Source organism: Pseudoclavibacter helvolus, assembly GCF_049707175.1.
Lineage (GTDB): Bacteria > Actinomycetota > Actinomycetes > Actinomycetales > Microbacteriaceae > Pseudoclavibacter > Pseudoclavibacter helvolus_A.
Window position 1 is genome coordinate 1 of the sequence record NZ_JBNAFM010000003.1, and the last position, 114,967, is coordinate 114,967.

The following is a 114,967-nucleotide window of genomic DNA, read 5'->3' on the forward strand; positions in this document are numbered from 1 at the left end:
TGGTGAGTGTGGTAACCCACATCCTGCACGGAGGTTTTCGTTTACGTCAGCCGGTCACAACGTCCCGAGGCAATACAACTAGTGCCCCATGCCGAGTCCGCCGTCGACGGGGATGACGGCACCGGAGATGTAGCCGGCGTCGTCGCTCGCGAGCCAGGCCGCGGTCTTCGCGATCTCATCGACGCTCCCGTAGCGGGCGGCCGGAATCTGCGACAGGTACTCCTTCTTTGTCTCCTCGGGGAGCACCGCCGTCATCTCGGTCTCGATGAAGCCGGGCGCGATGACATTGGCCGTGATGCCCCGTGAGCCGAGCTCGCGGGTCAACGAGCGGGCCATGCCCACCAGGCCGGCCTTCGCGGAGGAGTAGTTGAGCTGTCCCGGCGAGCCGAAGAGCCCGACGACGCTCGAGATGAAGATCACCCGCCCGAACCGGGACTTGAGCATCCCCTTCGAGGAGCGCTTCAGCACACGGAAGACGCCGGTGAGGTTCGTGTCGATGACCTGCTGGAAGTCGTCCTCGGACATGCGCAGCAACAGGTTGTCTTTGGTGATGCCGGCATTCGCGATCAGCACCTCCACGGCGCCGAGTTCCTGTTCAACAGCTGTGAATGCGGCGTCGACGCTCGCGGCGTCGGTGACGTCAGCCTGAACGGTGAGGGAGCCTTCCGGCCCGCCCTCTCCCGAGCGAGAGGTCACCGCGACGCGGTGCCCAAGGCTGACGAAGTGCGCGGCGATGGCGTAGCCGATGCCACGGTTTCCACCCGTGACGAGGACGGTTCTTTGGGTCATGCTGCTCCCTTGAGACGGTTCGCTCCAGTCTAGGGGCGAGGAGTAAGCTGAGCAGATCGCCGAGAGGAGCACCTGCCACCGTGCGATCAACCACAACGAACGTCACGTCTATGGCGGACAGCGAGTACGACGAGCGCGCTGCCCGCATGCGGAAGTACACCATCATGATGCTCATCAGGGTGGCCTGCTTCGTCGCGCTCATCTGGGTGCGGGGACCCTGGATGTTCGTCTTCGCCGCCGGAGCCATCTTCCTGCCCTACTTCGCCGTCGTCATCGCGAACGCGGCGACCCAGCGCCGCACGCGGAAGGTGGAGCGGCCGAACTTCCTGCAGCGCAGAGGAACGCCGGATGCGTGATGACTTCGACCTGCTCGGGGCCCTGCAGCACGGCGGTCTCGCGGCGGGCGACGGCGCGCCTCGGTGTTCTCGAGCCGGCTGCGTCGCTGACGCCACGACACGCCTCCTCTGGCGCAACCCGCGCATCCACGACGAAGCCCGTCGCAAGGTCTGGCTGGCGTGCGACGACCATGCAGAGTACCTCGAGGGCTTCCTCCGACAGCGTGACTTCCCGGTGACGCGCGCCGCGATGTCGGCGACGTCCCTCGACCACGCGGGCGGGACCACGTGAGCGGCGAGCGCCGCTGGAAGTTCGCGCTGTCGACGCGCTGGCTCGGTTACCTCGGGCTGCTCATCGTCTTCGCCATCGCCTGCGGCTTCCTCAGCCACTGGCAGTTCGAGCGACGTGACGAGCGCGTCTCCGAGAACGCCCGCATCACCGGCAACTTTGACCGTGAGCCCGTTCCCATCGCGGACGAGCTGCCGACCCTCGACGCTTTCTCGATCGACCAGGAGTGGACGCCCGTGCTCCTGCAGGGTCAGTATCTCGAGGAGGAGCAGCTCCTCGCGAGGTCCCGCCCGCACAACGGTCTGCCGGGGTTCGAGATTCTCACCCCACTCGAGACCTCCGACGGTCAGGTGTTTGTGGTGAATCGTGGCTGGATCCCCACGGGGGACGCGCAGGATTCCCCCGACCACGTGCCGGCCGCACCTGAGGGCGAGGTCACGGTCGTGGCTCGGCTGAAGCCCGGCGAGCCGGAAATCCCCGGCCGCAGCGCACCGGCCGGCCAGATTGCGACCATCCACCTCCCCCAGTTCGCCGAAGCGCTCGGGGCCGATCGGGTCTACACCGGGGCGTACGGCCTGCTGTCAGCCGAGCGCCCGACTGCCGAGACCGGCGCGCTGACCGCCAAGCCTGCGCTCAGCGAGGGAAACCACCTGTCCTACGCCTTCCAGTGGATCATCTTCGCGATCATCGCGCTGCTTGGTCTGATCTTCGGATTGCGCGCAGAGTACCGGGAACGCAACCCCGACGACCCGAAGGTGCGCCGGGCGCTGGCGAAAGAACAGGAGCGCGCCGGGCGGCGTGGCAAGACCGATGCTGAAATCGAGGACGAGATTCTCGACCGCGCAGGTGCGTGAGCGCCCAGGATTACGCACGTGTGACGAAGCGCACGGTCCCGCCTGGGACCGTGCGCTTCGTGGTGCAGCGAGTGCAGATCGCTAGTTCATCGTGATGAGGTCGAAGTAGTCGGGAGTCCAGTGGTCCTCCACGCCGTCCGGCATGATGAGCACTCGCTCGGGGTTGAGTGCCTCGACGGCGCCCTCGTCGTGGCTGACCAGCACCACGGACCCTTCGTAGTGCGCGAGCGCATCCAGGATCTGCTCGCGGCTCAACGGGTCGAGGTTGTTCGTCGGCTCGTCGAGGAGCAGCACGTTCGCGCTGGAGACGACGAGCATCGCGAGTGCGAGTCTCGTCTTTTCGCCTCCGGAGAGCACTCCTGCCGGCTTGTGCACGTCGTCGCCGGAGAAGAGGAACGATCCCAGCACCTTGCGCGCCTCGGTCTCGGTCAGGTGGCTCGAGACGCTCACCATGTTCTGCAGCACACTTCGCGCGACGTCGAGCGTCTCGTGCTCCTGGGCGTAGTAGCCGATCTTGAGGCCGTGTCCGGGCTCGAGGGCGCCCGTGTCCGGTTCGTCGACGCCCGCCAGCATCCGCAGCAGCGTGGTCTTACCCGCGCCATTGAGGCCGAGGATGACAACCCGTGATCCGCGGTCGATCGCGAGATCGACCGCGGTGAAGATTTCGAGCGAGCCGTAGGACTTGGAGAGATTCGACGCACGCAGCGGGGTCTTGCCGCATGCTGCCGGGGTCGGGAACCGGAGCTTCGCGACGCGGTCGGCGACGCGGACCTCCTCGAGCCCAGACAGCATCTTCTCCGCACGACGCGCCATCTGATGGGCGGCGGTCGCCTTGGTTGCCTTCGCGCCGAACTTGGCGGCCTGCTGCTGCAGCACGCTCGCCTTCTTTTCGATGTTCGCGCGCTCCTTCTTGCGTCGCTCCTGGTCGGCTTCGCGCTGGCGGAGGTAGTGCTTCCAGCCCATGTTGTAGACGTCGATGACCTGTCGGTTTGCGTCGAGGTAGAAGACCCGGTTGACTGTGTCGCCCACGAGCTCCACATCGTGAGAGATGACGATGAGACCGCCCGCGTACCCCTTGAGGAACTCGCGAAGCCAGATGACGGAGTCGATATCGAGGTGGTTGGTGGGCTCGTCGAGCAGCATCGTTTCGGCGCCGGAGAAGAGGATGCGCGCGAGTTCGATGCGGCGTCGCTGGCCGCCGGAGAGAGTTTGCAGCTCCTGGTCGAGGATGCGGTCTGGCAGCTTGAGGTTGCTCGCGATAGCAGCGGCCTCTGCCTCGGCCGCATAGCCGCCGAGCGCGAGGAAGCGGTCGTCGAGACGCGAGTACTTCTTCATCGCAGCGTCCTGCTCCGCTGGCGTGCCGTCCGCCATGGCCACCGTGGCCGCGTCGATGCCCAGGCGGAGTTCGCCGAGCCCTCGGGCGTCGAGGATGCGCGTGCGCGCCGTCTGCGTGGGGTCCCCGCTCCGCGGGTCCTGGGGCAGGTAGCCGATCTCGCCCCGTCGCTCGATCTTGCCGGCCGTCGGCAGGGTGTCCCCCGCGAGGATCTTCGTCAGCGTGGTCTTGCCGGCGCCGTTGCGGCCGACGAGCCCGATCTTGTCGCCAGCGGCAACGCGAAAGTTGACTCCCGACATGAGGGTGCGGGCACCCATGGTGATTTCGAGGTCATGTACGGCGAGCACGAAGAGATTCCATTCAGTGGGGTGTGGGCAGACCGCGCGACGGCGGTGTGCTGGTGGTGGGGCGCGGCGAGCGGCGAACCGGGCGACAGCCGACAACCTGCCCAGTCTAGACGAGACGCGAACGAGCCCCGCCGAAGCGGGGCTCGTCCGGTGACGGAGCTCGTCAGATGTTGAAGCCGAGCGCGCGCATCATGTCGCGGCCGTCATCGGTGATCTTCTCTGGGCCCCACGGCGGCATCCAGACCCAGTTGATGACGAACCGCTCGACGGTGCCCTCGAGCGCCTGGGCGGTCTCGGACTCGATGACGTCGGTCAGCGGGCATCCCGCGGAGGTGAGCGTCATGGAGATGACCAGAGCGTCGGAGTCGTCGTCCCAGTTCAGGTCGTAGATCAGCCCGAGGTCGACGATGTTGACGCCGAGCTCCGGGTCGACGACCTCCTTGAGGGCCTCTTCGATCTCGTCGTAGCGCGTCGCTTCGAGTGTCGTCAGTGCCATGGCGAGATCCTACGCCTCGACCTGCTGCGCGAGGTAGCGGTCGTATCCCTCGTTCTCGAGGCGGTCAGCGAGCTCGGGTCCGCCCTGGTCTGCGACCTTGCCCGCGACGAAGACGTGCACGAAGTCCGGCTTGATGTAGCGAAGGATGCGCGTGTAGTGCGTGATGAGGAGGACGCCGAGGCCGGTGTTCTCCTTGACGCGGTTGACGCCCTCGGAGACGATGCGAAGCGCGTCGACGTCGAGGCCGGAGTCGGTTTCGTCCAGCACCGCGAACTTCGGCTTCAGGAGTTCGAGCTGGAGGATCTCGTTGCGCTTCTTCTCGCCGCCCGAGAAGCCTTCGTTGACGTTGCGCTCGGAGAACACGGGGTCCATCCGGAGCGCGGACATCGACGCCTTGACTTCCTTGAGCCAGGGACGGAGCGCCGGAGCCTCGCCGTCGACGGCCGTCTTCGCGGTGCGGAGGAAGTTGGCGACAGTGACGCCCGGGATCTCAACCGGGTACTGCATCGCAAGGAACAGCCCGGCCTTGGCGCGCTCGTCGACGGACATCTCGAGGACGTCCTCGCCGTCGAGCGTGATCGACCCGCTGGTCACCTCGTACTTGGGGTGGCCCGCGATCGTGTAGGCGAGGGTTGACTTGCCCGAGCCGTTCGGGCCCATGATGGCGTGGATCTCGCCCTTGTTGATCGTCAGGTCGACACCGCGGAGGATTTCCTTGGTGCCTTGGTCGGTCTCGACCGTGACGTGGAGGTCGGATATCTGCAGCGTGGACATGTGCTAGCTCTTCTCCTCGAAGATTGGAGTGGGGTCAATGTAGATGTCGCCCTCTTGCACCTGGATTCGGTACACGGGCACTGGTTCGTAAGCGGGGAGGGTTCGCGGCCAGCCGGTCTTGAGCGAGAACTGGGAGCCGTGCGCCCAGCACTCGATCGAGTCGTCCTCCACGAAACCCTCGGCGAGCGAGATGTCGCCGTGCGAGCAACGGTCTCCGAGCGCGTAGAGCTCCCCCGCCGAATCGCGGACGACGCAGACGGCCTGGCCCTCGATCTCAAAGCGCTGCGGCGCCTCGACCTTCACGTCGTCTGCCGCGCAGAGACGCACCGAGGTCATCGCTTCGCGACGAGCAGCGGGCTCGCGCCCTCGTTCAGCTCGCGTTCGAGCGCATCGCGCAGGTGCGTCGCGATCTCCTCGTTGCCGATCTGCTGGACGATCTCGTTCAGGAAGCCATGCACGACCAGGCGGCGGCTCATGGCCTCGGAGATGCCACGGCTCATCAGGTAGAAGAGCTGCTCGTCGTCGAAGCGGCCGGTCGCGGACGCGTGGCCCGCGCCCTCGATGTCGCCGGTCTCGATCTCGAGGTTGGGGACCGAGTCTGCCCGCGTGCCCTCGGAGAGCACCAGGTTGCGGTTCTGCTCGTAGGAATCGGTGCCCGGCGCGTTGCGGCGGATGAGGACGTCGCCGATCCAGACTGCCCGCGCACCCTCGCCCTGGAGCGCGCCCTTGTAGTTCACCCGGCTCCTGGTGTGCGGCGCGTTGTGGTCCACGAAGACCTGGTGCTCGAGGTGCTGGCCGGCGTCGGAGTAGTAAAGGCCGTAGAGCTCACCGTCGGCGCCCTGCTCGTTGAGCTGCAGCGTCGGGTTGAGCCTGACGATGCCGCCCCCGAGCGAGACGACGATGTGCTTCACGAACGCGTCGCGTCCGACGGAGACGAAGTGGGTCGACAGGTGCTGTGCTGAGTCGTCCCATTCCTGCATGGAGACGACCGTGACGTTCGCACCGTCGCCCACGAGGATCTCGACGTTCTCTGCGACCGTCGCCTCCCCCGTGTGGCGCAGGATGACGAGGCCCCTGGCGTGCGGCTTGATGTCGACCACGACGTGAGCCGCCGTAGCCTTCGAGCCGAAGCCCTTGCGGTCGAGGACGAACTGCTTGTCGTCTTCGCCGGAGACTTCGACGAGCAGCGACTCCTCGAAGCGGCTCCAGGCGTTCGCGGAGGCGCGGTCCTCGGGCTTGCCGGCAGATCCGACTCGGGGGTCGGAACGCGGAATCCACGAGACGCTGACGCCCTCGGTCTCCTGGAACTCGAGCTCAGAGCGGCCGCCCGTCAGCTCGCCGTTGATGAGCGCATCGAGCTTCGCGACGGGGGTGTATTTCCACTCGATCTCGCGGCCGCTGAGGGGGGCGAAGTCGGCGAAGTCGTAGGAGGTGAACCGCTCTGACCTCGTCTGCACCGGCACCTCGGAGCCTGGCCCGTGGCTGTGCTTGTTGAGACCGAGCGGGCTTGCCTGCTCGCTCGTCACCTGCGTCGTCATCTAGCCGACCGATCCTTCCATGCTCATCTCGATGAGCTTGTTGAGTTCCAGCGCGTATTCCATTGGCAGCTCTCGAGCGATTGGCTCGATGAAGCCGCGCACGATCATGGCCATGGCCTCGGTCTCGGGCAATCCGCGGCTCATGAGGTAGAAGAGCTGCTCTTCGGACACCTTGGTCACCGTCGCCTCGTGCCCGAGCTGCACGTCGTCGACCCGGATGTCGATCGCCGGGTACGTGTCAGATCGTGACTGGGTGTCGACGAGCAGCGCGTCGCAGACGACGCTGTTCGACGAGTGGTGCGCCTTGGCATCGATGCGCACCTCACCTCGATAGCCTGCGCGCCCGCCTCCCCTCGCGATGGACTTCGACGTGATCGACGACTGCGTGTACGGCGCCATGTGGATCATCTTGGCGCCGGCGTCCTGGTGCTGGCCGGGGCCGGCGAACGCGACGGACATGGTCTCGCCCTTGGCATGCTCGCCGACCAGGTAGATCGACGGGTACTTCATGGTGACCTTGGAGCCGATGTTGCCGTCGACCCACTCCATGGTCGCGCCTTCTTCGGCGATCGCGCGCTTGGTGACCAGGTTGTAGACGTTGTTCGACCAGTTCTGGATTGTCGTGTACCGAACGCGGGCGTTCTTCTTCACGATGATCTCGACGACCGCGGAGTGCAGGGAGTCGGACTTGTAGATCGGAGCCGTGCAGCCCTCGATGTAGTGCACGTAGCTGCCCTCGTCGGCGATGATCAGCGTGCGCTCGAACTGGCCCATGTTCTCCGTGTTGATGCGGAAGTAGGCCTGCAGTGGGATCTCGACGTGGACGCCCTTCGGCACGTACACGAAGGAGCCTCCTGACCACACCGCGGTGTTAAGGGCCGCGAACTTGTTGTCGCCCGAGGGGATGACCGTGCCGAAGTATTCTTCGAAGAACTCGGGGTGCTCGCGAAGGGCGGTGTCGGTGTCCATAAAGATGACACCCTGCTTCTCGAGCTCCTCGTTGATCTGGTGGTAGACGACCTCGGACTCGTACTGCGCGGCGACACCGGCGACAAGGCGCTGGCGCTCGGCGTCCGGGATGCCGAGCTTCTCGTAGGTGTTCTTGATGTCGTCGGGCAGGTCTTCCCAGGTCTGTGCCTGCTGCTCCGTCGAGCGCACGAAGTACTTGATGTTGTCGAAGTCAATGCCGGAGAGGTCAGCTCCCCAGTTCGGCATGGGCTTGCGCTCGAACATCTTGTAGCCCTTGAGACGCGTCTTCAGCATCCACTCGGGCTCTTCCTTAAGGCGCGAGATGTCGGCGACGACTGCATCGCTGATGCCTCGCTTCGCGGACGATCCCGCAACGTCGGAGTCAGCCCAGCCGAACTCGTAGCGGCCGAGGCCCTCGAGTTCTGGGCGATCGATCAGGACATCTGACATGTCTGCCTCGTCTCTCTCATCTCTGAAGTCGTTCTGCACGCACGTCCGCGCCTCGGGCTTGTCGCCGTCGATCGTCTCGTGCGTGGGGTCTTCGGCCAGTGGGCCCGCGACTGCTCGGCAGACGACGTGCGTCTACCTCTCGTAGAATGGAACCCGCGAGGGGCCTCCATTGTTCCCTGCGCCGCGATTCGGGCACACGTCCCGAGCGAAGACAACAACTTCTATCCTACGCCAGACACGCTCGGCGTCTGAAAGGCAATCGTGACCGCGCAAGTCGCTCCAGTCCGTCCCCCACGCGCGGAGACCCTCCGCTCGCGACTCATGCCGACGCGCATTACGAGGTATACGCGCTTCCTGGCGTGGGCGAGCCTCGTGGCGAACATCGCCATCGTCGGCACCGGCGGTCTCGTGCGGCTCACGGGCTCGGGCCTCGGTTGCCCGACCTGGCCGTACTGCACCGACGAATCGCTGATCAACACGCCCGAGATGGGCATTCACGGCGTCATCGAGTTCGGCAACCGGCTGCTGACGTTCATCCTGTGCATCATCGCCCTCCTGCTGTTCCTCGCCGTCCTCAGGGTCCGCCCAACCGGGATGCGCCTGGCCGTGCCGGCGTTCGCCATCGGCGTGCTGATCATCGTCCAGGCCATCGTCGGCGGCATCACCGTACTCACCGGGCTCAACCCCGATGTGGTCGGACTGCACTTCATGATCTCCGGGCTGATCGTCGCCATCGCCGCGGTGCTGCTCTTCCGAGTGCGAAGCGGCGAGCCCGTGCCGGAGGTCGGCACCCGTCTCGACGTCAGTAGGGCCGGGTTCGTGCTGACGCTCAGCATCGTCGTCAACGTCTGGGTCTGGGTGACAGTCTTCGTCGGGGCACTGACCACGGGGTCCGGCCCACACGCTGGCGATTCGGCCGCGTCCCGAAACGGGCTCGACCCCGTCGTCATGCAGCACGTCCACTCCTGGCCCGCCTACGTGCTGCTGGCCTGCTCGCTGATCTTCGCTGTGCTTGCGGCCGTGCGCGGCTTCCCCAAGACGCGTCGCGTCTCGCTCGGGCTGCTCGCGCTCATCGTCGCGCAGGCCGCCGTCGGCATCTGGCAGGCGAGAACCGGACTCCCGGTCCCCCTGGTCATCGTGCACATGGTGCTCTCCGTCACGACCATTGCGGTCGCCACGACGGCCGTCGCGACCACCAGGCGAGAGGGACGCCCCCAGCTCGTCTGAGTGCTGGCCCCTCGGGGCAGGACGCGCAGCAGAGGGCCCCGGTGAGTATTCTCACCGGGGCCCTCTGCTGCGCCTGACGTGCGTTGCGCGCTCTGCCGTGCGCTACGAGAGCAGCGGGTCGATCCCCACGGCCACGAAGACAAGCGTGAGGTACGTGATGGAGAGGTGGAACACCTTCATGGGCTTGCCGCCCTTGCCGGTGATCGTGCGGTAGTAAAGCACGTGTGCCTCGTACAGGAACCAGCCACCGGAGAGCACTGCGACCGAAGTGTAGAGCCACCCCATGCCCGCGATCGGGACGAGGAGCAGCGAGCAGATGACCGTCGCCCACGCGTACAGCACCGTCTGCAGTGAGACCGAGAGCTCGCCCTCGGTCACCGAGAGCATGGGCACGCTGGCCTTGGCGTAGTCGTCGCGGTACTTGACCGACAGCGGCCAGTAGTGCGCGGGGGTCCAGAGGAAGATGATCGCGAAGAGCACGAAAGGCGCCCAGCTCAGCGAGTTCGTGACTCCGGCCCAACCGATCAGCACGGGCATGCACCCGGCGACGCCGCCCCAGATGATGTTCTGCTCGGTGCGGCGCTTGAGCACGATCGTGTAAAAAACGACGTAGAGCAGGATCGCGCCGACCGAGAGCGCCGCGGTGAGTGGGTTCGCGACCAACCAGAGCACGACGGTCGACAGGATGCCGAGGGCGAAGGCGAAGACGAGCGCCTCGCGGTCCGAGAGCTCACCGGTCACCAGCGGGCGCTTGGCGGTGCGCTTCATGAGCCGGTCGATGTCGCGGTCGATGTAGCAATTGAAGGCGTTCGCGCTCCCGGCCGACATCGCGCCACCGAGGACCACTCCGAGCACAAGCCAGAGGTTCGGCACGCCACCCTGAGCGAGGAACATCGTCGGCACCGTCGTGATCAGCAGGAGCTCGATGATTCGAGGCTTTGTCAGTGCCACGTAGGCCCGAGCCTTGCGCCCGAAGGACACTCGCTGCGGGGGTGCGACAGCCACTAGTTCATCGACAGACAAAGCCACCAAGTCCTCTTCGCTCGAAATCTCCTGGCAATTCTATGCGCTCCGGCTGGCAACTGGGCCCAGCACTCGCCCACCGGGGCTCGTCACAGGGTTCGAGCGCCGCCGTGAGACTCGTCGCAATCAGAAACATGACCGTCTCCTGCGTGCGGTTCCCCCCGATGGAGTGCCGCGTGGCGATAGGCTGTGAGGCGGCCCTTTCCCAACGACGACGGGACGCAGTGTGACGAATTTTGAGTGGTCCGAGCTCGATCGACGTGCAGTCGACACAGCCAGGATCTTGGCGGCAGATGCAGTTGAGAAGGCGAAGGGTGGCCACCCCGGCACGGCCATGAGCCTCGCCCCCCTTGCCACCCTCCTGTACCAGCACGTGATGCGGGTCGACCCGAAGGACCCGAACTGGATCGGCCGCGACCGCTTCATCCTCTCGGCCGGTCACTCCTCTCTGACGCAGTACTGCCAGCTCTACCTCGGCGGTTTTGGCCTCGAGCTCGAGGACCTGAAGCAGCTCCGTCAGTACGGCTCGAAGACGCCAGGCCACCCGGAGTTCGGCCACACCGACCACGTTGAGATGACGACGGGACCGCTCGGCCAGGGCCTCGCATCCGCCGTCGGCTTCGCCTACGCGCAGCGCTACGAGCGCGGACTGTTCGACCCAGAGGCGGCAGAGGGCGAGAGCCCCTTCGACCACAGGGTCTACGTCATCGCCAGCGATGGCGACCTCCAGGAAGGCGTGACGAGCGAGGCCTCCTCCCTCGCCGGCCACCAGCAGCTCGGCAACCTCATCGTCTTCTACGACGCCAACCAGATCTCTATCGAGGACGACACCGACATCGCCTTCACCGAGGACGTCGCGAAGCGCTACGAGGCCTACGGCTGGCACGTGGAGACCGTCGACTGGACCGCCGGCGAGCAGTACCACGAGGACCTCGCGGCGCTCCACGACGCGACCGTCGCGGCACAGGCGGAGACCGGTCGCCCCTCGATCATTGTCCTCCGCACCATCATCGGCTGGCCGAGCCCCACCAAGCAGAACACGGGCGGAATCCACGGCTCGGCGCTCGGTGAGACCGAACTGGAAGCTGTCAAGAGCCTCGTCGGGTTCGACCCGAAGCAGAGCTTCGAGGTCGCCGACGATGTGCTCGCGTACACGAGGGGACTCGCAGACCGCGTCGCCCCGGTGCGAGCGGAATGGCAGGAGGGCTTCGACGCCTGGCGCAGTGCCAACCCAGACCGTGCCGCGCTCTTCGATCGTCTCGAAGCCGGCGAGCTTCCCGAGGGCCTCGCTGAGGCGCTTCCCGACTATGCAGGTGTCGTCAAGGTCTCGACTCGCAAGGCATCAGGCGACGCGATCAACGCGCTCGCCGCGAAGCTCCCCGAGCTCTGGGGCGGTTCCGCCGACCTGGCCGGTTCGAACAACACCACCATCAACGGCGCGCCCTCGTTCATCCCCGAGCAGTTCTCCACGTCGAGCTGGACCGGCAACCCCTACGGGCGGGTTCTGCACTTCGGCATCCGCGAGCACGCCATGGGCGCGATTCTGAACGGCATCACGCTCCACGGCAAGACGCGCGCCTTCGGCGGCACCTTCTTGATGTTCAGCGACTACATGCGCCCGTCGGTACGCCTCGCAGCGCTCATGAACATTCCGTCCATCTTCGTGTGGACGCACGACTCGATCGCCCTCGGCGGCGACGGGCCGACGCACCAGCCGGTCGAATCCCTGACGGCCCTCCGTGCGATCCCGAACCTCGCGGTCGTCCGCCCGGCTGACGGACCCGAGACGGCTGCCGCTTGGCTTGAAGCGGTCAGCCGCCACGGCGGACCCACCGGCCTCATCCTGTCCCGTCAGGACCTCCCCGTGATCGCACGCGGATCCGGAGACGCCACCGAGCAGGAGTTCGCCTCCGCCGCAGGAACCAAGCGCGGCGCGTACGTCCTGGCCGAGGCCGCGGGCGGTACGCCTGAGGTCATCGTCCTCGCAACGGGATCCGAAGTGCAGTACGCGCTCGAAGCCCGCGAACGGCTGCAGGAGCAGGGACACCCGACGCGCGTCGTGTCCGTCCCGAGCTTCGAATGGTTCGCGGAGCAGGACGAGGCATACCGCGAGCACGTCCTCCCATCGGCAGTCGAGGCTCGCGTGAGCATCGAGGCCGGCCTTGCACTCCCCTGGTTGCAGTTCGTCGGCCCCAAGGGCCGCAGCATCTCCATCGAGACGTTCGGCGCATCCGCAGACCAGCCGGAGCTCTACAAGGCCTACGGGATCACCGCAGAAGCCGTCGTCGACGCGGCGCTCGAGTCGCTGGCTCACTAGCGCACACCGCAACAGACCCCCGCACTTCTTCACCAGCTACGCGAAGGACCACCAACAATGACTTCCACACCAACCGCAGCGCTCGCCGAGGCCGGCGTCAGCATCTGGCTCGACGACCTCTCGCGGTCCAGCCTCCAGTCGGGTGCACTCGAGCGGCTCATCGCCGAGCGAGGCATCGTCGGCGTTACGACCAACCCGACGATCTTCGCCGGCGCGCTCAGCAAGGGCGAGGCGTACGACGCGCAGGTCGCCGAACTCCAGGCGCGCGGCGCGAGCGTCGACGAGGCGATCTTCGAGATCACGACCGACGATGTCCGCTCGGCCTGCGACCTGTTCCTGCCCATCTACGAGTCGACGGACGGGCTCGACGGACGCGTCTCGATCGAGGTCTCCCCCGAGCTCGCTCGGGACACCGCCGCGACGATCGAGGAGGCCAAGCGCCTCTGGGCGACGGTCGACCGCAAGAACGCGATGATCAAGATCCCGGCGACCGTCGAGGGCCTTCCCGCGATCACCGAGGTCATCGCCTCCGGCATCAGCGTCAACGTGACCCTCATCTTCAGCCTCAGCCGGTACCGCGAGGTTGTCAACGCGTACCTCTCCGGCCTGGAGCAGGCGCGTGAGCGCGGTCACGACCTTTCCGGCATCCGATCCGTCGCATCCTTCTTCGTGTCGCGCGTCGACGCCGAGATCGACAAGCGCCTTGTGGCAGACGGCCGCGAGGAAGCCATCGCGCTCAAGAGCCTCGCGGCGCTCGCCAACGCACGCCTCGCCTACGCGGCGTTTGAGGAGGAGTTCTCGAGCGCACGGGCGAAGCTGCTCCTCGACGAGGGCGCGCACGTCCAGCGCCCGCTGTGGGCTTCGACCGGCGTCAAGGACCCGGCACTGCCCGACACGCTCTACGTCACGGAACTCGTTGCACCCAACACGGTCAACACGATGCCGGAGAAGACGCTCGAAGCCGTCGCTGATCACGGTGTCATCACCGGCGACACCGTCGCAGGGACGGCGCACGCGGCCAACACGACGCTCGACCAGCTCGAGTCGGTCGGCGTCAGCTACGTCGAGGTGACGGAGCAGCTCGAGACCGAGGGCGTCGAGAAGTTCATCGTCTCCTGGCAGGAGCTCAAGGCAACGGTCGAGGCGCAGCTCCAGGCCGCCGCGGCGAAGGCGTAAGGGGTCACGATGGGCATCAACGTCAGCACCGAAGGGGCGGCGAGTGACGCCGCGGCGTCGAAGGTCGACGCGCTTGTCAGCGAGCGCTTCGCGTCCAGGCTCTTCGCCCAGGACGCCACCCTTTGGGGAGAGGCGGCAGAGGCTGAGTCGTCGATCCGCCTCGGATGGACTCGTGCGCATGAGGTCTCCCGTGAGCTCGTGGACGACATCGTCTCGCTCCGAGACGAGTTCGCCGCGGCCGGGGTGACCCGCTTCGTGCTCTGCGGCATGGGCGGATCCTCGCTCGCCCCTGAGGTCATCACCCGAACCGCGGGCGTCGAGCTCGTGGTCCTCGACTCGACCGACCCAGCTCAGGTTCGCGCCGCCGTCGAAGACAGCATCGAACGCACGGCAATCGTCGTCTCCTCGAAGTCAGGTTCGACGGTCGAGACCGACTCCCAGCGTCGCGCCTTCGTCCGCGCCTTCGAGGCAGCGGGCATTGAGCCGGCGGGGCGAGTGGTCATCGTCACCGACCCTGGCTCGCCCATGGAGGAGGCGTCGCGCGCGGCAGGCTACCGAGTCTTCCTCGCCGATCCGCACGTCGGCGGTCGCTTCTCGGCCCTCACGGCGTTCGGTCTTGTTCCGTCCGGGCTCGCCGGCGTGGACATCTCCGCGCTCCTCGATGACGCCGGTATCGCCGCGGCGGCCGTCGCCCTCGACGACGCGACGAACCCCGCGCTTGTCCTGGGTGCCGCCATTGCCGCCAAGCGCTACCTCGGCATTGTCGACGACGGCACGTCGATTGTGGGGTTCGGCGACTGGGTCGAGCAGCTCATCGCCGAGTCAACCGGCAAGGACGACCTCGGCATCCTGCCGGTGGTCCTCACGCCGAGTGCGCCGGAGATCGCATCGCGGCCCGCTGACCTGCAGCTGGTGCGCGTGGTCGCCGACGCCGAGACGACCGTCGCAACCGGCGACGACATCACCGTCTCCGGGTCGCTCGGCGGGCAGTTTGTGCTCTGGGAGACGGCCGTCGCCGTCGCAGGTGCCGTCATCGGCATCAACCCCTACGACCAGCCCGATGTCGAGTCGGCCAAGGTCGCCGCACGTGGCCTCCTCGAGGAGACTCCCGAACCGACCCCCGCCGACTTCTCGGTCGACGGCGTCGAGGTTCGTGGCACGGCCGCCGTCGTCGAAGGGCAGAGCACCATCAGCGGCGCGATCGATGCGCTCGTCGAGCGCATCCCGTCCGACGGCTACCTCTCGGTGCAGGCCTACGTCGACCGGACCCGATTCGGAGCGCTCGAGGCCCTTCGCGACGAGCTGGCGAAGCGGTCCGGCCGCCCCGTCACCTTCGGGTGGGGACCTCGCTTCCTGCACTCGACGGGTCAGTTCCACAAGGGTGGCCCGAAGGTAGGCGCGTTCCTGCAGATCACCTCGGCCGAGCCTGAGGACCTGGAGATCCCGGAGCGGCCCTTCACATTCGGAACCCTCATCTCGGCCCAGGCCGCCGGTGACGCCTCCGTGCTGGAATCACATGCTCAGCCCGTGCTGCGCATCGACCTCGGCGAATCCGGCAACGGACTCGAGGCGCTCCTCGGCGCGATCTCGCGCTGATCGAACAGCGAGGCGGGGATGCGAGCACCATCGCATCCCCGCGCTCGTGTCTGCAGGTACTGCACGGAGCGTCACGAACACCCCGTGCTCGGAAAGTAAGGAGCGACGCTGTGACGCCAGTCGACATCAGCGCTGACAACAACCCCCTCAGGTCCATCGACGACGGACGCCTCCGGCGCATCGCCGGCCCCTCCAGTCTCGTCATCTTCGGCGTGACCGGTGACCTCTCTCGCAAGAAGCTCCTCCCCGCCGTCTACGACCTCGCCAACCGCGGCCTACTCTCGCCGTCGTTTGGCCTCGTCGGCTTCGCACGTCGCCCGTGGTCCGACGACGAGTTCCGCGCCTTCGTCAAGGAGAACGTCGAGCAGCACGCTCGAACACCGTTCAACGAGGACGTGTGGACCCAGCTCGCCAAGGGCATTCGCTTCGTCTCCGGTGAGTTCGACAACAACGAGTCCTTCGACTCGCTCAAACTCGTCCTCGACGAGCTCGACGACGACCAGGGCACCCGCGGCAACCACGCGTTCTACCTCTCGATCCCGCCTCGCTCGTTCCCCGAGGTGACGACGCAGCTGCGTCGATCCGGGCTTGCCGAGGAACGCGAGGACTCCTGGCGGCGCGTCATCATCGAGAAGCCGTTCGGCCACGACCTCGCCTCGGCTCGGGAACTCAACAGCATCGTCGAGTCGGTCTTCTCCAGCGACGCGATCTTCCGCATCGACCACTACCTGGGCAAGGAGACGGTCCAGAACATCCTGGCGCTGCGCTTCGCGAATTCCATGTTCGAGCCGCTCTGGAACTCCAACACCGTCGACCACGTGCAGATCACGATGGCCGAGGACATCGGCGTCTCTGGTCGCGCGGGCTACTACGACGGCGTCGGCGCCGCCAGGGACGTCATCCAGAACCACCTGCTGCAGCTCCTCGCGCTGACCGCGATGGAAGAGCCACTCTCGTTCAACGCGAAGGACCTCCGCCAGGAGAAGGAGAAGGCGCTGGCGGCCGTCCGTCTCCCCCGCGACCTTTCGCTCGCATCCGCACGAGGACAGTACGGCTCCGGCTGGCAGGGCGGCGAGCTCGTGCGCGGCTTCCTCGAGGAAGAGGGCATGAACCCTCAGTCCACGACGGAGACCTACGCGGCGCTCAGAGTGGAACTCGATTCGCGGCGCTGGTCCGGCGTTCCGTTCTACCTGCGCACAGGCAAGCGTCTCGGGCGACGGGTCACCGAGATCGCCATCACGTTCAAGCAGGGTCCGTTGTACCTGTTCGATGAGGCCCAGCGGACGTCCCTCGGGCCCAACGCCCTCGTGATCCGCGTGCAGCCGGACGAGGGCGTCACCATCCGCTTCGGCTCCAAGATCCCCGGATCTGGCATGCACGTGCGTGACGTGACGATGGACTTCGGCTACGGGCACGCGTTCACCGAATCCAGCCCGGAAGCCTACGAGCGGCTCATCCTCGACGTTCTCCTCGGCGACCCACCCTTGTTCCCGCGCCACGAGGAAGTCGAACTCTCGTGGAAGATCCTCGACCCGGTCGAGGAGTACTGGGCCACCCAGGGGCAGCCAGAACTCTACAAACCAGGCAGCTGGGGACCGGCTTCGGCCACGGCCCTGCTCGCTCGCGATGGCCGCACTTGGAGGCGCCCATGATCATCGAACTCGGCAACACGACAACCTCGGCTGTCTCGAAGCGCCTCGTCTCCATGCGCGAAGAGGGCGGCGCCGTCGCCCTCGGGCGTGTGCTGACCCTCGTCATCTCGACGGGCGAGCGCCGAGGCGAAGCGGCGATCGCGGCCGCCAACTCGGCCTCCGGTGAGCACCCCATGCGGGTCATCGTCATCCACGTCGTCGACCGTGACGCGACGACGTCCAACATGGACGCGGAGATCCGTGTCGGCGGCGACGCTGGGGCGAGCGAGGTCATCGTGCTCCACGTCTCGGGGCCGGCCGCGAACGATCCCGAGACGCTCGTGCAGGCGCTGCTCCTCCCAGACGCTCCGGTGGTTGCGTGGTGGCCCGACTCCGCGCTCGGCGCCCCCAGTGCCTCGTCGCTCGGTCGCATCGCGCAGCTTCGGATCGTGGACTCCGGGAGCTCCAGCGACGGCGAAGAGACCGTGCAGAAGCTCGCATCCGGATTCTGCGATGGCGACAGCGATCTTGCCTGGACGCGACTCACGAGCTGGCGCGCGCAGATCGCGGCGGTCCTCGACCAGCCCCCGTACGAGCAGATCCAGGAAGTGGAGGTCATCGGTCGCCCCTCGCAGACCTCGACGCTGCTCATGGCGGCATGGCTGCAGCTCGCGCTCCAGGTCCCGGTTCGCCTCTCGCAGGCGGCCGAACGTGAACTCGGCCGTGCGCAGCTTCGTGCGATCAGGCTCGCGAGGCCGAGTGGCGTTGTCTCCTTCGAACGCGTGAGTGACTCCTCGGTCGTCCTCACCCAGCCAGGTCAGCCTGAGCAGAAGATCCCCATGCCGGTTCGCGACCTGCCAGACGTGCTCGCCGAGGAGCTTCGCTCCCTCGGCCCTGATCGGGTCTTCGGTGAAGTGCTGGCCGCAGCGGCGGACACTGGAGCTTTCGCTCAGGACAGCGAGTCAGCGCCGCAGGCGCCCGATGAGGAGCAGGCGTGACGCAGGCACCTCGGGTCAGACACGTCGAGCCGTCCGTCGCCGCGGTCGCGGCCGAGGCAGGGCGCCGCTTCGCGACGCTCGTTGGATCGACGACCGCGGAGCTCCACGTCGCTGTGAGCGGTGGATCTGTGGCGACGAGAGTACTGCCCGCTCTGGTCACTGCGGTCGCGGATGCGGGTCTCGACTGGTCGCGCGTGCACGTCTGGTTCGCCGACGAGCGCTTCGTCCCGACCGGCCACGATGACCGCAACGTCGTCGCGGTCGCGGCGGCGCTCAAGGGCGCTGCCGGCTTCGAGCAGACTCGCTTGCACCCGACCCTCGCCAGCGACAGCGGCGAGACCCTGGAGGACGCGGCAGCGGCCTACGAGGCTGAGCTGCGGGCGCTGGTCCCGCCGGCGGACGGGGCTCCGGGTGGGGTGCCCTCCCTCGACCTCGTGCTGCTCGGCGCAGGCGGTGACGGGCACACGGCGTCGCTCTTCCCGGGCACGGACGGGCTCGAGCAGACTTCGGCTCTGGTGGACACCGTCCGAACCTCGCCGAAGCCACCACCGGAACGTCTGACGCTCACGCTGCCGTGCATCCAGCAGGCGGCGCGTGTGTGGGCGGTTGTGACGGGCGCCGAGAAGGCTGACGCAGTGCGCCTTGCCTCGACGGAGGGCGTGACCGCGATCGAGTCTCCACTCGGCGCCGCCGACGGCCGCCTGGAGACGCTGCTCCTGCTCGACGCCGGAGCCGCCGAAGCCTTGGGCTGAACGAGCCCGCACCGACACGAACACGGCTCCAGTCCGAGAAATCTCTCGGACTGGAGCCGTGTTCGTGTGTGGCTGATGAGGTGCCGGCCCGGACCGTGCCGTCAGCAGAGGGAATGTCCCGACGGGCTCAGTGCGTCGAGCTGGTCTTTCCTCGCCGCTCGCGCAGCTTCGAGAGCGCCTCATCGAGGAGGCGCTCGGCTTCCTCGCTTGTACGCCGTTCTTTGACGTAGGCGAGATGCGTCTTGTACGGCTCGTTCTTCACCGCGGCTGGCGGGTTCTCCCGATCGCGCCCGGCAGGCAGACCTGAGACCGGGCAGTCGATGATCTCGGGGATGTCTTCCGCAGCGACCTCAGCCGAGTAGTGCCTGACGGTCTCATTTCCGAGCGCGTCCCAGTACGAGACCGACACCCGCGCCGCGTGCACGCCGTGGTCCATCTCCCCCATGGGTCCAGCGCCCACCCGCGATCCTCTGATTGCGGAGCCCCCCTGCACCACCTAGCTCACCACGACCGTTTGGATGCGGGTGATAATTCCCATGGCGACGATGGTGAGCAGCCAGATGACCGCGAGGGTGACCGTGATGCGGTTCAAGTTCTTCTCGGCGACGCCGGAGGCGCCGAGGTTCGATCCCATGCCGCCGCCGAACATGTCGGACAGTCCGCCGCCTCGTCCGCGGTGCAACAGGATGAACAGGATCAGCAGGACGCTGGTGATGGCCAGCACGACCTGCAGGATGACGAGGAGAATATCCACGGAATCCCTCTCAGATGAACGGACTCGGACGTGGCCTGTGTGCACAGACCACGTCCGAGTATAGATGGTTGGTGTTCGCGTCTACGAACCGACGTGCTGACGGAACCGCGCGATGGCGCTGAACTCGTCGACCTTGAGGCTCGCGCCGCCGATGAGCGCTCCGTCGACATCGGGTTCACGCATGAAGCCCGCGATGTTGTCGGACTTGACCGAGCCCCCGTAGAGGATGCGCGTGGCCGCAGCCACGTCAGCGCCGAGGAGTTCCTCGAGCGCCGCGCGCAGGGCGTGCGCAACGGTCTGCGCCTGTTCCGGCGTGGCAGCCTGGCCCGAGCCGATGGCCCAGACGGGCTCGTACGCGACGACCAGCTCCGGGGTGCCCTCGACACCCTCGAGCGCGGCCTTGAGCTGCGCGACGGGGACGGCGCTCGCGCCGAACTTCTCGAGGTCCTCAGAGGTCTCGCCGACGCAGAGCACGGGAACGAGCCCGTGCTTCAGCGCTGCCTTGACCTTGCTCCCGACAACCGCATCCGTCTCCGCGTGCAGGGTGCGACGCTCGGAGTGCCCGAGGATGACGTACTTGCATGCAAGGGCGCTCAGGAACGCGCCGGAGATCTCACCGGTGTACGCGCCCGAGTCGTGCGCTGACACATCCTGTGCTCCGTAGCTGAGCTCGAGCTTGTCTGCATCCACGAGGGTCTGCACGCTGCGCAGGTCGGTGAAGGGAGGGAAGATCGCGACCTCGACGTCGTCGTAGTCGTGCTTCGCATCCTTGAGGGCCCACGCGAGCTTCTGCGTGAACGCGATGGCCTGGAGGTGGTCCAGGTTCATCTTCCAGTTGCCCGCCATCAGCGGGGTGCGAGTGGTTACCATCCGAGAACCTGCAATCCGGGCAGCTGCTTGCCTTCGAGGAACTCGAGGCTTGCACCGCCACCAGTAGAGATGTGGCCAAATTCGTCGTCCGCGAAGCCGAGCGTGCGCACGGCGGCCGCGGAGTCTCCGCCGCCGACGACCGAGAGGCCGTCGACGTTGGTGAGTGCCTCAGCGACGGCACGGGTTCCTTCCGCGAACGCGGGGAACTCGAACACGCCCATGGGGCCGTTCCAGAACACAGTCTTCGAGGCGCTGATGACCGATGCGAATGCCTTCGCGGTTTCGGGGCCGATGTCGAGCCCAATGCCGGATGAGCCGAAAGCGCTCTCCTCGATGGCATCCGCGGAGACGACCTCGTGGGCCGCGTCCGCTGCGAACGACGCTGCAACGACGACATCGCTGGGCAGCACGATCGAGACGCCGCGCTGTTCGGCGTCCTGCAGATAGCCGCGCACGGTGTCGAGCTGGTCGACCTCAAGCAGCGAGGATCCGACCTTGTGCCCCTGTGCTGCCAGGAACGTGAAGAGCATCCCGCCGCCGATGAGGATCGAGTCGACGCGTGGGAGCAGGTGCTCGATAACCCCGAGCTTGTCCGAGACCTTCGACCCGCCGAGCACGACCGAGTACGGGCGGTCCACGGCGGACGTCAATCGCTCGAGCACCTCGAGCTCGTTCGCAACGAGCAGCCCTGCGGCACTTGGCACGAGCTGCGGCAGGTCGTAAACCGATGCCTGCTTGCGGTGCACGACCCCGAAGCCGTCGGAGACGAAGGCATCGGCGAGGGCCGCGAGCTGCTCGGCGAAGGCACGGCGCTCGGCGTCGTCCTTGCTCGTCTCCCCCGCGTTGAAGCGCAGGTTCTCGAGAACGACGAGCTGCCCGTTCTCCAGACCGCCGATGAGGCGCTGTGCGTCCTCGCCGACCGTGTCGGCCGCGAGGGGAGCATCGATCTCGAGCAGCTCACCCAGCCGCGTTGCGGCGGGAGCGAGCGAGTACTGCGGGTCTGGTGCCCCCTTGGGCCGACCAAGGTGCGAGATCACAATGACCTGCGCACCCTGGTCGAGGAGGAGGCGGAGCGTGCCGAGGGAGGCGCGAATCCGACCATCGTCGGTGATCACGCCGTCCTTCAGCGGCACGTTCAGGTCGCAACGGACGATGACCTTCTTTCCCGTGAGGGAGCCAAGGCTCTCGATTGTGCGAAGCGCCATATTGGCGGTCCTTCCTCTGATGCCGAAGTGGTTAGAGCTTGCTGGCGACGTACTCGGTCAGGTCGACGAGACGGACCGTGTAGCCCCACTCGTTGTCGTACCACGACGACAGCTTGACCTGGTTGCCGATGACCTTGGTGAGCGGTGCGTCGAAGATCGACGAGTGGTTCTCGCCGACGATGTCGCGCGAGACGATGTCTTCCTCGTTGTACATGAGGAGGCCCTTGAACTCGCCTTCAGCTGCTTCCTTGTACGCGGCGTTGACTTCTTCAACGGTCACCGGGGTCTTGGAGACGACGGTGAGGTCGGTGATGGAGCCGGTCTCGGTGGGAACGCGAAGCGCGAAGCCATCGAGCTTGCCCGCGAGCTCGGGGATGACCAGGCCGATGGCCTTGGCTGCGCCCGTCGAGGTGGGGATGATGCTCAGCGCTGCGGCACGCGCACGACGGAGGTCCTTGTGGGGGCCGTCCTGCAGGTTCTGGTCAGAGGTGTAGGCGTGCACCGTGGTCATGAGACCCGACTCGATGCCGAACTTGTCGTTGAAGACCTTGACGAGCGGCGCGAGGCAGTTCGTCGTGCAGGACGCGTTCGAGATGACGTCGTCCTTCTCCGGGTCGTACTCGGTGTGGTTGACGCCGAAGACGAAGGTCGGGGCCGGGCCCGAAGCCGGAGCCGAGAGGATGACCTTCTTGGCACCTGCGGTGATGTGCGCGCGGGCCTTCTCGGGGTCAGTGAAGTGACCGGTGCTCTCGATGACGATCTCGACACCGAGCTCTGCCCAGGGGAGGTTGGCGGGGTCGCGCTCGGCCGTCGCCGTGATCTTCTTGCCGTCGACGTAGATAGCGTCGTCGTCGAACGAGATGTCGTTCTTCAGCTTGCCGCCCGTGGAGTCGTACTTGAGCAGGTGGGCAAGCGTCTTGTTGTCGGTGAGGTCGTTGATGGCAACGAGCTCGAGGTTGTTGTCATCCTGCAGCAGTGCGCGTGCGTAGCTGCGTCCGATGCGTCCGAAACCGTTGATGGCGATTTTCGTCACGTGATGCTCCTTTTTCCTGTTGTTTCTCCGATTTGACAGGACTGATTGGCCACTCAGGGCCGGGTGCACCATCGCACCGAGTTCGTGGGAACGGTCTGCGCGGCGAGCCCGTTCAACATCGTCAGCCTAGTCCCATGCGCGGTCACCGAGGTGACCAAATGGGGCGAGCTGTTCGGTGCGGTGATCAGAGCGCGTCGAGCACGGGCAGATTCGACTCCGTACCCGGGATGCCGCGGTCCGAAGCCTGCTTGTCGGCGAGGGCCAGCAGGCGGCGGATGCGTCCAGCCACGGCATCCTTCGTCATGGGTGGGTCGGCGTAGCGCCCGAGCTCATCCAGCGACGCCTCCCGGTGCGCAAGACGCAGTTGCCCGGCGTACTTGAGATGGTCGGGTGCTCCGTCGCCGAGGATCACCAGGGCGCGCTCGACGCGGGTGCAAGCGGTCACGGCCGCCTGCGCCGACCTCCGGAGGTTGGCGTCGTCGAAGTTCACGAGGCGGTTGGCCGTCGCGCGCGTCTCGCGCCGCTGACGCAAACTCTCCCAGCTCTCGACAGTGGCGTGGGCGCCGATCACCGTCAGCATGGCGCTGATCGCGTCGCCGTCCCGGATGACCACCCGGTGCACGCCACGGACCTCGCGGGCCTTGGAGGAGACACCGAGCCGACCGGCGGCGCCGACCAAAGCCATCGCCGTTTCCGAGTTCGGCGTGATGATGTCGAGCGACGCGGAGCGGCCGGGATCGGTCAGTGAACCGGCTGCGAGGAAGGCGCCGCGCCAAACGGCGGTCAGGTCGTCCTGGCTGCCGGTGGTGAGGCGGTTGGGGAGCCCGCGCACGGTACGCCGTCTGGCGTCCATGAGTCCCGTCTGGCGTGCGAGGGTCTCGCCGTTCTCGAGCACGCGGAGGAGGTAGCTCTCCCCCGGCCTCGCGCCGGAGCCGGCGACGATCGAGATCTTGGCGCGGACGCCGTAGAGCTCGAGGAGCTCGCGACCCAGGCGCCGCGCGAGCATCTCGGAGTCGAGCTGCGCCTCGACGGCGATACGCCCCGAGATGAGCTGGAGGCCACCCGCGAACCTCAGCAGCGACGCGACCTCGGCAGCACGAGCTTGGGTCGTGGCCGCGCGCGTGCGCAGCAGCTCGTGCTTGACATCGGCGGTGAGCGTCACCGGATTACCTCCATGGATCAGAGTGAATGGGCGCGACGAAGCGTCGTCGTGCGTGCGGGTTGGGATAAGGGTCACTCGCGACCGAGGTCGCGGTGGCGCACGCTGATGATCGTGTCATCGCGTTCGCGCAGCAGGCTTGCGATCCGTTCGGTCATTGCGACCGAGCGGTGCTTGCCGCCGGTGCATCCGACGGCCAGCGTCACGTGCCGCTTGTTCTCCCGCTCGTACCCCCGAAGGACGGGGTCAAGCATCTCAATGTAGTGCGTCAGGAACTCGTCCGCACCCTCTTGGTCGAACACGTAGTCGGAGACGCGCTTGTCGCGACCGTTGAACGCTCGTAGCTCCGGCTCCCAGAACGGGTTCGGCAGGAAGCGCATGTCGACGACGAGATCGGCATCAGCTGGGATGCCGTACTTGAAGCCGAAGCTCTGCACAGTCACTGCGACCTTGTTCTGGTCTGCTTCGCCGAATCGCTTGACGATGCGGGTGACGAGCTGGTGGCCGTTGAGCTCGGAGGTGTCGATGACGATGTCGCTCGCCTCTCGGATCTCCTGCAGACGGCTGCGTTCGCGCGCGATGCCGTCGAGGATGGTTCCGTTGCCCTGCAGCGGATGCGGACGGCGCACGGCCTCGAAGCGGCGGACCAGCGTGCTGTCGGTGGCGTCGAGGAAGAGGACGTCGACCTCGTGCGTCTCGCGGAGCCCCTCGACCAACGCCGTGAATTCCTCGAGCAGGTGACCGCCACGCACGTCGACCGAGACCGCGAGCTTCGGGAGCGAGTCGCGTGCCTTGCCCGCGACCTCGATGAGCGGTCGGATCATCTGCGGGGGGAGGTTGTCGACCACGAACCAGTCGAGGTCTTCGAACGCCTTGCAAGCAGTGGATCGTCCGGCACCGGACATGCCGGTGACGATCATGATGTGCTGGCGCCCTTCGCCTTCGATCTCCGCCGAACTCATGCGCAGGTCACCTCCCGTGGACTAAAACACCAGCCTACATAGCCGAAGCGTGGGTCTCTCACGCTTCCGCCGATTGTTCTCGCGCAAAACGCTCCGAGATCGCCGTCGCGGTCGCTTGCCCGATGCCCTGGACGGCAGTCAGCTCGTCCACCGTTGCCGCGCGGAGTCGCTTGACGGAACCGAACTTTTTGAGCAGGGCGGCAACCCGAGTTGGCCCGAGACCAGGGATGTCGGCAAGCACGGTAGTGATGTCTGCTTTCCGCTTCGAGCGCTGGTGGCGGATCGCGAATCTGTGCGCCTCGTCGCGGAGTCGCTGGACGAGGAAGAGCGCCTCGGACCCTCTGGGCAGGATGACCGGAAAGTCGTCGTCAGGGAGCCACAGTTCCTCGAGTCGCTTCGCGATGCCGACGACGGCGATGCCTCGGACGCCGGACTCGGTCAAGGCACGCTGCGCCGCGTTCACCTGCGGTACGCCGCCGTCGATGAGTAGCAGCTGCGGGCGGTAGGCGAACTTCGCGCGCGTCGACTCCTGGCCAGCGGCTTTCGCCGGGTCGGCGGAGAGCGCCGCGTCCTCGACGATGTCGGCCGGTTTGGCGTCGTCGCGCAGGTACGCGAGACGTCTGGTGAGCACCTGGTGGATGGAGTCGGTGTCGTCCGTCGATGATGCGATGTTGAAGCGGCGGTAGTGCGATTTGCGTGCCAGACCGTCTTCGAACACCACCATCGACCCGACGATGCCGGTTCCCTGCAGGTGGGAGATGTCGTAGCACTCAATGCGCAGCGGCGCTTCTGCGAGGCCAAGCGCGCTCTGGAGCTCGGTGAGCGCATCCGAGCGAGCGACGTAGTCGCTGCTTCGCTTGAGCTTGTACTGGGCGAGCGCACCCATGGCGTTGATCGTGGCTGTTTTGAGGAGCTCCGATTTCGGGCCACGCACGGCTGTTCGTAGCCTGACTTTCGCGTGCCTCGTGGCTTCGAGCCACTCCGACAGCGCGTCTGCGTCGTCGGGGAGCGCAGGGACGATGATCTCGCCGGGGGGAAAGAGGCCCTCTTTGCCGTACACGCGCTGCAGTGTCTGATCGATGATCGTGCCGAGGTCGGTGTCGAGCTCCTTGTCGAGCACCCAGTTGCGGACGCCGCGGATGCGGCCGCCTCGAACCGTGAAGTGCTGCACGGAGGCGCTCAGCTCGTCTTCGGCGATGGCGAAGAGATCGAGATCGACGTTGTCGGGGAGCACGACGGCGCTCTTTTCCAGCACGTTCTCGAGGGCCCCGATGCGGTCGCGGAGCTTAGCTGCGTCCTCGAACCGCATCTCGCCGGCCGCGAGCTTCATCTCCTCCTGCAGCGTGGTCAGGAGGCTGCGGTCGTAGCTCTCCATGAAGCGCACGAACTCGTTCACGATGACGCGGTGCTCGTCGATGCTCACCCGCCCGCTGCACGGGCCTCCGCATCGCCCGATCTGTCCGGGGAAGCAGGGGCGCCCGCTCTGCATGGCGCGCTTGTAGTTCGAGTCGTTGCACGTTCGGATCGGAAACGCTTTGACCATGAGGTCGATGGTTTCGTTGACGGCCCAGACTTTGGGGTATGGGCCGAAGTAGCGTGCACCGCGGATACGCGGGTTCCGCGTCACCAGGACTCTGGGTGCTTCGTCGCCGAGCGTGACGGCCATGAACGGGTAGCTCTTGTCATCCTTGAACTTGACGTTGAAGGGCGGCGAGAATTCCTGGATCCAGGTGTACTCGAGCTGCAGTGCCTCGGTCTCGGTTCGCACGACGGTCCACTCGACCCGCGTCGCCGTCGTCACCATATGCCTGGTGCGCTCGTGCAGTCGCTCGAGCGGCGCGAAGTAGTTGCTCAGGCGTGCCCTGAGGTTCTTCGCCTTGCCGACGTACAGCACACGCTCGTCGTCCCCGAGGAACCGGTAGACGCCTGGGGATGTCGGGATGTCGCCCGTCGCGGGGCGATATGGCAGGACGTTCGCCATCAGTGCGCAGCTGCCTCCCGCTCGAAGATTTCCTTGAGGTACTGGCCAGTGTGGCTCTCCGCGATGCCCGCGATCTTCTCCGGGGTGCCGACGCCGACGACGGTGCCACCTCCGGAGCCGCCCTCCGGGCCCATGTCGATGAGCCAGTCGGCCGACTTGATCACGTCGAGGTTGTGTTCGATGACGATGACCGTATTGCCCTTGTCGACCAGCCCGCCGAGCACCTTCAGGAGCTTGCGGACGTCCTCGAAGTGGAGCCCGGTCGTGGGCTCGTCGAGGACGTAGACGCTGCGTCCGTTCGAGCGTCGCTGCAGTTCGGTCGCGAGCTTCACGCGCTGGGCCTCGCCTCCGGACAGCGTGGTGGCGGACTGGCCAAGCCGGACGTAGCCGAGGCCGACCTCGACGAGGGTGGAGAGGTAGCGGTGGATGGCCGTGATCGGCTCGAAGAAGTCGGCGGCTTCCGCGATGGGCATCTGCAGGACCTCAGCGATGTTCTTGCCCTTGTAGTGCACGCTGAGCGTCTCGCGGTTGTAGCGCGACCCTCCGCAGACCTCGCAGAGCACGTACACGTCGGGAAGGAAGTTCATCTCGATTTTGAGCGTGCCATCGCCGGAGCACGCCTCGCAGCGTCCTCCCTTGACGTTGAAGCTGAACCGCCCGGGGAGGTAGCCGCGGGCTTTCGCCTCGCTGGTCTCCGCGAACAGGGTGCGGATGCGGTCGAAGACTCCGGTGTAGGTCGCCGGGTTGGAGCGAGGGGTCCGTCCGATCGGGTTCTGGTCGACGTGGATGACCTTGTCGAGCTGGTCGACGCCGGTCACACGGGTGTGCTTGCCGGCGACGGCTCGTGCGCCGTTCAATTTCGCGGCGAGGACTCGGTACAGGATGTCGTTCACGAGCGAGGACTTGCCGGAGCCGCTGACTCCGGTGACGGCGGTGAGGATGCCGAGCGGGAAGCTGACCTGCACGTTCTTGAGGTTGTTCGCGCGGGCGCCGACGACGGTGAGCTCGCGCTTCTTGTCGTACTTGCGACGCTTCTTGGGGGTCTCGATGCCGATGCGTCCGGAGAGGTAGTCGCCGGTGATCGACCTAGTGTTCTTCTCGAGGTCGGCGACAGAGCCGCTGTGGACGACCTCTCCCCCGTGTTCGCCGGCGCCGGGACCGATGTCGACGATCCAGTCTGAGGTGCGGATGGTGTCTTCGTCGTGCTCCACGACGATGAGGGTGTTGCCGAGGTCGCGCAGTTTGACGAGGGTGTCGATGAGCCTGCGGTTGTCTCGCTGGTGGAGGCCGATCGACGGCTCGTCGAGCACGTAGAGGACGCCGGTGAGCCCGGATCCGATCTGCGTCGCGAGGCGGATGCGCTGGGCCTCGCCCCCGGAGAGGGTGCCTGCCGCCCGCGCGAGGTCGAGGTAGCTGAGGCCGACCTCGATGAGGAAGTCGAGGCGTGCTCTGATCTCACGGAGCACCTGCGCGGCGATCTTCGCCTCGCGGTCAGTGAGCTCGACGGTGTTCATGAAGTCGAGGCAGTCGGCGAGGCTGAGCGTCGTCGCGTCCGCGATGGAGCGCCCGTGCACCTTGACGGCGAGGACTTCGGGCCGCAGGCGGGCGCCGTTGCAGGCTGAGCAGGGGATCTCGCGAAGGTACTGCGCCCATCGGGCGCGGGTCGCGTCTGTCTCGGCCTCGGCGTACTGGCGTTCGATGTACGGCATGACGCCCTCGAAGCCGGAGCTGTACGTCATCTGGCGTCCGAAGCGGTTGCGGTACTTGACTCTGACCTCGTAGTCGCGGCCCTCGAGGATCGCTGCTTGAACCTCTTCCGGAAGCTTCTTCCACGGGGTCGTGAGCTTGAACTGCACCTGCTCGGAGAGTCCGAGGAGGAGCCGCTCGTAGTACTGGTAGAGGCTTTTGCCCTGTGAGCTCCAGGGCAGGATGACGCCGTCGGCGATCGAGTCGAGTGGGTCGCCGATCAGCAGCTCACGATCGACCGACATGCGGGTCCCGAGTCCGTCGCAGGTCTGGCAGGCCCCGAAGGGCGCGTTGAACGAGAAGGTGCGCGGTTCGATCTCGGTGAGGGCGATCGGATGGTTGTTCGGGCACGACAGCTGCTCCGAGAACGTGGTCCAGGCATCGTCGCCCTCGGCGTCGACGAAGTTGATCTGGACGAGGCCGTCTGCGAGTCGCAGGGCCGTTTCGAGCGAGTCGGTCAACCGCCCGAGCACATCCTCGGAGGCGACGAGGCGGTCGACGATCACCGAGATGTCGTGCTTGAACGACTTCTTGAGCTTCGGCGGGTCGGTGAGCTGGACGCGCTCGCCGTCGACCATCGCACGGGCGTAACCCTGGCCGGACAGCGACTGGAAGAGGTCGACGAACTCACCCTTCTTCTGCTGGACGACCGGGGCGAGGACCTGGTACCTGGTCCCGTCTTCCAGCTCCATGAGCTGGTCGGCGATCTGCTGCACGGTCTGGCGCTGGATGACCTCGCCGCAGATCGGGCAGTGCGGGACTCCGATGCGCGCCCAGAGGAGACGGAGGTAGTCGTAGATCTCGGTGATCGTGCCGACGGTCGACCTGGGGTTGCGGTTGGTCGACTTCTGGTCGATCGAGACTGCCGGGCTGAGGCCCTCAATGAAGTCGACGTCGGGACGGTCGACCTGCCCAAGGAACTGCCGTGCGTAGGCGGAGAGCGACTCGACGTAGCGGCGCTGGCCTTCGGCGAAGATGGTGTCGAACGCCAGCGAGGACTTCCCCGAGCCCGACAGTCCAGTGAAGACCACGAGGCTGTCCCGCGGGATCTCCAGGTCGACGTTCTTGAGGTTGTGCACGCGGGCGCCTTGGACGCGCAGCTGCGAAGAAGGAGGAAGGACGGCCATAGCTCTTTCAGGTTCTCTATTCGTGTGGATGCTCGGTTCGCCCGGTCGAGGCGACGTGGCCGTGGTCAGCCCTTGGTGACGTGCCCGGCGCGTTCCATGGTCCTGAGGTCCTGCTTGAGCGCCGAGAGCTCGTCGCGCAGGCGCGCCGCGAGCTCGAACTTGAGCTCGGCGGCAGCGTCGAGCATCTGCGCGTTGAGGTCCGAGATCATGTTCTCGAGCTCCCGGGCGCCAGAAGCTGCGAGACCTTCGCGCTTGAGTTTAGGTGTGGTCTGCCGCTTGTTGTCGCCCTGGCCTCGAGCTGCGAGAAGCTTGGCGGTGTCTTCACCTTCGCGCATCAGCGACTCGGTGATGTCCGCGATCTTCTTCCGGAGCGGCGTGGGGTCGATGCCATGCTCTGCGTTGTAGGCGAGCTGTCGGTCGCGACGACGGTCGGTCTCTTCGATCGCAAGCGCCATGCTGTCGGTGATTCGGTCGGCGTACATGTGCACCTCGCCCGTCACGTTTCGAGCCGCTCGTCCGATGGTCTGGATGAGGGAGGTGCTGGATCGGAGGAACCCCTCCTTGTCGGCGTCGAGGATCGCGACGAGCGACACCTCCGGAAGGTCGAGTCCCTCACGTAGGAGGTTGATGCCGACGAGGACGTCGTAGATGCCGGCGCGCAGCTCGGAGAGGAGTTCCACCCGACGGAGCGTGTCGACGTCCGCGTGGAGATAGCGCACGCGCACACCGTTCTCGCCGAGGAAGTCGGTGAGTTCCTCAGCCATCTTCTTGGTGAGGGTGGTGACGAGCACCCGCTCGTCGCGGTCGGCCCGAGTGCGGATCTCTTCGAGCAGATCGTCGATCTGGCCCTTTGAGGGCTTGACGACGATCTGGGGGTCGACGAGACCGGTGGGTCGAATGATCTGCTCGACGTACCCGTCGGCCTGAGCGAGCTCGTACTTTCCCGGCGTTGCGGACAGGTAGACGGTCTGTCCGACGCGGTCGCTGAACTCGTCCCAGCGGAGCGGCCGGTTGTCGAGCGCGCTCGGGAGCCGGAAGCCATGGTCGACGAGCGTTCGCTTCCGCGAGGCGTCTCCTTCGTACATGGCGCCGATCTGCGGGACGGTGACGTGCGACTCGTCGATGACCGTGATGAAATCGTCGGGGAAGTAATCGATCAGGCAGTGCGGGGCTTCGCCAGGCGCGCGCCCGTCCATGTGGCGCGAGTAGTTCTCGATGCCGGAGCAGAAGCCGATCTGTTCCATCATCTCGAGGTCAAACGACGTGCGCATGCGCAGTCGCTGGGCTTCGAGCAACTTTTGTTCGCGTTCGAAGACGCCAAGGCGGTCGTCGAGCTCTTCGCGGATCTGACCCATGGCGCGCTGCATCGCGTCGGCTCCCGCGACGTAGTGAGAGCCAGGGAACACGCTCACGGAGTCCATCGAGCGGACCACGTCGCCGGTGAGCGGGTTGAGGGCGGTCAGCGCTTCGATCTCGTCGCCGAACATCTCGATCCGGATCGCCAACTCCTCGTAGACCGGGATGATCTCGATGGTGTCGCCGCGGACCCGGAAGGTCCCGCGCTGGAAGGCCACGTCGTTGCGCTGGTATTGCATCGTGACGAAGCGGCGCAGGAGCTCCTGCCGCGGGATGCGGTCGCCGACGTGCAGCGCGAGCATCGAGTTGAAGTACTCCTCGGGCTTGCCGAGCCCGTAGATGCAGGACACCGTGGAGACCACCACGACGTCGCGGCGACTGAGCAGCGAGTTTGTCGTCGAGTGTCGCAGCCGTTCGACCTCCTCGTTGACTGAGCTGTCCTTCTCGATGAAGGTGTCTGTCTGCGGGACGTAAGCCTCTGGCTGGTAGTAGTCGTAGTACGAGACGAAGTACTCGACGGCGTTGTTGGGCATGAGCTCGCGGAACTCGGTCGCGAGCTGTGCGGCGAGAGTCTTGTTGTGGGCGAGGACCAGCGCTGGACGCTGGAGCTTCTCGATGAGCCAGGCGGTCGTCGCCGATTTTCCGGTTCCGGTCGCGCCGAGGAGCACGACATCGGGCTCACCCGCGTTGATGCGGTTCGCAAGCTCTTCGATGGCCTTCGGCTGATCGCCGCTGGGCGTGTACTCGCTGACGACTTCGAAGGGACGGACGCTGCGTGTTGCTTGCATAGAACAAGTGTACGTGCCGGTTGCCAGATTTCGGGGCCTCCGCGATGCGCTGTGCGCGATCACGGAGGCCCCGAAATGCGGTCGACTCGGACTACTTCTCGCTGGAGAGCACGCCCTGCGTGTTCTCCAGGTGTGCGCGGATGAACCACTGGAACTTTTCGAGCTCCGAGACCTGCCCGATGATGAGGTCCTGGGTCACCAGGTCCAGGTCGTCGAGGCGCTTGATTGCCTCGCGGTGGTCGGTGATGACGCCGACGTACACGTGGTCGAGTGCCTCGAGGTGCTGTCGGGTTCCCGCGCGGAAGACCTCGTAGTCGCCCCACGTCCTGGCCTCGACCAGCGCGCCAGGGAGCCCGTTCGGGGGCACTCCGAGCGTTGCCATACGCTCAGCGACCTCGTCTGCGTAGCCGCGCACGAGCTCGATCTGCGGGTCGAGCATCTCGTGGACGCTGATGAAGTCGCGTCCAATGACGTTCCAGTGCGCGTGCTTGAGCGTGAGGTGCAGGTCGTTGAGTGCGTGCAGACGGAGCTGCAGCAGCTCGCCGATCTCGTGGCCCTTGTCGAGCGAGAGCCCGGGAACCGTGTACTCGCCGTTCTCTGTCTGCTGGCTTGAGGCTGTCGTGGTCATCTCAGTCCTCTCTTGGGAACGCAGGTCTTGCTTCCCGGTCGATGAGTCCCGTTCAGTGCGGGGGAAGTCAACAATGACAGCCAGGTCTGAGCGTTTGGTCGGAGCCAGGGCGACGTGCCGAACCGGCCGCGGTAGGATCCCCGGATGCGCGAAGACCGGACTGTGGCCTCCGAGGCGGCCGCGGCGGCGCGCTCGGCTTCCGCCCCGGGCTACGGTGTGCTCGCCGACCGCTCCCCCGTCGACCACGAGCTCGAGATCCGCCGCTCCCGCTTCCTCTGCCGGCTTCAGCGCGTCGAGTCGGAGGACGAGGCACGAGAGGTCATCGCGGATCGCCGGGCGGCTCACCGTCTCGCTCGCCACCACTGCAGTGCGTTTGTGCTTGGGGCTGACCGCAGAGTCCAACGCACCAGTGACGACGGAGAGCCGGCAGGCACGGCAGGGACGCCCATGCTGGAGGCCCTGGTGCTCGCGGAGCGCGTGCGCGGCGGCGCAGCGCCGGCATCGGACCTGAGTGATGTCGTTGCCGTGGTCACGAGGTATTTCGGCGGAGTGCTGCTCGGTGCCGGTGGGCTCGTTCGCGCCTACTCCGAGTCGGTGTCGTCGACCCTGCAGTTAGCCCGCACGGTGACCAGGCAGTCGCGGGCGATGTTCGCCGTGGAGGCGCCGCACGCGACCGCCGGTCGCTGGGAGAACGACCTCCGGTCTCGCGGCGTGCTGGTGGTCGGCACCGAGTATGCGGGGTCCGCAGCAACCCTGACGGTGGCCATACCCGACGCCCCGGATGCGCGCGCGCGTCTCGCGTCGGATGTGGCGTCGGTCACCGCGGGGGCGGGCGAGCTGCTGGAGCTTGGCACCCAGTGGGTAGATCTGAGCTGACTGAGCGGAGCGGAACTGAGCTGAGCTTCGTGCTTCGGGCACTGCGCCCCTTGATCCCGCCTCCGGATCCGCCCCCAATCAGACCCCATACGTTTGCGTCTCGGGTGCGCGCAGTGCCGCCGCGGCGAGTCGACGCCATTCGCCGTCGACCTGTTCCAGGGTCTCGTCGAGCGGCGCGCTCGTATCAATGAGGACATCCGCGATACGTCGCCGTTCCTCATCGCTGGCCTGGGCCGCGATGCGCGCCCTCGCCTCGGCTTGGGTCATGCCGCGCCCTTCGACGAGACGCTCCTCTCGAACCGCAGCAGGCGCATCCGCGACCCAGATCTCCTCGTAGTCGTAGTTGCTCCTTGATTCGACGAGCAGGGGGATCACGTGCACGACGAGGGCATTGGGATCGTCGGCGAGCACCTCATCGAGACGCGCGCCAGTCAGGCGGCGCACCTCGGGGTGCACGATGTCGTTCAGGGCTGCGCGGGCTTCCTCATCGCCAAAGACCAGGGCGCCGAGAGCTGGCCGGTCGAGCGAGCCGTCCGGGAGAAGCACGTCGCGTCCGAAGCGGTCCGCGATCCGTCGCACTGCCGGAGTTCCGAAGGCCACAGCCTCTCTGGCGAAAACGTCGGCGTCCAGGATCACACCGCCGAGCTCGGCGAGTCGCTGCGCGATGGTCGTCTTGCCGGATCCGATTCCCCCGGTCAGAGCGATGGTGACCATGATGTGTCGTCCTCTCGTCTGCGGATGCCTAGGCGAGGCATCGTCCTTGGCACCAACGCTACTGCTCGGAGGCCGTGAGCGTCCTGCGGCATTCCGAGGCCGGTGCTGGCCGGTCTGCGTGCCAGACTGAGACGCAGGAGGCACTCGAACCATGCTTGAAATTCTCACCGGTCTCGGGCTCGCGACGGCGAGCGGACTGAACGCGTTTATTCCCCTGCTGGGGATCGGGCTCCTCGCCCGCTTCACGGACCTCATCACGCTTCCTGCAGGGTGGACGTGGCTCAGCAACGACTGGGTGCTGATCATCGTCGGGGTGCTCCTAGTGCTCGAGCTCGTCGCCGACAAGGTGCCGGCCCTGGACCACGTGAACGACTGGATCCAGACCGTCATCCGGCCGACCTCAGGCGGCATCGTGTTCGGGGCAGGCACGGCCAGCTCGACGGCGGCGATCCAAGATCCGGCATCGTTCTTCACGAGCAATGCCTGGGTGCCGGTGGTCATCGGCATCGGCATCGCCCTGCTGACGCATCTCACGAAAAGCAGTACGCGGGCTGCGGCGAATGTGGTGACGGCAGGTGCCGCCGCACCCGTGCTGAGCGTGGGCGAGGACGCCATCAGTGTCGGCCTGCTGTTCTCCGCCATCCTTGTACCCGTGTTCGTGTTGGTCATGCTCGCCATGCTGGCGCTGTTGGCCTGGTTCCTATTCCGGAGCTTCAAGCGCGTCCGTGACGCACGGGCGGCGCGGTCGAGATCCGACGCCCCGCCGGTCCCACCAGCTCCTGGCTTCACCGCCTGAGCTCCCTGAAGCACCTGCGACGCAGACAGCGCCCGGCCCCTTACGGGCTGGGCGCTGTCTGCGTCGGTTGCTGTGCGTGCGGCCGAAACGGCCGAAGGCCGGTCCCAGAACGGGACCGGCCTTCGGTGCAGTGAACCTGCTGGGAACTAGTTCCCTGCGAGCTTCTCGCGGAGGGCAGCAAGCGACTCATCGTCGGCAAGCGTTCCTGCGCCGGCTGCTTCGCTCGTGAAGGAGTTCGAGGAGCTCGACGGCGCGACGGCGCTGACGTTCTGCTCGATCTCGGCTGCCGAAGCGACCTGCTTCTTGTGCGCCTCCCAGCGCGACTGAGCGAGGGCGTACTCCTGCTCCCAGGCCTCGCGCTGCGCGTCGAAGCCTTCCTTCCACTCGTTGGTCTCCGGGTCGAAGCCCTCGGGGTACGTGTAGTTCCCCTCGGCGTCGTACTCGGACACCATGCCGTAGAGAGCTGCATCGAACTCGGTACCCTCGGGGTCGACGCCATCGTTCGCCTGCTTGAGCGAGAGCGAGATGCGGCGACGGTCGAGGTCGATGTCGATGATCTTGACGAACAGCTCCTGGCCGACCGACACGACCTGCTCAGCGAGCTCGACGTGACCGCTCGACAGCTCCGAGATGTGCACGAGGCCCTCGATGCCGTCTGCGACGCGGACGAAGGCACCGAACGGAACGAGCTTGGTGACCTTGCCCGGTGCGATCTGGCCGATGGCGTGGGTGCGAGCGAGCACCTGCCACGGGTCTTCCTGCGTCGCCTTCAGCGAGAGCGAGACACGCTCGCGGTCGAGGTCGACCTCGAGGATCTCGACGGTGACCTCCTGGCCAACCTCGACGACCTCGGACGCGTGCTCGATGTGCTTCCAGCTGAGCTCGGAGACGTGGACGAGGCCGTCGACGCCGCCGAGGTCGACGAACGCACCGAAGTTGACGATCGACGAGACCACACCCTTCCGGACCTGGCCCTTCTGGAGGTTGTTGAGGAAGTTCGAGCGGGTCTCGGACTGCGTCTGCTCGAGGAGCGCACGGCGCGAGAGCACGACGTTGTTGCGGTTCTTGTCGAGCTCGAGGACCTTGGCTTCGAGTTCCTGGCCGAGGTACGGCGTGAGGTCGCGAACGCGGCGAAGCTCGATGAGCGAGGCCGGGAGGAAGCCGCGGAGGCCGATGTCAACGATGAGACCGCCCTTGACGACCTCGATAACGGTGCCGGTGACGACGCCGTCTTCTTCCTTGATCTTCTCGACGTCGCCCCAAGCGCGCTCGTACTGCGCACGCTTCTTCGACAGGATCAGACGGCCTTCCTTGTCCTCCTTCTGGAGGACGAGCGCCTCGACGGTGTCGCCGACCTGGACGACCTCGCTGGGGTCGACGTCGTGCTTGATCGAAAGCTCGCGCGAGGGGATGACACCCTCGGTCTTGTAACCGACGTCGAGGAGAACCTCGTCCCGGTCGATGCGAACGACGGTGCCCTCGATGAGGTCCCCGTCGTTGAAGAACTTCAGCGTCTCTTCGACCGCGGCAAGAAAGTCCTCAGCAGATCCGATGTCGTTGATGGCGACCTGCTTGGTTGCCTTTTCGGTCGTGGTGGTGGTCATGTAGGTAATGCTCCAGGTGGGCTATAAGTCGGCCCGGATGCGCAACTCTCGACGGGAAGCCGGGAGCGGCGGTGTTCATCCGGGAATACGGATACGTGCACACAGAAAAGTGCTCTGTCAGCCTAGTCGGCCAGGTCAAGCGAGGGCAAGTGCCGCGCGCGGCGAGTTGCCCCGTGTTTCGAGGCGAGTCGCGCCTCGAGTCTGCGCCTGCGCGTCATCGGGTCTCGTCACAGGATCCAATCGCGAGGCCGGGTCACGAGGTCGCCAGCGACTCGACGTCAGTACCGTCCTCGTTCATGAGCTGCGACCTGATGAGGAAGCGCTTGCCTTCCGGCGCCTCGAGCGAGAAACCCGAGCCTCGGCCAGGCACGATGTCCACCGTGAGGCGCGTGTGCCTCCAGTAGTTGAACTGCTCGCGCGACATCCAGAACTCGACGCTGCCCGCATCCGGGATATCCGCCGTGCCAAGCAGCACGTCGGCGTCACCCGTGAGGAAGTCGCCCGCGGGATAGCACATGGGTGACGAGCCGTCGCAGCAGCCGCCCGATTGGTGAAACATGAGCGGCCCGTGGCGTCTCCCGAGTGCAGAGAGCATCTCAACGGCCGCAGGCGTGAACGAGACGCGGGAGAACGTCTCGCCTTCAACCGCGGGCTTGGCGACGATCCCGGCCGCATTGCTGCCCGGCCTCGCCTCGGTCTGCACGTCCTTGTGCATGTCTGTTCCCTTCGTCGTGGCCCTGCATCCGGGGTGTGCCCGAACCTCGCGCCTCCCCGCACCGTACGTCCGGAGACTGTGGCCTGGGTGAATGCGCGAGGTCGGGATGGCAGAGCCGCGCCGCCTACTGGACGACGCGGATGCCGAGGGTGTCGGTCGGCACGCTCTTCGTCTCCTTCGCGGTCAGCGCCGAGACCGCCGCGATGAGGCAGATGGCGCCGGTAAAACCGGAGATCACAACCCAGCCGCCCTCCTGGACGCCGCCAAGGGCCGCGACGATGGACGGCGCGAAGCCGGCCATGAGGAAGCCGAGCTGCGTGCCGATTGCCATGCCGGAGAAGCGAACGCGCGCGCTGAACATCTCCCCGTAGAAGGACGGCCAGACGGCGTTCGCGGCCGCGTAGCCGCAGGAGAAGGTAAGGATCGCAAGGGCGAAGGTGAGCAGCGTGTTCCCTGACGACATGGAGAGCATGTAGAAGGGCATGAAGACGGCCGAGGAGACGGCGCCGTAGATGAAGACGGGCTTGCGCCCGATGCGGTCGGCGAGCATCGCGAACAGCGGTTGCGTCCCGAGGGCGACGATGTTTGCGACGACGACGAGCCAGAGGGTGAGGTTCTCCGCGAGGCCCACCTCCTTGCCGTACGCGAGAGCCAAGTTGCCGAACACGGTTGAGACTGCGGCGATGAAGGCACAGAAGATGACGCGGAGCACGTCCCTCCAGTGGTCGCGCAGGAGTGGGATGAGCGGGATGCGGGCGATCTCGCCCTGCGCCTTCGCGTCCTGAAATGTGGGCGTCTCGTGCAAGGTACGACGGATGAAGAACGCGACGACCACGACAACGGCGCTGAGCCAGAACGGGACGCGCCAGCCCCAGCTGTACTTGATCTCGTCCGGCAGGGTCAGGACCGGAATGAAGACGAGGGCGGCCAGGATCTGCCCGCCCTGCGTGCCGGTGAGGGTCCATGACGTGAAGAACGAGCGGCGGTTGTCCGGCGCATGCTCGAGCGAGAGCGAGGCGGCTCCCGCCTGCTCGCCAGCTGCCGAGAGCCCCTGCATGAGTCGACAGAGGACCAGGAGTGCTGGTGCGAACCAGCCGATCTGATCGAAGGTTGGCAGGCAGCCGATGATGAACGTCGAGACGCCCATAAGGACGAGGGTGAACATGAGCACACGCTGACGCCCGATGCGGTCGCCGAAGTGACCGAGGATGACGGCGCCGACGGGGCGCGCAACGTACGCGAAGCCGAAGGTGGCGAGTGACATCACGAGTGCGGCGTTGTCGTCATCCGGGAAGAACATGACCGGGAAGATGAGCGCGGCGGCGGAGCCGAAGATGAAGAAGTCGTAGTACTCGACGGCGCTCCCCATGAAGCTCGCCGCTGCCGCTTTGACGGGGGTGCGCTTGGCGGTAGGTGCTGTGGTCATTGCTGAGACCTCCATGTCTCGGAGTGTGCCTCTTCGTCGTTGATGAGGCTTTGGAAGTGCTGGTGCATGCGCGCAGCGTCGGGCTCGTTGCCCGTGACGAGGCGGAAGGTATCGACGGCCTGGCCGACGGCCATGGCTCCCCCGTCCAGCGTGCGGCAGCCTGCCGACCGTGCCGCGAGGAGCAACTCCGTCTCGAGTGGGCGGTAGACGATGTCAGCGACCCAGAGCTCCGGTCGGAGCAGGCTGATGTCGAACGGCGTCCCGGGGTGGTCGTGCATGCCGACGGGTGTGCAGTGCACGATGCCGTCCGCGGTGCTGAGCAGCGATCGTAGTTCGCCCATGGCGCCGGCGTGGATGCGCGGGTCGCCTGCCGAGATCGCGTGTCGCTCGTTGAGCTCCTGAGTGAGGCGCTCGGCGCGTTCGGGGTCAAGGTCGACGATCGTGAGGTGCGTGGTGCCAACGCGGATGAGCGCGTCCGCGACGGCGGAACCCGCGCCTCCGGCGCCGAGGAGGACGACGTGTCGCGTCGGTGCGTCGGGGAGGCCCTCCCGGAAGGCGCGCTCGAAGCCCGTCGTGTCGGTGTTGTAGCCGATGCGTGCGCCCGGGGTGAGCAGGACCGTGTTGACCGCGCCGAGGGAGCGTGCGAGTGGGTCGACGCTGGTGAGCAGCGGGATGACGCTCTGTTTGCACGGGTGGGTGATGTTGAGCGCGTCGTAGCCGAGCTTCTCTGCCCAGTCGAGGATCTCCGGGAGACGATCCGCGCCGAGGTGCAGTGCGGTCAGGTCGATCGGGCGGAACAGGAGCGGGATGCCCTGCTCACGCGCCTCTGCCATGTGCATGGGTGGCGTGAGCGATGGCGTGACCCCCGTACCGACGAGGCCCATGAGGATGGCTCGGTTGCTGTGCAAGGTACTCCTTCGTCCCAGGCCGCCCTATGTACTAAACGGTGAGTACATACTCAGGGGCCGCCGGGTTGATGTCAACCCTTCAGGCGGGACTCTGGCAACTTAATTAACCCTTTGGTACATTGCGGTATGCGTACCTCCATTGCCACGGTCTGCCTCGCCGGCACACTGGTCGAGAAGTTGCACGCCTGCGCCGAAGCAGGCTTTGACGGCGTCGAGATCATGGATGCCGACCTCACCGCCGCCTACGAATCCCCCGAGGAGATCCGCGCGCTCTGCGACCGCCTCGGCCTCACGATCGACCTCTTCCAGCCCATGCGCGACTTCGAGGGCGTCGACGACGCCGTCCTCGAAGACAACCTGCGCCGTGCGAGAGCAAAGTTCGACGTCATGCGCCGGGTCGGCGCATCCATGGTGCTCCTGTGCAGCAACGTCGGGACGGCGACCGTCTCCGACCGCGCGAGGACGGCCGGGCAGCTCGGGAGGCTGGCAGACGTCGCCGCCGAGTACGGCATCGACATCGCCTACGAGGCGCTCGCCTGGGGGCGCTTCGTGAGCGATTACCGCGACGCATGGGAGCTCGTCCAGCTGGCCGATCGCCCAAACCTGGGCGTCTGCCTCGACAGCTTCCACGTGCTCTCGCGCGGGCACGACCCTGCTGGCATCGAGCTCATCAACGCCGACAAGCTCTTCTTCCTGCAACTCGCGGACGCCCCCAACATGGAGCTGGACGTGCTGTCGTGGAGCAGACACCACCGGCTCTTCCCGGGTGAGGGCGACTTCGACCTCGCCCGGTTCCTCTCCCACGTGCTTCGCGCCGGCTACCGCGGTCCGCTCTCTCTCGAGGTCTTCAACGACACGTTCCGGCAGACCGACGCGACGCGCACGGCGGCCCACGCACTCAGGTCGCTGCGCTGGCTCTACGATCGCGCCGCCGCGCTCAACGGGTGGAAAGACGCGCAGCTCGCGGCCCCTCAGCGACCACGAGCCATCGACTTCGTGGAGATCGCGGGTGAGGATCTCTCCTCCGTGGAGGCCACGCTGCAGCAGCTGGGGTTCAGCTTCGGCGGCCGGCATCGGACGAAGCCGGTTCGCCTCTGGGAAGCGGGCGAGGCGCGGGTGATTCTCAACGAGCAACGCCGAACGGCGGATGCCCGGCTCTCGGGACTCGGCGTTGAGGTGGCGGATGCGGCAGGGGCTGCTGGCAGGGCGTCGGCGCTCGGCGCGCCGCCGGTCTTCCGGCGCAGTTACGCGGGCGAGTACGAACTGCGCGGCGTCGAGGCGCCGGATGGGACCGAGGTCGCGTGGAACTCGCGCGCGGCCGCCGAGTCCTGGCTACCCGAGTTCCAGGGTGGCGCAACCGCCCAAATCAAAGCCGCCGCGCTGCACGGCGTGATCGACCACCTCAACATCGCCTACCCATGGCAGGAGTTCGACGAGGCGGTCCTTTTCTTCCGCAGCGTGCTCGCCCTGGATGCTGAGACCGTCTCGGAGCTGCCCGGACCGCGCGGGCTCGTGCGCAGCCAGGTCATGCGCACCCCCGACGGCGTGGTGCGCCTCGCCATGAACCTGGCGCCACCCACGGCACCGCTCCAGCCCCGCCACCTCGCCGTCCGGGTGGACGACGCGGTCTCGGCGGCCAGGGCCGCCCGCGACCGCGGCCTGCCGTTCCTTCCGGTGCCGGACAACTACTACGACGACCTCCAAGCCAGATTCGGTCTTGGCGACGAGGTCCTCGCCGAGCTCCGCGGCCTCGACCTCCTGTACGACCGTGACGAGCACGGCGAGTTCATCCACTTCTACACCCCAACGATCGACGGGCTGTTCTTCGAGATCGTCGAACGCCGTGGAGACTACGACGGCTACGGGGCGGCGAGCACCCCCGTCCGGCTTGCAGCCCAGCTGCACCACGCGGGAAGATATTCGAATGACCGAGAACAGGGTGAAGCAGCGCGACGCTGAGCGAACCCGGGCCGAGCTGCTCGCCGAGGCGACATCGGCGTTTGCGGAGACGGGATACTCCGGCACGAGCGTTGACGAGATCGCGAAGCGCAGCAGCACGACGAAGCGGATGATCTACTACTACTTCGGGAGCAAGGAACAGCTCTACCTCGCGGTGCTCGAGGAGGCGTACCGCGGCATCCGGGTCGCGGAGCAGAAGCTGCAGGTCGACGGCCTCGCGCCGATCGAGGCGGTGCGGAGACTCGCGAGCATCACCTACGACCACCACCGGGAGCACGCGGACTTCATCCGGCTCGTGGCGATCGAGAACATCCACCGGGGCCGGTTCATCCGCCAACTCGACTCATTGCGCGAACTCGGCACCCCTGCGCTCACGCTGCTGGACGGCCTGCTCGAACGGGGCCGTGCAGAGGGGGTCTTCCGGTCGGACGTCGAGGCGCTCGACGTGCACTTGCTCATCAGTTCGTACTGCGTCTTCCTTCTGGCCAACCAGTACACGTTCGGCTACCTCTTCGACGTCCAGCTCCAGGACGCGGCACGCCAGGACCACCAGCGCACGCTCCTCGGAGATGTTGTCGTGGCGTGGTTGACCCGCAAGGACTGATCCTCGCGGGCCAACCGGCGTTCATCTGGCGAATCAGAAGAAGCCGAGCTTGTCCTCGCTGTAGCTCACGAGCAGGTTCTTGGTCTGCTGGTAGTGGTCGAGCATCATCAGGTGGTTCTCGCGCCCGATACCGGAGGACTTGTAGCCGCCGAATGCGGAGTGCGCGGGATAGGCGTGGTACTGGTTGACCCAGACTCGACCGGCCTGGATGTCGCGGCCGGCGCGATACGCGGTGTTGCCCATGCGCGACCAGACGCCGGCACCGAGGCCGTAGAGGGTGTCGTTGGCGATCGAGATGGCGTCGTCGTAGTCGGAGAACTTGGTGACGGCGACCACCGGGCCGAAGATCTCCTCCTGGAAGATCCGCATGCTGTTCTGGCCCTCGAAGATCGTCGGCTGCACGTAGTAGCCGCCGGCGAGGTCGCCGTCGAGCTCGGCTCTTGCACCGCCGATGCGGACCTTGGCACCTTCCTGGCGACCGATCTCCAGGTAGCTGAGGATCTTCTCGAGCTGGTCGTTCGAGGCCTGCGCACCCACCTGCGTGTCGGTGTCGAGCGGGTTGCCCTGGACGATCTTGCGCGTGCGCTCCGTGACGTCCTCGAGGAACCGGTCGTAGATGGAGTCCTGGATGAGCGCACGCGACGGGCATGTGCAGACTTCACCCTGGTTGAGCGCGAAGAGCGTGAAGCCCTCCTGTGCTTTGTCGTAGTAGGCGTCGTCGCGCCGGGCAATGTCTTCGAAGAAGATGTTGGGGCTTTTGCCGCCGAGCTCGAGCGTCACCGGGATGATGTTCTGCGAGGCGTATTGCATGATGAGACGCCCCGTGGTCGTCTCGCCGGTGAACGCGATCTTGCGGATGCGGGAGTTCGAGGCGAGGGGCTTCCCAGCCTCGGCGCCGAAGCCGTTGACGATGTTCACGACCCCGGGTGGCAGTAGATCGCCGATGAGTTCGAAGAGGACGAGGATGGACGTCGGTGTCTGCTCGGCGGGCTTGAGCACGATCGCGTTGCCCGCAGCGAGGGCCGGCGCGAGCTTCCAGACCGCCATGAGGATCGGGAAGTTCCACGGGATGATCTGGCCGACGACGCCGAGGGGCTCGTGGAAGTGGTAGGACGTTGTGTTGTCGTCGAGCTGGCTCAGCGTGCCCTCCTGGGCGCGGATGGCGCCTGCGAAGTAGCGGAAGTGGTCGACGGCGAGCGGAAGGTCTGCCGCGAGGCACTCCCGGATCGGCTTGCCGTTGTCCCACGTCTCGGCGACGGCAAGCATCTCGAGGTGCTCCTCAATGCGGTCCGCGATCTTGTTCAGGATGACCGCGCGCTCCGCCGGGCTCGTCTTGCCCCACGCGGGTGCAGCGGCGTGCGCCGCGTCCAGTGCAGCCTCGATGTCCTCGGCCGTGCCTCGGGCGACCTCGGTGAACGGCTGGCCGGTGACCGGCGTGATGTTCTCGAAGTACTCGCCCTTGACGGGCGGCACCCACTGGCCGCCGATGTAGTGCTCGTAGCGCGGCTTGAACGAGACGAGCGCGCCGTCGGTGCCTGGCTTCGCGTAAACGGTCATGAGGACTCCCTTGTCCTAGGTGCGCAGCGTCACCACGCTGCGCGAGTGAACTCTTCAGTTGGAGCCTATGAGGCTCGACGTTGCATTCACGTTGCACCGTGCGCGTGCGTTTGGGGCGGCGCGAGCGGTGCTTCACGCTTCGAGAGACTCGATTCGGGCGACGAGCCTCGACCTCGCTGGTGCGCGGGGCGGGAGGACGGTGAGCGCAGTGCGTAAGGCGTCGGAGTCCGCAGCGACCTCCGGAAGCTCGAGGTAGGCCAGGAGTGTCTGCGTGTCGGCCGTGGTGAGGACCTGATCTCGGAGCGTCGCGGAGAGCTCGACGCGGAGCTCGCGCACCCCCGGCGCATCCGACGACGGCAGGAGCACGCCGGCGTAGGCATCGACGGCGGCGCGCACGTCGCCGGTGGAGAGCAGGCGCAGCACGTGCGATGCGTCGCTGGTGAGCCCCTCGATGATCCGGTAGGGGCGAGCGGCGAGCCGCAGCCGACGCTCGGCGAGCAGGGGCCGGAGTCTGGCGAGCTCCGCGCGAAGGGTGACCTCCTTCGCCGTCTCGCCGTAGATCAGGAGTGCGAGCTCACCCGCGCTGATGCCCGCCGGACGGGCTGCGAGCAGCGTCAGGATCTCGCCGTGCCTGCCGCTGAGCTCGAGCACGGGCTGCCCCGGAACCACGAGCCGGGCGCGCGTCACACCGAGCGAGCTGACGTGGCCCGAGCCGGTCGAGTCTGGTCGGCCACCTGAGGGCGCCAGCGCGCCGACGGGGTGGGCCGGAGCGCCGGCGAACAGCGCCGCGAGACGCATCTCGGCCTCCGCCGCGGCAACGGCCGCTCGCATGAGCGCGAGCGAGTGCGGTCCGACGGCCCGCTCGTCACCCGTCAGGTCGACGGCACCGACGGCGAGCCCGGTGAGCGGGTCGCGGATGGGCACCGCCGTGCAGCTGAGCAGCTGGACTGACGGGGCGAAGTGCTCGGCTCCCGCGATCTGCACGCCACGCCCGGAGGCGAGCGCAGTGCCTGGCGCGCTCGTTCCGACGGCGGATTCCGACCAGTCGGCTCCGGCCACGAAGTCCATGTGTTCGGCCCGCCGCAGCATCGCACTGTCGCCGCGAACCCAGAGCAGACGGCCGTGCTCGTTGGTGATGGCGACGATCAGACCCGTATCCCTCGCCGGCTCGACGAGCAGGCGGTCGAGCACGGGCAGCACGTGCTGCAGCGGGCTCCGCTCTCGCGCGGCGGCGAGCGGCTCGAACTGGTCGAGGTCGCGGGCCTTTGCGTTTGCCGGGCTCCCGAGCAGCTGCAACGACCTGAGCCAGGAGTCGCGCACAACGCTGCGCAGCCCGGCGACGGCCGAGCCCAGGTCCACTCCCCCGCTCCGACCGCCGTCGGCGTCGATGAGCGAATGAGCGGATGCGGCGGCGGCCTGCTCGGGTCCGGCCAGCTCGCCACTCTGCGGGTGCACCTCTCGGCCTCCTCAGGTTCGCGGCAGCGAGTGCGGCGATGCACTCGCTGCCGCGAGCCTAGGCGAAGCCGCCTGAGATCTGCCTCTCCTCAGGGGTGCGTGAGGCGCCGACTCAGTCGGCGCTCAGCACCTCGCGTAGCGTGTCGAGCCCAAGTCCGCCGAGGTCGAGCGCCCGTGAGTGCCACGCCTTCAGGTCAAAGCCCGCGCCTCCGCGACGCTCGGCGTCCGCACGGAGCTCTTCCCAGATGCGCTGGCCGATCTTGTAGGCGGGAGCCTGCCCCGGCCACCCGAAGTAGCGGTTCACCTCGAACTTCACGAAGCCGTCCGGCATGTTCACGTGCTGCCGCATAAAGTCGAGTGCGTACTCGTAGTCCCAGACCTTGCCGCCCTCAGGGACGGTCTTGCCGAGGTGCACGCCGATGTCGAGGACGACGCGCGCGGCGCGCATCCGCTGGCCGTCGAGCATGCCGAGACGATCGGCGGGCTCGTCGAGGTAGCCGAGCTGCTCCATGAGCCGCTCAGCGTAGAGTGCCCAGCCCTCACCGTGGCCTGATGTCCAGTTGTTGCGTCGCCACGTGTTGAGCTGGTCTCGGTTGAGGGTCGCGCGAGCGATCTGCAGGTGATGGCCGGGAACGCCCTCGTGGTAGACGGTGGTGAGCTCGCGCCAGGTGTCGAACTCGGTGACGCCGGGCGTGACCGACCACCACATGCGGCCGGGTCGCGAGAAGTCCTCAGACGGGCCCGTGTAGTAGATGCCACCCTCTTCGGTGGGCGCGATGAGGCACTCCAGGCGTCGCATTTGCTCGGGGATGTCGAAGTGGCTCTCGGCGAGCTCCGCGACCGCGCGGTCACTGGTCTCCTGCATCCACGCCTTGAGGGCCGCAGTTCCGTGGAGTTTCCTCGCCGGGTCGAGCTCGAGATGTGCGATCGCCTCGGCGACCGTGGCGCCTGGCAGGATCTCGTTCGCGATCGCCTCCTGTTCGGCCTTCATGCGCGCGAGCTCGGCGAGCCCCCACTCGTAGGTCTCATCGAGGTCGACCGCGGCGCCGAGGAACCCCCGCGAGGCGAGGGCGTAGTGCTCGCGCCCGACGCCGTCGGTCTCGGAGGCCGCGGGGAGAAGCTCATCGTCCAGGAACGCTGTGAAGGCGCCGTAGGCGGCGGATGCGAGCTGTGCCCCCTGGCGCAGCTGCGCGCGCAGAAGCGCGGGGAGCTCGCCGGTTTCGGGGTCCGCCTCAGCGAGCTGCTCGAAGAAGTTGCCGTCCGCGGCGTACTCACCCGTCTGCACGGCGACCTCGCGTACTTGTCGCTTCGCGGGGACGACACCCGCGAGGATGCCGGCGCCGAGCCGTTCCGTGTAGCCCTCGATGGCGGCTGGCAGCTTCTCGAGGCGGTTCGCGATGTCCTGGAAGTCCTCGACCGTCGCGCGCGGCATGAGATCGAACACCATTCGGATGTCCTGCGCCGGGGAGGCGATGTTCGACAGCTCGCGGAGGTGCAGCCCGGCGTCGATCATCTCGACCTCGAGACCGAGGCTGCGTCGAAGCTCGAGTGCGGTCACGCGGTCGATCTCGTCGACTTCCTCAAGCGTGTCGAGCTTCGCGAGCACGTCGACGATGGCGGCGCGCTTGCGCGGGGCCGCCGCTGAAGAGTAGTCGCCGTACTCGGACTTATCGCCGTCGACGCCCAGCTCGACGCGGAGCTCGGGCGACACCTCGATCTCGGTGGCGACCCAGGCTTCCGCGAGCCTGTCGATGTCGGTCTGCGGGCGTGCCTGACTGGTGGGCTGTGGGGGAAGCGCGGAAGTCGTCATCCCCCAAGCCTATGCTCGCCCCTCGGTGACTCCGCTGAGCGGCGTGCGTGGTCGAGGGGCGAGCGGTGGGTCAGGGTTAGTGCCCGGCCTCGTCCCAGTTCGGGCCACGGCCGATCTGCACCTCGAGCGGCACAGTGAGGTCGGCGGCGCCCGCCATCTCCTCGCGCACCAGGGTCTCCATCGCCTCGCCTTCGCCCTCGGCGATCTCGAACACGAGTTCGTCGTGCACCTGGAGCAGCATGCGAGAGGAGAGTTGCTCGGCGCGGATGCGATCTTCGATGGAGTTCATCGCTCGCTTGATGATGTCAGCGGCCGAGCCCTGGATGGGCGAGTTCAGCGCCTGGCGCTCGGCGTTCTCGCGCGCGATGCGGTTCGTCGAGTGGAGGTCGGGGAACGGGCGCCTGCGTCCGAAGATCGTCTCGGTGTAGCCGTCTTCCTTCGCCTGCAGCACGACATTGCGCAGGTAGTCGCGGACATGCCCGAAGCGTTCGAAGTAGTCGATCATGAGCTTTTTGGCCTCGGCGACCTCGATCTGCAACTGCTTGGAGAGCCCAAAGGCCGAGAGGCCGTAGGCGAGTCCGTAGGACATCGCCTTCACCTTGGAGCGCATGGCAGGCGTGACGTCGGCGGGGTCCACCCCGAACACCCGGGAGCCCACGAAGCGGTGGAGGTCCTCGCCCGCGTTGAACGCCTCGATGAGCGCTGCGTCGCCCGAGAGGTGCGCCATGATGCGCATCTCAATCTGGGAGTAGTCGGCGGTGAGCAGCGACTCGAACTCCGGCCCGTGCACGAAGGCGCGGCGGATGCGGCGTCCCTCGTCTGAGCGGATGGGGATGTTCTGCAGGTTCGGGTCGTTCGAGGACAGGCGGCCGGTCGCGGAGCCGATCTGGTGGTAGCTCGTGTGGATGCGCGAGCCCTCGTCGATGGCTTTGAGGAGCGATTCCATGATCTGTCGCAGCTTGACCGAGTCGCGGTGCTTGCGGAGCGCCCCGAGGAAGGGATGCGGGCTGTTGCGCTCGAGGTCGGCGAGCGACTCGGCGTCGGTCGAGAACCCGGTCTTGGTCTTGCGGGTCTTTGGCATCTCGAGCGTCTCGAAGAGCACCACCTGCAACTGCTTCGGCGAGCCGAGGTTGATCTCGGTGCCGCCGATCGCGTCGAAGGCCTCCTGCTCATACGTGCGGATGCGCTCGGTGAGGTCGTCGGCCAGCCCTTGCAGGAACGCGCGGTCGATGGCGACGCCCTGCAACTCCATGCTTGCGAGCGTCGCGAGCAGCGGGGTCTCGATGGACGTGAAGACGTCGAGCGTGCCCGGTTCCAGCATGGCGAGGGCTGCCGTTGTGGCGCGCTGCGTGAACCACGCGTCGCTCGCGGCCAGCGAGGCCTCATCGCCGATCTGCAGCTGGTTCGGGTCGATCTCCGGAAGCTGCTCGTCGAGTCGCATCTGCACGAGCTCTGCAAGGCGCTTCGGAGCGTTCTGCGGCCGGTAGAGCCACGCGGCAAGCTGGCCGTCTTTGATCTGACCTTCGACCGTGAGGCCGGCGACGGAGAGGGCCTTCAGCTGCGGCTTGGCGTCGAACATGAGCTTGGGGGCGTCGCTCGCGAGCCACGCCTCGAGCGGGGCGTAGTCGGCACGCTCGGGGATCCAGTGCAGCTCCGTCGCCTCGGCCGCGGTGGACACTCCGATGGCGGCGATACCACCTTCAGCGCTGTGCACCACTGTGAGGCCTAACCCGTCCGGAGTCGCGGCGACGGCCTTCTCGAGCCACTGCTCGAGTTCCTCGTCGAGCAGTTCGGGGCGCACCGGCGCCGCGGCCACCTCAGCGGGCGCGATGTCATCGCCGGCTTCATCGGCGAGCTTGAGGACGCGGTCCTGGAGAGTGCGGAACTGCAGCTTCGTGAAGATCTCCCGAACTGCGTCCGCGTCAATCGCGCCCCTCGTGAGCTGCTCGGGGGCGACGGGGAGCTCGACGTCGTCGACCAGCCGGTTGAGCTTGCGGTTCCGCACCGCGTTCTCGCGGTGCTCTCGGAACGACTCGCCCACCTTGCCGCCGATCTCGTCGGCGTGGTCGAGGATGCCCTGGAGCGATCCGTACTGGGCGAGCCACTTCGCTGCGGTCTTCTCGCCGACCTTGGGGACGCCGGGGAGGTTGTCGCTCTTCTCGCCCACGAGTGCGGCCACGTCCGGGTACTGCTCCGGGCGCACGCTGTAGCGTTCCTGGACCTTCGCCGGGTCATAGCGAGTGAGCTTCGTGACGCCCTGCGTTGACGGGTAGAGCAGCGTCACGTCGTCGGTCACGAGTTGGATGGAGTCCCGGTCGCCGGAGACGACGAGCACTTTGAAACCCTGCTCGCGCCCTTGCCGTGCGAGCGTCGCCAGGATGTCGTCGGCCTCGAAGTCCTCTTTGACGATGGTCTGGATGCCCATCGCGTGGAGGGCATCGCGAAGCAGTGGCACCTGACCCTTGAACTCGACGGGAGTCGCGTCTCGGCCCGCCTTGTACTCCGGGTACTCGCGGGTGCGGAACGAGCTCCGTGAGATGTCGAACGCCACGGCGATGTGGCTGGGATTCTCGTTCTGCAGCAGGTTGAGGAGCATCGAGACGAAGCCGTGGATGGCGTTCGTGTGTTGCCCTTCTGAGTTCACGAAGCTGTCGACCGGCAGGGCGAAGAACGCCCTAAAGGCAAGCGAGTGGCCGTCGATGACCATGAGGGTAGGCTGAGTTTGCGCTGACACACGGTCAGCCTACTTGCCGCCCCAGACACTGCGCCGATGCGCGCGTGTTGTGGGGCGTTCTTCGAGGAGGAAGCGTGACGACTCACCATGCAATGCCGCCGACGATGGTCAACGGGCTCGCCATCCCCGACCAGCATGAGGTGACCTACGGTCGAGGGTTCGGCGCGCTCGCCGAACGCATGGGCATCCTGTGCGTCGAGCTGAGCCCGGAGCGCGCGGTGGCCGTCATGCCCGTCGAAAGCAACACGCAGCCCATCGGCCTCCTGCACGGAGGGGCGTACTGCGTGCTCGGCGAGTCGCTCGGCTCGATGGCGGCCAACGTGCATGCCGGGCCGGGGCGCTTCGCGGTCGGCGTCGACCTCAACGCGACGCACACGGGTTCCGCGGTCAGCGGCTGGGTCACCGGCGTCTGCACGGCCATCCACCTCGGCGGTTCGATGACCGTCCACGAGATCGTCATCAGCGACGAAGCAGGCAAGCGCTGCTCGACGGTCCGCATCACGAACCTGATCCGCACCGCCAAGGCGTAGCGGCCCGACATCGAAGGAGCCCCCAACGCGGTGACGCGCTGGGGGCTCCTGGTGGTTTGTGCTCGGCTACTTCTTCGCCGAGAGCTGCTGGATGACCGCCTGGGCGACCTCCTGCATGGTGAGGCGACGGTCCATGGAGGCCTTCTGGATCCATCGGAACGCCTCGGGCTCGCTCAGGCCCATCTTCTGCGTGAGGAGTCCCTTGGCGCGGTCGACCTGCTTGCGAGTCTCGAAGCGCTCGTTGAGGTCGGAGATCTCGGCCTCGAGCGCGATCAGTTGCGCGTGGCGTGCGAGAGCGATCTCGATGGCCGGGAGCAGATCGTTCTGCGTGAACGGCTTCACGACATACGCGAGGGCGCCAGCCTCGGTGGCTCGTTCGACCAGCTCTTTCTGGCTGAACGCGGTGAGGAGGACGACCGGGGCAATGCTGTCCTTCGACAGCTGCTCGGCCGCCGAGATGCCGTCGAGCTGGGGCATCTTGACGTCCATGATGACGAGATCGGGGCGAAGCTCTTTGGCAAGAGCGACTGCGGTTTCACCGTCGCCGGCCTCACCGACCACGTCGAAGCCGTTGTCGCGGAGGATCTCGACGATGTCGAGCCGGATAAGCGACTCGTCTTCGGCGACGACGACACGTCGCGGGGCTTGAGAGGTTTCCTGTTCAGTCACGTAGTGAGCTTACGATACTGTGTCCGTGGTGTTGCGCCGGCTTGGCGGAATGGTAGACGCGGTGCACTCAAAATGCTCTGTCCTCTGGGCGTGTGGGTTCGAATCCCACAGCCGGCACCAGACACGAAGCCCCGGCGTGCCAGTAATGCACTGGCGCGTCGGGCCTTCTTCCGTCAGAACGGGCCTAGTTTTTGCTCGCGGGTTCGTCGGCGGCATCCGGCGCGGTCTCGCCGATACCTGACCACGTGGCCGTCGCATCCCAGAGGTTCAGCGTGTCGTCGACCAGGACGTCAACCTGGACCTCGCGCTCTGGGATCGTGACCCCGTCCGCCGCAGCTGCCTCCACCAGGCGTCGCACGAGCTTGTCGGTGACCTCGCTGAGGGCGTCCTCCCCCGCATCCGCCTCGGCTGAAGCGGTTCGCATGTATGTCTTGACTTCGCTCATGCGTCCATCATCTCAGCCGAAGAAGAGCTTGGTGGATGCGGCGACGAAGCCGGTCTGGCCGAGCTGCTCGCGCATACCCAGGTATTCCTGTGCGTCCTCGCCGACGACGTAGGTGATCTGGTCGGTGCCGTCCGTGATGGCGTCGTAGGCGGCCTGCGCAACCTGCTCGGCCGATGAGCGGGTCGAGTCGCGCGACGGATCGCGGAAGCGACCCGTGGCCTTGATCACTGCTTCCGTGTACGCGGGGTGTCCGCTCTGGTCAAGGCTGCGGCCGCCGAAGTCCGTGCGGATGCCGCCAGGTGCGATGGTCTTGACCCGGATGCCGTAGGGCGCGAGCTCGTAGGACAGGCCTTCGCTCCATCCCTCTGCGCCGAACTTCGCGCCGTGGTACACGGAGTTAAACGGCATGGTGACCTTGCCGCCGATCGACGTGGTCGTCAGGATCATGCCTGACCCACGCTCTCGGAAATGCGGGATGAACTCCTTGGTGACGCGCATGACGCCCAGAAGGTTGGTCGTGACGTTCTGCACGATCTGCTCGTCGGTCGCCGCCTCGAACGGGCCCGCGAGTCCGTAGCCAGCGTTGTTGAAGAGCACGTCGACCGGCCCCTCTGCAAGGGTCTCGGCGACGACGCGCACGATGGCGTCTGCGTCGGTGACGTCGAGCTGCTTGAGCGTGACGCCGGGGAGCTCGCCGAGCGCGGTCTCCCGCAAGGGCGTTCGCATGGTGGCGATCACTCGCCAGCCCTTCGCGGAGAAGAGCTCGACGGCGGCGCGGCCGAGCCCTGTCGATGTTCCGGTGATGAAGATGGTGCTCATGGTGCCTCGTTGCTTCGTGTTACTGGCGCAGACGCGCGTACCGGATCGTACTCTCGTCCCCACCAGGTGGTAGGTCAGCGATCGGCGGCGATCACGGCGCGTGGCCTTGCATCAGCTTTAGGCAACCCTTACCGTACGTATACCGCTTTGCCGCTGGGAACCTCGCACCGCACCAAGTGCCGACTCCCGCAGACGAAACCTTCAATGTTGCAGTGTTCGCGTCGCCTTTCCCCCTCGCCGCTGTCCCCTGGAGGCAATTTCGTGTCGCAAAAAATCACCGGTCTGTACCGTCCCGAGCTCGAGAAGAGCGATTGCGGCGTCGGCTTCATCACGCGCAAAGACGGAGTGCAGCACCACGACGTGATCCGGCTCGGCAACGAGGCCCTGTGCGCCATCCCCCACCGCGGAGGGATGTCGGCCGAGGGCGTTGGCGACGGTGCCGGCATCAACGTCGACCTGTCAGTCGAGTTCTTCAGCGCGCTCGTCGGCCGTGACCTCGAGGTAGGGCTGTTCGGCGTCGGCAACTTCTTCATGCCGAGCGACCAGGCGCAGATCGACCGTGCGCACCATCTCATCTCGAGCACCCTGCGCTCGAACGGCATCGAGCCCGTGCTGGTGCGCGATGTTCCCGTCGACCCGGCGGTCGCCCGTCCAGCGGCGCAGCAGTACCAACTACCAATCGTGCAGTGGGTCTTCGAGGCAGCTGAAGGCTGGAACCGGGTCGAGATGGACGCCGCCGCCAACAGCGCCCTTCTCGAGATCGAAGGCGTGGCGTACGCCGACCCCTCCCTGCAGGGCCTCTACCCGCTCTCGCTGAGCGCGCGGACGCAGACGCTGAAGGGGCGCCTCAACTCGAACGAAGTCATCCCCTACTTCACCGACCTCCTCGACGAACGCCAATCCGTGCGCACGCTCTTCTTCCACACGCGCTTCTCGACGAACACCGAACCACACCCGAGCATGGCGCAGCCGTTCCGCATGCTCGCGCACAACGGCGAGCTCAACACCGACCGCAAAAACCGCCTGTCCGAGAACGCCCTCGCGACGGCGCGCGGACGAGTGCTCGTGCATCCGCCCGGCCAGTCCGACAGCAGCCGGTTCGACCAGACCCTCCAGAGCCGCGTGTTCGACGACGGGCTCGAGCTCGTCGAGGCGGTCGTGTCGACCATGCCGCCCGCGTGGGAGAACGACCGCACGCTGACCCCTGAGGTCAAGGACATGCTCGAGTTCTTCTCCCTCTACGAAGAGAAGAACGACGGGCCGGCCGCACTGGTCTTCAGCAACGGGGACATCATCGGCGCTCGGCTGGACCGGCTCGGCCTGCGCCCCCTGCGGAGCGTCGAGACCGACGACTACCTGGTCGTGAGCTCCGAGGCGGGTCAGATCCAGTTCCCCCCGAGCACGATCGTTCGGCGCGGACGCATCGAAGCGGGCGGGATGCTCTACTTCGATCACCGAGTGGGGCGCAGTTTCCGCACGCGAGAGGCGCTCGAGCAGCTCGCCAAGCGTCGCGACTACAGCGCCGACCTCGAGACCGCGCGCGTCAACATCGAGGACATCGAGCTGCCGGAGATGCGCCGAGGCAGCAACACGCTGGGATACGAGGGCGACCTCTCGCCTGCCGGCCGGTACGTCGCGTACTCGCTCAACCAGGAGAGCTTCAAGTTCATGATGGACCCGATGCTCGCCAACGGTACCGAGCGCATCTCGGCCATGGGGTACGGGAACGCCATCAATGCGCTCTCCGATCAGGAGGGCGGCCTCGCGAAGTACTTCTCGCAGCGGTTCGCGCAGGTGACCAACCCGCCCCTCGACAGCATCCGCGAGGCCGACGGCATGACGCTGCGCGTCGCGCTCGGCGCGAAGCCGGATGGCGGAAACCGCACACGGCAGATCGTCGTCCCATCGCCGATCCTCAGTCACCTACACATGGTGGCGCTCCGAGAACAGCGACTTGCGCCCCTCGAGCGCTTCGAAATCCTCTACGAACCCGTGCACGGCGACGCCGCAGCCAACGCGGTGTCCCTCCACGACGCCGTCGAACGCGTCTGCGACAGGGTGGCGGAGTTCGCCCGCGCCGATGGCGGCATCGCGGTCCTGACCGACCGCAACGTGTCGCGCGACGCGGCCGCCATCCCGCTCATCCTGGTCATTGCGGCCGTCAATCAGCGTCTGATCCGCGAGGGGCTCCGCCTGCGGGTCTCGCTCATCGCCGAGAGCGGCCAGCTGCCGTCATCGCATCACATCGCGTCGGCGCTGGGCTTCGGCGCGGCCGCCGTCTACCCGCTGTGCGTGCGCCTGCGGGCCGAAGAGCGATACCCGAGCGGCGCCGCGTCGGTCGACACGATCACCGAGACGGACCTCGCGGTCGCCCGCTTCGCCAAGGCGGCCGAGAAGTCGCTCATGAAGACCATGGGGCGCGTTGGCCTCTGCACGGTCGAGAGCTATATCGGCGGTGAGTTCTTCGAGCCGAACTACCTCGACACGAAGGATCCCGTCCTCGCCGACTACTTCCCGCATCTCGCCGCGCCGGTCGGCGGCGTTCGGTTCGAGCGCATCGCACTCGCCGTCGCCGAGTGGCACGAGCGAGCCGTCGCCGTCGCCGATGAGAAGCAGATCCCCCTACTCGGTCTCTTCAAGGAACGACAGGAAGGCGCAGGGCACTCGTTCGGAACGACGGCCGTGCGCGGCTTCATCGACATGACGGAGGAGCCACGGGTCCTCGAGACGCAGAGCGCCCCGTTGACCGCAGACGCCCCAGCCGAGGTCGGCGCGTCGGTGTCCGAGCCGCACCCCGGTCACGACTCGCTCCGCCTCCTCACGCTCGGCCAGCTCGACGACGCCTTCGGTCTCGACGACAAGGCGTACACGTACAGCGGATACGGGGCGCTCAGCCCCGAGCAGATCGATGCGTTCGAGATCACGCCCGGCTACCGCGACTTCGTCTCCAACACAATTCAAGAGCGCACCAGGCGACCGTCCGCGCTGCGCGACGTGCTCTCGCTGCCGGCGGACGTCAGGCTCGCGTCGACCACGTCCGAGTTCGCACGCGAGCTGAGCAGGTTCTCGCTCGAGGGCAACAGCGACATCCGCGTTCGAGGGCTCGAGATCGAGCGCCTCGACAACGAGCGCTACCTGCTGACGCTCACGGGCCCGCTCCGCGAGGACGCGTCGCGCTACGACGCGCTCGCCCAGGTGCTCACCGCGCTCGACGCGGAGGCGATCGCGGCGACGACGGCCACCGACGGACACCTCGAAGTCCGCGTGGTACCAGGCGCCGCGAGCATCCTCCACATTCTCCGCACCGCTCCGGACAGCATCCCACTCGACGACGTGCAGCCGGCCCACCAGATCGCCCGCACCCTCGCATCCGGCGCCATGAGCCACGGTGCGCTCGTGGCGACCGCCCACGAATCCGTGGCTCACGGCACCAACATGGTTGGCGGCATGTCGAACTGCGGTGAGGGCGGCGAGCACATCACCCGCTACAACACGATTCGCGGTTCGCGCATCAAGCAGTTCGCATCCGGACGATTCGGCATCTGGGCTGGCTACCTCGCCGACCCGATGCTGCAGGAGCTCGAGATCAAGATCGGACAGGGCGCCAAGCCCGGCGAAGGCGGGCAGCTGCCCGCTCCCAAGGTCACGGTCGACATCGCGGCCGCCCGAGGAGGCACGCCGGGTGTCGAGCTCGTCTCGCCGCCACCGCACCACGACACCTACTCGATCGAGGACCTCGCCCAGCTGATCCACGACTGCAAGGCGGCCCGAGTCCGGGTCGTCGTGAAGCTCGTCTCCTCAGAAGGCATTGGCACGATCGCCGTCGGGGTCGCCAAGGCCGGAGCGGATGTCATCAACGTCGCCGGCAACACGGGCGGCACCGGCGCTGCCGCCGTGACGAGCCTGAAGTACGCGGGTCGCTCCGCCGAGATCGGCGTAGCCGAGGTGCACCAGGCCCTCCTCGCCAACGGACTCCGTCAGAAAGTTGTACTTCGCTGCTCCGGCGCGCACCAAATGGCGAGCGACGTGGTCACGTCGGCGCTCCTCGGCGGCGACAGCTTCGAGTTCGGGACAACGGCGCTCATGATGCTCGGCTGCGTCATGGCGAAGAACTGCAACATCAAGTGCCCGGCGGGGCTCACGACGAACCCGGAAGTGTTCGACGGAGACCCGCGTGCGCTCGCGCAGTACCTGCTCAACATCTCGCACGAGGTGCGCGAGATCCTCGCCTCGCTCGGGCTGCGGTCGCTCGGCGAGGCCCGCGGACGCGGAGACCTGCTGCAGCTTCTCGCTCACCCCGCCAGCGTCGGGGACCTCGACGTGCGCGACATGCTCGCCAAGGTGCCGGAGAAGGTCGTCCACGACCCCATCTCCCTTGAAAAGGACTTCAGCATCGACGACTCCCTCATCGAGCAGATCCGCGCCGCGCTCGTGGAGCGCGCCGAGCCGGAGATTCGCATCGACGGCGTCGAGATGGGCAACCGCTTTAAGTCCGTCGGCGGACAGCTGGCGATCGACCTCGAGCGCATGCTGAACTACGAACTCGACGCCGAGACCATCGCAGGCCTGCCCGCTGTGGTCGAGGACGAGCGCGGACGCCGAGCCCTGGTCGACGGCACCGTCACCGTGACCACACACGGATCCGCGGGCCAGTCGTACGGTGCGTTCAGCAACGACGGCATGCGCCTCGTGCACACGGGCACCGCGAACGACGGTGTCGGCAAGAGCCAGGGCGGCGGCACCATCGTCGTCCTCTCCCCCGGCGGCGGCGGAGCCGAGGCAGGCGAGAACGTGCTCATCGGCAACTTCGCACTCTTCGGCGCGACGGGCGGGCGCACGTTCGTGCAGGGCGAGGCCGGCGACCGGTTCGCGGTCCGCAACTCGGGTGCCACTGCGGTCGTCGAGGGCATTGGCGACTTTGGCTGCGAGTACATGACCAACGGGGCGGTGCTCAACCTCGGCAGCGCCGGCAAGGGGCTCGGCAACGGCATGAGCGGCGGCTTCGTCTACCAGTACGACGCCGACGGCACCACGCGCGACAACGTGAGCGCCGACTCGCTGCTCGTCTTCCCGATCACCGACTCGAGCCACGGCGAGTTCCACGAGGCGGCGGTGAAGCTGCTGCTCGAGTGGCACCTCGAAGCGACCGGGTCGCCACTCGCGGCGCGCATCCTCAGCGACTGGGAGGCGGAGCGCAGCAAGTTCTTCTGCGGCATGCCGCGGGCGCTGCTCCTCTACCAGGACGCTGACGAGATCCTCGCAGCCAAGGGGCGCAAGGAGCTGCTCGACGAGCTCTCCACGTCGATCGCGACCCACCGCATCCGCCTCTTCAAGGAGGCCTACCGAGGCGGCCACCCGGTCATTGGCGGGCGGACACCGGGCGGTTCGGAGGCCGATCGCGACGACCGGTTCGCGCTGCTCGCCTCCTACGCCGTGCTCAACATCGCGCAGGACATCGCACTGACGAGGGTTCCAGATGCGGCGGGAGCGGAGGACGCCAGGGTGGTCGACGCCGTCCGCAAGCTCATCCTCACCGAGGACTTCTTCGTCATGCAGCGGGTGAACAAGTACCTGCGCGGGGAACTCGAACGCTTCGAGGACGCCCAGCTGGCGGCACTCATCGCCGCGAAGCGACTCGAGGACTATAAGGACGCGCTCAGGCTGCGCAACGTGCGCAGCATTGACGCGCCGGGAACCACGGGGTGGATCATGTACCAGAACGCGAAGAACCGCCGCCTCCTCGAATCCGTTGGAGCCGACGAGATCCTCGCCACCGCCGCGATGGTCGACATCGCTCGCGAACTCGTCGTCACGGAGAAACGCCAGCATCCCGCCGCACTTGTTCCTGGGCTCGCCGCGACCGCAGGCGGACGCTCGTGAGCGCGCCGTTCATCCCGGTCGACGCGCCCTTCACCCGAGAGCAGCAGGCCTGGCTTGCCGGGTTCATGGCTGGGCTGGCCGCGATCCCCACCGCCGACAAGGAGGTGCAGGCGGCGACGCTCACGCTGGAGATCCTTATCGGCACGCAGACCGGCAACAGCGAGTTCGTCGCAGAGGATCTCGCAGCCGCGGCTCGTGGCGCAGGGCTCGCGGCGACGGTTGCTCCGCTTGACTCCGTCTCGCCAGAGGCGCTGGGCGGCGAACGCAACATCGTCATCGTCACCTCGACCTACGGCGAGGGTGAGATGCCGGACAACGCCGAGCTGTTCTGGGAGGAGCTCTCGTCGGAGGGTGCTCCGCGACTTGAGGCTGCGAAGTTCGCGGTGCTGGCGCTCGGCGACAGCAGCTACGACGACTACTGCCAGGCCGGCAAGCTCATCGACACGCGCCTCGAGCAGCTCGGGGCGACCCGCGTCGTGCCGCGCGTCGACTGCGACGTCGACTACGAGGACTCGGCGGCCGCCTGGATCGCGGAGGTTGTCGAGCACTTCGCAGCACTGCAGCCGAACACCGCAGCGCCCGCGCCCGCCGTCGCTGCGACCCCCGCGCGGGTCCGTTCGCCCTGGAACAAGAAGACGCCATACCCGTCGCGGCTCGCCGTCAACCGTGTCCTGTCGGGCACACGCAGCTCCAAAGAGATTCGCCACTACGAGTTCGATCTCGGCGACAGCGGCATCACCTACGCCGCGGGTGATGCACTCGCGGTGGTGCCGGTCAACGAGGGCCCATTGGTCGACGAGATGCTCGCGCATCTCGGATTCTCGGGCGACGAGGTGCTCGAGGGAGGCTCGACGCTGCGCACCGCCTTCGAGCGTGAGCTCGACATCACCGCCCCCTCGAAGGATCTGCTCGCGGAGCTCTCGGCGCGCGAACCCAGCGGCGCGGTCGCCGAGCTCGTCCAGCGGGGCGACAAGGCACAGCTCGACAGCTGGCTGTGGGGCCGTGACACGCTCGACGTGCTCCGTACCGCGCAGGGCGTCTCTTTCGGTGCGGACGAGTTCGCGGCGTTGCTGCGCCCACTGCAGCACCGCGCGTACTCGATCTCGTCGAGCCCGCTTGCGAGCCCTGACCGCATCCACCTCACCGTGGCCTCGGTTCGCTACGGCGACGAGGCGCGCCGGTACGGCGGGGTCTGCTCGACGTTCCTCGCCGACCGGGTGGGTGAGGCCGACCCGGTGCACCTGTTCCTGCAGCCAAACGCGGCGTTCCGCGTTCCCGAGGACGACGACGCGCCGATGATCATGGTTGGGCCCGGAACGGGCATCGCACCGTTCCGCGGGTTCCTGCAGGAACGGGAGGCGCGGGGCGCCGCTGGACGCAACTGGTTGCTCTTCGGAGACCAGCACCGCGACCACGACTTCATTTACGAGGAAGAGCTCGCGGGGCTCAGCGACCGGGGAGTTCTCGACCGCCTCGACCTGGCGTTCTCGCGCGACCAGGCGGAGAAGATCTATGTGCAGACGCGGATGCTTGAGCACAGCGCGGAGCTCTACGCCTGGCTCGAGGAGGGCGGTCAATTCTACGTCTGTGGTGACGCGTCTCGCATGGCTCGTGACGTGGACGACGCTCTGCATGCCGTCGTGGCGCGCGAACGGGGCGTGACGGCGGAGGGGGCGGCCGAGTATGTGGGGGCGCTCAAGCGCCAGAAGCGGTACGTCAGGGACGTGTACTGACCCATGTTGCCGGACGACGTCGGGGGTCGCGGGGGTGGATGCGGTGCGGGCGAGGACTGCTCGTGCGCCAGTCGCCGTCACCGCGGCCCGGCCGAGGCCGGGGTGGGTCGTGGGTCTGAGAGGCGGGCCGGTCAGGCGGGTGTGCACGCGGCGAGCACGCTCGACCGGCTGCTGTCGTCCTCACGCACGATGCTGCGGAAGGTGACGCTCTCGCCGGGGGCCTTGGCTGCCGGGCTGATCGAGCTCGGGACGGCGACGGCCACGACCAGGAACGACGCCTGCACGATCCACCAGATCGGCAATTACGACCTCCCAAGTGAGTGCGGGGGCGCGCTGATGCCGCCCTCGGCGTGGATCACCCTGCGCGTTCGCCCATCGTTGCTCGGCGCGGCGGTCGTTGCGCACGGGGAGGCGGCATCGGGGATGATGCCGAGCCTGTACGTCTACTCGGTCGACGGTCGCCTCGCGCACCGGGTGCTGGTCCACTCGCAGGACGACGCGGAGCGGCTTGCAGCATTCGGGCGTTCACGGGTCCCGGGCGTGACTCGGCCCGACGCGGCAGCGGTGGTGTTCGCGGAGTCGCCGGCCGAGGAGGTGCCCGTTGCGTCGAGCCGCGCCGGCGTCTTGGCCGCCTTGGACACGTCGCTGCCGGAGTGGTCTTGGGTGGATGCGGCTGGCTGGCGTGGGGGTGACTTGCTGGCCCAGCTCGATGCTGTGCTGGGCGAGACCTGCCTCGAACGGTATGCGGCTCTGCGGGATGGGGATCGGGGCCAGGATCTATCCCGGCGCGCGAAGGACGACCGGTGGGGCGTCGGGTCTGTTGGGAGCAGCCGCGGCGTGGACTGCGCGGTGGTCTCGGCCGTGTTCGAGCATCTGGCTTCTGTGGGCATGTCCGTGTGCGTCGGGGTGCCGTCGAGCTCGGTGATGCAACTGAGCGCCGGGCGGGTGCATGTCGTGGAGCGCGTAGGCAGTCTGATCGTTGTGTCGCTCGGTGAGGGGATCGTCGAGCTGGACCTTGCCGCGCTCCGTTCGTGCCTGGTCGTGACGTCGTCTGGGCCTCTGGGGAGCACCTCCACGCTCGAGCTCTACGACGAGGGGTCGCGCTGCGTGGCAGTGCTGACGCAGCTGGGCCTCGTGGGAGCTGATGTCCACCGGGCGTGGGAGCACATGCTGGAGTCCCTCCCGCCCGTGTGAGGCGTGCGCGAGGCGTGCGTGCCTCGGCGTGAGGCACGCACGACGCACGCACGAGGCACGCTGAAGTGCGGGGACGTCGCACGGCGGTCTGACGCTCGGTTCTGGTCATCGTCGGCGGTTCTGGTCGGGTCGTGGCGCGGGGGTGCCCCTGCCCGTGGTGGTTCGTCGTCGTGGGGTTCGGCGTCGGACGTAGTGCGGGGGTGTGGCGCTCACGTGCCATCGGCTGTCTGGTCCGTGGGTCACGTTTAGGCGTCCGCGGTGGACTTCGTGGTGGTGGAACGAGCACAGCAGGATGCCGTGGTGCACGTCGGTGGGTCCGCCTTCGCTCCAGGGCTGCGTGTGGTGGGTTTCGCACCAGCGGACGGGGGCCCTGCATCCGGGGGCGCGGCAGTGCTTGTCTCGGGTGAAGATCGCTCGGCGTTGGGCGGTGGTGAAGAGGCGGCGGCGCCGGCCGAGGTCGAGGATCTCCCCGTTCGGGGCTTGGCGGGCGACGCGCACGAACCCGTCGCACAGGAGCTTCGCCGCGAACGACGCGGGCACGGGCTCCCCGGTGTGCTCAAGATGCGGCACGTCTTCAGGCCGGGTCGCGGTGCCGGCGATTCCGGCGTCGGTGGTCACGATCACGAGCGTGGGCGCTTCCCCGCCGATGCGGGGCGCGTTGGGCGACTCGGCGTAACTGGCGAGCACCGCGGTGAGCGCGTCGATGCGCCGCTGCGGGGTCGTACGAGTGTCCTCGAGCGGGAGATCACTCTCGGTGCTGCCATCGCGGCCGTTCGTGTCGCCGTCGCCCCAGAAGCCCGAGTCACTGTTCGCGCCGAGTGCTGGTGCGACCGGCTCCCCACACCCCGCCGCGGCGGCGGGGAACTCGACGGCGCGGCGGGGTGAGAGGTGCGCGTCCAGCACCGAGATCAGCTGGTCGCCCTGCTCCGGGGTCGCGACGAACTTCCCCGTGATCGCGCCGTCCGAGCGCCGCGACCACCACAACCCACGCTCCGCCGCGATCTTGTCGGCCCGAGGCTCGTCCCCGTCCGGATCCAAATACGACACCCACAACGCGGCCTGCACCTCCAGCACTTTCGGCGTGGCCGGCTGCTCGTCCTCCGGGTTCAACCCACACGCCGACGCCACCAACTCCGCCTCCGCCCGCGCCACGTCCTCCACATCGACACGGTTACGCGTGTGATCGAGGCCCTTCGTGACCGCCGCCGCCTGCGCAAGCGACATGAGTCCAGCTGACACGGCCTTCGACACTTCCGGGTACTTCGCCGGGATCGGCCCACCGGTCATCCCCATCCGCTCCCGAGTCCCCGCGGCGACCTTCACCAGCGTATGCGCCTCGAAGGGCTTCACGCCCAGCACCTGCTCCAACAGCGCCGGCAGATTCCGGAACCCCGCCTTCCGCGCGAGCGTCTCGTCCCGCGGACACTCGTCCTCCCGCCGCAACGCCTCCGCCGCGACCTCCACCAGCGCCGCGTCCAGCACCCGCCGACGCGCCGCCAACTCCGACAACACGACCACGAGCTCACCATCAAGAACCCTCAACAGATCGGTCCGGCCCTCAAGAAGCGCATCCACAACCGCCGTCTCACGAGACGAACCCCTGAATGACTCCGATGCCACGATGACCTCCCCCAAGATCACCACCAGCCTACCACTGGAACACACCTCAAACCAGGTTTTTACCAGGATATTTCAGCAAAGATCGAAATTTAGTTCTAACCTCCAGTCGAGAGCGAGAAACCCCGGATTGGCAGAGCACTTCTTGCTGGTCACCTTGTCTGTCCCCTGCTCCAACTTTGCCTGAACCTGTTCACTGAACGAGTTCAGTGCTAGCGTCGACTCGTGCAACCCACTCGTGCCGAGACAAAGCAGCGAACACAGTCGCGGGTCATCGACGTCGCCGGTCGCCTCTTCGAGCAGCGGGGCTATGCGGCCACGAGTGTGCGGGCAATCGCCGACTCGGCCGGCGTGAGCGTCGGTACGGTGATGTCCGTCGGTGACAAACGGGCTCTGCTGGTGAAGGTCTTCGATCGCCACATCCTGCGCGAGCATGAAGGCAGGGTCTCCCCACCTGCTGGGCCCGACCACGACCCCTCCGGGTCTCGTGACGGCAGTGACGCAGGGGCCTGCCCCGACCGCCTTGCGACCCTGGCCGCCCCATTTGTCGCTCTCTTCACTCGTCGCGACGACCTGGCGCGCACCTACGCATCGATCCTGGTCTCCGGAGACCACGAGTCGAGCCTCTTCTCTGACCTCGCCGCCAGGCTGACCAGCGAGTTCCGGGTGGTGATCACCGAGCATGGGTGCACGCGACCTGAAGACGCCTCAGCGCAGGCCGGCGCGCTGTACTTCGCCTACGTCGGCTTGCTTTTCACCGCCTCAGCGCGCCGCACATCTGACGCTGCGGCGCTCTCGACGGACCTCAGAGGCGCATTCGCGGCGATCTGCGCGTGCAACAAAGCGGCATGACGTTCTTGCCCGACCCCTGGTGGCCCACGGTACTTCTCGCCGGGCTGCTCGCCGGAGATGCGGCGATGTCGATCACGCCGCCGAAGTTCATTCGCGACTGCCTCGATGGCGTACGTTTTCCGCGAGATTGGTGGTGGACGCTCATCGTCATCAAGGCAACCGCGGCGCTTGGGCTCATTGCGGGACTCTGGCTTCCGGGCGTCGCATTCGCCGCGAACGTCGGCGTGATCGCCTACTTCGTCTGCGCTGCCGCGGCGCACGTGCGAGCCAGGTTCCTTGGTCGCGCCTTCTGGCTGAACTGCCTCGGGATGCTCGCCGTCGCGGTGCTCGTCCTCGTGGTGACCGCGTGAGCCGCAGGGCCGCGTGTCGCGGTGGCGTGCCTTGCCACGGAGTCTCTACTCAGTCGGGCAGATGATGCTGCTCGGCTGGTTGCTCCGAGTTCCGCGGCGCACGTCGTGGTCAGCATATGGGTGCCCGCAGTCCCGGCAGACGGGTGGTGTCCGCACGGGGTCGGTTCGCGCGACTCCCCCAGTTCCCAGCTGGGCTGGTCCCATGAACGGGAAGAGCGCCTGATTGAGGCGGTTCCACCAGCCGGGCTGACCCTTGTACGGGTTCGGAAGTCTGTCGATGGGCATTTCGTTAGTGTACTAACTATTCGCGTGAGTCGCTTGCTCGGTTAGTCTGCATCTGTGGACCTCCTCGCGCTCGACAAGCAGCTCTGCTTCGCCCTCGCCGCCGCCAGCAGGAGCGTCATCTCGCTGTACCGCCCCATCCTCGAACCCCTCGGACTCACACATCCGCAGTACCTCGTGATGCTCGGCCTGTGGGAGCACGATGGCCAGACACTCGGCCAGCTGGCGCGAGCGCTGCACCTGGAGCCTGCAACGCTGAGCCCGCTCGTGAAGCGACTCGAGGCGTCTGGGCTCGTCACGAGGCACCGCCGGCCCGCGGATGAACGCGCGGTCGAGATTCGTCTCACGGATGCGGGCCGGGCGCTGCGGCGCGACGCGGAGCAGGTCCCAGTGCGGGTGATCGCAGAACTCGGCTGGGACGTGACCGAGCTTGAGGCGCTCAAGGACACGCTCACGCAGCTCCTCGCCGACTCGTCGTCCGCCAGAGAAGACCGAGACCAGCGGTCAGGCCGGCGCGACTGACCGGGGTGGCCCGAGAGCCCCGCCGCACACGACGAGGCACTTCGGGGCGCCGGATCGGGCGCCCCGGCCGCTCACCCCATGGATGCGCGCCAGTACTGGGGCGCGACGAGTCCCTCTTGTCCGTCGCCGAGCTCGACCGCCGCATGGACGGGCCAGTTCGGGTTGGCGAGCGCGGCTCTGCCGATCGTGATGCCGTCGGCGTCGCCGGCAACGAGGATGGATTCTGCGTGCCCCGCGTCTGTGATCTGCCCGACCGCCGTCACGAAGGTCCCCTCGGCGGGAAGCGCTTCGCGGACGGCGCGCGCCAGCGTCACCTGGTAGCCGGGACCGACGGGACCCGTGAACGCGCCGATCCCGCCGCTCGAGAGATCGAACACCGTGACGCCCAGCTCATGCACGCGCTTGGCGAGTTCGACGGTGTCCGCGATCGTCCAGCCGTCGGGCGCCCAGTCCTCACCAGAGAAGCGGATGGCGAGCGGCTTGTCGGCTGGCCAGTTGCGTCGCACCTCAGCCACGACCTCGAGCGGAAAGCGGATGCGGTTCTCGAAGCCGCCACCGTACTCGTCGGTCCGTGTGTTCGAACGAGGCGAGAGGAACTCGTGAAGGAGGTAGCCGTGGGCCGCGTGGATTTGCAGTGCGTCGAATCCGGCCGCATGCGCTCGACGGGCAGCAACGCCCCACGCGGTCACCAGTTCGGCGATCTCTGCTGTGTCGAGTGTCGCTGGGAGCGCGAGCCCGTAGACGTCGCTGCTCGACGGGGCCACTGCGGTCCAGCCCCCTTCGCCCTCTGGGACTCGTCCGCGCTCGCTGTCAGGCAATGCAGGGTACGTGGATGCCTTCGCGCCGGCGTGGGCGAGCTGGATGCCGGCTGCCGCACCCTGCCCGTGGATGAAGTCGACGATCGGTCGCCATGCCTCGGTGTGCTCGTCGCTCCAGAGTCCGGTGTCTTCCGGCGAGATCCGCCCCCCGGGGACCACGGCCGTTGCCTCGGTCCACACGAGTCCAAAACCGCCGCTCGACCGCGCTCCCAGGTGCACGAGGTGCCACAGTGTGGGCAGTCCGTCGCGCGCAGTCACGGAGTACTGGCACATGGGTGCCAGGAACGTGGCGTTGCGCAGCGGGAGCCCGCCGCCGTCCGCACTCGGGAGGGTCACGGGCGAGAGGAGACGGCTCATGCTGGCCTTTCGGTTTCGACGCGGGGGTACACGCACTCCAACCGCGTGTGCGCCGCGGATGTTCCCTCGTGCAATCAGCTCAGCGCAGATAACCCGTGAGCCACTGCGTCATCGCCTCGAACGCCTTCGCGCGCACGTCGGGTTCAGACAGCAGCACGTCGTGCAGTGCGCCGTCGAGGCGTCGGACGGTCACCGTGTCGCCCAGATTCAGCGAGCGCCGCGCGATGTCATCGACTCTCAGGACAGAGTCGGTCCGCCGCATCGAGTCGTGCCAGATCGGCGACAGGGTGCTCCGCGACGACAGCATCGTCAAGACGGGTGCCTTGATGTCGAGTCCGACGGCCACCGCGGAGTGGCCAGCGAGAATCGCGTTCAACCAGCCGGCACGCACGGTGAAGCTTGGGGTTGGACGCCACCGGTCGTCGAACTCCCATTCCCCGCCGAACTCCTTCTTGACCGCGCGAGTGTAGAAGCCGAAGTCGATGTTGTTGAACGCGTCACTCGGCCGCAGTTGTGCCGCGATCGTCATGAGCGGCGTCAGCGCGGTCCGGACCGCTGCGCGGGTCTGCAACTCGAGCCACGGGCTGTTCAGGATGAGCGCATCCGCTCGACCTGGATGCCGATCGGCCCAGAGGCTCAGCGTGAGCCCACCGGTCGAGTGCCCCACGAGGACGAGCGGATGGCGCCCCCTGCGGTGCCCTCCGGGGCCGTGGCCCATCACCTCGAGGGCCCTGTCGAGCTCCTCGTCGTAGGTCGCCAGGTCGGTCACGAACCCGGGAGTCTGGTGGTCTCGCAGGCTGCGCCCGTACTTGCGGAGGTCGAGGGCGAAGAACCGTGCGCCCTCCCTGGCCCAGTACTGCGCGTGGTGCTTCTGGAAGAAGTAGTCGGACCAGCCGTGCACGTAGAGCACATCGGCGCCGCGCGCTGGCCCGCGCGCGAAGCGGTCCGCTCTTGGCCCTCGGATCAGCGTCGCGAGTACCTCCCCCTCATGGTCCGGCCGGAGGGGCAGGTCAAGCGCCGAGAAGCCCGGCCCGAGAATGTCCGGGCGCCAGGCGGTCGAGGCGACGAGCGAGTCACTGACATCCATCTCCGCGGAACCCTGCACTGGGCTCACGTGGCGCTGCCCATCTCTGAGGTCGACATGGGAAAACGATACCTGTCGAGGGGCCATCCGCGGGACGCAAACGTGACGCTGCAGAAACCACGCATGGCCGGACTGGAGCGAGCTCCGGTCCGGCCATGCTGGTCGTGCTGTGGGTCAGCGGGTGTGCTTGCCTTCGTAGGCGGGGACGATGCGGTCGTCGTCGACGCCCACGCGGTGGACGCGGAGGTCGTTGGTGGTGCCTGCGCGTCCTGGTGGCATGCCAGCCACGACCACGACAACGTCGCCCGCCTGGGCGAGGCCGTTCTCGATGAGGTACTTATCGACCTGCCCGATCATCTCATCGGTGTGCGTGACCCGCTCGACGAGAGCGGCCTTGACACCCCAGTAGAGGTTCATGCGCCGCGCGATGTGCGGCGACGGGGTGAAGCCGAGCACGGGGATCTCGGTGCGCAGACGAGCCATGCGGCGTACCGAGTCGCCCGACTCGGTGAACACGCAGTAGTACTTCGCCTTGAGGAACTCGCCCACTTCCGACGCAGCGAGGGTGATCGCTCCACCCTGCGTGAAGGGCTTCGTGCCCAAAGGCGGGATGCGGTCGAGGCCGTGGGTCTCGGTCGACTCGATGATGCGCGCCATGGTCTTGACGGCCTCGATCGGGAACGCGCCGACGCTCGTCTCGCCCGACAGCATGAGCGCGTCCGCGCCATCCAGGACCGCGTTCGCGCAGTCGGAGGCTTCCGCGCGGGTCGGGCGCGGGTTCTCGATCATCGTCTCGAGCATCTGCGTCGCGACGATCACGGGCTTCGCCCAGCGACGCGCCTGCTGGACCGCGTTCTTCTGCACGATCGGGACCTGCTCGAGCGGCAGCTCCACGCCCAGGTCGCCGCGGGCGACCATGATGCCGTCGAACGCGTCGACGATCTCGTTCAGGTTCTCGACGGCCTGCGGCTTCTCGATCTTCGCGATCACGGGAAGGCGCACGCCTTCCTCGTCCATGATCGCGTGCACACGATTGATGTCCTCCGCCGAGCGCACGAACGACAGCGCGATGATGTCGGCGCCGATGCGCAGCGCCCAGCGCAGGTCGTCCTCGTCCTTCTCGGACAGCGCGGGCACGTTCACCGCGACGCCGGGCAGGTTGATGCCCTTGTTGTTCGAGACCTTCCCAGGTACCTCGACGCGGGTCGTGACGGTGACCCCGTCGCTCTCCACGACACGCACGAGCACCTTGCCGTCATCGATGAGCAGCGGGTCGCCCGGCTTCACATCGGTCGGGAGGCCCTTGTAGGTCGTGCCCACGAGGTCCTTCGTGCCTGGCACGTCCTGAGAGGTGATCTTGAAGATGTCCCCGACCGCGAGGTCGTGGGGGCCGTCCTCGAACTTCTCGAGCCGGATCTTCGGGCCCTGCAGATCGACCAGGATCGCGACCGGAACGCCGAGCTCCTCTGCCGCATCCCGCACCAGCTTGTAGTTGTCGGTGTGCACCGAGTGATCACCGTGGCTGAGGTTGAAGCGCGTGACGTTCACGCCCGCACCGATCAAGGCGCGGATCCCTTCGGGGGTATTGACGGCTGGGCCAAGGGTGGCGACGATCTTCGCTCTACGGCTCATGCATATCTCCGGTTCGTCGAGACTGTGGTGCGCCCAGAGGCGCGTGGTGGCGGAATCAGAGGGAGATCGCGCGCTCGGTGGCGAGGATCGGCTCGGGGAGTTCCGTCGACTGTTCAAGATACCGGTCGACGGATGCGGCTGCCGCACGTCCCTCGGCGATTGCCCAGACGATGAGTGACTGACCGCGCCCAGCGTCGCCCGCGACGAACACTCCGGGGAGCTCGGTCGCGTACTCCGGTGTGCGGTCAAGCGCACCGCGGGACGTGAAGGCCAGCTGCAGCTGCGGCTCGATCGTGTGGCGCTCGGGGCCGGTGAACCCCATAGCGAGCAGCACGAGGTCGGCGGGAAGTTCACGCTCGGTGCCGGCCTTGGGGCCGCGTGAGCCATCGGCGCGGAACTCGGTCTCGGCGAGCCGGATGGCGCGAACTCGCCCGGACTCGTCGCCAATGAACTCGACGGTCGACGCCTGGAACTCGCGCTCGCCACCCTCCTCGTGCGAGGTAGATACCTCAAAGAGCGTGGGCGTCGTTGGCCACGGCTGGTGCGCCGGACGTTCCGTCGGGGGCTCCTTGCCGATCGCGAGGTTCGTGACCGACGCGGCACCCTGTCGATGCGAGGTGCCGATGCAGTCGGCGCCGGTGTCACCGCCGCCGATGACGATGACGTGCTTGTCTTCAGCGTGGATCTGCGAGGCGAGGTCGTCGCCCGCCACGACCCGGTTGGACTGGGTCAGGAAGTCCATCGCGAAGTGGACGCCCTTGAGCTCGCGTCCTGGAACCGGAAGGTCGCGCGGGACCATTGCCCCGGTGCAGACCACGACGGCGTCGTAACGCTGGCGCAGGTTGTCCCACGTGATGTCGCGGCCGATCTCGATGCCCGTGCGGAAACGGGTGCCCTCAGCGCGCATCTGCGAGAGGCGTGCGTCGAGCACCGACTTCTCCATCTTGAAGTCTGGGATCCCGTAGCGCAACAGGCCGCCGATGCGGTCGTCCCGTTCGAAGACCGCGACCGTGTGTCCGGCGCGCGTGAGTTGCTGGGCTGCGGCGAGTCCGGCGGGTCCGGAGCCCACCACGGCGACGGTCTTTCCGGTGAGGCGCTCGGGTGGATGCGGACGCACGTTGCCCTCGGCGAAGGCCGTGTCGGCGATGGTCTGCTCGATGCGCTTGATCGTCACCGCGGGCTGGTTGATGCCAAGCACACACGACGACTCGCAGGGAGCCGGGCACAGTCTGCCCGTGAACTCCGGGAAGTTGTTGGTCGCGTGCAGGCGTTCGCTGGCGCCCGCCATGTCGCCTCGGAAGGTCAGGTCGTTCCACTCGGGAATGATGTTGCCGAGGGGGCAGCCCTGATGGCAGAAGGGCACGCCGCAGTCCATGCAGCGGCCTGCCTGCCTGCGCAACTGCGTCGGCTCCTGCGGGTCGTAGACCTCGCTGAAGTCCATGATGCGCACCGGGACCGGGCGACGCTTCGGCAGCTCCCGCTCGCGGTTGGTGAGGAATCCTCTCGGGTCAGCCACGGGTCGCCTCCAGAATCTCGTGCCAGGTCGTGCTGTCGTCGGGGTCGCCACCGCGTTCGACGGCGGCGTTGCGGATCTCGGTGACCTTCGCGTAGTCGCGCGGAAGCACCTTGGTGAACTCCTTCGAGACCGTTTCGAAGTCGTCCAGCATCTCGCGAGCGAGTTGCGAGTCGGTCTCCTTGACGTGCCGTTCGAGGATGTCGCGCAGGATGTCTGCGTCGGCGCTGGTCAGCGTCGTGAGTCCGAGCTCGCCGGTTGCGACCATGTCGGGGTTGACGAGCTTCGGGTCGAGCCTGTGCACGTAGGCGATGCCGCCCGACATGCCTGCGCCGAAGTTCTTTCCCGTCTCGCCGAGGATCACGGCGAGCCCGCCGGTCATGTACTCGAGCGCGTGGTCGCCCACGGCTTCGGCGACCGCCGTCGCCCCAGAGTTGCGAACGAGGAACCGCTCGCCAACCACGCCGCTCAGGAACATGGTGCCGCTGGTCGCGCCATAGCCGATGACGTTGCCGGCAATGACGTTCTCGTGCGACTTGAAGGGGGCGCGCTCGTCCGGCCTGAGGATGATCTCGCCGCCGCTGAGGCCCTTGCCGACGTAGTCGTTCGAGTCGCCGACGAGGCGGATGCGGATGCCGTTCGGCAGGAACGCGCCGAGCGACTGCCCGGCGGTCCCCCGCAGCTCGATGTCGATCGTTCCTGCAGGCAAGCCGTGCTCGCCGTGCTTGAGCGTCACGTGGTGCCCGAGCATCGTGCCGACGGCGCGGTCAGTGTTGATGACATCCATTGACACCTTGACGCTTTCGCCCCGCTCGAGGGCCTGCTCGGCGAGCTCAAGCAGCTTCTGGTCGAAGTGCTGGTCGAGTTCGTGCTCCTGAGTGACGAGGCTGCGCGTCGGCGCGTCGCCGAACTCGTGGCCCGTGAGCACGCGAGAGAGGTCGAGACCCTGCGTCTTCCAGTGGTGCATGGCCTCATCGACTTCGAGCAGCTCGCGCTTCCCGATGATCTCGTCGAGGGACCGCACGCCCAGCTCGGCGAGGTATTCGCGGACTTCCTGCGCCACGAACTCGAAGAAGTTCACGACGTGATCTGCCTGCCCCGTGTAGCGCTCGCGCAGCTCGGGGTTCTGGGTCGCGACGCCGACGGGGCACGTGTCGAGGTGGCAGACGCGCATCATGATGCAGCCGGAGACCACGAGGGCTGCGGTCGCGAAGCCGAACTCTTCGGCCCCGAGCAGCGCGCCGACGATGACGTCCCGGCCCGTCTTGAGCTGACCATCCACCTGCACAACCACGCGATCGCGGAGGCCGTTCAGCATCAGCGTCTGCTGCGTCTCCGCCAGTCCGAGCTCCCAGGGCGTGCCCGCGTGCTTGAGGGAGTTGAGCGGCGACGCACCCGTGCCACCGTCGTGGCCGGACACGAGCACGACGTCGGCGAGCGCCTTGGTCACGCCAGCGGCGACCGCGCCGATGCCGTTCTCGCTCACGAGCTTCACGTGGATGCGCGCGGACGGGTTGGCCCGCTTGAGGTCGAAGATGAGCTGCTTGAGGTCTTCGATCGAGTAAATGTCGTGGTGCGGGGGCGGCGAGATGAGGCCGACGCCGGGCGTCGCGTGGCGCGTGCGGGCGACCCACGGGTAGACCTTCGTCGGGGGCAGCTGGCCGCCCTCGCCCGGCTTCGCGCCCTGTGCGAGCTTGATCTGGATGTCATCGGCGTGCGTCAGGTACATGCTCGTCACGCCGAAGCGACCGGAGGCGACCTGCTTGATAGCGCTGCGACGCTCGGGGTCGAGTAGACGCTCGACGTCTTCTCCTCCCTCGCCCGTGTTGGACTTGCCGCCGATGCGGTTCATCGCGATGGCGAGGGTCTCGTGCGCTTCCTTGGAGATGGAGCCGTAGCTCATCGCTCCGGTCTGGAAGCGCTTCAGGATCTCGGATGCGGGCTCAACCTCGTCGATCGGGACCGGCGGCCGTTCCCCGACCTTCAGCTTGAAGAGGCCTCGGAGGGTCATCGTCTCGGCGGCCTGGTCGTCGACGAGCTTCGTGTACTCCTTGAAGATGTCGTACCGACCCTCGCGGGTCGAGTGCTGGAGGCGGAAGATCGTGTTCGGGTTGAAGAGGTGCGGTGGCCCCTCACGGCGCCACTGGTACTCGCCGCCGATGTCGAGCGGACGGTGCGACGCGGGCGCAGCCTGGGCCGGGTAGGCGTGGCGGTGGCGTAGCTGGTTCTCTCGGGCTATGCCCTCGAGTCCCATGCCGGAAATCTTGCTCGCCGTGCCCGTGAAGTACTCGCTGACCAGCTCGTTTGAGAGGCCGACGGCTTCGAAGCACTGGGCCCCGGCGTAGGACGAGACGGCAGAGATTCCCATCTTCGACATGATCTTCAACACGCCCTTACCGAGCGCCTTGATGAGGTTGGCGACGGCCTTCTCCTCGGTGACGCCAGTGAGCTTGCCCTGGCGGACCATGTCCTCGCACGACTCCATGGCGAGGTACGGGTTGACGGCTGACGCGCCGTAGCCGAGCAGCACGGCCACGTGGTGCACCTCGCGCACGTCGCCAGCCTCGATGACGAGGCCGACGCGCATGCGACGTTCGGTGCGGATCAGGTGGTGGTGCACGGCGCTGGTCATGAGCAGCGACGGGATGGGCGCGTAGTCACGGTTCGAGTCGCGGTCGGACAGCACGATGAAGCCGGCGCCTGCATCGATGGCGCGATCGGCTTCCTCGCAGAGTTCCGCGAGGCGCTTACGTAGCCCCTCGACGCCGTCGTCAACGCGATAGCAGCCGCGGAGTGTCTCGGCCGCGTCGATGCCTGGGCGCTGCTCGATGTGCTGGATCTTCGCGAGCTGGTCGTTGTCGATGACCGGGAAGTCGAGGACAACCTGGCGGGCGTGCTCCGGACCCGCGCTCAGGAGATTCTCCTGGGGGCCGATGCTCGTGGTCAGGCTGGTGACGACCTCCTCACGGATCGCGTCGAGCGGCGGGTTCGTGACCTGCGCAAAGTTCTGCGTGAAGTAGTCGAAAACGAGGCGGGGGCGGTCGGTGAGGATCGCGATCGGCGTGTCGGTGCCCATCGCGCCGATCGGCTCGGCTCCGTTCTTGGCCATCGGAGCGAGCAGGATCCGCAGCTCCTCCTCCGTGTAGCCGAAGGTGCGCTGGCGGCGCTCGACCGAGGCAGGCGTGTGCGTGACGTGCTCGCGCTCGGGCAGCTCGGCCAGGTTGATGCGGCCTTCGTCGAGCCAGTCGCCCCAGGGCTGGAGCTCGGCAAGGTCGTGCTTGACCTCTTCGTCTTCAATGAGACGGCCGACCTCGGTGTCGACGAGCAGTACCTGACCCGGGCGGAGGCGCCCCTTCCTGATGACGGTGGCAGGGTCGAGACTTGCCACGCCGACCTCGGAGCCGAGGACGATGAGGCCGTCGGCCGTCTGCACGAAGCGACCAGGGCGGAGGCCGTTGCGGTCGAGCGTTGCGCACACGTAGCGACCGTCGGTGAAGGCCATCGCGGCGGGGCCATCCCACGGCTCCATGATGAGCGAGTGGTACTCGTAGAAGTCGCGGACTTCGGCGCTCAGGTCCTCCGCGGTCTCCCACGCGGCCGGCACCATCATGTGCACGGCATGCGACAGCGAGCGGCCGGAGAGCGTGAGCAGCTCGAGCACCTCGTCGAAGGACGCGGAGTCGCTCGCACCCTCGGTGACGATCGGGAACAGGTCGGAGACGTCGCCCAGGATCTCGGAGCGCAGCTGGGACTGGCGGGCGCGCATCCAGTTGCGGTTGCCCCTGACGGTGTTGATCTCGCCGTTGTGCGCCATCATGCGCATCGGCTGCGCGAGCTGCCAGGACGGGAACGTGTTCGTTGAGTAGCGCGAGTGCACGATGGCGAGCTTGGATGCGAAGCGCTCGTCGCTGAGGTCAGGGTAGAAGGGCTCGAGCTGGAGCGTCGTCACCATGCCCTTGTAGGTGATCATGCGGCAGGACAGGGACATGAAGTACACGCCCAGGGAGTGCTCCGCGCGCTTGCGAAGTCGGTAGCACTGACGGTCGAGGGAAGCGCCCTTGCGAGGGTTGCCGCGGAAGTTCTGGCGCTCGCTGCGGACGAAGAGCTGCTCGATGACCGGCATGGCCGCTCGAGCCAGCTTGCCCAGCTCGTCTGGCTGCACGGGCACTTCACGCCAGCCGATGACACGGAGGTCTTCCTCGGCCGCGAGCTTGGCAATCCCGGCCTTGACGCTCGCGCGCTCGTCGGCGTCGACGGGGAGGTAGGCGTTCCCCACCGCATAGCGGCCCTCGGCCGGCAGATCGAAGCCGCTGACGGCGCGGAAGAAGTCGTCGGGGATCTGCGTCAGGATCCCGGCACCGTCACCCGTGCCGGCGTCCGAGCCCACCGCCCCGCGGTGCTCCATGTGACGCAGCGCATCGAGCGCGTGTCCGATGATGTCGTGACCCGGTGTGCCACGCAGTGTGGCGACCATCGCGAGCCCGCAGGCATCGCGCTCATTGGCAGGATCGTACAGACCGGCTGCGGTCGGATAGCCATTCGTTGGAAAGGCGGCGGAGGTCATAACTCGTCCCCTCGTCGGTGGTGCCATGGGTCACTTGGCGGACTCGACAGAAGACTGATGATGACGGAGCCCGTGGGGGCGGGTGCCTACAGGCGTCCGTCGGTCCATTCAGCAGAGTACGACCGCTGTGTTACCTCCGTGTTTCGAGTGAGACCCGGGAGCGGGCAAGACGGGCGTCCTGACGTGGTCAGCCCCGTGCGCTCCGGGCAGCATCCTCGCTCTCATCAGGGGATTCCTCGCCAGCCACCGACTTAGGCTTGACTTCGGAAGTTTCCTCGTCGTGAAGCGAAGATTGCGTGGAGGTTTCGTCCTCGTCGTCCGACTCGTCCTCAGCATCGGCGTCGTCCGCTTCCTCCGCGTTTGCAGCCGCCTCGGCCTCCGCGGCCGTTTTCGCCTCCGTCTCCGGGTCGCGGCCGGGCAGGTACACGCCCGTGCTCAGGCGCGAGACGGGCAGTCGCGACACGTACACGAACAGCGCAATGCCGATGATCACAAGGCACAACGCGCCGAACACGTTCGACCGCATGCCGAGGATGACCTCGGAGTAGTCCACTCGGATCGACTCAATCCAGATGCGTCCCGTGCCATACCAGATGAGGTACGAAGCGAGGGTCTTGCCCGTGCGCCACCGGAACATGCGCTCCAAGAGCACGATGATCGCGATGCCCGCGAGGTTCCACAGCATCTCGTAGAGGAACGTCGGGTGGAACAGGGTGCCCTCTGGGAGCCCGATCGGGAAGGCTGGATTGCTCGACTCGATCTGCAGGCCCCACGGTAGGTCGGTCGGCCAACCGTAGAGCTCGTGATTGAAGTAGTTGCCGAGGCGGCCGACGGCTTGGGCAAGGAGCAAACCGGGGATCAGCGCATCCGAGAAGGCCAACATGCGCACGCCCGTCATCCGGCTGGCGATGAAGATGCCGATGGCACCGCCGATCAGCGAGCCGATGATGGCGTTGCCGCCCTCCCAGATGAAGAAGATCCGCCAGAAGTTCGCGCCCTCGAAGAAGTAGTCGGCCGGGTGCGTGAACACATGGTAGAGACGCGCGCCGAGGAGACCGAGCAGCACCGCCCAGATGGCGAAGTCGACCGTAATCCACTTCTCGCCGCCGCGCGCCGTGAGGCGCCGGTCGGTCCAGAGCACCGCGAGGATCATGCCCGCCACGATGAAGAGTGCATACAGGTGCACCGTCAGCGGGCCGATCTCGAAGCTCGACCACTCGAGGGGCGGGCTTGGGATTCCGGTCAGTGGCGTCATGCCTGTTCCTTCACGTTCGAGGCGTCGACGGCAGTGCCGCGCGCGAGCTGGGCGGCGGTCTCTGCGACCGCCTCGACGCCGCCTGACGCGAGGGCTTTGACGAGCGCGGAGCCGACAATGGCACCTTCCGCGTACTCGAGGACCTCGCGCACCTGCTCGGCACTCGAGATGCCCAGGCCGACGCAGGCACGTGTGCAGCCCTGGGCGTGCAGTCGGTCTGCGAGCGTGCGCGCGGCCTGGTCCACATCCGCGCGAGCGCCCGTGATCCCCATCGTGGACACCGTGTACACGAAGCCGCGGCTCGAGGTGATGACGAGGTCGAGGCGCGCGTCGCTGGAGCTCGGGGCGGCGAGGAACACGCGGTCGAGGTCGTGGTCGGATGCCGCAGTGATCCACTCAGCGCCCTCGTCGGGAACCAGATCGGGCGTGATGAGTCCGTTTCCGCCCGCCGCAGCCAGATCCCGAGCGAACTCGTCGACGCCGTACTGCATGACCAGGTTCCAGTACGTCATGACAACGATCGGGGCGTCGACTTCTGCCCGGATCTGCCTGATGGCCTCGAAGACGTGCTCGGTGCGGAATCCGCCCTCGAGCGCCTGCACGGCGGCGGCCTGAATCACGGGGCCGTCCATGACCGGGTCCGAGTACGGCATACCGAGCTCGATGATGTCGGCGCCCGCCTTCACAACGGCGATCGCGGCGGCCACCGAGGTGTCGAAGTCGGGGAAGCCCACAGGCAGGTACGCGACGAGCGCTCCCCTGCGGTCACGGTTCGCGGCGTCGATAACGCTCTCGAGTGTGGAGGGTGCTGAGGTCACTTGCCCTGTCCTTCTGATGCGTCGAGTCCCTCGGTGCGGTCCGGGTCGCCGAGTCCGAAGTACTCGGCGGCCGTCTCCATGTCTTTGTCACCGCGACCCGAGAGCGAGACCAGGATCGTCGCATCCGGGCCAAGTTCCTTGCCGAGCTCGAGCGCACCGGCGAGCGCGTGGCTCGACTCAATGGCAGGGATGATGCCTTCGGTGCGGGCGAGCAGCCTGAACGCGTCCATCGCAGCCGCGTCGGTCACCGGCAGGTACTGCGCGCGCCCGATGCTCGCCAGGTGCGCGTGCTCGGGGCCGACGCCCGGGTAGTCGAGGCCCGCTGAGATCGAGTGCGATTCGATGGTCTGGCCGTCCGTGTCCTGAAGCAACAGCGTCCGCGCGCCGTGAAGCACACCGGGGCGGCCTGCCCCGATCGTCGCAGCGTGCCTCGGGGTGTCGACGCCGTCGCCCGCTGCCTCGTAGCCGTAGAGCGCGACTGATTTGTCGTCGAGGAACGCGCTGAAGATGCCGATCGCGTTGGATCCGCCACCGACGCAAGCGACGACGGCGTCCGGCAGCGAGCCGGTGAGGTCGAGGACCTGCTGACGTGCTTCCTCACCGATGATCGCCTGAAGATCGCGGACCAGTGCCGGGAACGGATGCGGGCCGGCGGCGGTGCCGAAGACGTAGTTCGTCGTGTCCACGGAGGCCACCCAGTCGCGCATGGCGTCGTTAATGGCGTCCTTCAGCGTCGCCGACCCGGATTCGACGGCCACGACCTCCGCGCCGAGCAGTCGCATCCGCGCAACGTTGAGCGCCTGACGAGCGGTGTCCACCGCCCCCATGTAGATCGTGCAGTCAAGCCCAAACAGTGCTGCCGCGGTCGCCGTCGCGACGCCGTGCTGCCCTGCCCCGGTCTCGGCGATCACTCGCGTCTTGCCGATGCGCTTGGTGAGGAGCGCCTGCCCGAGCACGTTGTTGATCTTGTGCGAGCCCGTGTGATTGAGGTCCTCGCGCTTCAGGATGATGCGCGCGCCGCCGCCATGAGCCGCGAACCGTGGGGCCTCGGTGATGATCGAGGGGCGCCCGGAGTAGTCGCGGTGCAAACGCGCGAGCTCAGCCCAGAACTCGTCATCAGCCTTGGCGGTCTCCCAGGCCGCCGACAACTCGTCGAGCGCGGCCATGAGGCTCTCAGGAACGAACCTCCCGCCGAATTCACCGAAGTAGGGGCCGGACGCGGCGCGCAACGAGGTCGCGCTAGGGGGCTGAGTGCTCATGCGAGGTGGAACGTCTCCAGGGTAGTTTCGGGGTCGCCGCCCGTCACGAGCGCCTCCCCGATCAGGACTGCATCCGCTCCGGCGTCGCGGTAGCGGCGAACGTGGGCAGGTTCCAGGACCGCTGATTCTGCGACCTTCACCACGTCCTTCGGGTAGAGGGGGGCGAGCTCTCCGAAGAGCTCAGGGTGAAGTTCGAAGGTTGCGAGGTTGCGGGCATTGACGCCGAGGATGCGCGCTCCCGCGTCGAGGCCGCGCAGCAGCTCGTCCTTCGAGTGCGCCTCGACGAGCGCCGTCATGCCCAGCTGCTCGGTGAACTCGGCGAGCCGCACGAGCGTCGATTGGTCGAGGCCAGCGACGATGAGGAGAGCCAGGTCTGCGCCGCAGGCACGAGCCTCCAGCAGCTGGTACTCCTCGGCAATGAACTCCTTGCGGAGCACCGGCACGGCGACGGTGTCGCGGACGGCACGGAGATCGTCGAGCGAGCCCAGGAACTTCCGCTGCTCGGTGAGCACGGAGATGGCGGCCGCTCCCCCACGCTCGTACGACGCGGCGAGGACCGCGGGATCCGGGATGTCTGCCAGGCGGCCGCGAGACGGGCTCGCGCGCTTGACCTCGGCGATGATGTTGACGCGTTCGGCGTGCGCCAAAGCCGCGTAGGCGTCGAGCGCCGGGGCGACCTCGGAGATGCGGGCTTCGAGCGCCCGAGCGGGCGTTCGCTCTCGTCGTTCCGCGGCGTCCTCGAGCGCGCCGTGATAGAGCGACTCGAGCAAGCTAGTGCGCCTTCGGCCCGAAGCCGAGACGCGCCAGCACCGGCCACGCGATGGCGCCGACGACGATGGCGGCAACGCCGACCCAGGTCACGATGTCCTGATCGAACCAGATGCCGAGCGTCCCGACCGTGAAGCCGACGAGCATGATGAGGACACCAGTCCACGCTGCGACCGAGTGCCCGTGGCTCTCGTGGGGCTCCTGCAGCGGGGCTTCCTGGACCTCCTCGGCTTCCTCGATGTTCGTGGGTTCGTGGGACATCTTCGCCGCCAGTTCAGTCATGAGGGTGCTCCTTGTCACGTGCGCTGGGATAAGTCTAGCTGGATGCTCGCGAACCACCTGTGTCGGTGGGGTCGTCACCGTGGCTGAGCGCGTCCCACTGCTCGACGCGCCGGTCGCTGCCGCTCGCCGGAGCCGTCGGTGCGGCATTCGCGTCATCCGCGTCCTCCGAGTCGAGGTCCACTCGTTCGATCGCGGTCGTGCTGAAGCGACGACCACCCGTCGGCCAACGGCGCGCGGTCACGACCGCCACGGCGCCGGCACACGCGAGGATCACCCCGGCGAGGACGGCCAACCACGGCCAGAAGGTCACGGAGACCGTTCCGGCCGCGACCGCATCCGCGATCGTCTGCTCACCGGCGAGCCCCGAGGCTGCGGTCACCTCCGGCGCGATCGCGGGAACCGGGTTGCCCACCGCCACAAACGACTGCAGGACGAGCACCGCCCCGACCAGGGCGAGGAGCCCGCCCAGGATGTACCGAAACACGACACCGGCCAAGGCGAGAGCAGCGAGGACGGCGAGACCCGCAAGCGCGAGCGCCATCACGGCGGGCGCCGCGACATCGCCTCTGACCTCTCCGGTGTATGACTGCGCGCCGAGCGCCAGGTCGAACGAGAACCAGACCTGAGACCATGCGAGCGTCGCGAGGCCCGCGCCGACGACGATCGTGAGGAGCACCGAGCGCTTCGCCCGCTTGCCGGCGCGCTCAGGCATCGACATGCGTCTGGAAGTCGAGCGCGTGCTGGTCTCCGTCAAAGCAGGTTCGCGTTCCCGTGTGGCAGGCGGGCCCGTGCTGGTCGACGCGAATGAGGATGGTGTCGGCGTCGCAGTCGAGCGCGAAGCTCACGAGTCGCTGCGTGTTGCCGGAAGTGTCGCCCTTCCGCCACAGCTCCGAGCGAGAGCGCGACCAGTAGACGACCCGCCCCTCGGTGAGCGTCAGACGCAGCGATTCCGCGTTCATGTACGCGAGCATGAGCACCTCGCGCGTGTCGAACTGCGTCACGACGACCGGCACGAGGCCGCGGTCGTCGAACGTGGTCCTCGCTACGATCGCGTCGATCTCGTCCGAAGGCACTGGGAAGCTGGCGGGGATCATCGGACGCTCCTCCGGACGGTGACGCCGGCCCCCGCGAGGGAGTCCTTGACCTCGCCGATCGTGAATTGCCTGTGGTGGAAGACGCTGGCCGCGAGCACGGCGTCCGCGCCCGCTTCGACGGCCGGAGCGAAGTGCTCGAGCGCGCCGGCTCCGCCCGAGGCGATGACGGGCACCGACGAGAGCTCGCGGACCAGTCGCGTGAGCTCGAGGTCGAACCCGGCCTTCGTGCCGTCAGCGTCCATGGAGTTCACGAGGAGCTCCCCCGCGCCGCGTTCGATGGCCTCTGCCGCCCACGCCAGCGCGTCGATCCCCGTGTCGGTGCGGCCGCCGTGGGACGTGACCACGAATCCAGACTCGGTGCCCGTGGAGCGCTTCACGTCGAGTGACAGCACCAGCACCTGATTGCCGAACGTCGACGAGATCTCGTCGAGCAGCGCCGGGCGGGCGATGGCCGCCGAGTTGACGCCGACCTTGTCCGCACCGCAGGCGAGCAGCACGCGAACGTCCTCGACGCTGCGGACTCCCCCACCCACGGTGAGCGGGATGAAGACTTGCTCGGCCGTGCGCGTCACGAGGTCGTACGTGGTCCCGCGCCCCTCCGTCGATGCGGTGACATCGAGGAAGGTCAGCTCATCTGCACCCTGCTCGGCGTAGAGGGCGGCGAGTTCGACGGGGTCGCCTGCATCCTGCAGGTCCAGGAAATTCACGCCCTTGACGACGCGCCCCGCGGCGACGTCGAGACACGGGATGACCCGAGTCGCGAGTCGCGACGGTCCAGCGGAGGATGGAGAGGCCGTCATGGGATCACATCCGGACGGCTTGGAGCGCCGTCACGATGATGGCCTTGGCGCCGGCGTCCTGCAAGCGATCCATGACCTGGTTGAGCTCGTTCTGCGGGACCATCGACCGAACAGCCACCCACTCGGAGTCGCGCAGCGGCGAGATGGTGGGCGACTGGAAGCCTGGTGTGATGGCCAGGGCCGCGTCGAGCTTCGCGGCCTCGATGTCGTAGTCCATGATCGCGTAGCGGCGAGCGACCAGTACACCGTCGAGACGGCCGAGGAGGCGCTTCGCCGCGTGCTCCTTCTCCGGCGTCGAGATGAGCACGGCGGTGGATTCGAGAATCACGGGGCCGAAAACCTCGAGGCCGGCTTTGCGCAGCGTGCCGCCGGTCGAGACGACGTCGGCCACCGCATCCGCCACACCCAGCCGGATCGCCGACTCCACGGCCCCCTCGAGTGGGACCAGCTCCGCCTGGATCCCCGCGCGCGCGAACCAGGACCCGAGCAAGCCCGTGTAGCTCGTCGCGACGCGCTTGCCCTGCAGCTGGCTCACGTCGGTGAACTCGCCCGCGGGACCGGCGAAGCGGAACGTGGAGTCGCCGAAGTCGAGCGCGCGGACCTCCTTGGCCGCCGACTCGGTGTTGAGGAGGAAGTCGCGGCCAGTAATGCCGGCATCGAGGACGCCGGAGCCGACATAGGTTGCGATGTCACGTGGCCGCAGGTAGAAGAACTCGACATCGTTGACGGGGTCGATGGCGACCAGCTCGCGGCTGTCGCCGCGGCCGCGGTACCCGGCCTCCTGCAGCATTTCGTTTGCCGTCTCGGCGAGCATGCCCTTGTTTGGCACGGCGATGCGAAGCATTGTGGAACGTCCTTGGTTCTGGGAGTTGCGAATCGGGGGTGGATGCGCGGGGCTCAGTGCGTGCACCGGCGCAGCCGCGCGGAGAGCTCAGCGGCGATGGGGCTGGCTGGCTACAGCTTGCTGTAGACGTCGTCGAGCGTGAGGCCCTTGGCGAGCATGAGGACCTGCAGATGGTAGAGGAGCTGCGAGATTTCCTCGGCTGTCTCTTCATCGCTCTCGTACTCGGCGGCCATCCAGACCTCCGCTGCCTCTTCGACGATCTTCTTCCCGATCGTATGCACGCCGGCGTCGAACTCGCGGACCGTCCCGGAACCCTCTGGGCGGGAGCTGATTTTCTCGGAGAGTTCTGCGAACAGCGTGTCGAAGGATTTCACAGGCACAGCGTAGTCGTTCGGCGTCTAGTGCGCGTGCGAGGCGGTCGCGGCGGCCTCGCGCAGCGCCGCGATCTGCTCGGCTGGGTCTCCGCGGAAGACGGCAGAACCCGCAACGAACGTGTCTGCCCCGTTCGCTGCCGCGAGCTCGATCGTGTCGAGCGAGATCCCGCCGTCGACCTGGAGCCAGGTCTCGAGGCCGTGGGACCGACGGAGCGCATCTGCCCTCGCGAGCTTCGGCATCATGTCGGCCATGAACGACTGGCCACCGAAGCCAGGCTCCACGGTCATGATGAGGAGCTGATCGAAGTGCGGCAGGATCTCCTCGACGGCGCTGAGCGGTGTCGCCGGGTTGATGGCGATGCCGGCTCGGGCGCCGCGCTCCTTGAGCTTCTTCGCCAGCGTGACAGGACTCGTCGCCGCCTCGGCGTGAAAGGTCACCGAGAAGACCCCCATCTCGGCGAACTCCGGCGCCCAGCGGTCTGGATCCTCGATCATGAGGTGCAGGTCGAGGGGAACGGGGCTGATCTCCTGGAGGCGCTCGACCATCGGCTGCCCGAAGGTGAGGTTCGGCACGAAGTGATTGTCCATGACGTCGACATGGGCTGCGTCCGCGGAGGCAATGCGGTCGAGCTCCCGCTCGAAGTTGGCGAAGTCGGCGGCCAGGATGCTGGGGTTGATGCGCGCGTTCACGGAGCGATCCTACGGGTTGCTGCGTCTTGCCGGGCCTGGTCCGACTCGGGCGGACGTCGGAGCAGGGCGAGGAACATCGCGTCGGTGCCGTGTCGATGAGGCCAGAGCTGGACGAGCGTGCCGTCGCCGAGCGGACGGTGCCCGAGGTCGAGGTCGCTTGCGCTCGAGACCCGAGCGACGATCGAGGCGGCGTCGAGCACCTGTGCTCCGGAGAGGCGAACCGCTCGGCGCACGACGGCAGTCGTCTCGGCCTGGTGCGGGGAGCAGGTGACGTAGGCCACGATGCCGCCGGGCTTGACCGCGACGAGCGCGGCCTCCAGCAGCTGCTCTTGCAACTCAACGAGTTCGCTGACGTCGCTGCTCTGCTTGCGCCAGCGCGCCTCCGGCCTGCGTCGAAGCGCTCCGAGGCCCGTGCACGGTGCATCGAGCAGCACTCGATCGAACGAGCCCGGGTGCGTCTCCGCGAAGGCGCGCCCGTCCTCGTTGGTGACGGTGACGGGAGCGGCCAGGGGTGCGAGCGCGCTGCGGACGAGTCCTGCTCGCGCCGGGACAAGCTCGTTGGCGGTGAGCTTGGCCTGGAGGTCCGTGGCGCTTGCAGCCAGCAACGCCGCCTTGCCGCCGGGGCCCGCACACATGTCGAGCCACCGCTCGCCGGGAGCGACCGGTTTGGCGTCGAGCAGCGCGAGCGTGACCAGCTGCGAGCCCTCATCCTGGACGCGCGCTCGTCCGGCTTTGACCTGCGGTACCCACGAGGGGTCACCCGACGCAAGGGTCAGTCCACGCGGCGACACGCGGCCGGGCTCGAGTAGCTCGGGGTTCGACTCGACGAGCCGCGCCGGCGAGTCGAAGCCTGGCAGGGAGACGATGCTGACGGCAGGCGAGTCGTTGTCGGCCGACAGACTGGCCTCCAGTTCGTCGGCCCGGTCTTCTGCGGCGAGCGAGTCGCGGAGCGCGCGAACGATCCAGTCTGGGTGCGAGTGGCGCACGGCGAGCGCTCGCTCATCCGACATTCCCGCGGTGATCTCGTCGAGCCAGGCGTCGAGCTCGGTGCGAGAGATCTTGCGCAGTACCGCGTTCACGAACCCGGAGGCGCCGCGGGAGGCGATCCGGGCCGCCTGCTCGACCGACTCGTTGACGGCCGCGTGGCTCGGCGTTCGCATGCTGAGCAGCTGGTGTGTGCCGAGCCGCAGCACATCGAGGATTGGAGGGTCGATGTCGCGGACGTCGCGGCCTGAGGCCTCGGCGATGATGGCGTCGTACGTGCCGCGCCGTCTGAGCGTTCCGTAGGTCAGCTCCGTGGCGAGGCCCGCGTCTGAGGGAGCGAGCCTGGCGGCCGCGATGCGGTGCGGGAGGAGCAGGTTGGCGTAGGCGTCGTCGTCGTCAACGGCCCTCAGTACCTCGAAGGCGACCTGTCGGGACCGGGTCACCCCGCGACCGACGGGAGGCTGGTCTGGTCGTCGCCTGCCCTCGTAGGGACGGTTGCCGCGGCGCCCGCCCGCTCCTGCGGGGCTCACGCGAGCACCAGCGTCGCTGCGTCGCGGCGGCCGCGAAGCCAGTCCCCAGCGGGCATTGGCTTCTTTCCCGCTGGCTGCACGGTCACGAGCAGCAGGGGTGTCGTGCCGGTGCCCACGAGGATGTCACGACCCATCGTCGCGAGGTGTCCAGGGGCGAGGGACGGAGCCTCGAGGTGGTCTGCCGGGCGCGCGATGCGCAGGATGCGGAGCGGCTGCTCGTCCACTCGGGCGACCGCTCCGGGCTCGGGCGTGACGCCGCGGATCTGGGCGCCGACGACCTCGGCGTGCGCGCCCCAGTCGACGGCGGAGTCCTGCTTGCCGAGCTTCGGAGCGAACGTAGGATCGCCGACCTGCGGCTGCGCGGTGAGCGCATCCCGTCCGATGCCCTCCACCGTTTCGGTGAGGAACGCAGCGCCCTCCCCGGCCAGGCGATCGAGGAGCTCGCCCGAGGTCTCGTCAGCGCCGATCGGCGAGCGACGCGTCGCGAACACCGGTCCCTCGTCGAGACCGACGGTGAGCTGAAAGACCGTCATCCCCGTCTCGCTGTCGCCGCGCATGACGGCGCGCTGGGCCGGGGCGGCGCCGCGGAGATCCGGCAGGAGCGAGAAGTGGAGGTTGATCCACCCCCGCGACGGTGCCTCGAGGGTCGCCTCATCGATCAGGGCGCCGTAGGCGACGATGACGCCGAGCTCAGCGTCGAGCTCGGCGAGGGCGGCCGTCACCTCCGCGGACATGCGGTTGCTCTTGATCACCGGGAGTCCGAGCTCGCCTGCCCGAGCCGCGACGGGCGAGGGCGTGAGGGTTCTCGAGCGGCCAACCTTGGCGTCGTCGCGGGTCAGCACGGCCACGATCTCATGGCCGTGGTCTACCAGCGCATCGAGGCTGGGGACTGCGGTGGTTGGAGTGCCGGCGAAGACGAGCCGCATAGCTGGTGCCTCTCGGGGTTGGTGTGCGGGTGGAGCAACGGTGCCGGTCAGAAGATGCCCGGCGGGTCAAATCGTACGCGGAGGGTTGAGGCGTGGCCGCCGCCGCGACCGGCGACTCGCGGTCGCCTGCTCGTCGCCGCGCGCACGAGCTCGCTTTTGAGCACCTTCGCGAGCGGGGCGCCGAGAGCGTAGCCGAATTTGAGCACGGCCCTGCTCCCAACGTCTTGCGGGGTTGGGCCGAGGATCTGCATGGGGGCGCCTGGCCGCAGCTCGGGCGACACCTCCACGGTTGCGAGCGCTCGGCGGACTTCCTCGTCGGTCCCGGTGATCGTGGCGACTCGGACCGCCGGGGGGAAATGCAGCTGCTTGCGCTCCGCGAGCTCGAGCGTGGCGAACCCGGGCTGCTGCCAGGTGCGCAGTGCCCGCGACGCGGGTGAGTCCGCCCCGACGATGATCACTTTGGCGCTTGGGCCAGCCAGCGCCGCTGCGTTCGACCAGCCACGCAAGGCGTCGATCCCCGCGTCGAGCCGCTCCTGCGCGAGCGAACGCTCGGTGTCGAGCAGGACGACGCCGGCGTAGCCGGAGTTCGGGACCGGCTCCGCGCCTCGGGTGGCCACGACGAGGCAGGCGCGATCGTCGATCGAGACGGTTTCCGATGCCCCGTCGGCCACGACGACACGCGTTCCCGGGAATGCTCGCCCCAGCTCCTCCGCGGTTCGTTCCGCACCGAGCGAGGTGTTGCGGAGCCGGCGGTCGCCGCATTCCGGACACTGCCACTCCGGATGCAGCGCGTCGCAGACCCTGCAGGACGGCGGTGCCGACGGGCGGGAGAACTCCAGCGCTCCGCCGCAGACGGTGCACCGGGCGGGCGTGCGGCACTTGGCGCAGCTCAGGCTCGGGATGTAGCCCGCGCGCACCACCTGCAACAGCACAGGGCCGTGGTCGAGCGCTCGACGCGCTTCCTGCCAGGCGAGCGCCGGGATGCGGGCGTGCGAGGAGGGAGTCTCCTCGGCGAGTGCCTGGCTCCCGGAGATGACCTTCGGCGCCTCAGGGCGATCGAGCGGGACGGGCGTGAGCCACCGGAGTCCGACGAGTCTGGCCACCTCGAGGCTCGGCGTGTGCGCGGCGAAGACGAGCGTGAGCTGCTCACGCTCCGCGCGGAGGAGCGCGACGTCGCGCGTGTGTGCGTAGGGCGCGAGCGGCTCGCTGAAGCTCTCGTCGCCGTCGTCCCAGAGGAGGACGGCTCCGAGGTTCGTCGCCGGGGCGTAGATGACACTTCGCGTGCCGACGACCACTCCTGGGCACTCATCGAGGCACGCGAGGAACGCGCTGTAGCGGTCGGCCGGCTTCGCACGAGTGTCGAGGCGGCGGATGCTCGCCGGCTCGAGGTAGCGCGCAAGGGCCCGCAGGGCCAGTTCGACGTCGCGGTAGTCGGGGACCGCGAGGATGACGGACTCCCCCGCGTGGACCCGTGCCGCTGCCGTCGCGGCGAGGGCCAGCAGGGAACGGGGCACGCCGCGATCGACGCCGACCGGTGCGTCCAGGGCCAGCTTCGCCGAGGAACCCCGCACGAGGAGCGCCGCAGCTTCGTCGCCGTAGATCGGGATGAGTGAGGCCTCAGGATCAGGAAGTACCTCGCCGTGGTCAGCGACGCCGACGTTCTCGGTCGCACGGCCGCCAGCGTCGTCGGACGCGTGAGCAGCGTCGGGCTCGGCGGCGTCATCGGGCTCGGCGGACGCACGAGACTCCAGCCAACGCTGCTCGACCCGAACGGACCTGGCAGGGATGGCAAGACGCAGCACATCGGCGGCACAGCCGGCCTGGCGGTCTGCGACGGCGCGCGCGAGTCTCGCGATCTCGGGCGTCAGCACCTGTGCGGTGGAGACGAGCTCGGTGATCGCCGCGAGCTTTCCCGAGTACTCCGGTGAGGTCTCGAGCGCGACCACGAACCCCTGCAGCTGGCGGTTGGAGGTGCGCAGCGGCACGGTGACACGCATGCCGATGCCGATGTGCTCCCGAAACTCGACAGGGATCTCGTACTCGAGTTCCCGGTCGAGCTGCGGAAGCGGTGACGCGACGACGACGCGGGCGAACCGCGGCGGGGGCTCGTTCATTCCGGGCTGACTGATCAGAGGCCTGCCGCGCGGCGGAGCTCCTCAGCCCGGTCGGTGCGCTCCCAAGTGAAGTCCGGAAGCTCGCGTCCGAAGTGGCCGTAGGCGGAGGTCTGCGCGTAGATGGGGCGGCGGAGGTCGAGGTCGTCGACGAGCGCGCCCGGCCGGAGGTCGAACGTCGAGCGGATCGCAGCGATGATCGCGCTGTTGTCGACCTTGTTGGTACCGAACGTCTCGACGTAGAGGCCGACGGGCTCTGCCTTGCCGATCGCGTAGGCGATCTGGACCTCGAGTCGGTCGGCGAGGCCTGCGGCCACAGCGTTCTTGGCGACCCAGCGCATCGCGTACGCCGCCGAGCGGTCGACCTTCGACGGGTCCTTGCCGCTGAACGCGCCACCGCCGTGACGAGCCATGCCACCGTAGGTGTCGACGATGATCTTCCGCCCGGTGAGGCCGGCATCGGCCCGCGGGCCGCCGTCGATGAAACTGCCGGAGGGGTTCACGAGGAAGGTGGGGGTGGCCCCCGCGAAGCCGTTGCGCTCCAGCACGGGGCGCACGACGTGCGCGATGACGTCCTCTCGAATCTGTGACTGGTCGAGACCGGGGTCGTGCTGCGTGGAGATCACGACCGTTTCGATGGCTCGCGGCACGCTGCCCTCGTAGCCAACCGTGACCTGCGTCTTGCCGTCCGGTCGCAGGTACGCCACCTCGCCGGACTTTCGGACCTCGGCGAGCTGCTGCGCCAGCTGGTGTGCGAGGTGGATCGGGAGCGGCATGAGGGCGTCGGTCTCGCGGGTCGCGTACCCGAACATGATGCCCTGGTCTCCCGCACCCTGCTTCGCGATGGCGTCTTCCGAGCTCTCGGACCTGTGCTCGAGCGACGTGGTGACACCCTCGCCGATCTCGGGCGACTGCTCGCCGACCGAGATCGAGACGCCGCACGAGGAGCCGTCGAAGCCGACGTCGCTGGACGTGTAGCCGATCTCGCTAATGGTGCGTCGAACGATGCCTGCGATGTCGGAGTAAGCGTTGGTCGTCACCTCTCCGGCGACGTGGACCTGGCCCGTCGTCACGAGCGTCTCGACCGCTACCCGCGAAGCGGGGTCCTGCGTCAGCAGGTCGTCGAGGATGCGGTCGGAGATCTGGTCGCAGATCTTGTCGGGGTGACCCTCGGTGACCGACTCAGAGGTGAACAGGCGAAGAGAAGACAAGTGGAACCCCTTGCGATGATGTGGCGACTGGCCGGGATGGCGACGCCGGTGTGGCTAGACGATTGCGAGCAGGTCCAGGATGACATCGGCCACCGACATCTTGTCGCCTGTGTGACGCGAGACAACGTCTCCGGACGCTGAGAGGACAAAGACGGAGTTCTCGTCCGACTGGAAGCCGAGGTTCCAACCGACACGATTCACGACGAGGTAGTCGCAGCCCTTTCGCGCGATCTTCGCGCGGCCGAGGTCGAGGAGGTTCGCGTCGTCGGTCTCGGTCTCAGCAGCGAACCCGATGATGATTTGATCGCTTCCCCTCGAGGCGGAAAGGTCTTGGAGGATGTCCGGATTGCGCGTGAAGGTGAGGGTGAGCTCCTCGCCAGCCTGCTCCTTCTTGATCTTGCCCTCGGCCACGCTCACCGGGCGGTAGTCGGCGACTGCCGCAGCCATGATGACGACGTCGTGGCGCGGCGCGATCTCGGCGCACGCCTGCGCCAGCTGCTGCGCGCTCGAGACGGTGACGAGCTTGACGCCCTCCGGTGGGCGGACTTCGGCGTTCGCGGCCACGAGCGTGACTTCCGCACCGCGGGCGACGGCGCGCTCTGCCAGCGCGAAGCCCTGGCGTCCGCTCGAGCGGTTGCCGATGAAGCGCACCGGGTCGAGGGGTTCGCGGGTGCCCCCGGCGGTGATGAGGATACGCCGGCCCCTGAGGTCGCTGGCCAACTCAGCCTCACGCCTGCGTCGGCGCTCGCCGCGCCCGGCGCTCAGGATGGTCGCAACGATCTCGGCCGGCTCGGCGAGCCTGCCCGGACCTGCATCATTGCCTGTCAGCTGACCGTCCGCCGGTCCGACCAGCACGACACCACGTGCATCCAGCCTGGCGGCGTTGGCCTGCGTCGCCTGGTTGAGCCACATCTCGGTGTGCATGGCGGGAGCGAGGATCAGCGGGGCCGTCGACGCCAGGATGGTGGTGCCGAGCAGGTCGTCGGAGAGGCCCGCCGCGATCTTGGCCATGGAGTTCGCCGTCGCGGGGACCACAGCGATGACGTCGGCCTGCTGGCCGAGTGCGACGTGGCGCACCTCGGCGACGTCGTCGAAGACGTCGGTGCGAACCGGATTGCGCGAGATCGCCTCGAACGTCGGCCGCCCCACGAAACGCAGCGCGGATTCCGTGGGAACGACATCGACGTGGTGGCCAAGCAGCACGAGATCGCGAATGACCTGGACCGCCTTGTACGCGGCGATGCCGCCGGTCACACCGACGACGACGCGCATCGGCTGGCCGTCGGACGCGTCGGTCTCGGTGCCTGGCAGATGCGCGTCGGCGATCTCGCTCACGGTCGTGCTACGCCTGTGGTGCGTCGTCTTCGAAGTTGATGTCGTCGTCGAAGACGATGACGTCGTCGGGAGTCTCGAGCGGGCGCGCCTCCACCATGACGATCTTCTGCTCGTTGATCTCGTGCAGCGCGATCGAGAGCGGCTTGTCGTCGATCGAGGAGTCGATCAGCGGGCCGACGTTCTGGTAGATAGCACCGTCGTGCAGGTCGGAGTAGTAGTCGTTGATCTGGCGCGCGCGTCGCGAGGCGAAGATGACCAGCTGGTACTTGTTGTCGACGCGCTGCAGCAGCTCGTCCATCGGCGGGTCGATGATGCCCTTTGGCTTCTCAATCATGCGTGCTCCTTGTTCAGTCCCAGATGTTCGACTACGCGGGCCGCAGCCTCAGGCACGGAGTCGTTGACGACCAGTGCATCGAACTCGTCCTGGGCGGCGAGTTCGACCTTCGCGGTTTCGAGGCGCCGAGCCTGTTCTTCGGCCGATTCCGTGCCACGCCCGACGAGGCGTCGCACGAGCTCGTCCCAGCTCGGAGGCAACAAAAATACCAGTCTAGCCTCTGGCATGCGGGATCGGACCTGTCTCGCGCCCTGGATGTCGATTTCTAGCAGCACCGACCGACCGGAGGCGATGGCCTCGTCAATGGGTGCGCGAGGAGTGCCGTATCGGTATGCGTTGTGCACGGTGGCGAACTCGAGCAGCTGCTCGTCGGCGATGAGCCGGTCGAAGCCGTCGTCGTCGGTGAAGTGGTAGTTGACCCCATCGACTTCGCCGGGTCGCGGTGCGCGAGTTGTGGCAGACACCGAGAGCTCGACTTCTGGGTAGTGCTCCCGGATGTAGTTCGCGACGGTGCCCTTGCCGACCGCGGTCGGGCCTGCGAGCACGACCAGGCGGTTGTCCCCTGGCTGCACGCCGAGCCGTTCCTCGAGGAACGAGCGCAAGCGGATGCGCTGGTTGCGTCCGAGCCCCCCGAGGCGCTTCGACGGTGAGATTGCGAGCTCCTCGAGGATGCGCGCCTGCTTGGTGGCGCCGATGTGCGGGATGCTGAGCAAGAACTGCGTCACTCGGAGCGAGTGCTCGGCTGCGTGCTCGCTTGAGGCGCTGGCGTCGAGCACAGAGAGCGGCGAGCGGAGGCCGCTGGCGAGGGCGCGCTTGACTTCCGCGCGGGCCTGGCGGGCGAGCACCGCGGCGCGGGATGCGGCGACGCGATCGACTGGGGGTGGCACCTGGGTCATGAGAGAGCGTTCTCCAGCTCCGCGGTCTGCTGGTCGATGGAATCGGCAATGCGGTCGGGTCCTGCAGCGAGGACGCTGCGGGACACGTTCACGATGACCGAGTCGGTGGCCTTGCCGAAGGTCGCCCTGATGCGCGAGAACTCCGCGCCCTGGTGCCCGAACCCTGGCGCGAGCACCGGTGTCCTCGGGGCCAGGGCCAGTGCCGGCAGGTCGACGCCGAGCAGGTCGAAGTCGACCGTGCCGCCGAGCACGACGCCCACGGATCCGAGGTCTGCGCTCGCATGGGCGGCGTTCCAGGCGCTGGCGCGCTTCGTAATGCCGCCGGCCACGGTCGCCCCGAGGTGGGACCCGCGGTCGCGCCTTGCCGTCTGGATCGACGTCGACTCCGGGTTCGAGGTGGCCGCCAGTACGAACAGGCCCTTGCCGAGGCGGTCCGCAAGTTCCAGCGCGGAGGCAAGCGAGTCGAATCCCTGGTAGGGGTTGACGGTCATCGCGTCGGCCTCGAGCGGCGAGCCCTCTTCGAGCCACGCCTTCGCGTAGGCCTCGAGGGTGGTCCCGACATCGCCTCGCTTGACGTCCGCGATGATGAGCAGTCCGGCATCGCGCGCGGCTCCGAGGACCGATTCGAGTGCAGAGAAGCCCGCAGCCCCGAACCGCTCGAAGAACGCGATCTGCGGCTTGACGACGCCGACGCGCCCGACGGCAGCCTCGATGACCCGGTGCCCGAACTCGCCGGCACCCGCGGCCGTGTTGGGGAGGCCCCAGGACTCGAGCAGGAACTCATGCGGATCGATCCCGACGCAGAGTCGGCCTCGCTCCCCCAGAGCGCGCTGGAGGCGGGCTCCGAAGCCCCCTCCAGCGCGCGACGCGAACGCCTCAGTCAACTAGCTGTCCCCCCTGTTGGTGTTGTACTCCTGCAGGCTGGTCACGGTGAATCCGCTGCGCAGGGCAGAGAGCGAGCCGACGGCCGCCGACAGCTCCGAGATCGTCGTGAAGATCGGAAGGTCAGCGGAGACCGCGGCCGTGCGGATCTCGTAGCCGTCGGCGCGTGAGGCGCGACCGGACGGTGTGTTGATAACCATGTCGACCTCTCCCCCGTGGATCATGTCCACGATATTGCGGTCCTGGCCTGGCGTGGTGCCGTCTGGCGAATCTGGGGTGAACTTGCCGACGACCTTGGCGGTGATGCCGTGCCTGGCGAGCACCGCCGCGGTGCCTTCGGTCGCCGCGATCGAGAAGCCGAGCTCGACGAACTTCGCGATGGGGAGGACGATCGCACGCTTGTCGCGGTCGGAGACCGAGACGAACACGGTGCCGGATTTGGGCAGTCCGCCGTAGGCGGCGAGCTGGCTCTTCGCGAACGCGGTCGGGAAGTCGGTGTCGATGCCCATGACCTCGCCAGTCGAGCGCATCTCCGGGGAGAGCAGCGAGTCGACCATCCGCCCATCCTTTGTGCGGAAGCGCTTGAAGGGCAGCACTGCTTCCTTGACGGCGACGGGGCTCGACGCAGGCTGGTGCGTGCCGTCCTGCTCGCGCAGGAGCCCCTCCGCCTTCAGCTCGGCGATCGTGACGCCCGTCATGACGCGTGCCGCGGCCTTCGCGAGCTGCGTGCCGAGTGCCTTCGAGACGAAGGGCACGGTACGGGATGCACGCGGGTTTGCCTCGAGCACGTACAGCTTGCCTCCGGAGAGCGCGAACTGCACGTTGAGCAGGCCACGGACGCCGACGCCCTCTGCGATGGCCAGCGTGGCATCGCGCACGTTGTCGAGGACGGCGCTCGAGAGCGTCACGGGCGGCAGGGTGCAGGCCGAGTCGCCGGAGTGGATACCGGCTTCCTCGATGTGCTCCATGATGCCGCCGATGTAGAGCTCGTGGCCGTCGAAGAGCGCGTCGACGTCGATCTCGGTCGCCTCGTCGAGGAAGCGGTCGACGAGGAGCGGGTGCGCCGGCCCCACGATCGCCTGTCCCTCGATGCGAGCGAAGTAGTCGTGCATCTGCTCGGCGTCGTAGACGATCTCCATGCCGCGACCGCCGAGCACGAAGCTGGGGCGCACGAGCACCGGGTAGCCGATGCCGGCCGCGACGTCGAGGGCACCCTCGAGTCCCGTCGCGGTGCCGTTCTCCGGCGAGATGAGGCCGGCGCGGTCGAGGACACCGGAGAAGAGTCCGCGCTCTTCGGCCAGGTCGATGGCGGCGGGGCTTGTGCCGAGGATCGGCACCCCTGCCGCCTCGAGGCCCTTCGCGAGCCCGAGTGCGGTCTGGCCGCCGAGCTGGACGACCACGCCGAGCAGCTCGCCGGCGCCACGCTCGACCTCGACGATCTCGAGGACGTCCTCGAGCGTCAGCGGCTCGAAGTAGAGACGGTCGCTTGTGTCGTAGTCCGTCGAGACGGTCTCGGGGTTGCAGTTGATCATGATGGTCTCGAAGCCGGCGTCCGAGAGCGCGAACGAGGCGTGGACACACGAGTAGTCGAACTCGATGCCCTGGCCGATGCGGTTCGGGCCGGAGCCGAGGATGATCACCTTGCGACGGTCGCTGGGCGTGACCTCAGACTCTTGGTCGTAGCTCGAGTAGTGGTAGGGCGTGAACGCCGGGAACTCGCCCGCGCACGTGTCGACGGTCTTGAACACGGGACGCACGCCGAAGTTGTGGCGGATGGCGCGGACTTCGTCCTCGCTGCGCCCGCGGAGCTCGGCGATCTGCGCGTCGGAGAAGCCGTGGCGCTTAGCGTGTCGCAGCAGGCGCGCGTCGACGACCTCTGCCGAGCTGATCTGGCCGGCGACCTCGTTGATGAGCACGATCTGGTCGATGAACCACGGGTCGATCGCTGTGGACTCGAAGATTTGCTCGGGCGTCGCGCCCTTCCAGAGCGCGCGCTGCACGTTGACGATGCGTCCGTCGGTCGGCACCTTGATCGTCTCGAGGAGCTCGTCGACGGTGACATCGTCGGCCACCCACGTGAAGGACGAGCCGCGCTTCTCGAGCGAGCGCAGGGCCTTCTGGAGCGCCGTGGAGAAGTTGCGGCCGATGGCCATGGCCTCGCCCACCGACTTCATGGTCGTCGTGAGCGTCGTGTCGGCGGCCGGGAACTTCTCGAAGTTGAAGCGCGGCACCTTGACGACGACGTAGTCAAGCGTCGGCTCGAAGCTCGCGGGCGTCACCTTCGTGATGTCGTTCGGGATCTCGTCGAGGCGGTAGCCGATGGCGAGCTTGGCGGCGATCTTCGCGATCGGGAAGCCCGTGGCCTTGGAGGCGAGCGCCGACGAGCGCGAAACTCGCGGGTTCATCTCGATGACGATGATGCGCCCGTTCGAGGGGTCGATCGCGAACTGGATGTTGCATCCGCCCGTGTCGACGCCGACGAGGCGGATGATCGCGATGCCGATGTCGCGGAGTCGCTGGTACTCGCGGTCGGTGAGCGTGAGTGCAGGCGCAACGGTGATGGAGTCGCCCGTGTGGACGCCGACGGGGTCGACGTTCTCGATCGAGCAGACGACGACCGTGTTGTCGGCCGTGTCTCGCATGAGCTCGAGCTCGTACTCCTTCCAGCCGAGGATGGACTCCTCGAGGAGCACCTCGCCGGTCGGGCTCGACTGCACCCCGTCCGCGACGAAGCGCACGAGGTCCTCTTCGTTGTAGGCAAAGCCGGACCCGAGGCCACCCATCGTGAACGAGGGGCGCACGACGAGCGGGTACCCGAGGTCCTCGGCGAAGCCGATGGCCTGCTCGACGCTTGTCGCGATGTGTGAGCGCGCGACCTCCGCGCCCGCCTCGATGACGAGGTCCTTGAAGATCTGGCGGTCCTCGCCTCGGCGGATTGCATCCACCTTGGCGCCGATGAGCTCGACGCCGTGACGCTCGAGGATGCCTTCCTCGTGCAGGGCGATGGCGGCGTTGAGCGCAGTCTGGCCACCGAGCGTGGGCAGGATCGCGTCGGGGCGCTCCTTGATGATGATCGACTCGATGATCTCGGGGGTGATCGGCTCGACGTAGGTCGCGTCGGCGAAGTCCGGGTCGGTCATGATCGTGGCGGGGTTGGAATTCACGAGGATGACGCGGACGCCCTCCTCGCGGAGCACGCGGCAGGCCTGCGTGCCTGAGTAGTCGAACTCGGCCGCCTGGCCGATGACGATGGGGCCCGAGCCGATGACGAGGACGCTCGAGATGTCTGTGCGTTTTGGCATGCTTACGCGTTCTCCTGGCCGTTGGTTGGGGTGGATGGGGAGTCGAGGTGCGCGAGCACCATGTCCCTGAACTGGTCGAAGAGCGGGGCCGAGTCGTGGGGGCCCGCGGCCGCCTCCGGGTGGAACTGGACGCTGAACGCTGGAATGTCGAGGCACCGCAGGCCTTCGACGACCTGGTCATTGAGTCCGATGTGGCTCACCTGCGCGCGCCCGAAACCTGCGGGCGTGTCGACGGGGCCGTCGAGCGGCGCCTGGACGGCGAAGCCGTGGTTCTGGGCAGTGATCTCGATGCGTCCGGAGAACGTGTCGACAACCGGCTGGTTGATGCCGCGGTGACCGAAGGGCAGCTTGTAGGTGTCGAAGCCGAGCGCGCGACCCAGGAGCTGGTTGCCAAAGCAGATGCCGAAGAAGGGCGTGCCGTCGCGGAGCACATTGCGGAGCAGCTCGACGTGGGCGTCGCTCGAGGCCGGGTCTCCAGGTCCGTTCGAGTAGAAGACCGCGGTCGGGGCGAGCTCGCGCAGCTGCTCGATGGTCGTGGCGTGCGGGAGCACGTGCACGTCGAAGCCGCGCTCGGCGAGCGCCTTGATCGTGGCGGTCTTGATGCCAAGGTCGATGATGGCGACCGATCCGATCCGCTCGGATGCGGTCGAGGGATGCACGACTGCTTCCGGGGTCGAGACGCGGTCGCTGAGGTTGCGTCCGGCCATGCTCGGCTGTGCGCGCACCTTCTCGAGGAGCGACTCCTCCGAGGCGGAGGCGGCCTCGCCGGAGAAGATGCCGCCGCGCATGGAGCCCTCGCTGCGGATGCGGCGCGTGAGCGCGCGCGTGTCGACGCCCGCGATGCCGACGATGCTGGTTGAGCTCAGCGCGTTCTCGAGGGTGTCCTCGGAGCGCCAGTTGGAGACGACGCGAGAGGGGTCACGCACGACGTAGCCGTCGACCCAGATCTGCCGCGACTCCATGTCTTCTTCGTTCACCCCGGTGTTGCCGATGTGCGGGGCCGTCTGCACGACGATCTGACCGGCGTAGCTCGGGTCGGTCAGGGTCTCCTGGTAGCCGGTCATGCCGGTGGAGAAGACGACCTCGCCAAGCGTCTCGCCGACGGCGCCGTAGGCGTCGCCCTCGTATCGCGTCCCGTCCTCCAGGACGAGCACGGCGGGAATTGGTGGCGTCATGAGGACTCCTCGGTCGTGGGGGCTGGTGTCTGCTGCAGCGTGTGCAGCGCGGTCTTGAGCTGCTCGCGCGCGGTGGCGTCGACAACTCTGAGGGAGGTCTCGACGCTGACGCGATCGCTCGCAGCGTCGTCTGCAGGCAGGAGCCAACGGATGATCGTCAGGCCGCCGTTCTCGACGACTCGGTCGATCGTGACGGTGCCGTCGATGGTGGCCTCGATGTCTGAGGCCGGGATGAAGAAGGGTCGCTCGCCGGCGATCTGCACGACGGGGCCCTCCCGGAGCACGGTCACTTCGGCGCGGCCGCGGAACCCGAGGGGGGCCACGACGATGCGGTCGAGGGCGTCTCCCGTGCGGCTCGTGGAGACGTAGTGCACATCGTGCCAGCGGCCAAGCGGCTCGGAGGTCGACTGCGGCGCCTCGAGGGGGCTCGAGATGCCGGCCTGCGCCCGTGTCCGTCGACGCCAGCCGAGCCACATGAGCACGACGATGACGAGGAACGCCAGGATCGTGAGGGCAGCGGGGAGTACGCGGTCGTCCATCAGGCGAGCTCCTTCTCGCGGGCCTTGGCCGCGGCTGCCGCGCCCTCGGCAGAGAGGAGCACACCGTCGTCGAGCGTGCGTGTGCCGCGGTAGACGGTGTGCACGACGCGGCCTGGCAACGGCATGCCGAGGAACGGAGAGTTGATGCTCTTGCCACCGAGCGCGTCGGTGGTGAAGTCGGCCGTCGGCGCGGGGTCGTAGAACACGAGGTTCGCGAGCTCGCCTGCTGCGACCGGGCGTCCGGAGACCGGGTCGCTGCCGATGCGTGCCGGGGTCTCCGACATGATGCGCGCGACGTCGGCCCACGTGATGGCGCCGGTGTCGACCATCGTGTGCTGGACGACGCGCAGGGCGGATTCGAGGCCGACCATGCCCATGGCGGCCTGGTCCCACTCCGTCTCCTTGGCGTCGACGGGATGCGGCGCGTGGTCGGTTGCGACGATGTCGATCGTGCCGTCGGCGAGCGCCTCGCGCACGGCGAGCACGTCGTCCTGCGTGCGCAGGGGCGGGTTGACCTTGAACCTGGCGTCGTACCCGCGCACGAGCTCCTCGGTGAGGAGCAGGTGATGGGGCGTGACCTCGGCGGTGACATCGATGCCACGCGACTTCGCCCAGCGGACTACGTCGACGCCCTCGCGGGTCGAGACGTGGCACACGTGCAGGCGGGACGAGACGTGGTCAGCCAATAGCGCATCCCGCGCGATGATGGAGGACTCCGCGACGGCTGGCCATCCGCCGAGGCCGAGCTCGGCGGAGAGCGCACCCTCGTTCATCTGCGCGCCGACGGTCAGGCGCGGGTCCTGGGCGTGCTGCGCCACGACTCCGCCGAAGGCCTTCACGTACTCGAGCGCCCGGCGCATGATGAGCGGGTCGAACACGCACTTGCCGTCGTCCGAGAAGACCCGGACTCCGGCGTTCGACTGCGCCATGGCGCCGATCTCCGAGAGCTGCTCGCCCTCGAGGCCAACCGTGACGGCGCCGATGGGGCGCACGTCGGCGTAGCCGGCCCCGCGTCCGAGCGCGGCAACCGCCTCGACGACGCCTGCTGTGTCCTGCACCGGCGAGGTGTTCGCCATGGCGAAGACCGTCGTGTAGCCGCCGAAGGCAGCGGCCCGTGTGCCGGTCAGTACTGTCTCGCTCGACTCGAAGCCCGGCTCGCGCAGGTGCGTGTGGAGGTCGACGAGGCCGGGCAGCAGGACGAGACCCTCGACGTCGATGACGCTCTGCACACCGTCGAGGGAGACGCTCCCTGCGGGTGCGACTTCCGTGATCGTGGTTCCGGTGACGAGCACGTCGACTGGGTCGGCACCAAGCAGCTTGGCGCCTCGGTACAGCGTGGTCATGGTGCCTCTCTCGTTTCCTTGGCCCTCGTTCACGATGCGCTCCCGGAGCGTTCGCCCGAGCAGAGCACGTACAGCGCGGCCATGCGGACGGCGACGCCGTTCGCAACCTGCTCAAGCACTGTCGACTGTGGTGAGTCGGCGGCGATGGAGGAGATCTCGAGCCCCCGGTTCATGGGACCGGGGTGCATGACCATCGTAGACTCGGGCAGGCTACGGAAGCGGGCCTCGCCGAGGCCCCAGTTCTTCGCGTACTCGCGCGTGTTGGGGAAGAACGCGTCGTGCATCCGCTCTGCCTGGATGCGCAGGAGCATGACCGCCGTCGGGTCGCTGGCGAGCGCGGCGTCGAGATCGCTGGTGATGGTCGCGGGCCACGCTTCCGTGCGCACCGGCACGAGTGTGGGAGGGCCGACGAGCGTGACTTCGGCGCCGAGCGTGGTCAGGAGCCAGACATTGGACCTCGCGACTCTGGAGTGGAGGATGTCGCCGACGATGACGATGTGGCAGCCGTCGAGGCCCTTGCCTCGAGCCGCGCTGCGGCCGTGAACGCGGCGCCGCAGCGTGAACGCGTCCAGGAGCGCCTGCGTGGGGTGCTCGTGCATGCCGTCGCCGGCGTTGAGGATCGGGGCGTCGATCCAGTCGCGCTCGGCGAGGAGCTGGGGTGCCCCGCTCGACGGGTGCCTGATGACGACGGCATCGGCCCCGATGGCCTTGAGCGTCTGCGCCGTGTCCTTGAGCGACTCCCCCTTGGACACACTCGAACCCTTCGCCCCGAAGTTGATGACGTCGGCCGAGAGCCGCTTCTCGGCAGCCTCGAACGAGATCCGCGTGCGGGTCGAGTCCTCGTAGAAGAGGTTCACGACCGTGATGCCGCGGAGCGCGGGCAGCTTCTTGACCTCGCGGTCGCCGACGTCCGACATATCCTCGGCGATGTCGAGCAGCATGATCGCGTCCTCGCGGGACATGCCCTTGGTCGAGAGCAGGTGCTTCATGCGCGTCCCCCGTCGGTGATCACGACTCGGTCGCCGCCGTCGAGCTCGGTGAGCTCGACCCCGATGCGCTCGCTGCGGGCAGACGGCAGGTTCTTGCCCACGTAGTCGGCCCGGATCGGGAGCTCGCGGTGGCCGCGGTCAACGAGCACGGCGAGCTGCACGGCGCGTGGCCGCCCCGTGTCGCTCAGCGCGTCAAGGGCTGCGCGAACGGTGCGCCCGGAGAAGAGCACATCGTCGACGAGCACGACGGTCTTCCCATCGATGCCGCCGACCGGGATGTGGGTCGGCTGCGAGACGCGGGCTGGGCCGCGCCGCAGGTCGTCGCGGTACATCGTGACGTCGAGCGAACCCGCAATGTTCGCGGCTTCGACATGGGTTCCGTTGGAGGCCTCGAAGCCGGCGATGAGGCCGGCGAGGCGCTTCGCGAGGGGAACCCCGCGGCTCGGGATGCCGAGCAGGAGGAGGTCGTTCGACCCGCGATTCTGCTCGAGGATCTGGTGCGCGATGCGCACGAGGGCTCGTTGAACGTCGTCGTGATTCAGCACGGTTCGCTGTGACACGTCGACCTCCTTCCCCGCCTCACTGGACGGTGTTAAAGGATGTCTGGGGTGATGACCACCTCGCGACCGAGGGCGCTGAGGTGGCAGGAGCCTGACTGTGGCCCGAGTCGCCCCGCCGAGGCGGTGGAGACCCAGGCCACAAGCCTAGCATCGTGCTACTGCTCGCTGATGCGACCGAGCACTCCATGGATGAACTTGCCCGAAGCATCTGTCGAGTATTCCCCCGCGGCGCTCACGGCCTCGGTGATGGCGACGGCGGCTGGGATTTCGTCGTTGTACTTGAGCTCCCAGATCGCGACCCTGAGGATCGAGCGGTCGAGGGCGGGCATGCGCTCCAGCGTCCAGTCGCGCGCAGTCTCGACGATGTAGCCGTCGATCTCGTCGGCGTGCTCGATGACGCCGAGCACAATCTCCCTGGCGTAGCGCCAGCTCGCGGCGCGGTCCGGCTCATCCGCCGCTCGCTCCGCCTCCTGGCCGAGGAGCTCCGGGATGGGAGTTCCTCGCACGTCGGAGGCGAACAGGATGTCCATGGCGCGCTTGCGCGCCTTCGTGCGTGCGCTCACTAGTCGTTGACGCGGCCCAGGTAGTCGCCGGTGCGGGTGTCGATCTTGACCTTCGTGCCCGCCTCGACGAACAGCGGCACCTGGATCTCGGCACCCGTCTCTACGGTCGCCGGCTTGGTTCCTGCGTTGGAGCGGTCGCCCTGCAGGCCCGGCTCCGTGTAGGTGATCTCGAGCACGACCGACGGCGGCAGCTCGATGTAGAGCGGCTCGCCCTCGTTGAGCGCGATCTGCACGCTCTGCTGCTCGAGCATGTACTTGGCGGCGTCGCCGACGATGCGCTCGTCGAGCGTGATCTGGTCGTAGTCGGTCTGGTCCATGAAGACGTAGCCCTCGCCGTCACGGTAGAGGTACTGGAAGTCGCGCCGGTCGACCGTTGCGGTCTCGATCTTGGCTCCGGCGTTGAACGTGCGGTCGACGGTCTTGCCGCTGACGACCTGCTTGAGCTTGGTGCGCACGAACGCACCGCCCTTGCCTGGCTTGACGTGCTGGAAGTCGATGACCTGCCAGAGCTGCTTCTCGATGAGGAGCACAACGCCGTTCTTGATGTCTGCGGTAGTTGCCATGGAAGTTTCTCCGTGTCCATCCCGCGGTACGGCGGGATTCTTCAATTGTCGGCACCGAGTGAGGTGCGCGCGAGCTGTCGGCGCGAGGCGTTTGCCCCAGCGGCCCCGGAGCAGTCTAGTGCAGGGCGTCGGGCGAGTGCCGACTCGCCTCGCTGAGCACGCGGATGCCCTCGAGGGCTGCCAGGTACGACCGGGCCCCGAGCCCTGCGACGACGCCGGTGGCGACCGCCGAGATGACGCTCGTGTGCCGGAACGTCTCCCGCGCGTGGGGGTTCGACAGGTGCACCTCGATGACCGGGGTCCCGGTCTCGGTGACGATGGACACCGCGTCGCGCAGGGCGATCGAGTAGTGGGTCAGCGCTGCCGGGTTCAGGATGACGGGGGTGCGTGCATCCGCCGCCTCGTGGAGCCACTCGACGAGCTGCCCCTCGAAGTTGGACTGCCGCGCGTCGATCTCGATGCCGGCGCCTGCACTGCGCTGCAGCAGCTCCACGATGTCGTCCAGCGTCTGCGTGCCGTAGGTCTCGGGCTCGCGAGTGCCGAGTCGGTTGAGGTTCGGGCCGCCGAGGACGAGGATGCGCATGCGCGCCAGTCTACCGAGGAGGTCAGACGTACGCGTTGGACGGGACGACCGATGCATCGGCCGCGATGAGCCCGTTGCGCACGAACGCGTTCCAGACCCCGTCGTCGTCCACGCCGGTCGTGACCTGGTCGGCGTGCGCCTTGATGGCGTCGGGCGCGTTGCCCATCGCGATGCCGATTCCGGTCAGCTCAAGCATCTCGATGTCGTTGACGCTGTCACCGATGCCGACAGTGTCGGCCTGGTCGATGCCGAGGATTTGGCACACCTCGAGGATCGCACTCCCCTTGTTCACGCCGCGCTGCAGAAGTTCGCCGCTGTGGGGCCCGAGCACCGGCACCGTGGCGTGGATGACGTCGAACCGACCTGCGAACGCGGCTCGGATGTCGTCGATGGGCGTCTCGGCGCTCAGGAAGCACATCTTGCCGATGTCGTCGCGCAGCACGTCGCCACTCTCGTCGAAGAACTTCTCGAACTGCAGCTCCCCGTCCGCCTCGACCCGGTTGGAGTCCGCAGGCAAGGCTGCGAGCAGCCTGCGCAGGTGGGCGCGGAAACCCCGGCTCGCGACGACCACCGAGTCGCTCTGCACGTAGAAGTCGATGCCGGCGCGCGTGAAGTAGTCGATCGCGAACGCAGCGTCCTCACGAGGCATGGTTCGCGAGACGCGCGTCTCCCCGGCGAGCCACACGAAGCTGCCGCCCGCGCTCACGATCCCGTCGAACCCGATGTCGAGGATCTGCGAGTAGATCTCGGCGCGCGAGCGTCCCGTGCAGATGAAGAGCAGGTGACCCGCCGCCCTGGCCCGCACGACGGCCTCGACGGTGGACGGCTGGATGTGCTCCTCATCGTCGATGAGTGTTCCGTCGATGTCGAGGAAGACAATGCGCCTGGTCAACTTGGGTCCTTCTGCCGAGTGGATGCGGTGGGCCGCCTCGGCGCGTCGGGCCGAGTGCCCGGCGCCGCCTGCTGGCCCGGCGTCCAGGCTAAACGATGGCCCGTCCGCCCCTCTTCAGGTGGCTGAGGTCAGCCGGCTGGCGGCGAGGCGGGCGGGCGCCTAGCCTCTCAGCATGGCAGCAGACCACAGGATCCTGGCCGACGCGTCCGCGCCACCGGTGTCGGTCGCCCGCGCAACCGAGGCGCTGCGGGCGAGTTGGCCACCGCTCGACGAACGGAGTGTCGGCGGGTGGCGACTGGGCTTTTCGCAAGGCTTCACGAGGCGCGCGAACAGCGTGTGGATGCTCGGCGAAGTTCCGGATGCCCGGGCCGCGATCGGCGAGGTGGAGGAAGCGTACCGGGCGCGCGGGCTCCCGAGTCGCTTCTTCGCGACCGGGTCAAGCTCTCCGAGCGAGGTCGCCGCGCTGCGTGCGTTCGGCTACGTGCCCGCGCTCACGGGCAGGATCCTCGCCGCACCAGCACCAGCACCAGCACCCGGACCAGCAGCTGAGACTGACGAGACACCGCTTGGCGGCGCACCGGGCGGTCCGCTCCTGGCGAGCGGCGTCGCGTTGACGATCGGAGCGGAGTTGTCGCCCGAGTGGCTCGACGCGTGGCTCCGGTGGAACGGCCGCCGCCTGCCGATTGACCAGAGGCTCGCCCCACGCATCCTCGGTGCAGGCTGCTCGGACTTCTTGCAGGTGCGGGTCGAGGGGAACCTCACCGCGCTGGCGCGCCTGACGCTCGACCGCGATATTGCCGTGATCGACTGCCTCGTCACCGAACGCGGCAGCCGCGGGCGCGGCTACGGTCGTCTGCTTGTCGACCTCGCGAGGCGAGCGGCCGCGAAGCGCGGTGCGGCGTCGTGCCTCGCCATGGTCGTCGAGCGCAACGCGGCCTCGCTGCGCCTCTTCGAGAGGGCGGGATTCCGCGAGCTCGGGGCGTTCAGCTACCTCGAGGCCCCCGACCGCATCAGCTGCTGCTGACCGCGCCGACCTCGGGCGATGCGTCAGCGCGCGGCGGTAGGGTCCCGACACCGGAACAAGTTGAGAGGGGCAGCACATGCGCGAACTGGTCTACTACGTCGCTTCGAGCATCGACGGGTTCATCGCAGACCCGAGCGGAGGCTACGACGCCTTCCCGGTGGAGGGCGACCACATGGCGACACTCCTCGAGGAGTACACCGACGCATTTCCGGCGCACGTGCTCGACCTGCTCGGACTCAAGGCACCGGGAACGACCTTCGACACCGTGATCATGGGCTGGAACACCCTGCGTCCGGCCGTGGAGATCGGCATCGACAGCCCGTACCCGCATTTGCGCCAATTCGTCGCGAGTCGCAGTGAGCGCTACGTCGCCGACGACGTCACGCTGGTGGACGACCCCGTGCGGTGCGTCCGTGAACTCAAGGCGGAGGAGGGCCTGCCGATCTGGCTCTGCGGAGGCGGCGACCTGGCGGGCGCGCTCCTCGGCGAGATCGACCGCCTCATCCTCAAGCGGAACCCCGTCGCCTTCGGCGCCGGGATCCCGCTGTTCGGCGATGCCGCCTACTCCCCCGTGTCGTTCCTCCCGACCAACACCCGCCGGTTCGAGTCCGGCGTCATGATCGAGGAACTCGTCCGGGAGCGCCCACGAGGTGCGGGCGTGGCCTAGCTGGCGATCTCCTGATACGCCGCGAAGAGGAGGCTCTCGTCGGGCGCCCGCATGATCGTGGGACGACCAAGCCCGTCGAGGACCACGAACCGCAGCATGGCGCCCCTCGCCTTCTTGTCGCGTCGCATCGTGGCGAGCAGCGTGTTCCAGCGGCCGGCCGGGTAGCTCGTGGGGAGGCCGAGGAGCTCGAGGATCGCCTTGTGGCGGTCGGCGGTCTCGTCGTCCAGGCGACCCGAGAGGCGTGCGAGCTCGGCGACGAAGGCCATGCCGATGGAGATCGCCGCGCCGTGTCTCCACTGGTAACGCTCGGCGTTCTCGATGGCGTGCCCGAGCGTGTGCCCGTAATTGAGGATCTCGCGCAGCCCCTGCTCGGTGAAGTCTTCGCCGACGACCCTGGCCTTGACTCGGATGGCGAGCTCGAGCACGCGGAGGAACTCTGGCGTCGTCGGGTCGGTCGCGCGGTCCGGGTCGCGTTCGATGATGTCCAAGATCTCCGGCTCGGCGATGAAGCCGGCCTTCACAACCTCGGCGAAGCCCGCGAGCAACTCGTTGCGCGGCAGGCCGGCGAGGATCTCCGGATCGATGACGACCCCGGTCGGCGGGTGGAAGGATCCGACGAGGTTCTTGCCCTCGTTGGTGTTGAGGCCCGTCTTTCCACCGATAGCTGCGTCGACCATGGCGAGCACGGTCGTCGGCATGTGCACGACCTTGACGCCGCGCAGCCACGTCGCGGCGATGAAGCCGCCGATGTCGCTCGTCGCGCCTCCGCCGATCGTGATGACGGCGTCTGACCGCGTGAAGTCTGCCTGGCCCAGGATCTGCCAGCAGAATGCGGCGACCTCGATGCGCTTCGCACCCTCGGCGTCCGGGATCTCGGCGATGAGCACCTGGTTGTACTCGCCGACCAGCTGCTCGCGAACCCGCTCGGCGACGTCCGCGAGGTGCGGCGCGTGCACGATGAGGACCTTGGCGACCCCCTCGCCGAGCAGAGCTGGGATCACTCCGGCCGCGTCTCGGAACTGTCCTGATCCGATGATGATGTCGCCGTGGGCGCCGGGAACCTCGATGATCTCAGGCAACGTCGCTTGGTCCTTCCTTGGTGTGCTGCTCCAGCCACTCCGCGATGTCTTCGACGACGCGGACCATGGGCCGGAATGAAGTGTCAAACGTGACGTCCGCGAGGCGCTCGTAGGTCTCGCGGCGCGCTTCGTAGATCGTCGTCCAGCTCTCGATGCCCGTGATGAGCGGGCGCTTCGCGTTGCCGGTGATGCGCTCGGTGATGGCGGCGGGGGTGGCGGTCAGCAGGACGACGGTGTGCGCGTCGAGGCGTGCCTGCGTCTCCGCATCCATGACAGCGCCGCCCCCGAGCGAGAGCACCTCGGTGGTCTCGAGGTGCTCGGCGATGACGTCGCGCTCGAGGCGCCGGAACTCGGCCTCGCCGTGCTCCGCGAAGATGTCGGGGATGGCGCCGTGGCGGGCGACGATCACCTTGTCGGTGTCCGCGTAGCTCGCGTCGAGCACCTTGGCGAGGCGGCGCCCTGCCCTCGACTTGCCCGCCGCCGGCGGGCCGATGAGGACGACGCTCATACGCGCCACTCGCTGAGCGAGTCCCCCATTGGCGTCTCGTCGACCGGCCCTGCCTGCAGCTCGGATTCGGCGACGGACTCGCGGGAGGTGCGCAGCAGCGGCGGGATGCTCGCGAGGTAGCTCTCGATGTTCCGTTTCGTCTCGGCGACCGAGTCACCCCCGAACTTCTCGAGGATCGAGTCGGCGATCGTGAGCGCGACCATCGCCTCGATGACGACGCCGGAGGCGGGAACCGCGCACACGTCCGAGCGCTGGTGGTGTGCCGCAGCGTCCTGCCCAGTCGCGACGTCGACGGTGTGCAGCGCCTTCGGGACTGTCGCGATCGGCTTCATTCCAGCCCGGACGCGCAGGACCGTGCCGGTCGCCATGCCGCCCTCGATGCCGCCCGCGCGGTCGCTCGAGCGCACGATGGAGCCGTCACACATGTAGAGGGGATCGTGCGCGGCCGTACCGGGACGCCTGGTGGTCTCGAACCCGTCACCGACCTCGACGCCCTTGATTGCCTGGACGCTCATGAGCGCCTTGGCGAGGCGCGCGTCGAGGCGACGGTCCCAGTGCACGTACGAGCCGATGCCGGGCGGGAGACCCCAGACGAGCACCTCGGTCACGCCGCCGAGCGTGTCCCCGCTCTTGCGCACCTCGTCGATGAGCGCCACGGCTGCGGCCGACGTCTCCGCGTCGAAGACGCGGACCGGGTCGGCATCGATGGCGGCCAGGTCGCCGTAGCCCGGCAGGGGCGCATCCTCGGGGACGCGGACGGTGCCGATGGCAAGCGTATGGCTCAGGGTTGTGATGCCGAGCTCGGCGAGGAAGCGCTTCGCGATTGCACCGAGCGCCACGCGCGCGGCCGTCTCGCGGGCACTCGCTCTCTCCAAAACGGGGCGTGCCTCATCGAAGCCGTACTTCTGCATGCCGATGAGATCCGCGTGCCCTGGGCGCGGGCGGGTCAGCTTCGCGCCGCGGCCCGTCTCGAAGACGGAAGCGTCGACGGGCTCCGGGCTCATGACCTCGACCCACTTCGGCCACTCGGTGTTGCCGATGCGGATGCCGATGGGCGAGCCCATCGAGTAGCCGTGCCGGACACCCGCGGACAGCGTGAGCTCGTCCTGCTCGAACTTCATGCGAGCGCCGCGGCCGTGGCCGAGCTTTCGCCGTGCGAGGTCGGTGCGGAGATCGTCGAGGGAGAGCGGCACGCCAGCCGGGAGTCCCTCGAGGATCGCAAGGAGTTCTGGGCCGTGGGATTCCCCGGCCGTGAGCCATCGAAGCATTGGACTATTCTGACACGCGCAGCGCGGCGGTCCGCATCGCTGCACGCACCTCAGCCTCGTGCGGGAGGGGTTCCGACTCGCCGCGACCGGTGAAGAGTCTCACTTGCACCAGAGCCTGGGCGAGGAGGAGCTCGAGCCCTGACACGACGGAGCCGCCCGCGGCAGCCCAGCGAGTAGCGAGTTTCGTGGGCCAGGGGTCGTAGAGCACGTCGAAGAGCAGGGAGTCGCGCGCCCACGAATGGTCGACCGAGAGGTCGTCTCGGTCTCCGGGCACGGTGTTCACAGCCAGCTCGGCGGCCTTCTCGAGCGGGGGCAGCGCGTCGAACTGCGCGAACGTCAGCACTTCGACCCGGATGCCCAGGGCTTCGGCGAGCTCCGCCAGCCCCCGAGCGCGCTCTGGGGCGCGCACGACGATCGACAGCTCCCGGGTCTCCAGCGACGGCAGGGCCGCGACGACGGCGGCCGCGGTCCCGCCCGCTCCGAGCAGGCGCACCCGCGCCGCGCGGTCGACGCCCGCCTCGCCGAGTGCCGCGATGAAGCCGGTCACGTCCGTGTTCCAGCCGTGGGCGAGTGCGGAGCCCTCGGCGCCGTCGAACACGAGGGTGTTGACGGCACCGATCCGCGCGGCGGCCGGATCAAGCGAGGAGGCGAAGTCCCTCGCCTCCTGCTTGAGCGGCATGGTCACCGAGAAGCCACGCCACCCTCCCCCGCGGCCAGCCATGAAGGACGCGAGCTCACCCGCCGGGATGTCGAACCGCTCGTAGCGCCAGTCGAGGCCGAGCACCTCGTAGGCAGCGGCGTGGATCGCGGGCGACTTCGAGTGGCCGATCGGCGAGCCGAGGACCGCGAGCCTCGTCCCCGATCCGGTGTCGGGCCTCGGCCCGGCCTCAGCCATACTCGGGGTGCTCATCCATCCAGGCGAGCCACTTCGCCACGGCGACCTCATGCTCCTCGAAGGTCTCAGAGAAGATGGTCTCCCCCGTGTCGAGGTTCCACGTAACGAAGTACAACCACGGCCCGTCCGCCGGGTTGACCGCTGCGTCGATCGCGATATCCCCCGGGTTCGAGATCGGACCGGCGACCATGCCCGGGTGCACATAGGTGTTGTAGATGTTGGCCGCATCCGCACGTTCGGCGTCGCTCGTCGAGACGCGGTGGGTGTTGCCGGTGCCGTACGCGACGGTCGCGTCCGACTGCAGGAGCATGCCGGTGTCGAGGCGGTTGAGGAAGACGCGCGAGACCTTGTAGTAGTCCTCGCGGAGGCCAGCCTCCTTTTGGATGAGGGACGCGAGGCGCACCGTGTCCCATCGAGCCTCCGGAGCGACACCGTGCTCGTCGAGCGACTGGAACATCCGGTCGACCAGCGTCTTGAGTACGGTGTTGGCGTCGACGCCCGGGTCGAAGCTGTAGGTCGCGGGGAACAGGAAGCCTTCGAGGCTCGTCGCCTCAGCGGGCAGCCCGAAGTTGGCGGGAACCGCGGCCGCCTCGAGGTCGGCGACCGGGATACCCACGCCGCCTTCGATGAGGGCGTACACGTCCTGGAGCGCCGTCCCCTCCGGGATCACGACGGTCGACTCCTGGCGGTTCGCCGGGTCGAGCAGCGAGGCGAGGGCCGCCTCGGCGCTCATCTCCTGCTGCATCCCGTAGCTGCCAGGGATGAACACCGGGTCCTCTGGCTGAGAGAGCACCTCGTCGACGAAGGCGCCGGAGGTCTTCACGATGCCCACCTCTGCGAGGCGCTCACCGATCGAGGTGCCCGTGTCGCCGGACTCGATCGTGAAGGCCGTCTCGGTGCCGTTCCCGCTGCCCTCGAAGTCCGCCGAACCGGCACCCCCGCCGAACAGGCTGCGCAGCTGCGAGCCGAAGCCGAACCAGACGACGGCGGCGCTCACCGCCACGACGACGATGAGCACGAGGATGACGAGGAGGCTCCGCTTTCCCCGCCTGGCCGCAGCGGATTCGCGCCTGCGGGTGCCGCCAGACCTGCGCGGGCTGCCGCCGTTGGCATCCGCCTGCGTCGCGATCTCGCCGGAGAACAGGTCGCCGAACGGGTCGTCCGGGGCTGAGCTCTTGCGTCCGTCGCGACTACTTGGGGGCTGGTTGTCCGTCAGAGTCCTGGTCCTTTCGGGAGAGGAGCTCACCCGGTGCACGTCCGGATTGGCGCTCCGCGTCGAGCGTGGTCTGCAAGATGACGACTGCCGCCATCTGGTCGATGATGTGCCTCGATCTGGAGGCCTTCCGGCCGACGTCTCGCAGCTGCCGGCTTGCACTCACCGTCGTCAGACGCTCGTCCACCAACCTGAGTGGCACCGGAGAGTGAGCGGCGATCTGCGCCGCGACAGCACGGGCATCTGCGGTGGATGCGGTCTCGGCGCCGGAGAGCGACAGCGGGAGGCCGACGACGATCTCGATCGCGTCGTACTCGGCGACGAGCTCCGCGATGCGTCTCGCGTGGGCGTCGCCGTTCGCGCCGTCGCGCGGCACCGTCTCGAGGGGGGTTGCGAGCATCCCGTGCGGATCGCTCCTGCTGACGCCGACGCGGGCTTTGCCCACGTCGACGCCGAGGCGAGTCCCGACGCGGGCGTCAGCCATTCGCCAGCTCGGAGCGGATGGCGGCGAGGGCATCGTCGAGGCGCTCGACGTCCGTGCCGCCGCCCTGAGCCATGTCCGGCTTGCCGCCGCCGCCTCCACCGAGGATGGGCGCCGCGATGCGGACGAGCGCACCGGCAGCGGCACCTGAGTCTCGGCCTGCCGCGTTCGTGGCGACGAGCACGATCGGCTTGCCGTTCGACGCCGCGCCGAGGGCGACCACCGCGGGGCGTTCCCCCAGCTGCTCGCGGACGGCGACGGCGAGTGAGCGGAGCTCGTCTGTGCTGCGCACCTCACCCAGGTGCTTGGCTACGAGCACGACCTTGCCAGCGGTGCTGGCCTCGGCCGCGATCGCCGGAACGCGCTGCATGGCCTCTGCGGCCTCGAGTTCCGCGATGCGCTTCTGCGCGGCCTTGAGGCTCGCCGCGAGGTCTTGGACGCGGTCGGCGAGCTGCTCGCGCGGGGCCTTCAGGTTGCTGGTCAGCTGCGACACGATGGCGCGCTCAACGGCGAAGTCCGCGAACGCGTCGCGACCGACGAGCGACTCGATGCGGCGGTTGCTCGACCCGACCGAGGACTCGCCCACGAGATTCACGATGCCGACCTCGGAGGAGCTACCGACGTGCGTGCCACCGCAGAGCTCACGCGACCACGGGCCACCGATGTCGACCATCCGCACACGGCTGCCGTACTTCTCGCCGAACAGGGCGCGGGCGCCGAGCGATTTCGCTTCGTCGAGGTCCATCTCCCGAGTCGTCACGACGTGGTTGGCGCGGATGGCATCGTTGACGATGCCCTCCAACTCGGTCTTGGTGTCGTTGGAGAGCGCCTGGGTCCAGGAGAAGTCGAGGCGCAGGTAGCCGGCCTTGTTGTAGGAGCCGGACTGGTGGGCGTCAGGACCGAGCACGTCTCGCAGGGCTGCATGCAGGAGGTGGGTCGCCGTGTGCGCCTGGTTCGCGCTTCGGCGGTACGCCTGGTCGACGATCGTCTCGACACGGTCGCCGACGGCGACCTCTCCGGAGACAATCGAAACGGTGTGGCTGACGAGGCCTGCGATGGGGCGCTGCACGTCGACGACGTCGGCGACCAGCCCGCGGGCCGCGGAGGTGATTTGGCCGGAGTCGGCCTCCTGCCCGCCGGCCTCGGCGTAGAGGGCTGTGCTCGCGAGGATGATCTCGACCTGCTGCCCGGCGCCGGCGGTGACCGCAGGCAAGCCGTCGACGATCAGGCCGAGGACCTCGCTCTCGTTCGCAAGATCGGTGTAGCCGACGAACGTCGTCTCTCCGAGTGCGCGGAACTCGCTGTACACGGAGACGTCCGCAAGCGCCGAGCGCTTGGACTTGGCATCCGCCTTGGCCCGGGTCCGCTGCTCGCTCATGAGTCGCTCGAAGGCATCGCGGTTCACACTGACGCCAGCCTCTTCCGCGATCTCGACGGTGAGGTCAATGGGGAACCCGAAGGTGTCATGAAGCTTGAACGCCGTCTCGCCAGAGAGGTGCTGGACTCCACTGGCCCTGGTCTCCGAGACAGCAGAGTCGAGGATCGCGGTGCCGGCGGCAAGCGTGCGAAGGAAGGTCTCCTCCTCCGCGTAGGCGAGGCGCGCGATGCGCGGGAACTCGTCGACAAGCTCCGGGTAGGCGTCCTGCATCGCGGCGCACGATGCGGGCAGCAGCTGCGGCAGGCTCGCACCGTCGAAGCCGAGGAGGCGCATGGCCCTGACCACGCGACGCAGCAAACGACGGAGGATGTAGCCGCGCCCCTCGTTGCCTGGCTCCACTCGGTCGGCCATGAGCATGAGCGACGACCGCACGTGGTCGGCGACGACGCGCATCCTGACGTCGTCCTCGTGCGAGGCGCCGTAGGCCTTGCCGGAGATCTCGGCGGCTTTGTCGAGGACCGGGCGAACTTGGTCGATCTCGTACATGTTGTCGACGCCTTGCTTGATGAAGGCGATGCGCTCGAGCCCCATGCCGGTGTCGATGTTTTGCTTCGGCAGGTCGGCGACGATATCGTAGTCGTCCTTGGTGGTGCCCTCGCCGCGTTCGTACTGCATGAAGACGAGGTTCCAGATCTCGACGTACCGGTCGTCGTCCGTGGCTGGGCCACCGTCGATGCCGTACTCGGGCCCGCGGTCGAAGAAGATCTCGGAGCACGGGCCAGCGGGGCTCCCCGGGCCGCCAGCGGACCAGAAGTTGTCTTTCATGCCGAGGCCCTGGATGCGCTCGTCGGGGAAGCCGGTGACCTCACGCCAGATGCCGCGCGCGACGTCGTCGTTCTCGTAGACCGTGATCCAGAGGTCCTCTGGCTTGAAGCCGAGACCGCCGGCGCTCTCCGGAGTGGTCAGCAGCTCCCACGCAAACTCGATGGCACCCTGCTTGAAGTAGTCGCCGAACGAGAAGTTGCCGCACATTTGGAAGAAGGTGCCGTGCCTCGGCGTCTTCCCGACTTCCTCGATGTCGTTGGTCCTGATGCACTTCTGTACGCTGACGGCCCGATCGAACGGCGCTGGCACCACCCCGGTGAAGTATGGGATGAAGGGAACCATGCCGGCGATCGTGAACATGATCGTCGGGTCGTCGCTGACGAGCGGCGCTGAAGGAACGGCGGTGTGCCCGCGCTGCTCGAAGAAGTCAAGGAAGCGGCGACGGATCTCGGCGGTTTGCATCGTGCTGTGTGGCTCTTTCTCTGGCGGCTGGCGACGAGCGCCCCGTGGTCCTGGGGTGGGTCGCGCTACTTGATGTCGGCGATGGCCGCCGCGAGGTCCTGCGTGCGTGCGCGGTAGCCCTCTCCGACGGCCTCGGTGAACTCGTCGACGCGTCCGTTCACGCTCGCGAAGAACTTCCGTCCGGCTGGCGTCGAGTTGACGACGTGAGCGAGGGCGAATCCTGCGGCGATGCCGCCGATGATGCTGAGCGCTGTGCGCATGAGGGCTCCTTGAGCGGGTCGGGAACGGTGGTGGGTGCGGTCAGCGGACGCCGCCGCGGGCCTTGGGCTTCTTCGGTTTGGAAGGCGCCTTGGCGGGCTTGGGGCCGTCGCTCTTGAAGCTCGAGATGCCTGCCCGGACTGCGGCGGAGAACCCGGCGAGCTTGATCAGCGGACCGCCGACGGTTGCCGCCGTCAGGGCGACGAGGCTCGAGACGTTGCTGGTCGTCTCGGAGACGTGCGTCGTGATGCTGTCGATCTTCGCGAGCTGCTTGTTGGCCTCAAGCACCGTGACCTGCGTCTCTGCGAGGGTGGGGGTGATGGCATCGATGGACTCGCGGATGCCGCTGCGCACCTCATCGAGTACCCCGCCGAGCTTGAGCAGGGGAACCGCGAGCAGAAGGACGAGGACGAGGAAGACTCCGGCCGCGATGAGGCCGGCGATGTCGCCACCAGACATGGTGCTCCTTAGTGAGCGCGGCACAGCGCCGCACGGATAGACGAGCGACGCAGCGCCGCAGGACAGACAAAAGGGCGGGTCATCTTGCGATGACCCGCCCCCATGTTAGTTGGCTCTGGCCGCTCGGGGTGTCCCGAACTGCCAGTTCCGGCGAACCGGAGCGCCGACTTGGCTAGCGAGCAGCGTAGTACTCGACGACGAGCTGGACTTCACACGTCACCGGAACTTCGGCGCGCTTCGGCCGACGCACGAGGCGCGACTGGAGCGTTGCGAGGTCGACGTCGAGGTACGCGGGGACCTTGGGGAGGACGTCCGCGTGACCACCGGCTGCGGCGACCTGGAAGACCTCGAGGGCCTCCGAGCGCTGCTTGACCTGGATGAGCTGACCCGGCTTCACGCGGAAGCTGGGGCGGTCGACGAGCTTGCCGTCGACGAGGATGTGGCGGTGCACAACGAGCTGACGAGCCTGTGCCGTGGTGCGGGCAAAGCCCGAACGGAGGACAAGCGCGTCGAGGCGCATCTCGAGGAGCTCGACGAGGTTCTCACCCGTCAGGCCTGCCGCGCGACGCGACTCTTCGAAGACGATGCGAAGCTGCTTCTCGCGGAGCCCGTACTGGGCGCGCAGACGCTGCTTCTCGCGCAGACGGACGGCGTAGTCGCTGTCAGTCTTGCGACGCGTGCGGCCGTGCTCTCCCGGTGCGTACGGGCGCTTCTCGAGCGCGCGCTCTGCCTTCGGGGTGAGTGCGATGCCGAGTGCGCGACTGAGGCGCACCTTGCTGCGTGAACGTGAGGTCTTGGACACAATTGCCTTTCGAGCGAAGTTTGGCGCGCGTGAGCGCGCAGAAATGAAGTTGCTCTCCGCCAAGGCCATGCCCCGGCGTCAAACTTGAGCAGTGTCGTGCGTGCGTCGGCTACAGACTGCACACCTTGCCCCCGAGCGCGCAGCCGCACGCGACCTCGAGAGGTAGACCGAGAAAGCCTAGCACAGGGGTGGCAGAGCTAGTTTCCCGGCTTGGTGATCGCGCGGAGCTTCTCGAGTCGCGCGGCGACTTCCCGCTCCTCGCCGAACCTCGTCGGTGAGTAGTACTCCCGGTGGCTGAGTTCGTCCGGCAGGTACTGCTGCTCCGAGACCCCCCTCGGGTCGTCGTGCGGGTACTTATACCCCTTGCCGTGGCCGAGGCGTTTGGCGCCCGCGTAGTGCGCGTCGCGCAGGTGCTTCGGCACGCGGCCGATGCCTCCCGCCTTCACGTCTGCGATCGCGGCGTTGATTCCTGCGTAGGCGGCATTCGACTTCGGCGCTGTCGCGAGAAACACCGTCGCCTGGGCGAGCGGGATTCGCCCCTCCGGCATCCCTATGAGCTGCACCGCGTCAGCAGCGGCGACGGCCATCTCCAGGCCTCGCGGTTCCGCCAGGCCGATGTCCTCGCTCGCGAGCACGATAAGTCGACGGGCGATGAACCGCGGGTCCTCCCCCGCGACGATCATGCGGGCGAGGTAATGGAGTGCGGCGTCCGGGTCGCTTCCCCGCACCGACTTGATGAACGCACTGATGACGTCATAGTGCTCATCCCCGTCGCGGTCGTAGCGAAGGAGTGCCTGGTCGGATGCGCTCGCCACGATCTCGGCGTCGATCGTCGACTGCTCGGACGCCTGCGCGGCAGCCGCGGCGGCTTCGAGCGTTGTGAGGGCGCGGCGAGCATCTCCTGAGGAGAACTGGACGATCGCGCGCTTGGCGTCGTCAGCGAGATCGAACGCGCCGGCGAGGCCGCGCTTGTCGTCGACCGCTCGATCGAGGAGCTCGATCAGGTCCGACTCATCCAACGGCTGGAGGGTCAGGAGGAGGCTCCGCGAGAGCAGCGGGCTGATGACCGAGAAGGATGGATTCTCGGTCGTAGCCGCCACCAGCGTCACCCACCCGTTTTCAACCCCCGGGAGCAGCGCGTCCTGCTGGGCCTTCGTGAAGCGGTGAATCTCGTCGAGGAACAGCACCGATTGAATGCCGTAGAGATCTCGCTGGCTCAGCGCC

The 114,967-nt window shown here is 67.5% G+C and carries 101 protein-coding genes and 1 tRNA gene (1 of these 102 cut by a window edge); 24 read left to right on the top strand and 78 right to left on the bottom strand.

Translation table 11 applies throughout. The features are described 5' to 3' along the window. Positions 1-78 precede the first annotated feature (78 nt). On the bottom strand, positions 79-789 hold the full coding sequence (locus ACPYN9_RS02870) for a beta-ketoacyl-ACP reductase (RefSeq protein WP_424463744.1): 711 nt from the start codon (positions 787-789) through the stop codon (positions 79-81). Between the two features lie 80 nt (positions 790-869). Between ACPYN9_RS02870 and ACPYN9_RS02875 the strand changes: the two genes are divergently transcribed. The 3 genes from ACPYN9_RS02875 to ACPYN9_RS02885 are packed head-to-tail and all read left to right on the top strand — an operon-like array spanning position 870 to position 2,267. Then, positions 870-1,145, top strand: a complete 276-nt coding sequence (locus ACPYN9_RS02875; protein WP_424463745.1) for a DUF3099 domain-containing protein — start codon at positions 870-872, stop codon at positions 1,143-1,145. Continuing rightward, positions 1,138-1,416, top strand: coding sequence for an acetone carboxylase (locus tag ACPYN9_RS02880; protein ID WP_424463747.1), 279 nt, complete (start codon positions 1,138-1,140; stop codon positions 1,414-1,416). The genes ACPYN9_RS02875 and ACPYN9_RS02880 overlap by 8 nt, the downstream gene beginning before the upstream one ends. After that, positions 1,413-2,267, top strand: a complete 855-nt coding sequence (locus tag ACPYN9_RS02885) for an SURF1 family protein (RefSeq protein WP_424463749.1) — start codon at positions 1,413-1,415, stop codon at positions 2,265-2,267. The genes ACPYN9_RS02880 and ACPYN9_RS02885 overlap by 4 nt, the downstream gene beginning before the upstream one ends. 81 nt (positions 2,268-2,348) lie before the next feature. Here ACPYN9_RS02885 and ACPYN9_RS02890 read toward each other — a convergent pair whose 3' ends face one another. From ACPYN9_RS02890 to sufB, 6 genes are all read right to left on the bottom strand, one after another. After that, entirely contained in the window at positions 2,349-3,947 is a 1,599-nt protein-coding gene (locus ACPYN9_RS02890; RefSeq protein ID WP_424463750.1) for an ABC-F family ATP-binding cassette domain-containing protein, read from the bottom strand. Positions 3,948-4,110: 163 nt separating this feature from the next. After that, the gene (locus ACPYN9_RS02895) at positions 4,111-4,443 is read right to left on the bottom strand and encodes a metal-sulfur cluster assembly factor (RefSeq protein ID WP_424463752.1); all 333 of its coding nucleotides are present in this window, start codon (positions 4,441-4,443) and stop codon (positions 4,111-4,113) included. A gap of 9 nt (positions 4,444-4,452) precedes the next feature. Then, positions 4,453-5,217: a Fe-S cluster assembly ATPase SufC gene (sufC, locus tag ACPYN9_RS02900; protein ID WP_424463754.1), complete on the bottom strand. Its 765-nt coding sequence runs from the start codon at positions 5,215-5,217 to the stop codon at positions 4,453-4,455. A 3-nt stretch (positions 5,218-5,220) separates the two neighbouring features. Next, entirely contained in the window at positions 5,221-5,553 is a 333-nt protein-coding gene (locus ACPYN9_RS02905; protein ID WP_424463756.1) for a non-heme iron oxygenase ferredoxin subunit, read from the bottom strand. Then, on the bottom strand, positions 5,550-6,755 hold the full coding sequence (gene sufD, locus ACPYN9_RS02910) for a Fe-S cluster assembly protein SufD (RefSeq protein WP_424463757.1): 1,206 nt from the start codon (positions 6,753-6,755) through the stop codon (positions 5,550-5,552). Before sufD ends, ACPYN9_RS02905 begins: the two co-directional genes overlap by 4 nt. Beyond that, positions 6,756-8,174 carry a Fe-S cluster assembly protein SufB gene (sufB, locus tag ACPYN9_RS02915; protein WP_424463759.1) on the bottom strand — a complete coding sequence of 473 codons (1,419 nt, stop codon included), beginning with the start codon at positions 8,172-8,174 and terminating at the stop codon, positions 6,756-6,758. A 321-nt stretch (positions 8,175-8,495) separates the two neighbouring features. Here sufB and ACPYN9_RS02920 point away from each other — a divergent pair, with 321 nt between their 5' ends. Then, positions 8,496-9,401: a COX15/CtaA family protein gene (locus tag ACPYN9_RS02920; RefSeq protein WP_424463761.1), complete on the top strand. Its 906-nt coding sequence runs from the start codon at positions 8,496-8,498 to the stop codon at positions 9,399-9,401. Between the two features lie 102 nt (positions 9,402-9,503). Here the strand turns inward: ACPYN9_RS02920 and ACPYN9_RS02925 are convergent, their stop codons facing one another. After that, positions 9,504-10,406 (bottom strand): heme o synthase, encoded by a 903-nt coding sequence (locus ACPYN9_RS02925; protein WP_424463763.1) that lies wholly within the window; start codon positions 10,404-10,406, stop codon positions 9,504-9,506. 244 nt (positions 10,407-10,650) lie between these two features. Here ACPYN9_RS02925 and tkt point away from each other — a divergent pair, with 244 nt between their 5' ends. From tkt to pgl, 6 genes are all read left to right on the top strand, one after another. Next, positions 10,651-12,741, top strand: a complete 2,091-nt coding sequence (tkt, locus tag ACPYN9_RS02930; protein ID WP_424463765.1) for a transketolase — start codon at positions 10,651-10,653, stop codon at positions 12,739-12,741. A 57-nt stretch (positions 12,742-12,798) separates the two neighbouring features. Next, positions 12,799-13,917, top strand: coding sequence for a transaldolase (gene tal / locus ACPYN9_RS02935; protein ID WP_424463767.1), 1,119 nt, complete (start codon positions 12,799-12,801; stop codon positions 13,915-13,917). A gap of 9 nt (positions 13,918-13,926) precedes the next feature. Further along, positions 13,927-15,513 carry a glucose-6-phosphate isomerase gene (locus ACPYN9_RS02940; RefSeq protein WP_424463769.1) on the top strand — a complete coding sequence of 529 codons (1,587 nt, stop codon included), beginning with the start codon at positions 13,927-13,929 and terminating at the stop codon, positions 15,511-15,513. A 110-nt stretch (positions 15,514-15,623) separates the two neighbouring features. Then, the gene (gene zwf / locus ACPYN9_RS02945) at positions 15,624-17,165 is read left to right on the top strand and encodes a glucose-6-phosphate dehydrogenase (protein WP_424463770.1); all 1,542 of its coding nucleotides are present in this window, start codon (positions 15,624-15,626) and stop codon (positions 17,163-17,165) included. Next, complete coding sequence (locus ACPYN9_RS02950; protein ID WP_424463771.1) at positions 17,162-18,142, top strand: glucose-6-phosphate dehydrogenase assembly protein OpcA; 981 nt, start codon at positions 17,162-17,164, stop codon at positions 18,140-18,142. The genes zwf and ACPYN9_RS02950 overlap by 4 nt, the downstream gene beginning before the upstream one ends. Continuing rightward, positions 18,139-18,894 carry a 6-phosphogluconolactonase gene (pgl, locus tag ACPYN9_RS02955; protein WP_424463773.1) on the top strand — a complete coding sequence of 252 codons (756 nt, stop codon included), beginning with the start codon at positions 18,139-18,141 and terminating at the stop codon, positions 18,892-18,894. The genes ACPYN9_RS02950 and pgl overlap by 4 nt, the downstream gene beginning before the upstream one ends. Before the next feature lie 127 nt (positions 18,895-19,021). On the opposite strand, the gene ACPYN9_RS02960 is transcribed toward pgl, so the two are convergent. From ACPYN9_RS02960 to ACPYN9_RS03010, 11 genes are all read right to left on the bottom strand, one after another. After that, complete coding sequence (locus ACPYN9_RS02960; protein WP_424463774.1) at positions 19,022-19,390, bottom strand: RNA polymerase-binding protein RbpA; 369 nt, start codon at positions 19,388-19,390, stop codon at positions 19,022-19,024. Then, positions 19,391-19,648, bottom strand: coding sequence for a preprotein translocase subunit SecG (gene secG, locus ACPYN9_RS02965; protein WP_424463776.1), 258 nt, complete (start codon positions 19,646-19,648; stop codon positions 19,391-19,393). Between the two features lie 81 nt (positions 19,649-19,729). Next, the gene (gene tpiA / locus ACPYN9_RS02970; RefSeq protein ID WP_424463778.1) at positions 19,730-20,518 is read right to left on the bottom strand and encodes a triose-phosphate isomerase; all 789 of its coding nucleotides are present in this window, start codon (positions 20,516-20,518) and stop codon (positions 19,730-19,732) included. Beyond that, complete coding sequence (locus ACPYN9_RS02975; protein ID WP_424463780.1) at positions 20,512-21,723, bottom strand: phosphoglycerate kinase; 1,212 nt, start codon at positions 21,721-21,723, stop codon at positions 20,512-20,514. The genes tpiA and ACPYN9_RS02975 overlap by 7 nt, the downstream gene beginning before the upstream one ends. A gap of 31 nt (positions 21,724-21,754) precedes the next feature. After that, positions 21,755-22,756 carry a type I glyceraldehyde-3-phosphate dehydrogenase gene (gene gap, locus ACPYN9_RS02980; RefSeq protein WP_424463782.1) on the bottom strand — a complete coding sequence of 334 codons (1,002 nt, stop codon included), beginning with the start codon at positions 22,754-22,756 and terminating at the stop codon, positions 21,755-21,757. Between the two features lie 184 nt (positions 22,757-22,940). Next, positions 22,941-23,918 (bottom strand): DNA-binding protein WhiA, encoded by a 978-nt coding sequence (whiA, locus tag ACPYN9_RS02985; RefSeq protein ID WP_424463784.1) that lies wholly within the window; start codon positions 23,916-23,918, stop codon positions 22,941-22,943. A 71-nt stretch (positions 23,919-23,989) separates the two neighbouring features. Then, positions 23,990-24,877 (bottom strand): RNase adapter RapZ, encoded by an 888-nt coding sequence (rapZ, locus tag ACPYN9_RS02990; protein WP_424463786.1) that lies wholly within the window; start codon positions 24,875-24,877, stop codon positions 23,990-23,992. A 58-nt stretch (positions 24,878-24,935) separates the two neighbouring features. After that, on the bottom strand, positions 24,936-26,858 hold the full coding sequence (gene uvrC / locus ACPYN9_RS02995) for an excinuclease ABC subunit UvrC (RefSeq protein ID WP_424463788.1): 1,923 nt from the start codon (positions 26,856-26,858) through the stop codon (positions 24,936-24,938). Continuing rightward, positions 26,858-29,731: an excinuclease ABC subunit UvrA gene (gene uvrA / locus ACPYN9_RS03000; RefSeq protein WP_424463789.1), complete on the bottom strand. Its 2,874-nt coding sequence runs from the start codon at positions 29,729-29,731 to the stop codon at positions 26,858-26,860. Before uvrA ends, uvrC begins: the two co-directional genes overlap by 1 nt. 65 nt (positions 29,732-29,796) lie before the next feature. Further along, positions 29,797-31,875: an excinuclease ABC subunit UvrB gene (uvrB, locus tag ACPYN9_RS03005; protein WP_424463791.1), complete on the bottom strand. Its 2,079-nt coding sequence runs from the start codon at positions 31,873-31,875 to the stop codon at positions 29,797-29,799. A 91-nt stretch (positions 31,876-31,966) separates the two neighbouring features. After that, the gene (locus ACPYN9_RS03010) at positions 31,967-32,503 is read right to left on the bottom strand and encodes a Dps family protein (RefSeq protein ID WP_424463793.1); all 537 of its coding nucleotides are present in this window, start codon (positions 32,501-32,503) and stop codon (positions 31,967-31,969) included. A 144-nt stretch (positions 32,504-32,647) separates the two neighbouring features. Between ACPYN9_RS03010 and ACPYN9_RS03015 the strand changes: the two genes are divergently transcribed. After that, positions 32,648-33,379, top strand: a complete 732-nt coding sequence (locus tag ACPYN9_RS03015; RefSeq protein WP_424463794.1) for an IMPACT family protein — start codon at positions 32,648-32,650, stop codon at positions 33,377-33,379. Positions 33,380-33,457: 78 nt separating this feature from the next. Here the strand turns inward: ACPYN9_RS03015 and coaE are convergent, their stop codons facing one another. Continuing rightward, complete coding sequence (gene coaE, locus ACPYN9_RS03020; RefSeq protein WP_424463796.1) at positions 33,458-34,093, bottom strand: dephospho-CoA kinase; 636 nt, start codon at positions 34,091-34,093, stop codon at positions 33,458-33,460. A gap of 151 nt (positions 34,094-34,244) precedes the next feature. Between coaE and ACPYN9_RS03025 the strand changes: the two genes are divergently transcribed. Then, a complete protein-coding gene (locus ACPYN9_RS03025) occupies positions 34,245-34,889 on the top strand; it encodes a DUF4126 domain-containing protein (protein ID WP_424463798.1) in 645 nt (214 codons plus the stop codon). Between the two features lie 146 nt (positions 34,890-35,035). On the opposite strand, the gene rpsA is transcribed toward ACPYN9_RS03025, so the two are convergent. The 4 genes from rpsA to ACPYN9_RS03045 form a co-directional block, all read right to left on the bottom strand. Next, entirely contained in the window at positions 35,036-36,493 is a 1,458-nt protein-coding gene (gene rpsA / locus ACPYN9_RS03030; protein WP_424463800.1) for a 30S ribosomal protein S1, read from the bottom strand. 253 nt (positions 36,494-36,746) lie between these two features. Next, positions 36,747-37,208, bottom strand: coding sequence for a DUF779 domain-containing protein (locus ACPYN9_RS03035; protein WP_424463802.1), 462 nt, complete (start codon positions 37,206-37,208; stop codon positions 36,747-36,749). A 124-nt stretch (positions 37,209-37,332) separates the two neighbouring features. Further along, complete coding sequence (locus ACPYN9_RS03040; RefSeq protein WP_424463804.1) at positions 37,333-38,634, bottom strand: MFS transporter; 1,302 nt, start codon at positions 38,632-38,634, stop codon at positions 37,333-37,335. Continuing rightward, positions 38,631-39,542 carry a shikimate dehydrogenase gene (locus ACPYN9_RS03045; RefSeq protein ID WP_424463806.1) on the bottom strand — a complete coding sequence of 304 codons (912 nt, stop codon included), beginning with the start codon at positions 39,540-39,542 and terminating at the stop codon, positions 38,631-38,633. Before ACPYN9_RS03045 ends, ACPYN9_RS03040 begins: the two co-directional genes overlap by 4 nt. A 126-nt stretch (positions 39,543-39,668) precedes the next feature. Between ACPYN9_RS03045 and ACPYN9_RS03050 the strand changes: the two genes are divergently transcribed. Together ACPYN9_RS03050 and ACPYN9_RS03055 are read left to right on the top strand one after the other, a co-directional pair. After that, positions 39,669-41,501 (top strand): bifunctional sugar phosphate isomerase/epimerase/4-hydroxyphenylpyruvate dioxygenase family protein, encoded by a 1,833-nt coding sequence (locus ACPYN9_RS03050; RefSeq protein WP_424463808.1) that lies wholly within the window; start codon positions 39,669-39,671, stop codon positions 41,499-41,501. Then, positions 41,467-42,105 (top strand): TetR family transcriptional regulator, encoded by a 639-nt coding sequence (locus ACPYN9_RS03055; protein WP_424463809.1) that lies wholly within the window; start codon positions 41,467-41,469, stop codon positions 42,103-42,105. Before ACPYN9_RS03050 ends, ACPYN9_RS03055 begins: the two co-directional genes overlap by 35 nt. A gap of 33 nt (positions 42,106-42,138) precedes the next feature. On the opposite strand, the gene exaC is transcribed toward ACPYN9_RS03055, so the two are convergent. From exaC to polA, 4 genes are all read right to left on the bottom strand, one after another. Continuing rightward, positions 42,139-43,662, bottom strand: coding sequence for an acetaldehyde dehydrogenase ExaC (gene exaC / locus ACPYN9_RS03060; RefSeq protein WP_424463811.1), 1,524 nt, complete (start codon positions 43,660-43,662; stop codon positions 42,139-42,141). 132 nt (positions 43,663-43,794) lie between these two features. Beyond that, positions 43,795-45,117 carry a transcriptional regulator gene (locus tag ACPYN9_RS03065; RefSeq protein ID WP_424463813.1) on the bottom strand — a complete coding sequence of 441 codons (1,323 nt, stop codon included), beginning with the start codon at positions 45,115-45,117 and terminating at the stop codon, positions 43,795-43,797. 112 nt (positions 45,118-45,229) lie between these two features. After that, entirely contained in the window at positions 45,230-46,927 is a 1,698-nt protein-coding gene (locus ACPYN9_RS03070) for a DUF885 domain-containing protein (protein WP_424463815.1), read from the bottom strand. A gap of 76 nt (positions 46,928-47,003) precedes the next feature. Next, on the bottom strand, positions 47,004-49,634 hold the full coding sequence (gene polA / locus ACPYN9_RS03075; RefSeq protein WP_424464118.1) for a DNA polymerase I: 2,631 nt from the start codon (positions 49,632-49,634) through the stop codon (positions 47,004-47,006). A gap of 131 nt (positions 49,635-49,765) precedes the next feature. Here polA and ACPYN9_RS03080 point away from each other — a divergent pair, with 131 nt between their 5' ends. Further along, positions 49,766-50,191 carry a PaaI family thioesterase gene (locus ACPYN9_RS03080; protein ID WP_424464120.1) on the top strand — a complete coding sequence of 142 codons (426 nt, stop codon included), beginning with the start codon at positions 49,766-49,768 and terminating at the stop codon, positions 50,189-50,191. A 66-nt stretch (positions 50,192-50,257) separates the two neighbouring features. On the opposite strand, the gene ACPYN9_RS03085 is transcribed toward ACPYN9_RS03080, so the two are convergent. Then, complete coding sequence (locus ACPYN9_RS03085) at positions 50,258-50,860, bottom strand: ANTAR domain-containing response regulator (protein ID WP_104241240.1); 603 nt, start codon at positions 50,858-50,860, stop codon at positions 50,258-50,260. Positions 50,861-50,895: 35 nt separating this feature from the next. Here ACPYN9_RS03085 and ACPYN9_RS03090 point away from each other — a divergent pair. Next, a tRNA-Leu gene (locus ACPYN9_RS03090) sits at positions 50,896-50,980 on the top strand. A 64-nt stretch (positions 50,981-51,044) separates the two neighbouring features. Here the strand turns inward: ACPYN9_RS03090 and ACPYN9_RS03095 are convergent. After that, positions 51,045-51,305 (bottom strand): hypothetical protein, encoded by a 261-nt coding sequence (locus tag ACPYN9_RS03095; protein ID WP_424463818.1) that lies wholly within the window; start codon positions 51,303-51,305, stop codon positions 51,045-51,047. 12 nt (positions 51,306-51,317) lie between these two features. Continuing rightward, the gene (locus tag ACPYN9_RS03100; RefSeq protein ID WP_424463819.1) at positions 51,318-52,124 is read right to left on the bottom strand and encodes an SDR family oxidoreductase; all 807 of its coding nucleotides are present in this window, start codon (positions 52,122-52,124) and stop codon (positions 51,318-51,320) included. Positions 52,125-52,385: 261 nt separating this feature from the next. Here ACPYN9_RS03100 and ACPYN9_RS03105 point away from each other — a divergent pair, with 261 nt between their 5' ends. The 3 genes from ACPYN9_RS03105 (at position 52,386) to ACPYN9_RS03115 (ending at position 60,931) form a co-directional block, all read left to right on the top strand. Then, positions 52,386-58,004 carry a glutamate synthase-related protein gene (locus ACPYN9_RS03105; protein WP_424463821.1) on the top strand — a complete coding sequence of 1,873 codons (5,619 nt, stop codon included), beginning with the start codon at positions 52,386-52,388 and terminating at the stop codon, positions 58,002-58,004. Next, positions 58,001-59,737, top strand: coding sequence for a diflavin oxidoreductase (locus ACPYN9_RS03110; protein ID WP_424463823.1), 1,737 nt, complete (start codon positions 58,001-58,003; stop codon positions 59,735-59,737). Before ACPYN9_RS03105 ends, ACPYN9_RS03110 begins: the two co-directional genes overlap by 4 nt. 201 nt (positions 59,738-59,938) lie before the next feature. Then, a complete protein-coding gene (locus ACPYN9_RS03115) occupies positions 59,939-60,931 on the top strand; it encodes a hypothetical protein (RefSeq protein ID WP_424463824.1) in 993 nt (330 codons plus the stop codon). 105 nt (positions 60,932-61,036) lie between these two features. Here ACPYN9_RS03115 and ACPYN9_RS03120 read toward each other — a convergent pair whose 3' ends face one another. Continuing rightward, positions 61,037-62,551 (bottom strand): DUF222 domain-containing protein, encoded by a 1,515-nt coding sequence (locus ACPYN9_RS03120; protein WP_424463825.1) that lies wholly within the window; start codon positions 62,549-62,551, stop codon positions 61,037-61,039. Positions 62,552-62,773: 222 nt separating this feature from the next. Between ACPYN9_RS03120 and ACPYN9_RS03125 the strand changes: the two genes are divergently transcribed. Both ACPYN9_RS03125 and ACPYN9_RS03130 read left to right on the top strand, forming a co-directional pair. Further along, positions 62,774-63,400 carry a TetR/AcrR family transcriptional regulator gene (locus tag ACPYN9_RS03125; RefSeq protein ID WP_424463827.1) on the top strand — a complete coding sequence of 209 codons (627 nt, stop codon included), beginning with the start codon at positions 62,774-62,776 and terminating at the stop codon, positions 63,398-63,400. After that, entirely contained in the window at positions 63,397-63,750 is a 354-nt protein-coding gene (locus ACPYN9_RS03130; protein ID WP_424463829.1) for a DoxX family protein, read from the top strand. The genes ACPYN9_RS03125 and ACPYN9_RS03130 overlap by 4 nt, the downstream gene beginning before the upstream one ends. Positions 63,751-63,795: 45 nt before the next feature. On the opposite strand, the gene ACPYN9_RS03135 is transcribed toward ACPYN9_RS03130, so the two are convergent. Next, positions 63,796-64,035 carry a hypothetical protein gene (locus tag ACPYN9_RS03135; RefSeq protein WP_424463831.1) on the bottom strand — a complete coding sequence of 80 codons (240 nt, stop codon included), beginning with the start codon at positions 64,033-64,035 and terminating at the stop codon, positions 63,796-63,798. Between the two features lie 54 nt (positions 64,036-64,089). Here ACPYN9_RS03135 and ACPYN9_RS03140 point away from each other — a divergent pair, with 54 nt between their 5' ends. Then, positions 64,090-64,554 carry a MarR family winged helix-turn-helix transcriptional regulator gene (locus ACPYN9_RS03140; protein WP_424463833.1) on the top strand — a complete coding sequence of 155 codons (465 nt, stop codon included), beginning with the start codon at positions 64,090-64,092 and terminating at the stop codon, positions 64,552-64,554. 71 nt (positions 64,555-64,625) lie between these two features. On the opposite strand, the gene ACPYN9_RS03145 is transcribed toward ACPYN9_RS03140, so the two are convergent. The 34 genes from ACPYN9_RS03145 to ACPYN9_RS03310 form a co-directional block, all read right to left on the bottom strand. Beyond that, entirely contained in the window at positions 64,626-65,729 is a 1,104-nt protein-coding gene (locus ACPYN9_RS03145) for an NADH:flavin oxidoreductase/NADH oxidase (protein ID WP_424463835.1), read from the bottom strand. A 79-nt stretch (positions 65,730-65,808) separates the two neighbouring features. Beyond that, positions 65,809-66,843: an alpha/beta hydrolase gene (locus tag ACPYN9_RS03150; protein ID WP_424463836.1), complete on the bottom strand. Its 1,035-nt coding sequence runs from the start codon at positions 66,841-66,843 to the stop codon at positions 65,809-65,811. A 144-nt stretch (positions 66,844-66,987) separates the two neighbouring features. Further along, positions 66,988-68,445, bottom strand: coding sequence for a pyruvate kinase (gene pyk / locus ACPYN9_RS03155; RefSeq protein WP_424463837.1), 1,458 nt, complete (start codon positions 68,443-68,445; stop codon positions 66,988-66,990). Between the two features lie 55 nt (positions 68,446-68,500). Continuing rightward, the gene (locus tag ACPYN9_RS03160; protein ID WP_424463839.1) at positions 68,501-69,961 is read right to left on the bottom strand and encodes a glutamate synthase subunit beta; all 1,461 of its coding nucleotides are present in this window, start codon (positions 69,959-69,961) and stop codon (positions 68,501-68,503) included. Then, on the bottom strand, positions 69,954-74,522 hold the full coding sequence (gltB, locus tag ACPYN9_RS03165) for a glutamate synthase large subunit (RefSeq protein ID WP_424463841.1): 4,569 nt from the start codon (positions 74,520-74,522) through the stop codon (positions 69,954-69,956). Before gltB ends, ACPYN9_RS03160 begins: the two co-directional genes overlap by 8 nt. Positions 74,523-74,709: 187 nt before the next feature. Continuing rightward, entirely contained in the window at positions 74,710-75,777 is a 1,068-nt protein-coding gene (lgt, locus tag ACPYN9_RS03170) for a prolipoprotein diacylglyceryl transferase (RefSeq protein WP_424463843.1), read from the bottom strand. Continuing rightward, entirely contained in the window at positions 75,774-76,595 is an 822-nt protein-coding gene (trpA, locus tag ACPYN9_RS03175; protein ID WP_424463845.1) for a tryptophan synthase subunit alpha, read from the bottom strand. The genes lgt and trpA overlap by 4 nt, the downstream gene beginning before the upstream one ends. Continuing rightward, positions 76,592-77,854 (bottom strand): tryptophan synthase subunit beta, encoded by a 1,263-nt coding sequence (trpB, locus tag ACPYN9_RS03180; protein WP_424463846.1) that lies wholly within the window; start codon positions 77,852-77,854, stop codon positions 76,592-76,594. The genes trpA and trpB overlap by 4 nt, the downstream gene beginning before the upstream one ends. Continuing rightward, the gene (gene trpC / locus ACPYN9_RS03185; RefSeq protein ID WP_424463848.1) at positions 77,851-78,624 is read right to left on the bottom strand and encodes an indole-3-glycerol phosphate synthase TrpC; all 774 of its coding nucleotides are present in this window, start codon (positions 78,622-78,624) and stop codon (positions 77,851-77,853) included. The genes trpB and trpC overlap by 4 nt, the downstream gene beginning before the upstream one ends. 1 nt (position 78,625) lies before the next feature. Then, positions 78,626-78,904: an HGxxPAAW family protein gene (locus ACPYN9_RS03190; RefSeq protein WP_424463849.1), complete on the bottom strand. Its 279-nt coding sequence runs from the start codon at positions 78,902-78,904 to the stop codon at positions 78,626-78,628. Positions 78,905-78,938: 34 nt separating this feature from the next. Continuing rightward, positions 78,939-79,616 carry a Trp biosynthesis-associated membrane protein gene (locus ACPYN9_RS03195; protein ID WP_424463851.1) on the bottom strand — a complete coding sequence of 226 codons (678 nt, stop codon included), beginning with the start codon at positions 79,614-79,616 and terminating at the stop codon, positions 78,939-78,941. Next, the gene (gene hisI, locus ACPYN9_RS03200; RefSeq protein WP_424463852.1) at positions 79,609-79,998 is read right to left on the bottom strand and encodes a phosphoribosyl-AMP cyclohydrolase; all 390 of its coding nucleotides are present in this window, start codon (positions 79,996-79,998) and stop codon (positions 79,609-79,611) included. The genes ACPYN9_RS03195 and hisI overlap by 8 nt, the downstream gene beginning before the upstream one ends. Next, positions 79,995-80,798 carry an imidazole glycerol phosphate synthase subunit HisF gene (gene hisF / locus ACPYN9_RS03205; protein ID WP_424463853.1) on the bottom strand — a complete coding sequence of 268 codons (804 nt, stop codon included), beginning with the start codon at positions 80,796-80,798 and terminating at the stop codon, positions 79,995-79,997. The genes hisI and hisF overlap by 4 nt, the downstream gene beginning before the upstream one ends. A 4-nt stretch (positions 80,799-80,802) precedes the next feature. After that, positions 80,803-81,642: an ATP phosphoribosyltransferase gene (gene hisG, locus ACPYN9_RS03210; RefSeq protein WP_424463854.1), complete on the bottom strand. Its 840-nt coding sequence runs from the start codon at positions 81,640-81,642 to the stop codon at positions 80,803-80,805. Positions 81,643-81,752: 110 nt separating this feature from the next. Then, entirely contained in the window at positions 81,753-82,016 is a 264-nt protein-coding gene (locus ACPYN9_RS03215; protein WP_068484501.1) for a phosphoribosyl-ATP diphosphatase, read from the bottom strand. 24 nt (positions 82,017-82,040) lie between these two features. Then, positions 82,041-82,706, bottom strand: a complete 666-nt coding sequence (gene rpe, locus ACPYN9_RS03220; protein ID WP_424463857.1) for a ribulose-phosphate 3-epimerase — start codon at positions 82,704-82,706, stop codon at positions 82,041-82,043. Beyond that, positions 82,703-84,220 (bottom strand): RsmB/NOP family class I SAM-dependent RNA methyltransferase, encoded by a 1,518-nt coding sequence (locus tag ACPYN9_RS03225; RefSeq protein WP_424463858.1) that lies wholly within the window; start codon positions 84,218-84,220, stop codon positions 82,703-82,705. The genes rpe and ACPYN9_RS03225 overlap by 4 nt, the downstream gene beginning before the upstream one ends. After that, positions 84,217-85,146, bottom strand: a complete 930-nt coding sequence (gene fmt / locus ACPYN9_RS03230) for a methionyl-tRNA formyltransferase (protein WP_424463860.1) — start codon at positions 85,144-85,146, stop codon at positions 84,217-84,219. The genes ACPYN9_RS03225 and fmt overlap by 4 nt, the downstream gene beginning before the upstream one ends. 47 nt (positions 85,147-85,193) lie before the next feature. After that, entirely contained in the window at positions 85,194-87,260 is a 2,067-nt protein-coding gene (locus ACPYN9_RS03235; RefSeq protein ID WP_424463861.1) for a primosomal protein N', read from the bottom strand. Positions 87,261-87,274: 14 nt separating this feature from the next. Next, the gene (metK, locus tag ACPYN9_RS03240; RefSeq protein ID WP_424463863.1) at positions 87,275-88,468 is read right to left on the bottom strand and encodes a methionine adenosyltransferase; all 1,194 of its coding nucleotides are present in this window, start codon (positions 88,466-88,468) and stop codon (positions 87,275-87,277) included. A gap of 54 nt (positions 88,469-88,522) precedes the next feature. After that, a complete protein-coding gene (gene coaBC / locus ACPYN9_RS03245; RefSeq protein WP_424464121.1) occupies positions 88,523-89,740 on the bottom strand; it encodes a bifunctional phosphopantothenoylcysteine decarboxylase/phosphopantothenate--cysteine ligase CoaBC in 1,218 nt (405 codons plus the stop codon). A gap of 70 nt (positions 89,741-89,810) precedes the next feature. Then, positions 89,811-90,137: a DNA-directed RNA polymerase subunit omega gene (gene rpoZ / locus ACPYN9_RS03250; protein ID WP_424463864.1), complete on the bottom strand. Its 327-nt coding sequence runs from the start codon at positions 90,135-90,137 to the stop codon at positions 89,811-89,813. Next, entirely contained in the window at positions 90,134-91,033 is a 900-nt protein-coding gene (gene gmk, locus ACPYN9_RS03255) for a guanylate kinase (RefSeq protein ID WP_424463866.1), read from the bottom strand. Before gmk ends, rpoZ begins: the two co-directional genes overlap by 4 nt. Further along, complete coding sequence (pyrF, locus tag ACPYN9_RS03260) at positions 91,030-91,917, bottom strand: orotidine-5'-phosphate decarboxylase (RefSeq protein ID WP_424463868.1); 888 nt, start codon at positions 91,915-91,917, stop codon at positions 91,030-91,032. The genes gmk and pyrF overlap by 4 nt, the downstream gene beginning before the upstream one ends. Next, positions 91,918-95,217 (bottom strand): carbamoyl-phosphate synthase large subunit, encoded by a 3,300-nt coding sequence (gene carB / locus ACPYN9_RS03265; protein WP_424463869.1) that lies wholly within the window; start codon positions 95,215-95,217, stop codon positions 91,918-91,920. A 2-nt stretch (positions 95,218-95,219) separates the two neighbouring features. Continuing rightward, positions 95,220-96,392 (bottom strand): glutamine-hydrolyzing carbamoyl-phosphate synthase small subunit, encoded by a 1,173-nt coding sequence (carA, locus tag ACPYN9_RS03270; RefSeq protein WP_424463871.1) that lies wholly within the window; start codon positions 96,390-96,392, stop codon positions 95,220-95,222. Next, positions 96,389-96,931 carry a hypothetical protein gene (locus ACPYN9_RS03275; protein ID WP_424463872.1) on the bottom strand — a complete coding sequence of 181 codons (543 nt, stop codon included), beginning with the start codon at positions 96,929-96,931 and terminating at the stop codon, positions 96,389-96,391. Before ACPYN9_RS03275 ends, carA begins: the two co-directional genes overlap by 4 nt. Continuing rightward, positions 96,931-98,274 (bottom strand): dihydroorotase, encoded by a 1,344-nt coding sequence (locus ACPYN9_RS03280; RefSeq protein WP_424463874.1) that lies wholly within the window; start codon positions 98,272-98,274, stop codon positions 96,931-96,933. Before ACPYN9_RS03280 ends, ACPYN9_RS03275 begins: the two co-directional genes overlap by 1 nt. Before the next feature lie 29 nt (positions 98,275-98,303). Beyond that, positions 98,304-99,263: an aspartate carbamoyltransferase catalytic subunit gene (locus tag ACPYN9_RS03285; protein WP_424463876.1), complete on the bottom strand. Its 960-nt coding sequence runs from the start codon at positions 99,261-99,263 to the stop codon at positions 98,304-98,306. After that, positions 99,260-99,823 carry a bifunctional pyr operon transcriptional regulator/uracil phosphoribosyltransferase PyrR gene (pyrR, locus tag ACPYN9_RS03290; RefSeq protein ID WP_424463877.1) on the bottom strand — a complete coding sequence of 188 codons (564 nt, stop codon included), beginning with the start codon at positions 99,821-99,823 and terminating at the stop codon, positions 99,260-99,262. The genes ACPYN9_RS03285 and pyrR overlap by 4 nt, the downstream gene beginning before the upstream one ends. A 155-nt stretch (positions 99,824-99,978) precedes the next feature. Continuing rightward, positions 99,979-100,386, bottom strand: coding sequence for a transcription antitermination factor NusB (gene nusB / locus ACPYN9_RS03295; RefSeq protein ID WP_068484434.1), 408 nt, complete (start codon positions 100,384-100,386; stop codon positions 99,979-99,981). Next, complete coding sequence (gene efp / locus ACPYN9_RS03300) at positions 100,386-100,949, bottom strand: elongation factor P (RefSeq protein ID WP_424463880.1); 564 nt, start codon at positions 100,947-100,949, stop codon at positions 100,386-100,388. The genes nusB and efp overlap by 1 nt, the downstream gene beginning before the upstream one ends. A 115-nt stretch (positions 100,950-101,064) precedes the next feature. After that, a complete protein-coding gene (gene aroQ, locus ACPYN9_RS03305) occupies positions 101,065-101,532 on the bottom strand; it encodes a type II 3-dehydroquinate dehydratase (protein ID WP_424463882.1) in 468 nt (155 codons plus the stop codon). A 22-nt stretch (positions 101,533-101,554) separates the two neighbouring features. Continuing rightward, positions 101,555-102,424, bottom strand: a complete 870-nt coding sequence (locus ACPYN9_RS03310; RefSeq protein WP_424463883.1) for a Cof-type HAD-IIB family hydrolase — start codon at positions 102,422-102,424, stop codon at positions 101,555-101,557. A gap of 172 nt (positions 102,425-102,596) precedes the next feature. On the opposite strand from ACPYN9_RS03310, the gene ACPYN9_RS03315 reads away from it, so the two are divergent. After that, positions 102,597-103,448 carry a GNAT family N-acetyltransferase gene (locus ACPYN9_RS03315; protein WP_424463885.1) on the top strand — a complete coding sequence of 284 codons (852 nt, stop codon included), beginning with the start codon at positions 102,597-102,599 and terminating at the stop codon, positions 103,446-103,448. Positions 103,449-103,524: 76 nt separating this feature from the next. Then, positions 103,525-104,115, top strand: coding sequence for a dihydrofolate reductase family protein (locus ACPYN9_RS03320; protein ID WP_424463886.1), 591 nt, complete (start codon positions 103,525-103,527; stop codon positions 104,113-104,115). On the opposite strand, the gene aroB is transcribed toward ACPYN9_RS03320, so the two are convergent. The 11 genes from aroB to ACPYN9_RS03375 form a co-directional block, all read right to left on the bottom strand. After that, entirely contained in the window at positions 104,112-105,194 is a 1,083-nt protein-coding gene (gene aroB, locus ACPYN9_RS03325; protein ID WP_424463888.1) for a 3-dehydroquinate synthase, read from the bottom strand. The genes ACPYN9_RS03320 and aroB overlap by 4 nt on opposite strands. Continuing rightward, a complete protein-coding gene (locus tag ACPYN9_RS03330) occupies positions 105,187-105,702 on the bottom strand; it encodes a shikimate kinase (protein ID WP_424463890.1) in 516 nt (171 codons plus the stop codon). The genes aroB and ACPYN9_RS03330 overlap by 8 nt, the downstream gene beginning before the upstream one ends. After that, a complete protein-coding gene (gene aroC, locus ACPYN9_RS03335) occupies positions 105,699-106,970 on the bottom strand; it encodes a chorismate synthase (protein WP_424463892.1) in 1,272 nt (423 codons plus the stop codon). The genes ACPYN9_RS03330 and aroC overlap by 4 nt, the downstream gene beginning before the upstream one ends. A gap of 4 nt (positions 106,971-106,974) precedes the next feature. Further along, entirely contained in the window at positions 106,975-107,880 is a 906-nt protein-coding gene (locus tag ACPYN9_RS03340; RefSeq protein ID WP_424463894.1) for a shikimate dehydrogenase, read from the bottom strand. Next, positions 107,858-109,111, bottom strand: a complete 1,254-nt coding sequence (gene mltG / locus ACPYN9_RS03345) for an endolytic transglycosylase MltG (protein ID WP_424463896.1) — start codon at positions 109,109-109,111, stop codon at positions 107,858-107,860. Before mltG ends, ACPYN9_RS03340 begins: the two co-directional genes overlap by 23 nt. Continuing rightward, positions 109,056-109,562, bottom strand: a complete 507-nt coding sequence (ruvX, locus tag ACPYN9_RS03350; protein ID WP_424463898.1) for a Holliday junction resolvase RuvX — start codon at positions 109,560-109,562, stop codon at positions 109,056-109,058. The genes mltG and ruvX overlap by 56 nt, the downstream gene beginning before the upstream one ends. Then, positions 109,555-112,224, bottom strand: a complete 2,670-nt coding sequence (alaS, locus tag ACPYN9_RS03355; protein ID WP_424463900.1) for an alanine--tRNA ligase — start codon at positions 112,222-112,224, stop codon at positions 109,555-109,557. The genes ruvX and alaS overlap by 8 nt, the downstream gene beginning before the upstream one ends. A 65-nt stretch (positions 112,225-112,289) precedes the next feature. Then, a complete protein-coding gene (locus tag ACPYN9_RS03360; RefSeq protein ID WP_424463902.1) occupies positions 112,290-112,484 on the bottom strand; it encodes a hypothetical protein in 195 nt (64 codons plus the stop codon). A 40-nt stretch (positions 112,485-112,524) separates the two neighbouring features. Next, positions 112,525-112,941, bottom strand: coding sequence for a DUF948 domain-containing protein (locus ACPYN9_RS03365; RefSeq protein ID WP_424463903.1), 417 nt, complete (start codon positions 112,939-112,941; stop codon positions 112,525-112,527). Positions 112,942-113,113: 172 nt separating this feature from the next. Continuing rightward, positions 113,114-113,743, bottom strand: a complete 630-nt coding sequence (gene rpsD / locus ACPYN9_RS03370; RefSeq protein WP_424463905.1) for a 30S ribosomal protein S4 — start codon at positions 113,741-113,743, stop codon at positions 113,114-113,116. Between the two features lie 197 nt (positions 113,744-113,940). Then, on the bottom strand, positions 113,941-114,967 hold the 3' portion of the coding sequence (locus ACPYN9_RS03375; protein WP_424463906.1) for a replication-associated recombination protein A. 299 nt of this gene lie beyond the right edge of the window; 1,027 of the gene's 1,326 nt are visible here — the last part of the coding sequence; the start codon falls outside the window, past its right edge; the stop codon is at positions 113,941-113,943.

What these genes read in the sequence shown, in the direction of transcription:
- ACPYN9_RS02870 (WP_424463744.1), bottom strand. Translation starts at nt 789, where the DNA reads ATGACCCAAAGAACCGTCCTCGTCACGGGTGGAAACCGTGGCATCGGC.
- ACPYN9_RS02880 (WP_424463747.1), top strand. Translation starts at nt 1,138, where the DNA reads ATGCGTGATGACTTCGACCTGCTCGGGGCCCTGCAGCACGGCGGTCTC.
- ACPYN9_RS02895 (WP_424463752.1), bottom strand. Translation starts at nt 4,443, where the DNA reads ATGGCACTGACGACACTCGAAGCGACGCGCTACGACGAGATCGAAGAG.
- sufC (WP_424463754.1), bottom strand. Translation starts at nt 5,217, where the DNA reads ATGTCCACGCTGCAGATATCCGACCTCCACGTCACGGTCGAGACCGAC.
- ACPYN9_RS02905 (WP_424463756.1), bottom strand. Translation starts at nt 5,553, where the DNA reads ATGACCTCGGTGCGTCTCTGCGCGGCAGACGACGTGAAGGTCGAGGCG.
- sufD (WP_424463757.1), bottom strand. Translation starts at nt 6,755, where the DNA reads ATGACGACGCAGGTGACGAGCGAGCAGGCAAGCCCGCTCGGTCTCAAC.
- sufB (WP_424463759.1), bottom strand. Translation starts at nt 8,174, where the DNA reads ATGTCAGATGTCCTGATCGATCGCCCAGAACTCGAGGGCCTCGGCCGC.
- ACPYN9_RS02920 (WP_424463761.1), top strand. Translation starts at nt 8,496, where the DNA reads ATGCCGACGCGCATTACGAGGTATACGCGCTTCCTGGCGTGGGCGAGC.
- tal (WP_424463767.1), top strand. Translation starts at nt 12,799, where the DNA reads ATGACTTCCACACCAACCGCAGCGCTCGCCGAGGCCGGCGTCAGCATC.
- ACPYN9_RS02940 (WP_424463769.1), top strand. Translation starts at nt 13,927, where the DNA reads ATGGGCATCAACGTCAGCACCGAAGGGGCGGCGAGTGACGCCGCGGCG.
- ACPYN9_RS02950 (WP_424463771.1), top strand. Translation starts at nt 17,162, where the DNA reads ATGATCATCGAACTCGGCAACACGACAACCTCGGCTGTCTCGAAGCGC.
- tpiA (WP_424463778.1), bottom strand. Translation starts at nt 20,518, where the DNA reads ATGGTAACCACTCGCACCCCGCTGATGGCGGGCAACTGGAAGATGAAC.
- ACPYN9_RS02975 (WP_424463780.1), bottom strand. Translation starts at nt 21,723, where the DNA reads ATGGCGCTTCGCACAATCGAGAGCCTTGGCTCCCTCACGGGAAAGAAG.
- rapZ (WP_424463786.1), bottom strand. Translation starts at nt 24,877, where the DNA reads ATGAGTTCGGCGGAGATCGAAGGCGAAGGGCGCCAGCACATCATGATC.
- uvrC (WP_424463788.1), bottom strand. Translation starts at nt 26,858, where the DNA reads ATGGCGAACGTCCTGCCATATCGCCCCGCGACGGGCGACATCCCGACA.
- uvrA (WP_424463789.1), bottom strand. Translation starts at nt 29,731, where the DNA reads ATGGCCGTCCTTCCTCCTTCTTCGCAGCTGCGCGTCCAAGGCGCCCGC.
- uvrB (WP_424463791.1), bottom strand. Translation starts at nt 31,875, where the DNA reads ATGCAAGCAACACGCAGCGTCCGTCCCTTCGAAGTCGTCAGCGAGTAC.
- ACPYN9_RS03010 (WP_424463793.1), bottom strand. Translation starts at nt 32,503, where the DNA reads ATGACCACGACAGCCTCAAGCCAGCAGACAGAGAACGGCGAGTACACG.
- ACPYN9_RS03015 (WP_424463794.1), top strand. Translation starts at nt 32,648, where the DNA reads ATGCGCGAAGACCGGACTGTGGCCTCCGAGGCGGCCGCGGCGGCGCGC.
- coaE (WP_424463796.1), bottom strand. Translation starts at nt 34,093, where the DNA reads ATGGTCACCATCGCTCTGACCGGGGGAATCGGATCCGGCAAGACGACC.
- ACPYN9_RS03025 (WP_424463798.1), top strand. Translation starts at nt 34,245, where the DNA reads ATGCTTGAAATTCTCACCGGTCTCGGGCTCGCGACGGCGAGCGGACTG.
- rpsA (WP_424463800.1), bottom strand. Translation starts at nt 36,493, where the DNA reads ATGACCACCACCACGACCGAAAAGGCAACCAAGCAGGTCGCCATCAAC.
- ACPYN9_RS03035 (WP_424463802.1), bottom strand. Translation starts at nt 37,208, where the DNA reads ATGCACAAGGACGTGCAGACCGAGGCGAGGCCGGGCAGCAATGCGGCC.
- ACPYN9_RS03040 (WP_424463804.1), bottom strand. Translation starts at nt 38,634, where the DNA reads ATGACCACAGCACCTACCGCCAAGCGCACCCCCGTCAAAGCGGCAGCG.
- ACPYN9_RS03050 (WP_424463808.1), top strand. Translation starts at nt 39,669, where the DNA reads ATGCGTACCTCCATTGCCACGGTCTGCCTCGCCGGCACACTGGTCGAG.
- ACPYN9_RS03055 (WP_424463809.1), top strand. Translation starts at nt 41,467, where the DNA reads ATGACCGAGAACAGGGTGAAGCAGCGCGACGCTGAGCGAACCCGGGCC.
- exaC (WP_424463811.1), bottom strand. Translation starts at nt 43,662, where the DNA reads ATGACCGTTTACGCGAAGCCAGGCACCGACGGCGCGCTCGTCTCGTTC.
- ACPYN9_RS03070 (WP_424463815.1), bottom strand. Translation starts at nt 46,927, where the DNA reads ATGACGACTTCCGCGCTTCCCCCACAGCCCACCAGTCAGGCACGCCCG.
- polA (WP_424464118.1), bottom strand. Translation starts at nt 49,634, where the DNA reads ATGGTCATCGACGGCCACTCGCTTGCCTTTAGGGCGTTCTTCGCCCTG.
- ACPYN9_RS03080 (WP_424464120.1), top strand. Translation starts at nt 49,766, where the DNA reads ATGGTCAACGGGCTCGCCATCCCCGACCAGCATGAGGTGACCTACGGT.
- ACPYN9_RS03095 (WP_424463818.1), bottom strand. Translation starts at nt 51,305, where the DNA reads ATGAGCGAAGTCAAGACATACATGCGAACCGCTTCAGCCGAGGCGGAT.
- ACPYN9_RS03100 (WP_424463819.1), bottom strand. Translation starts at nt 52,124, where the DNA reads ATGAGCACCATCTTCATCACCGGAACATCGACAGGGCTCGGCCGCGCC.
- ACPYN9_RS03130 (WP_424463829.1), top strand. Translation starts at nt 63,397, where the DNA reads ATGACGTTCTTGCCCGACCCCTGGTGGCCCACGGTACTTCTCGCCGGG.
- ACPYN9_RS03135 (WP_424463831.1), bottom strand. Translation starts at nt 64,035, where the DNA reads ATGCCCATCGACAGACTTCCGAACCCGTACAAGGGTCAGCCCGGCTGG.
- ACPYN9_RS03145 (WP_424463835.1), bottom strand. Translation starts at nt 65,729, where the DNA reads ATGAGCCGTCTCCTCTCGCCCGTGACCCTCCCGAGTGCGGACGGCGGC.
- pyk (WP_424463837.1), bottom strand. Translation starts at nt 68,445, where the DNA reads ATGAGCCGTAGAGCGAAGATCGTCGCCACCCTTGGCCCAGCCGTCAAT.
- gltB (WP_424463841.1), bottom strand. Translation starts at nt 74,522, where the DNA reads ATGACCTCCGCCGCCTTTCCAACGAATGGCTATCCGACCGCAGCCGGT.
- lgt (WP_424463843.1), bottom strand. Translation starts at nt 75,777, where the DNA reads ATGACGCCACTGACCGGAATCCCAAGCCCGCCCCTCGAGTGGTCGAGC.
- trpB (WP_424463846.1), bottom strand. Translation starts at nt 77,854, where the DNA reads ATGAGCACTCAGCCCCCTAGCGCGACCTCGTTGCGCGCCGCGTCCGGC.
- ACPYN9_RS03190 (WP_424463849.1), bottom strand. Translation starts at nt 78,904, where the DNA reads ATGACTGAACTGGCGGCGAAGATGTCCCACGAACCCACGAACATCGAG.
- ACPYN9_RS03195 (WP_424463851.1), bottom strand. Translation starts at nt 79,616, where the DNA reads ATGCCTGAGCGCGCCGGCAAGCGGGCGAAGCGCTCGGTGCTCCTCACG.
- hisI (WP_424463852.1), bottom strand. Translation starts at nt 79,998, where the DNA reads ATGATCCCCGCCAGCTTCCCAGTGCCTTCGGACGAGATCGACGCGATC.
- hisF (WP_424463853.1), bottom strand. Translation starts at nt 80,798, where the DNA reads ATGACGGCCTCTCCATCCTCCGCTGGACCGTCGCGACTCGCGACTCGG.
- hisG (WP_424463854.1), bottom strand. Translation starts at nt 81,642, where the DNA reads ATGCTTCGCATCGCCGTGCCAAACAAGGGCATGCTCGCCGAGACGGCA.
- fmt (WP_424463860.1), bottom strand. Translation starts at nt 85,146, where the DNA reads ATGCGGCTCGTCTTCGCCGGCACTCCAACCACCGCAGTCCCCAGCCTC.
- ACPYN9_RS03235 (WP_424463861.1), bottom strand. Translation starts at nt 87,260, where the DNA reads ATGAACGAGCCCCCGCCGCGGTTCGCCCGCGTCGTCGTCGCGTCACCG.
- coaBC (WP_424464121.1), bottom strand. Translation starts at nt 89,740, where the DNA reads ATGCGCGTCGTCGTCGGTGTGACCGGCGGCATCGCCGCGTACAAGGCG.
- rpoZ (WP_424463864.1), bottom strand. Translation starts at nt 90,137, where the DNA reads ATGATTGAGAAGCCAAAGGGCATCATCGACCCGCCGATGGACGAGCTG.
- gmk (WP_424463866.1), bottom strand. Translation starts at nt 91,033, where the DNA reads ATGACCCAGGTGCCACCCCCAGTCGATCGCGTCGCCGCATCCCGCGCC.
- carB (WP_424463869.1), bottom strand. Translation starts at nt 95,217, where the DNA reads ATGCCAAAACGCACAGACATCTCGAGCGTCCTCGTCATCGGCTCGGGC.
- carA (WP_424463871.1), bottom strand. Translation starts at nt 96,392, where the DNA reads ATGACGCCACCAATTCCCGCCGTGCTCGTCCTGGAGGACGGGACGCGA.
- ACPYN9_RS03275 (WP_424463872.1), bottom strand. Translation starts at nt 96,931, where the DNA reads ATGGACGACCGCGTACTCCCCGCTGCCCTCACGATCCTGGCGTTCCTC.
- ACPYN9_RS03280 (WP_424463874.1), bottom strand. Translation starts at nt 98,274, where the DNA reads ATGACCACGCTGTACCGAGGCGCCAAGCTGCTTGGTGCCGACCCAGTC.
- ACPYN9_RS03285 (WP_424463876.1), bottom strand. Translation starts at nt 99,263, where the DNA reads ATGAAGCACCTGCTCTCGACCAAGGGCATGTCCCGCGAGGACGCGATC.
- efp (WP_424463880.1), bottom strand. Translation starts at nt 100,949, where the DNA reads ATGGCAACTACCGCAGACATCAAGAACGGCGTTGTGCTCCTCATCGAG.
- aroQ (WP_424463882.1), bottom strand. Translation starts at nt 101,532, where the DNA reads ATGCGCATCCTCGTCCTCGGCGGCCCGAACCTCAACCGACTCGGCACT.
- ACPYN9_RS03315 (WP_424463885.1), top strand. Translation starts at nt 102,597, where the DNA reads ATGGCAGCAGACCACAGGATCCTGGCCGACGCGTCCGCGCCACCGGTG.
- ACPYN9_RS03320 (WP_424463886.1), top strand. Translation starts at nt 103,525, where the DNA reads ATGCGCGAACTGGTCTACTACGTCGCTTCGAGCATCGACGGGTTCATC.
- ACPYN9_RS03330 (WP_424463890.1), bottom strand. Translation starts at nt 105,702, where the DNA reads ATGAGCGTCGTCCTCATCGGCCCGCCGGCGGCGGGCAAGTCGAGGGCA.
- aroC (WP_424463892.1), bottom strand. Translation starts at nt 106,970, where the DNA reads ATGCTTCGATGGCTCACGGCCGGGGAATCCCACGGCCCAGAACTCCTT.
- ACPYN9_RS03340 (WP_424463894.1), bottom strand. Translation starts at nt 107,880, where the DNA reads ATGAGCACCCCGAGTATGGCTGAGGCCGGGCCGAGGCCCGACACCGGA.
- ruvX (WP_424463898.1), bottom strand. Translation starts at nt 109,562, where the DNA reads ATGGCTGACGCCCGCGTCGGGACTCGCCTCGGCGTCGACGTGGGCAAA.
- alaS (WP_424463900.1), bottom strand. Translation starts at nt 112,224, where the DNA reads ATGCAAACCGCCGAGATCCGTCGCCGCTTCCTTGACTTCTTCGAGCAG.
- ACPYN9_RS03360 (WP_424463902.1), bottom strand. Translation starts at nt 112,484, where the DNA reads ATGCGCACAGCGCTCAGCATCATCGGCGGCATCGCCGCAGGATTCGCC.
- ACPYN9_RS03365 (WP_424463903.1), bottom strand. Translation starts at nt 112,941, where the DNA reads ATGTCTGGTGGCGACATCGCCGGCCTCATCGCGGCCGGAGTCTTCCTC.